We start from the raw sequence: 115343 nt of genomic DNA, 5'->3' as shown, positions 1-115343 counted from the left end.
GGCGATTTTGTTTTATTGCACGGGAGCATTAACTTATTAACTCGGCGGAGCCTCCGCATAACAGCAAGCAATTAGCTTCGGAGTAAAAAGGGCTACATGTCCGCGGCGCGTTTCCAGTACATCGCGGCGACAAATGCCTTTCAGCATCTGGCAATTCCCCGTATGCCTACGTCCGCAAATTCGTTGCTCGCCACTGCAGTTTGGCTTGCGGTACAGTCAGCGTTGCCTGTTAATCCAGCGCACGGGTTGTCACCACGTCTAACCAGTGGTTCAAGTCGCTTGCTCCGCTCACTGGGACAGCGTTCCGCCGCCCCTTAACCAAAAGTTATGTATTAATCTGAGACCATGTGTGATGAAAAAAAGACGTCAACATTATGTGTGGAGGCATTATCTTAGGTCGTGGTCTAGCAATGATCAAATCTGGTGCCATCACGATGGGAAAACATTTTTATCAAACCTCATGGGCGTGGCACAAAAACGAGATTTCTATAAAATAAGTGAGCTCACTGCAAGTGATATACTAATTATAAATAAAACGGCTATTGAAATCACAACAAACAAAATGCTAAAAGAGGCGAATGCAGGCTGGATAAAAGCATTTCAAATGCTATTCACGATAAAAAAACAATTATCTGAGAGAGATATAAACCGCCCAGGCCTTGTTGAAGCATTTGATGAGTTAGCCATAAATATTGAAGAGGATCTACATTCAGCAATTGAAGCTGGAGCCATAAGACATATAGACAAAATCCTGCGGCGAGATACTAGCCTTTTCCATAGTGAGGAAGAATACATGAACTTCTCCCACTTTATCTGTGTCCAGTACTTGCGCACAAACAGAATAAAAGAAAATATGATAAAGAATACTGAGAGTTTTTTCCCAGGCATGATAGAAAGAACGTTTGGCGTATTCAGACATATATACGCAACAAATATGGCGTGGTCGACCTTTGCAAGAAGAGAGGAATTCAAGCCAGCATTGCTTATAAATAACACCGACACTAACTTTATAACCGGAGATCAGCCTATAATCAACACCTATGCAGCCAGCCTAGGTTGGTCGGCGCCTGTAGCGGAAGTTGAATTTTACTATCCGTTCTCGCCTAAAATAGCTATGATAATTTCAAGCAAAGAGCAATATAAGAGCGGCGATATATTTGAGCAAAATGCTGAGCAAGTCCACATGTTCAATATAGCAATAGCAAAATCAGCGCACAGTCAAATTTATGCACAATCTAGTCGTGATTTAACTCCATACATTCATGAAGTGTCTAGGTGAGTTTACAGTTGCGCTACTAAGCCTGAATAGATTTGAAGAAATTAATTTAATAGTCAGGCATTAGCGAACTTTGATCTCTGAGAACACTGTCGGTAACTTCGATAAAGCTTGAGCAAGAGTTTCTGGGTTGCTTTTGAGGACTTTGTAATCGATGATATTTTTTCCAATCATTACTTTTTCAAGACCATTAGCAATAAACTTTGACACCTCTCTATCAGCATAGCCTTGGCCGTACAACCACATGTGAAACTCATCTGAAAGACCAAGCTTGAGCTGATTTTGAAGTGAACGCGCATAGGCTAGGATCGTATCGTTCAGAGACCTACCCTCAATTATATCTGCGAGGCTACCTATTATCAGCATTCCGTCATAAGAAAGTGCTGTGCAGAAGTCAACTATGTGCTCTTGAGTGATACTATAAAGTCTCGATTTAGCTTGGATTTTAATATTATTGGTTTTTGCATATGTAAAGATTTCGTGATAGCTTTCCCCCTTGCACCATAATTTCGCTATCTCAACACTCTTGTCATCGGGGCGAATATTGGAGACTATTTTTGTGTTTGCAAATTTGCTGAGTAGTGGCCAGCAACTGTCTAGCAGCTCTATTGGCGAGTCACAAAACTCCAGCTCCCATAGATTGTCATCAATCCAATGCTCGATAAAAATAAGCTGATCTAGGCCTAGTAAAGTTCTTCCATAATACGAAAATTTTTCTGGGGGGAGAGATTGAAGGCGTCTATGAATAATTGAGAAAATCTCCAACAACCGCGCTCTTTCGGTTTCTTCCGCCAAATAATATGCAAGGGTATCTTCAGCTAATCTTAAAAAAGCATCGAGCTGGAGTAAAGATTTGTCGTCCTTTAACAACGAGAGAAAGTAGCTCTCAATTGCATTCAGCGTTTGCTCCTTATAATCCATTTCAGCCAGAAGATCAGTAACCTCAATGTTATTAATGACTCCCCACTGCACCCACTGAGATCGACGAGCAGCAGGTTGCTGAATAAAATTTAAAAGATCATCAGTTGCGTGCTCGAACTTAAACGGCACTATTATTTCGCTGAGACTACTTATACAGGCTTCCGAATTATTAAAGTCCAATAACTTTAAAGTTCTAATCCAGTTAGGTTGCCCTTGCCACGAATGGCGCTTATCATAAATTTTAGGGTCGGTGAAAATTATACTTCCTTCTGTGTGATAACCAGACCGCCCGGCTCTACCAATAAGATTTTGAAATTCTCTCGTAGAAATCCGCCGCCCTGCTTGCATGGTACTTGATACAAGCAAATACTTAATTGGAAGGTTCACCCCTTGCGCCAGAGTAGACGTGCAAACCACTAAATGTGCAACCTTTCTATCCATCGCCCATTCGACCGAGATTCGCAGGCCGTTTGGGACGGCTGAGCTATGAGGCAACACGCCTAGTGGGATGGCTTGAGAAAAAATATGACTTCCTGAGAAATGTAGATTGGACAAAAAAGCAATTTTTGACAGCTCATCATGATCCGATATGTCACTTGGTTTTGGAGTAAGAAATCCACGTTCATAAACGTCTACAATTGTATTGCAGAGGGTCGTTACCGACCTTTTATCACCGCAAAATATAGCGACGGGACCTTGATGGCAAAGTTTTAGTCCTAAGTAGCAGGAGACTGTAGAAGTTTTATCTCTGAGGGGGAATATAAAGTCGTCTTTTTCTCCTTCTCTGCGCCCGAGGTTTACCTGCTGAATTATCTGCGGAACGTACAATCCGCTGTCGAATTTATTATCTCTCCCTAGATAGCTTAACTGGCCCATTTCGGTAATCCAGCTGAGAAATGCAACACTTTTAATAGAAGGCAACCAATTACTACCTTGAATGTATTCACCTGTTTCGCCATTAAGCCACTCGCCAATAGTCTTTGCGTTGGACATCACAGCAGAAATCAAGACTTTCTGAGCATCCTTCGGTACTGCATCTTTAAGCGAAGCGATGAGAAGCTCGTAGGTTACCCCACGTTTCCCGCTATCAAATTGATGCCCCTCATCGAAGATGAGCAAGTTGATTTTTTCTGCTAGAGCTGGTTCGTGGCGCAACAAGTAAACCAGCTTCTCAGGCGTAGAAACGATTATGGTGTGGTCGTATTTCCCTCTGTAGGCTTCTCCTAACAGAAACTTCAGAAACTCCTGTTCTTCTTCATCAACGTTTGTGATGTCTCGTAGCTCATTGACGTTGATTGAGTCGTGTTCGAAGCTCTGTAAAAAGCCATAGGTGATTTCTCGGCATAATGCTCTAAATGGCGCGACTACAACCGCAAGCTTTGCCCTCCCGGAAAGAAATGCACTGCGAATAATAAGCTCAGCTGACTTAGTTTTTCCGGCACTGGTAGGCATCTGCATCACAGCAGACCGCCCCTTCAAAACACCTAGCTCGCCCACGAGCCTTTGGCCAGGCCAAAATTCTTTCATGAAGCGGTCATTGGAAAGAGCAGACCTCCATTGATCCACGCTAAGTCCAGTATATTTCGGAAGACAAACAAGTGATGAATTATGCATCTTCCGCTTGACTAATGCCGTGATGGTATCTGCAATTAGTATTTCGCGATCTGTGCCACTGGAGTAGATTAGATTTCGAAAAACAGACAGTTCCTCTTCTACATCCCATGCGTCGGCCTCCAAGTTTATAAAGGCTCGGAAGGCTAACGCAGTGCGTTGTATCTGTTCGTTATATTGACTCACCGGGCTTAGGGTGAAATTTTTACTCAAATCCGATTTTAAAAGCCATACTAGAAACAACTCTAATTTACTATCTGTTAGATGCCCCGGCGAATCAGGTATGGAGCGAGCCAAAACCAATGAACTTCCAGGCATGTCAGCAAGATAATATGACGCAGAGCTTAGAATTTTCAAATATTCGTCTATCTCAGGTGTCAACCTTGCGGTACTCATAGACTCAAAATATTGACCAGCTAGTATTAATTGCTCTTTTAAAATTTCTCTGTATTCGTATCGGTCGTCATTTTCCCTAGACTCCGAAGCTGCCAGTTCACCAAGGATACCCACAGTAAATACTAAAAGTCGTTTCGGGTCCTGAGGCAGGTCAATGTGAAACTGTTCCTCGATGCCAAACTCGTACTGTTTCGCTTTAGCGCGAGTAACGTCGAGGATAATTCGAGCTCTGACCTCAAGCTTCATCTGCTGCTCTCCGATAAAGCTCGTGTATAAGCGTCATCAGCTGGCTGCCACTAATAAGTAGAAGTTCGAGTTTGTCTGCGCTTGGATGGTTAATGGTGGCTGAAGTAGTCACCACGGCTTCGTGCATTGAGGATTCTGTACAAACCGCTGCGGCGCCATACCTCCGTTTGCACGGGTGATCTGGCTCTCTTTGAAATCGATCTACGATTTGCAGGCCATCCGAGTCCTTTCGATCATAAAGTTTTTGCCTCATGGCGCTCAACGACTCTGCAATTCGAATTTCATCCTTTATAGAATGATCGATTGCGTCTTGAAGGACGTTAGCCCTCGTCGACTCACTTGCTTTAGCTTTTACTTCAAAGATAAGCATTTCATCGTTATCACTAATAATATCTGGTGATTTTTTGAAAGCAATAACGTCAGACCCTTTGGTTGATTCATTAGCAATTGCCTTGCGATCATACCGAGTTCTAGGAACCTCATAATTTCGTATAAATTGGAGATAGTCAGCAACTAAAATCTCCGCAAAATCACCTGCTCTTATGCTCGGACCAGGAGCAATCGAAACATGAGGAAATTTTTCGGTTAGCAAGTATTCAGATTTTGTTTTTAAAGGGCTCTTAAGAAACTGAAGCTCGTCATCCTGACAATAATGGTTCCTGAAATGCTTTGCCCATGCCGACATGATTTCGTGGCTTAAGGCGTCATATTCTAGTTTAAAAGTCGGGATCGGCTTGCCACACGCAGATGTTAATGTACCGACTTGTTTGAGCCAGGAAAGATGGGTGGCCTCTAACGTCATTTCACATCCTATGTGCATGCTCAAGATTTGCATGTGATGTGTCCACGGAACAGAGCTAAAGCTGTGCATGAACCTCCACAATCTTTGGAGGCTAGACGAGGGTGGTTACTCAATCAAGAGCTGATGGTCTCACAGCCCGAGATAAGTCAAATAGCGGCGTCCGCTTCTGGCCGAGGCTGTGTAAAAACGTTTTTGAGCGCGACAGGTACTGAAAACCGGACTGAAAATCGCGCTTCTACGCGAAATCCACATCTGCTGACGTGCCGATAAATTTCAGATTTAACGTAGACGCGCACACTTCAATTTTGGCGAAGCGTTTTTACACACTCTGGACCGATAGCGGACATTTTCGACTACCCACATCAGCCCGGGAGCGACAACATGCACTCGCTTGCGTCTCGGCTACCTGCCATTGGAGGGCCTTGAACCGGCATTCAACTAAACGGCAAAAATAACGACTCCGTTCAACAAATCAGGGCCTCTTAAGACTCGGCAAAATCACCCCTTCCCCCAACCTCTCCACCCCCAACCGCACCCTCTCCCCACTCTGCTCAATCACCACCCCATCCCCCTCCACCGCCACCAACTTCACCCCAGGCCCCACCTTCTCCCCCAGCAAAAACTCCTCGGCGGTCCATCGTTCAAACTCAAAATCGCCACCGCCCCGCGACTCCCCGCCATCACCCCGCTCACCTTGATATCCACCGGCGCCGTTTGATTGGAAAACCACTGCAACGCCGGGCTATCACTGCGCGCCGCGAGCATTTGCGGGGGGGCTGGTGGGGTGTGGGATTCGGCGGAGGTCAGGAGTAGCGACGACCAGGTCGCGACGCCGACCAGGGCGGCGAGCAGTGCGAGGGCCTGGACGGTTTGCGGGGGGGATATGCGGGTGGTGAGCATCATGGGCTGAATCTCCTTTTTGTCCCTGCTGACAGGCTACGCGGCAATTCTCACGGTTTTATTTCACACGCCTTACATGTTGGCCGTGCAGGATGTTTTTTTGGGACGGGGCAGGACGCAACGGAGTGCACAACCGATGAACGTGGTCAAGCAACAGGGTTTTACGCTGATCGAGTTGATGGTGGTGCTGGTGATCATCGGGATTGCCAGTGCGGCGATCAGTCTGAGTATCAAGCCGGATCCGCTGCAGTTGCTGCGCAAGGACGCCGAGCGTGTGGCGCAGTTGCTGCAGGTGGCGCAGGCGGAGGCGCGCGCCGATGGCCGCCCGATTGTTTGGGTGAGTGATGGCAAGGGGTTTCGCTTCAGTCGGCGCAGTGACAGTGGTCGGGGGTTTGAGCATTTCAAGGATGACCCGCAGTTGCGGCCGCGCACCTGGCAGAGTCCGAAGCTGGAGGTGCGGGTGGAGCCGAAGCAGAAGGTGGTGCTTAACGCCGAGTGGATCAATCCGCCGCTGCAATTGACCCTGTCGGATGGGCTCAATCGGCTGAGTGTGCTGCGTGATGCCAGTGGAAGGATCAGTGTGCAATGAGCGATCAACGGGGCTTTACCCTGATCGAGGTGATGGTCGCTATTTTGCTGATGGCGGTGGTCAGTTTGATTGCCTGGCGCGGGCTGGACAGTGTGACGCGGGCGGACAGTCATTTGCAGGCGAGCAGTGAGCAGAGTGACAGTTTGTTGCGGGCGTTGAATCAGTTGCAGCGGGATGTGGAGATGCGCGCGGGGATTGAGTTGACCGAGCCGAAGAAGGTGGGCGTGGATGATGAACCGCTGAGTGCGCCGCCCGCGATTACTGTGCGTAGCAGTGATAGCAAAGGGTTTCGGCTGGATATCATTCGCAGTGCGGCGGATCAGCCTGGGGCTTTGCAGCGGGTGCGTTGGTGGGTCAAGGGGGATACGTTGTATCGGGCGGTGGCTGAGGCGCGCAGTCGTTATCCGTTGCCGGCGCCGGGGGCTGGGGTGGCGGTGTTGGATGGGGTGAGTGATGTGCAGGTGCGGGTTTGGGAGGTGGATAAGGGGTGGCGGCAGTTGAGTGGGAATCGGCGGGAGGATCCGTTGGGGTTGGAGGTTCGGTTGACGCGGGAGACGGCGCAGGGGGTGGAGCGGTATCGGCAGGTGATTGGGCCGCTGGAGTAGTCAGCATCACTGCAAAACCCTGTGGGAGCGGGCTTGCTCGCGAAGGCGGTGGGTCAGTTGATGATGATGTGGTTGAACGGGCGCCTTCGCGAGCAAGCCCGCTCCCACAATGGGATTGGGTTTTGTCAGTTGGGGAATGGTTGGTTTGTGAGCTGTCATCGCTGGTAGGTCAGCTCCCACAAGCCGGTAGATATTGGTCGGCTGTCGGGCCGTCATCGCGAGCGGGCTCACTCCTACAATTGGATCGTATGCGGTCTGGGAGAGATTGGTTGGCTGGCAGGCCGTCATCGCTGGGAAGTCAGCTCCCACAGGGGGTGGTGGGGTTTTAGCTGAGGACGACGACGCCGCCGGGGAGTTCGGTGCATTTGACGCCGTAGGCGTCGCGGATCAGCAGTGCGACGCCGGCGAGTTGGTCGAGGCTGAAGCGGGCCTGGACGCGGCGTTGGCCGAGGTCGCGGTTGAGCAGCAGCAACATGCCGGGGCGGTAGCGGTTGATCTCGTCGATCATCTGGCTGAGGGTTGCGCCGTTGAATACCAGTACCTGTTGGCGCCAGTTCATCACCGCTGCGGTGTCGACGCTCTGCACCGCGCCCACCTGTTGCCCGTCGTAGGTCAGTTGCTCACCCTGCTGCAAACGCAGACTGCGGCCATCGACATTGACGTCCACCGAACCATCCAGGCAGGTCACGCAGACTTGCTGATCGGTATTACGCAAATTGAACCGCGCCTGACTCGCCCGCAACCACCCTCCTCCGGCCTGCATCGCCAATGGCAACCGCGCGGTCTGCACTTCAACCTCACCGCTGACCAGCTCAAAACCTTGCACACCATCATCGCCAGAGCGCTGGTTGATACGGGTCTGGGTGTTGAGTTCCAGACTCATGCCGTCGGCCGGTTCGAAGCGTTTCTGCTGGCCGACTTCAGTGATGTAATCGGCGCCGAGCCCTTCGAAGCCACCGGGAATCGTTCCGCGCACCAGCAAAAACGCCGCCGATGCTGCGATGGCGCCACCGAGAAACGCGCGCCGGCCAAACCGCCGAGGCGATTGCAGCATTTCAGCGGCAGGCTGCAGGTTGTGCCACAACACCTTGGCCTCTTCGAAAGCGCGGGCATGTTCGGCGCTTTGCGCGCACCAGTCGCGCAACGCCCGGGCGTCGGCCACGGTGGCGCGGCCCGAGGTCAGCAAGATCAACCAGTCGTGGGCTTCGCTGTGCAGATTCTCGGCCGCCGATGGCTTGGCAGGTGTCAGTCGAAAGATGTTCAAACGCGCAGATTCTCAACGAATTGATCGGGCACTATTCAGATGACGGTTTTCCGGCCCCGCGACCGAACCGCTGAAACACTTTTCTTTCCAGTTTCGCTGCGCAGTGCCCCAACGCGGCTTTGATTTCCTTCTCGACCATGCGCGTGGAAATGCCGAAGCGCTGGGAGATTTCCAGGTGCGGCGCCTCCTCCAACCGCGCCGCGATGAAGATTCGGCGACGTCGTGCGGGCAGCTCGTAGAGGGCGCTGAGCAGCGACTGGATTTCCTTTTGCCCACCGACCACTCGCGCCGGGTCCAGCGCCTCGTCGCCGATTTGCAGCAGCTCTTCGACTTCCTCGCCGGTGAGCAGGCGCGCATCGGCCTGACGGCGGTCGGCGGCGATGTTCAGGGCCATGCGATAGAGGTAGGCATTGGGCCGCAGCAGGTTCGGCGGCGTTTCCATGCGGTCGACCCGCAGGTAGGTTTCGTGCAGCACGTCGTTGGCCAGGTCTTCCGAGCCGAGACGCCTGCGCAAACGCACCCGAAAGTCCTCGTAGGACGTCAGGAACAGCTGGACCATCGAACCTTGTCCGGTGTCTTTCATCCCCCGGAAACTCCTTCCCATTTGGTGCATTCCATGCGTTTCCCTGACGACTCCGGTAACAACAGCAACGTGACCGGCTGACGCAACGCGCTGGGCGTCGGCCGGTCGATCCTGAGATTGCGAAAGCTCTCCACCAGCGCGGTATCGCGCCGTTCATCACCGGTCGAAGTGACCAACCGGTTGTGCTGCACCACGCCGTCACGCCCGACCCAGACCTGTAACACCGCGCGATAACTGCCCGGACGGGTCAGCGGCGAACGGCACAGGTTGCGCTCGATCGCCGCTTGCACCGCGGTGGCGTAGCTGCGACTCACGGCGGCGCTGGCCGGCGTGGTTTTGTCCAGGGCCGACGGCACGTCCTCGACCTGCGCCACCTGCAAGGTGAACGCATCGTCGCGGGCATAACGCGCCATCAGGCCACTGCCGCCGAGCAAACGGCGCAAGGCGTCGGCAGCGGTGTATTCGCCATCGACCGCCAATGAGCGCCGGCCACGACTCAACTGACTGTCGACCAGCACCGCCACCCCGGTGGCATGGCTGTACTGATCCAGCGCCCGGGCCAGGTCCTGCGCCGGGATGTGCAGCGTCATGCGCAAGTCGGCGGGCGCGGGTTCGGCTGTCGCAGCACTGCTCAACCAGCCAAGCAGCAGCCCCAGACTCACCCGGCGCACAAGAGTCGCTGAACGCTGAAGACCGTCCCTGGAACTGCCTCGCTGCACGGCTGACGTACCCCTGAAAACCGTCATCCTGATGGCTGTTTATGAATCTGGTGTGACGGGCGGTGCAAAAAAACCATCACGGGATTCGCGCAAGGCTTGCACTAGACTGCAATCAGAGAACGGCCGCTTCGGGCCGGCCAGGAGGCTTGCATGAAATCACTGTGGAAATTCGCCCTCGGCGGGCTGCTGCTGAGCGCCTTCGCCAGTGCCCACGCCGAACAGCCGCTGGGCTGTGTGGAGGTGACGGTGGGCGGCTACAAGGCGCCGAATTACGATTGCCTGAGTCAGCAGATGGGCAACAATCCCGAGGGCGCTGCCGCTGCGGAAAAGAATCAGGAAGCACTGAATGTGCCGGTGAACAAGCGGCCACCGAATCAGGTCGGGCTGGCGACGCCGGCGGCGACCAGTACGCGGATGGGGAATACGTTTGGGACGTCAGTCAAACCACAGCGCCCACCGAATTAGGGAAACATCAAAGTCAAAAGATCGCAGCCTTCGGCAGCTCCTACATGGGATCGAATGTAGGAGCTGCCGAAGGCTGCGATCTTTTGATCTTCAGTCACTTTGGGGCTGACGAAAGCTCACCGCCCACCAAACTGAAAACCAAACTTTGTGGCGAGGGAGCTTGCTCCCGCTGGGGTGCGCAGCGCCCCCAAATCTGCCGAACCGGTTTTAACTGACAGACCGCATGCAAAGGTTTTGCGACTGCTGCGCAGCCGAGCGGGAGCAAGCTCCCTCGCCACAGGGTTTTGTGCACGTCAGTCGCTTGGGGTTTGGCGGAAGCTAACGGCCAGGCGATTCCAGCTGTTGATGGTGGTGACGGCCATGGTCAAGTCCACCAGTTCCGCCTCACTGAATTGCGCTTTGGCCTGCTGGTAAACCTCGTCCGGCACATGACTTTCCGCCAACAGCGTCACTGCCTCAGCCCAGCCCAGGGCGGCGCGCTCGCGGGGATTGAAAAAGCCGCTGTCGCGCCACACCGCGATCGCATACAAACGCCGATCACTCTCCCCGGCCCGCCGCGCGTCCACCGAATGCATGTCGGTGCAGAACGCGCAGCCGTTGAGCTGCGAGGCGCGGATCCTGATCAGTTGCAACAACGGCGCCTCGATGCTCAGGTCGCTGGTCAGCGCCTCCATGGCGATCATCGCTTTCATCGCCTTGGGCGATGCGTTGTAGTAGTCCAGACGCGGGGACATGGCAGGTCTCGGGAAGCGGAATGATGAGTTCACGGTAAGTGCTGATGCGCTGGCGTTACAGCCCCAATTCCACGAAATATCGCTACACCACTGCCGCCCGCCAAACACACAACTCTGTAGGAGTGAGCCTGCTCGCGATAGCGGTCATTCAGTCACCGCCATGTTGGATGTGCCGACCTCATCGCGAGCAGGCTCACTCCTACAAGGGGGGACGGTGACCAATTTCGGGTTTTTGTGCTGCGCAACTACTGCCAATCACGCAACAGAGTTAATCTGGCCGACACCCCAATCGCCCCCCCGGAGCCGCGTCGGTATGGAACTTCACGTCGTGATCAATGGCCGCAAGGACCTCGCCGGCCAGCTGTACAACCAGCTGCGCGGCGCCATCGAGTCCGGGCGTCTGGCCGCCGGTACGCAGTTGCCGCCCAGTCGTCTGCTGGCCGAGCAACTGGGGATCTCGCGCAAGACCATTTCCGACACCTACGCGCAGCTGACTTACGAAAATTTCCTCACCGGGGTGATCGGCAAAGGCACCTACGTCAACGCCCGCCCGGCGCAGATTCAGCGCAAGCAAAGCCACACCGAACTGGCCAGCGCCGAGGTGATCGAGCGCTGGCGCAATCTGCCGGTATTTTTGCGCCACCCGTCGCTGGAAGGTTCGTTGCGCTATGACTTCATCGGCGGCGCCACCAGCAAGGGCCAGTTCCCGCATGACGACTGGCGCCGCTGCGTGTCGCACGCGATGCGCCAGATGGCCGGGTCCAAAGGCTTCTACAGCGTGCCCGAGGGTCTGCCGGCGCTGCGCAATGCGATTGCCCGGCACATCGCGTTTTCGCGCGGGATCAACTGTCAGGACGAGGACATCGTGGTGTGCAACGGCGCGCAACAGGCGCTGGACCTGATCACCCGCGTGCTGATCAGCCCCGGCAGTCGGGTGGCGATGGAGGACCCGGGTTATCCGCCCGCGCGCCTGCTGTTCGGCACCCACGGCGCCGAAGTGGTCGGGATCCCGGTGGATGCCGAGGGGATCGTGGTCGAACAGATTCCCGAGGGCACGCGGCTGATTTACGTCACCCCGTCGCACCAGTTTCCGCTGGGCATGCCGATGAGCCAGGCGCGCCGCGAGGCTTTGCTGGCCCGTGCGCATGAGCTGGGCGCGATCATCATCGAGGACGACTATGACAGCGAGTTCCGCTACGAAGGGCGGCCGACGGACTCTCTGTTCAGCCTTGATCAGCGCGGCATCGTGGCCTACGTCGGCACCTTCTCCAAGACTCTGCTACCGGAGCTGCGCCTGGGCTACGCGATCCTGCCGCCGGCGATCCTCGAAGCGGTGATCCGCGCCAAACAACTCACCGACCTGCACGCCTCGACCCTGCCGCAATGGGCGCTGGCCAAGTTCATCGCCGAAGGTTGCCTGCTCAAGCATATTCGCCGTTGCCACGCGATTTACGCCCAGCGCCGCGAGCGGATTCTGGCGCGCATGGCCACGGATCTGGCGCCCTGGCTGGAGGCGATACCGCCCAGTGCCGGGTTCCACATGGCGGTGCTGTGCAGGGTGCCGATCGACCTGCCGCTGGTGATCGAACTGGCGAAAAAAGTCGAGGTCGGGCTGTATTCCATCGACGGATTCCATTACCAGCAACCGGTGAAGAGCGGTCTGTACTTTGGCTTCGGTGCGATTGAAACCCTCGACATCGACACCGCTCTGGATCGCCTGCGCGACATTCTGCAACAAGTGGCGTGAATCATTGGTCTGGGCGATTAACCGCCGATTGGTTATTGGTGATCACGGGGTGCAGGCCTATTCTGCACTGGCGTTATCCCTCAATGAGCAGGATTCGTCCGGCCTGATTCAGGAGTGTGAGCAATGTCCAACGAAGTGATCAACACCGTGCAGGTGCGCGCCGCCGCCGGCCGTTCTGAAGAGCTCGGCCGGCAGCTGCAGAAGATCGTCGACACCCTGCGCCAGACACCAGGCTGCGACGCCTATATGGTCGACCGCTGCCCCGAGGACAGCCAACGCTGGACCGTGAGTGCGCGCTGGCAGTCGGAAGCGGCGATGCAGGCGCACTTCAACCGGCCCGAGGCGCAGGGCTTTATCGACCTGATTGATAGCCGTCTGGCCAACAGTGTGGATTTCAACAGTTTCCCCATCGTCTGATCTGCCCCTGTGGCGAGGGAGCTTGCTCCCGCTCGGCTGCGCAGCAGTCGCAAACCGGCCAATGTGATTCGTCTGAAGGAATCAGGTGCCAGGTTTAGGGGGCGCTTCGCGCCCAGCGGGAGCAAGCTCCCTCGCCACAGTTGTTTCTCCTCCGGCCTGAATTGGTCACCCGATCTTCCCGAATATTGGCCGTTTGAATACCCCGCCCCGCAGACTACTGTGATCACCACCCCCTCCTCCCACAGGTGATCCGCCATGAAAGCCCTGCACCTCTTCACCGCCGCTCTCGCCCTGTCCCTGTCTGCCGCTGCGCTGGCCCACGATCCGTCCGAGAAAGTCACCGTCCTGCAAGACCAGATGCTGAAAAACGCCCCCGGCAAGAAAGCCATGATGATCGAAGTCGATTACCAGCCCGGACAATCGTCCATCGCCCACAAACACGACGGCACCGCCATGGCCTACGTACTCGAGGGCGAAGTGATTTCCCAGGTCAAGGGTGAACAGGCGATCACCTACAAGAAGGGCCAATTCTGGTACGAACCGGCCGGCTCCGAACATCTGGTGTCGAAAAACGCCAGCCAGACCAAACCGGCGAAGTTGCTGGTGTTCATGGTATTGGCCCCGGACGAGCAAGTGCTGATCCCCTTGAAAAACTGATGGTTGTTTGCACAGCCATAAATAAAAAGGCGCAAAACATCGTTTCGCGCCTTTTTATTTCCCCAGGCAATTAACCGATTCGACTTAAAGCAAATAAAACTATCGCACGATCATTAGCGGGGAAATTGTCAGGTTATTTACAGCTTGGCGGGTTTAGTCTGAGTTAACTGTCGTGTGCCCATCACAAACAGCCGCGACAACAATGACTTTCGACTGAAGTTGCTTCACGGGAGACTCACCATGAAACTTGCGTTTGCCAGCACCTTGGCGATATCGGTTTTAGCCTTGTCCGCCTGTTCAGTACCCACCGCGCCACAAGCGGTCTCGTCCCTCGATACATTGTTTACCCAACCGGTCGGGCGCAGCAGCGCCGCTCAGGTAAAAAGTGGTCCCGGCGTGTCGTTGGGCGTGGTCTACAGCCCAAGCACCCAGACCAACCGCGAATACCTGCGTAACTACCAGGCCAACGCCGGCACCGGTTTCGGCCAGAGCCTGCTGGTGCAGCCGATCCACGACGCCTACGTCGCCACCTCAAAACCCGACATGGCGGTGGACTGGGTCAAGGCCTCGCTGCAACGGCAGTTCGGCTCGGTGACGGTATACCCGGACATGCAGAGCCTGCGTGCGGCTAACCCCGATGTGGTGGCGATCGTCGATACCCACAGCCAACTGATCACTTCGCGCAGTTCCGACATCAAAGCCGATGTCAGTGCGGATTTTTATGATGCGAAGTTGAACTACATCGGTACGGCGAAAGGTTCCGAGGCGAAAGAGTTGACGCCGGTGTGGGCGGACTTCAAACGTTCGGAAGAGATCGTGGCCGATATCAATCAACAGGAAGATGTACAAGTCAGAGCCTTGCAGAAGTTTGACCAGTCGCTCAGTAATTTATTGACCAGGCCGACAGATAAAGTGTCGATGCTGGATAACAAACAAGCACATAAATTGTATTGATGCAAAAGGCCTCTTCGCGAGCAAGCTCGCTCCCACAGGGGGAATGCATTTCAAATGTGGGAGCGAGCTTGCTCGCGAAGGGGCCAGACCAGGCAACACAAAACCCACAGACATAAAAAAGCCCCGGCATCTCACGACACCGGGGCTTTCTCATTCAACCACTACTTACGCCAGCTCAAGCTCGGCATTCACAGCAGCTGCAGGCACCACCGCTTGCCCACTCAACGCCAGGTCGAGCAGTTCGCGGTTGGCAACGGCGTACATGGCGTAGTCGGTGCCGCTCGCAGCACGGATTTCCACCAGCATGGCGCGCCAGCGCTCGATCATGCCTTCGTGCTGTTCCATCCACAGCGCCAGACGTGCTTCCACGTCCAGTGTGCCATCGCCCTGTTGCAGGACGGAGATGGTGATCGCACGTTGCTGCCAGTCCACGTCATCACGGAACGCTTCACGGGCCAAGGCCTGCCAGTTGTTTTCAACCGGCAGCGCGCTGATCTGTTGCAGGTACCAGGTGATGTCCAGCGCACTGCCCACGGCGAAGTAGGCCTTGGCCACTTCGGCAGGGTTCTGCCCGGTCACGTCGGAGGCTTCGATGATCGGCAGCAGGGTGTACAGGTGCGAGGTACCCGCCACCATACGCGCCAGCAACTCCGGAACACCGGCCGCGACGTAAGCCTGATAACGCGCCTGCCAGTTTTCGCGGATTTCGCCGCTCAGCAGTTCGTCGAGCTTCAGCCCCAGCTCCTTCAGGTGCGGACCGAAGTGCGCCACATCACGGGCAGCGTTCTGCTCGTTGCGACGGGCACGCAGGAACCAGCGCGTAGCGCGACGGCCCAGACGCATCAGTTCGTCCATTAGCTCCAGTTGCACGTCAGCGGAGACCTGATAGTCCAGCGCTTCGATCTGACGGAACCAGTGCGGGAGGTGGAAGATGTCACGCACGATTACGTAGGCGCCGGCCACGTTCGCCGGGCTCATGCCGGTCGACTCTTTGAGTCGCTGAACGAAGGTGATGCCCATGTGGTTGACCAGGTCGTTGGCGATCTGGGTGCTGACGATCTCGCGCTTCAGACGGTGACGGCGCATGGCTTCGGAGAACTTGCTGACCAGGGTCGGCGGGAACGCCGTTTCCATGTCGCGGGTCAGGTAGTCGTCGTCCGGCACCAGCGAGTTCAGCAGCTGTTCCTTGAGGTCGATCTTGCTGTACGAGATCAGCACCGACAGCTCGGGACGGGTCAGGCCATGGCCTGCCGCAACGCGCTCGTTGATCTGCTCTTCGGTCGGCAGGAACTCGATGGCACGGTCCAGCTTGCCACGGCCTTCCAGATCGCTCATCAGACGCTTGTACTCGGAAATGCGCTCGTAGGCACGACGCGCCGCCAGGGACAGAGCCTGGGTCTGCTTGTAGTTGTTGCCCAACACCAGACCACCGACTTCGTCGGTCATGCTCGCCAGCAACTGGTTGCGTTGCTTGTCGGTCATGTCGCCGGCCTGAACCACTTCGTTCAGCAGGATCTTGATGTTCACTTCGTGGTCGGAGCAGTCCACGCCACCGGCGTTGTCGATGAAGTCGGTGTTGGAACCGCCGCCATTGAGACCGAATTCCACACGACCCAGTTGGGTCATGCCGAGGTTACCGCCCTCGCCCACCACTTTGCAGCGCAGCTCGTTGCCGTTCACGCGCAGTGCGTCGTTGGCCTTGTCGCCCACGTCGGCATGGCTTTCGGTGCTGGCCTTGACGTAAGTACCGATACCGCCGTTCCACAGCAGATCCACCGGCGCCTTGAGCAAGGCGTTCAGCAGTTCGGTCGGGGTCAGCTTGTCGGCCTTGATGTCGAAGCGTTCTTTCATCTGCGGCGAGATGGCGATGCTCTTCGCGCTGCGCGAGAAGATGCCGCCGCCTTCGGACATGATGCTGGTGTCGTAGTCGGTCCAGGCCGAACGCGGCAGGTCGAACATACGCTGACGCTCGACGAAGCTGGTCGCCGGGTTCGGGTTCGGATCGATGAAGATGTGCATGTGGTTGAACGCGGCCACCAGTTGCAGCTTGTCCGACATCAACAGGCCGTTACCGAACACGTCACCGGCCATGTCACCGACGCCGACCACAGTGATGCTGTCTTCCTGAACATTGATGCCGCGCTCGCGGAAGTGGCGCTGTACGCCGACCCACGCGCCCTTGGCAGTGATGCCCATTTTCTTGTGGTCGTAACCGGCGGAACCACCGGAGGCGAACGCGTCACCCAGCCAGAATCCGTAGTCGATGGCGATGCCGTTGGCGATGTCGGAGAAGGTCGCAGTGCCCTTGTCCGCAGCCACTACCAGGTACGGGTCATCGTCGTCATGACGCACGACGTTGGCCGGCGGCACCAGCGCGCCGTCTTTCAGGTTGTCGGTGATGTCCAGCAGACCGGAGATGAAGATGCGGTAGCAGGCGATGCCCTCGGCCGCGATCTCGTCACGGCTGCCGCCCAGTGGCAGACGACGCGGCAGGAAGCCGCCCTTCGCACCCACCGGCACGATGACCGAGTTCTTCACTTGCTGGGCTTTCACCAGGCCGAGGACTTCGGTACGGAAGTCTTCTTCACGGTCGGACCAGCGCAGACCACCACGGGCAACGTTGCCGAAGCGCAGGTGCACGCCTTCGACGCGTGGCGAGTAAACGAAGATTTCGAACTTCGGTACTGGCTTCGGCAGCTCTGGAATCGCGTGCGGGTTGAACTTGAAGCTGAAGTACGACTTGTTCTGGCCGTTGGCATCAGTCTGATAGAAGTTGGTGCGCAGAGTGGCTTTGATCAGGTCCAGGTAGCGACGCAGGATGCGGTCTTCGTTGAGCACCTGAACGTCGTCCAGTGCGGTCAGAATCGCTTGTTCCAGACGCTGCTGCTTGTCTTCCAGATCATCGCTGCCCAGCTTGCGCGCCAGGTAGAAACGGGTCTTGAACAACCGGGTCAGCTCGCGAGCGATGTCGGTGTGGTTGTTCAGGGTGCTGGCGATGTAACCCAGGTCGAAGCCCAGACGGATCTGCTTCAGGTAACGCGCGTAGGCACGCAGCAGCGCGACGTCGCGCCATGGCAGACCGGCGGTCAGCACCAGACGGTTGAACGCATCGTTCTCGGCATCGCCACGGACGATGTGGACGAATGCGTCCTGCAGGGTGTCGTTGAGTTGCTGGATGTCCAGCTCCAGACCTTCAGCCGCGGTGAACGCGAAGTCGTGGATCCAGAACTCGCGGCCATTGGTGTGACGCAGACGGTACGGGAACTCGCCGAGCACGCGCAGGCCGAGGTTTTCCAGAATCGGCAATACGTCGGACAGCGCCAGCGGGGTGTCGGCGTGGTACAGCTTGCAATGCAGCTCGCGCTGGCCGGAAACCTGGCCCAGCGGCTGATAGAAGCTCATGACCAGCGGATTTTTTTCGTTCAGGCTCAGCAAGTGCTGCATGTCGACCACGGCCGAATGCGCCGCGAAACGCTCGCGGTAGCCGGCCGGGAAGCCTTTCGGGAAGTCCGCCAGCACGTTGGTGCCGTGGGCTTCGCCGAAGCTTTCGACGGTCAGTGCGGCATAGTCGTCCTGCCAGCTGCGGCAGGCCTGTACGACTTCTTTTTCCAGCAGCAGCGGGTCGATGTCGATGCGGTTCTTCGGATCGACACGCAGGATCAGCTGCACGCGAGCCAGCACGGACTCGGAGAAGAAGGTCCAGAACTCGCAGTCGGTGGCCTTCAGGCGCTCCATCAGCACCTGCTGGATCTTCTGGCGCACTTCGGTGGAATAGATGTCGCGCGGCACGTAGGCCAGGCAGTAGCAGAAGCGACCGTACGGGTCTTTGCGCAGGAACACGCGGATCTTGTTGCGTTCCTGGATCTGCACGATCGACATCACGGTGCTGAACAGCTCGTCGACCGGGGTCTGGAACAGGTCGTCACGCGGCAGCACTTCGAGTACCTGCGCCAGTTCCTTGCCCAGGTGAGCCTTGGACTGGAAGCCGGAGCGGCGTTCGATTTCTTCGACCTTGCGACGGATGAACGGGATGACCCGTACGCTCTCGCCATACACCGAGGAGGTGTACAGGCCCATGAAGCGGTGTTCCTTGATGACGTTGCCGTCGGCGTCGATTTCACGGATCGACACGTAGTCCGGGTAGGCAGGACGGTGTACGCGGCTCGGGTGCGCAGCCTTGGCGAACGACAGCAGGGTCGGTTCGCGCAGGTAGTTCACCGCGTAGTCTTCGATGTGACGGTCTTCGTCGGTCAGACCGGTGCGCAGCAGTTTGGTCAGGCCGAGGAAGGAATTCTGGTCGTATTCGATATGGCCGCCATCGGCCTGATCGACAACGGTGAACTCTTCGTAGCCGAGGAAGGTGAAGTGGTTGCCTACCAGCCATTCCAGGAAGCTCTTGATTTCAGTCTTTTCGTCGGCATCGACGGCGAATGCGCTGTGATCGAGCTTGGTGAGGATCTCCTGCACCTTGGCCTTCATCGGCTCGAAATCAGCGACCGCGACGCGCACTTCACCGAGCACCTGCTCCAGCTCTTTGCTCAGCACATTGAGTTCGGCCGCGTTGGCGCAGCGGTCGATTTCCAGGTACATCAGCGACTCGTGCAGCACGCCTTCGCCGGTGCTGCCCTTCGGCAGGATTTCCAGCAACTCGCCCTTGCTGCCACGACGTACGCTGAGCACGGTGGTTTGCAGGGTATGGATGCTGTAGCCGCGGCGGTTCAGCTCGGTGCGGACCGAGTCGACCAGGAACGGCAGGTCGTGGTGCAGCACCTCAACCGCGGTGTGGGTCGACTGCCAGCCATGACGTTCGTAATCAGGGTTGTAGACGCGCACTTGCGGTTGCGCGTGATCGAAGCGCTCAAGCAGGCGCCACGCAGAAAGAGTACAGCCAGCGAGGTCGGAGAGGCGACGTTGAGTCAGCTCGTCCAGGGAAATGATGCCGAAGAATTGTTCAGCAAACAGCGCCACTTGTGGCAGTGCCTGTTCACTGATGTGCTGCGCCAGTGCCGCTTGCAGTTGGTGCTGGAAGTCGGCTTTGCTGGCTGCGGTGAAGAACGCCATCTGTGGTACTCCGCTTGGGGCTTGTTATTGATGGAAAGCGTCGCTTGCAAAACCCCTTTCGGGGCCTCCGTCGCCCTGTTCCTGATTCTCGGGCAGAGGAAACAGGGTGACAGGTGGGTGAAGCTGGACACGACACTCAGGTCACATTCACCTTCCATTGAATGAGCATCTGCAAAAACGACTGTCAGGGCTGCCGACAATGCCTTTACGGGTGCTCATCCGTTGCGCAGCTTAATGGGTGCGACAATGTGTCTGCTTGCGGTGCTGCGACATATTCGGTCATTGGCACGTAAACAAGGGGTTCGGCACCGATAAACACTAGCATTCATGGCGCAAAACGCCGGCTTGAATCCCCGGTTTACGGCACCCTCGTCCCAAAAGCCGCGTTCGTGGAGTTACATATTCAGATACGAAAACGCTCCTGGCCGATCTATCGACCCGGAGCGTGGCATCAGGTTCAGCGCAAGGACTTGATACGAATCAGTCCGGCAACTCTTCGTAGGCTTTGAATCTGCTGATGGTGGCGCAGTCGTAACACATGGTTTTCACCACCAGCGTGTTCATGCTGACATCAATGTTCGGAGAGTCGCACTCTCGGCAGAACATTTGCGAAAGATCGAGCAGGCCGTTCTCATGCGCTGCGCGGGAGAAAAACTGCGGGACCAGCTCATCGCGCCAGTAGACACCCGGTGCCTTGGAAAAGCCTGCACCGCTGTCCTTGAGCACCACGTCGTACAACAGCCGATGCAGCGCCGACTGCGGCACTCGAGAATCGCGATGTGCATTCTTGCGCCAGTTGCGTGTCAGCGCGTCCTGCGCAGTGCCGAGCATGTTGCCTGGAATGGTGTTGGCCGCATGATTGCGCCCTTTTGACTGACCGGTGGCAAAAAAATGCGCCGCGTTCTTCACCGCCAGCCTGGCGAAGTAAAAGATCTGGCTTACGGAGAAGTCCTGCAACAACTGACCGACAATTGTTTCGGCACGAGACTCAGCGGTGAAGGTAAAACTCACTTCATTGGCCAGGATGCGGACGTATTGGATCGACTCCTCCCGGGCCATGTCGAATATCAGCGTGTATAGCTCGCTTTTCCAGGCTGGCTGTACGCAGTCGGACAACTCCTGGTACAGCGCAAGGTACAGGTTGGCGCGGGAGCAGGGCTTGCCGGGCTGCAGTGCCACGTTGGGGTGCCAATGCACGGCCGCGTAATCGATGATTCGGCAGCCGTCAGCCCTGTCGAACGCCTTGATATCCGAAGCCGTTGCGACCCGCAACACCCTTGCCTCATGGAGCTCTTTGACCCACTGCTCACACAGTTCGCTGGTTGGCGCGAGCAACTCACTGCGTGAAGCGGCGCCGAGGGGCGCAATCCATTCGACATTCGACGCTGTGCCGTCATCAAGCAACGCCAGCAATGTCAGTTTCTGAACAAACTTCAGCGATGTATAAGGCACCGGAGGACAAGGCCCGCCGTATCGCAACTCAAGCTCGATACGGTCCCGCTCGGCCTGAGCGGCTATTTGCTGCTGACGGAATGCCCTGCACTCTCGGCAGGTACAAGGTGTACGCCGCCCCGGGCCGGGAGGGAGATGCTGATGCTCGCAACTGACACATTGAAAAGGTTTGCGCAATGAGACCGGCGTCCCCTTTGCGTGTCGACGAACCCACATCGGCAGGTCGCAGTAAGGGCACTTCAGCTCCCGACTGACAATCGGCGGCAGCACCTTCAGCAAACTGCGAACGGTGGCCGGAATCTGGAACTCGGCTATCAATTCGGCACTTTTCTCGCCGTTCAGATAGCGCTCGTAAATCTGCTCAATCTGCTCTTCGGACAGATGACGGATTTCATCGGCCCACTCGAAATACTGATTCAATTCAAAGTTCCTTTTTCTCAGTTTTGGTCTGCGCACTCCTTTGCGTCCGAATGTAAAAGTAGTGGCAGAAATGTCGAGAAAACAAGCGAATATCCTGAAAACCTCAAAAAAAATCCGCCAAGCCTCTTTCCTTACACTGGCGCCGGATCTTTCAGACTCATGAAGCGGAAAACATCCTCGGAATGCTCCCACTTCATTCACGATTCCAATAATGCGCACCCTACCTCTAACCTCAGGTTGCCAAGATGTAGCAGCAGAAATCTTCCCGGACTGGCAGAATCGCGCCCAATTGCGACCAACACGCCCGCCGAGGCAGGAATTCCCCATGCAAATGACCACCGCCCTACTGATCGTCAACCCGTGCGACGACGAAGAAGACAACATGGCCATGCTCTGCTGCCACAGCGACAAGGGCGACATGTTTCTGATGAGCCGCTACCCGGACGAGGATGAGCTGGAGATCACCCTGGATGGCGAGCCTTCGACGTTGGACGGCGTGAAAGTCACCCTGACCAAGACTCTGCTGAAGATCGAGATCGCGGCGGCGGATGCCGATGCGCTGAATGGCGATGATGTGCTGGAAATTACCTTCAATCCGGACATGGTTGATCTGGCTGAAGTTGAAGAAACCCTGAAAAATATTCTGGATGGCACCGGGACCTATATCAGCCAGATTTGAGGGTGCCTGAGCCGGCCTCTTCGCTGGCAAGCCAGCTCCCACAAGGACCGATGTGTTGCATAAATCGCATTCGCACCGCTGATACCTGTGGGAGCTGGCTTGCCAGCGATGAGGCGAAATTTGATGTCGTCTGGACTGCCCCCTTCGCGAGCAGGCTCGCTCCCACATTGATGGGTGTACGCCGTTCAAATGTGGGAGCGAGCCTGCTCGCGAAGAGGCCCGAAAGAACACTGCACCTTTCTCCGGCTACAAAATTCCAACAATTGCCCCAGTCATTTCCCGCACTTTGCGCAAAATGCCGTTAGTCGCCACCCCCCTCGATGGATTAAAGTAACGCCCCCAGCCACGGCGTTATCCGAACGCCTGCGGCCACCCTTTCCAGGAACAGTCACCGATGGAACATCGTGAAGCGCTGCTGGCGCTGCGAACCTTTCTTTCAACGCAGATTCTCGGCCAGGAAAAACTCATCGAGCGTTTGCTCATCGCCCTGCTCGCCGACGGCCACATGCTGGTCGAGGGTGCTCCGGGTCTGGCCAAGACCAAAGCGATCAAAGAACTCGCCGAGGGCATCGAAGCCCAGTTCCATCGCATCCAGTTCACCCCGGACCTGCTGCCGGCCGACATCACCGGCACCGAGATCTATCGCCCGGAAACCGGCAGTTTCGTGTTCCAGCAAGGGCCGATCTTCCACAACCTGGTACTGGCGGACGAAATCAACCGTGCGCCGGCCAAGGTGCAATCGGCGCTGCTCGAAGCCATGGCCGAGCGGCAGGTCAGCGTCGGACGCAGCACGTATGAACTGTCACCGCTGTTTCTGGTGATGGCCACGCAAAACCCGATCGAGCAGGAAGGCACCTACCCGCTGCCCGAAGCGCAGCTCGACCGTTTCCTGATGCACGTGAAAATCGGCTTCCCCGACGCCGCCGTTGAACGCCGCATCCTGCAACAGGCGCGTGGCGAAGCCCTCAATGGCGAAACCAAACCCGAGCGCCGGGTCAGCCAGCAAGCGATCTTCGCCGCGCGCAAGGAAATCCTCGGTCTGTACATGGCCGACGCCGTGGAGGAATACCTGGTGCAACTGGTCATGGCCACGCGCACGCCGGCCAAATTCGACCCGGAAATGGCCGAGTGGATCGCCTACGGCGCCAGCCCGCGCGGCTCGATCGCCCTCGACCGCTGCGCCCGTGCTCACGCGTGGCTGGCCGGTCGCGATTTCGTCAGCCCCGAGGACATTCAGGCCGTGCTGTTCGACGTGTTGCGTCACCGCATCATTCTGTCGTTTGAAGCCGAAGCCGCCGGCATCGATCAGGATCGGGTGGTGCAGCGGATTCTCGACGTCGTAGCCGTCGCTTGACCCCCATGAACGCCCCCCTGCCGTCCGAACCGGGCATCCGCATCAGCCTCACCGACCTGATCGAGATGCGCCACCGTGTGCGCGAAGTGCAGCTGTTTTCCACACCCAGTCAGCGCAGTCCGCTGATCGGTCTGCATCACTCGAAATTCCGTGGCCGTGGCGTCGACTTCGATCAGGTGCGGGTCTATCAGGCCGGCGACGACGTACGCACCATCGACTGGCGCGTGACAGCGCGCACCCAGGAGCCGCACACCAAGCTGTTCCATGAAGAACGCGAGCGCCCGATTTTCATCATGGTCGAGCAAAGCACCCGGCTGTTTTTCGGCTCCGGGCTGATGTTCAAGTCGGTGCTGGCGGCGCAAGTGGCGGCGCTGATCGGCTGGGCGGCCCTCGGCCACAACGACCGGGTTGGCGGGCTGGTGTTCGGTGACAACGAGCACTACGAAATCAAACCCCGGCGCAGCAAGCAAAGCCTGCTGCAATTGCTCAACCGGCTGGTCAAGGTCAACCAGTCGCTGCATACCGAACGCGAACCGGATCACGATGCCTTTGGCGTGGCCCTGCGCCGTGCGCGTGAGGTGCTGCGCCCGGGCAGCCTGGCCATCGTGATTTGCGATGAGCGCGCACTGTCGGACAGCGCCGAACAACAACTGAGCCTGCTGTCACGGCACTGCGACTTGCTGCTGCTGCCGCTGTCCGATCCGCTGGATCACGCCCTGCCCGCTGCCGGGCTATTACGATTCGCCGAGCGCGGCGCGCAACTGGAACTCGATACGCTGAATTTCGAGCTGCGCCAGACGTATCGCGCCCAGGCCGAAGCACGCATCGCCCGTTGGGAGCTGCTCGCGCAGAAACTGCGGGTATTGCTGATGCCGCTGAGCACGCAAAGCGAGATGGTCGAGCAGATGCGCGAGTTTCTCAATCCGCAGCGTCCGGGGACAGGACGATGAACGGCCTCGAACAACTGCAGCCGCTGATTTCCCCACCACCGATTGCCTTCTGGCCGCCGGCGCCGGGCTGGTGGTTGCTGCTTCTGTTGTTACCGTTGCTCGGCTTCGCCGCGTGGCGCCTGCGCCGGTTCATTCCGATCAAGAAACGCCCGATCGTGCGCGCCGAACAACCGCTCGACCCGGTGCGCATCGCCGCCCTCGCCGAACTGGCGCAGATGCCCAAACCTTACGACGGCGCACCCGCCGGCGCCTGGCTGCAACAACTCAATGGCCTGCTCAAACGCCTGTGCCGCAACCATTACCCCTACAGCCAGAGCCACACGCTCAACGGCCGCAAATGGCTGGCGTTTCTCGACAACCGCTGCCCGGCAGCCGGCCTGACGCGCTGGATGGTACTGGTCGAAGGCGCCTACAAACCCGAGTGCAAACTCGACGACAAAGCCATTGCCGGCCTGACCCAAGCCGTCGACACCTGGATCCGCAAGCATGTTTGAGTTTGCCTGGCCGTGGATCTTCCTGCTGTTGCCGCTGCCGTGGCTGATGCGCCTCGTGCTGCCGGTGGCCGACAGCGGTGAGCCAGCCTTGAAAGTGAGTTTCCTCAGCGACCTGGAAGGCCTCGCCCGTCGGCGTGCCCGAGCCAATCTGCCGGCGTGGCGCCAGCAAGCACCGTTCCTGCTGCTGTGGCTGTTGCTGCTGGCTGCCGCCGCGCGCCCGCAATGGCTGGGCGAACCGTTGCCGATAGCCGCCAGCGGGCGTGATCTGCTGGTGGCGGTGGATGTGTCCGGCTCGATGGATTTCCCCGATATGCAGTGGCAGGACGAAGATGTCAGCCGCTTGACGCTGGTCCAGCATCTGCTCGGCGACTTTCTTGAAAGCCGCGACGGTGACCGTGTCGGTCTGATCCTGTTTGGCAGTCAGGCGTACCTGCAAGCGCCGCTGACCTTCGACCGCCACACCGTGCGCGTCTGGCTCGATGAAGCGCGTATCGGCATCGCCGGCAAAAACACCGCCATCGGCGACGCTATCGGTCTGGCGCTGAAACGCCTGCGCATGCGTCCGGCACAGAGCCGAGTGTTGATCCTGGTGACCGACGGCGCCAACAACGGCGGCGAAATCGATCCTCTCACCGCGGCAAAACTGGCTGCCAGCGAAGGCGTAAAAATCTACCCGATCGGCATCGGTGCCGACCCTGAAGCCAGCGGCAGCACCGGCCTGCTTGGGGTCAATCCGAGCCTGGATCTTGATGAGCCGGCGCTCAAAGCCATCGCCCAGGCCACCGGCGGTCAGTATTTTCGTGCCCGCGATGGTAAAGAGCTGCAAGCGATCAAGAACACCCTCGACCAGCTCGAACCGGTCACTCAGCAACCGACCCAGGCGCGCCCCGCACAAGCCTTGTATCAGTGGCCGCTGGCGTTGGCCTTGCTGTTCAGCCTGCTGCTGGTCGCCCGTGAGTTGTGGCCGGACAACCCGTTGCAACGCCTGTTCACCAAGGAGCTGTATCTGCAAAGTCCGCTGCCTGACTGGCGCGAACGCCTCAAGCGTTTGCGTCTGCGGAGGCGCCGATGATCGCGCTCTGGCCGCACTGGTTCCGCCCCTGGTGGCTGCTACTCCTGCCGCTGCTGGGCTGGTTGCTCTGGCAACTCTGGCACCGACAGAAACGCGCCGGGCGCTGGCAGATGATTCTGCCGCCGGCGTTTCACTCGACGCTGCTCAGTGGCGGTAACGGTCGCGACAGCAAGCTGCCGTGGGTCGCCCTTGGCGTGGCGTGGCTGCTGACCATTGTCGCCCTGCTCGGACCGAGCTGGGAGCGCGTCGAACAGACCAGCCAGAAGCCTGCCGACCCGCTGGTCGTCGTGCTGGAACTGACCCCGGAAATGCTCGCCACCGACTCACCGCCGACTCGAATGGAACAGGCCCGGCGCAAACTGTTCGACCTGTTGCAGGCACGCAGCGATGCGCAAACCGCGATCGTCGTCTACGCCGGCAGTGCGCACACGCTGGTGCCGCTGTCGGATGACCTGGCGACCAGTCGCAATCTGCTCGACGCTCTCAAGCCGTCGTTGATGCCGGAAAGCGGCAACCGCGCTGACCTCGGGGTCATCAAGGCGCTGACATTGCTCAAGCAAGGCGCCCTCGGGCAGGGGCGGATTCTGCTGATCGGCTCGTCGCTGAGCGAAGAAGAACGCCAAGGCATCCGCCGCGCCCTCGGCAAACAATCGGCGCGACTGCTGATGCTCGGCATCGGCACCGCTGAAGGCGCACCGATTGCTCAGGAGGACGGCAGTTTCCTCAAGGATGAACAAGGCGCGATCCGCGTGCCGCAACTCGACAGCCCGAGCCTCGGCGCGTTCCTCGCCAGCGTCGGCGGCGACTACCACAGTGCGCGTCTGGACGAGAGCGATTTGCGCGCCCTCGGCCTGCTCGATGGTCCGCGCAGTCTGCGCAACGATGGCCAGACCGTGCGCCTCGACACTTGGGCCGATCAGGGTTACTGGCTGTTGTTGCCACTGTTGCTGCTGGCCGCCTGCGCCGGACGCCGTGGCTGGTTGTTCTGTCTGCCATTGCTGTTTTGTCTGCCCCAGCCGAGCTACGCTTTCGACTTCGAAGACCTCTGGCTGCGCCCTGACCAACAGGGCCTGCACCTGCTCAAGCAGAAGCGCCCGGCCGAAGCCGCCGAGCACTTCGAAGATCACCAGTGGCAAGGGCTGGCGTTGTACGAGGCCGGCGATTACAGTGGCGCCGCTCAGCGTTTCGCCGAAGGCAGCGATGCCCGCGCCCACTACAATCGTGGCAACGCCCTGGCGAAAAGTGGCGAGTTGGAAGCGGCCATCGACGCCTACGAACAAGCGCTGGAACTGCAACCGGACTTGCGTCCGGCGCTGACCAACAAGGCTCTGGTGGAAAACCTGCTCAAGCAGAAAAACACCACGCCGCCGGCCGAGCCGCAGCCGCAGCCGCAAACGGCCCAGCCGAACGTACCCGGCGATGAACCACCGCCAGCGACCGCGCCGCCACCGGCGGTCAACAGTGACACCCCGAGCGAGGCCCAGCCCGGCGAGTCGGCCAACGAACCGCCGCCGACCACACCACCGCAACCGGAACCCAACGAAGTGCCGGGCAACCCGCCGGATGAATCACCGAATACTGCGCCGATCCTGCAACCCGGCGAGGATACCCTCGAAGGCGAACAGCGTCAGGCACTGGAACAATGGCTGGGCAAGATTCCGGACAACCCGGGGGAATTGCTGCGACGCAAATTCTGGTACGAACAGCAACAACATCAGGATCAGGGAAAAACTCGATGACCCGCTTCACCGCTCTCTTGCTGCCCCTGCTGATCTGCATGGCCACCGCCCAGGCGGCCGAGCTGACGGCCAGCGTGGATCGCAGTCGCCTGAACACCGGCGAGACGGTCGAACTCACCCTCGAAACCAACGATGTCACCCAGTTCGGCAAGCCCGACCTGACGCCGCTGGAACCGTTGTTCGAGGTGCGTGGCACGCGCCAGGTCAACCAGTTGAACACCCTCAATGGCGACAATCGTGCGACCACGCGCTGGATCATCACCCTGCTGCCGAAAGAGAACGGCAGCGTGACCATTCCGCCGCTGCAACTGGGTGAGGTGCAGAGCCAGCCGATCACCGTGCAAGTGGTCGAGAGCGATACCCGCGAAGAGAAAAACAATCCGGACCCGGTGTTCATCGAGGCCAGCCTCGACCAGTCCAGCGTGTATGTGCAGGCACAAGCGATCCTGACCCTGCGCATTTATCACTCGGTGTCCCTGTACGACGACAGCAGCCTGACCCCGTTGCAGATCGCCGATGCGCGTATCGAGCAGTTGGGCGACACGCGCACCTACGAGAAAGACATCAACGGCGTGCGTCATGGCGTGATCGAGATGCGCTACGCGATCTATCCGCAGCACAGCGGTTTGCTGACCATCGCCCCGCAGACGTTCAGTGCCACGCTGGTCGATACCCAGCCCGCCCAGGACGCGACCGCGCAAGGCCCGAAACCGGGCAAGCTGTTGCGCGTCAGTTCCTCGGAGATTCCGCTGACGGTCAAACCAAAACCGCTGACTTACCCGGCCGACGCCCCCTGGCTGCCCGCCCGTAGCCTGAGTCTGAGCGAAAGCTGGAATCCGGAGCCGGATCACACTCAGGTCGGCGACTCCCTGACCCGCAGTCTGACCCTGAAAGCCGAAGGCCTGGCCAGTTCGCAACTGCCGGCCCTGCCCGCCACCGACGCCAACGGCCTGCGCCGTTACCCGGATCAACCGGTGCTGAGCAACCAGAGCGGCGAGCGCGGCCTGATCGGTAGCCGTGAAGAACGCGAAGCGCTGGTGCCCAGCCGCAGCGGTGCGATCGAGTTGCCGAGCGTCGACGTGATCTGGTGGAACACCTTCGAAGATCATCTGGAACACACCAGCCTGCCGGCGCGCACCCTGCAAGTGGCGAACAACCCGAGCCTGCAGGTCGACACCCCGGCCGGCAATCTGCAACCGAGCGTCGTCGATAACGATGTGCTGTGGTGGTGGAAACTCAGCACCCTGATCCTCGCCTGCACCACCCTCCTCGGCTTTGGCCTGTGGTGGCGTGCGCGCTGGCAACCGGCGGTGCACCGCGCCGCACAAACTGGGCCGAGCCCGCGCACACTGCTGGACGACATCAAGCGTGCGAGCCAGGCCAATGATCCGCAAGCAACGCGGCAGGCGCTGGATGCGTGGGCGCGGCAGCAACCGGAAACCCTTGCCGATATGGCGGCGCGGTTTGTGCCGTTGTCGGATGCGCTGGATGGGCTGAATGGTGCGCTGTACAGCGAGACGGGGCAGCACTGGCAAGGCGAAGATCTGTGGCGGGCAATCCGCACGATTCCGGCGGCGGAGCGGGTGCAGGACCCGGTAGGTGACAGTGGGTTGCCGCCGCTCTACCCGAAGTAGGATCGCGGTAAATATCGCTTCGGGACTGCATTTGAAAAGTCCCTTGCAAGGGCTATGCAGTTTTCCCTGAATCCTTTAAGAGCCCACCTTTATTATTTTGTTGCTGGAATTTTGCACGATGGTAAACCCTATAGTTTGAAGGTGCTGCCTCGATGAGCGCTGCGGCCGAGAGCAGACCCGAAGAGTTCAATAACAGCAAAAACTCTTCAAAAAGTTTATCAGCCAATCGTGTAGCCAACATTCTCTCCTCATTGCTTATCTAGAAGCTCATAAGTTCTACGCTCAAATGCTGGCAGATCGCGCCCATTGAGAGACCGAATGAAATGCTTAAAATGGCAAAGTACAAAACTCCAATATTCATCTGAATTCCATCTCACAAAAAAGGGGACAGCTTTATCGAATCAAATAAACCTGCCCCCTTTTCAGTAGCTTTATCTCGGAATAATTACAGGAATAATCATCGGTGTGGGCGGTGCAGGTGGATTGATCATTCCCTTGCTTTCCACCACGAGAACACCCTTTTTCTTGATCGTATCGAACAACCGTTCAGTAGCTTCGGCATCAACGTAGCCACCCTCGTCAATCGATACACTCAGCGCCAGTTGTCGCCGTTCCTCCGTTAACTGAAGCTGCTTGGTACGGAAGAATGTATGAAGCGACATTTCTTTGATGTTCGACAAATCGACGTGCACGACCTCAACATACTTCAACGCTTTCGCATCCCACCCCTGGACATAAAGCCCCTTGGCAGTCAGGGCAAAAGTACAAAATTGGTAGGTGCCCGTATTTGACCCCGGCGTGGAGATAATCAATGAGCAGCGACCGTGCTGGAGAATCGGATCACTCATAGAAGGATCGTCTTTTACGATCTGCGAAGAAAATTGCGCCCGGTCATAATAAACCGTTGCTTTGTCTACTGGCGTGGTGTTGCAGCCTGATACCAGCAGAGTTACGCCCAGCAACAACGAGATTCCGAAACAGCGCATAGTCAACCCCATTTTAAACAAGAAAAATCCAACAACTATCCAACAGAAAACTCACTCAACCCTGTCAAGCGTCTTCATCAGACTAGAAGCATCCTTTAACAACTCGGAATCGTTACAAAAGTCCTTTAATTCAGCCAAAGCAGCTTTTACCTGAATAGCTGCACCTGTGCTCTTTCGCCAATGGACTTCGTTCAGACCTGCAAGTGCAACAACCAACTCGCCGTCATATCTGTCACCAGCGAGAACATCATCACTCAATAAAGCCACCGCAACGGGAAGCACATATCGAGTAAACAACTCTTGTCTCAACGCGCGACAAATATCACCTACAGCCAATTCATTTATAGGGACATCGCGTACCGAAACATACCATTCATCCAACGAACAACCGTCCTGCGCAGCGATGTCTAGAAAAGGCAACTCCTCCAAATCACGAAACTTCATATTCCATACCCCTGTAATGCTGACTCAACTCGACAGTAATAAAACCCGGACAGATCACGTTTATTATCAAATCAATGGTTGAATTTCGTTATCACTTGTTCGCCTTCGCGATAGGATAGGACAAAGGATATCCATGGCTCGCCACGAGCAACCGCATTCGTGTGTAATTTTTCTACAAGCGCATAGATTTTCGAATGGTTGAAATCAGTCTCAGCGTCCCAGATTTCTGAACCATTTTTTTCAACGGCGAGGTCTGCCTCCATATAGTTACCACCCCACTCAACGCTGTATCGAAAGGCGTCATAACCGTGAACAATTCCACCTTCAACCAGCTGAAAAATTGCTTTGACGATTTCAAAGTCTTCAGTAATCACTCTATTTCCTGCGTATAGGGTCTTTCATTATTCGGGACACGACAGACCGAATTCTCATTAGTGCGCACGGTTTCCATATCCGACTGAATGGCTTTCAGTTCCTCGTCATAGGTCCCCGTCTCAATCAGACGCTGAAATCAGTAGTTGAATTTAGTTTTCACTTGTTCGCCTTTGCGATAGGACAGGACAAATGACTTCCATGGTTCACCGCGGCTGGCGGCGGCTGCCTGTAACTGGTCCACCAGACGAAGAATTTTCGCGCCGTTTATGTCGGTTTCGGCATTCCAGTCCTCAACTCCATCTTTTTCGACGGCCAATTCCGTTTCTATGTAGCCCTCTCCCAGTTCAACACCGTATCGGAAAGCGTCATAGCCATAGACGATACCAACTTCGACTTCCTGGAAAATTTCCTCGACGATCTTTATATCTTCAGTGATCACTTTTTACTCCCCCTGGACTGGGCAAAGGCGGAGTTTCCTCGGCGCCATCCACATCCATCTCAAAACAAATTAGTCACATTGCGTTCATCTCAACATTCCCTGTTCCACGCCCCCCGCCTGAAGTCACGCGGATTTGATAGCGAGCTAAAAACAACGTAGCGACCCTAAAAAAACCACCAATGCTCACTGCGATCATCCAGACTCAAACGACTAACTTACTTCCTTTATATAGGAAGAAAACTGTCCACCCCCCTTGATCCACATGCAGCCGCCCGCACTGCTGGCATCGATAAACCGTCACAGCCCCTTGGTCTATCGTTTCGTAGAACTCGTCTTCAGACAGCCAACGATTTGACAGCGCACAGCCAATTTCATCTATCTTCTGCTCAGCGACTAAAGACAACTCAGAATCGGACGTACCCGAAGACAGGTTAATTACATGACCGCAGACACAAGCAAATTTTGGCATGACTGAAGCGTCCTTTTTCTGTTCAAGCTTTGTCTTATGGCCATTCTAGAAGCACAGCCTCATCGGAAACTGTTGGGTTTTCTAAAACTCGAAAAGCGTACCGCACTCGCCGCAAAATGATATCAATATAATGGCAAAACACCAGATAACCGCTGTCTGGCATCACCGAAATGCCCAGCCTCGACCTACCCAGACGAGCCCTCACTCCTCAATAATCTGTAAACTCCCCCCTCTTTAGCCGCCCATCATTTCCCCCGCGGCCATCACCTATTTCTGTAGCGGAGTCCACCTTGCGTCTGTTCCACACCTCCGACTGGCACCTTGGGCAAAACCTGCACGGCCAGGAGCGCGATTTCGAGCATGCGTGCTTTCTCGAATGGCTGCTGCGCCAACTGCAACTGGCGCAGCCGGATGTGCTGCTGATTGCCGGGGACATCTTTGACACGGTCAATCCGCCGGTCAAAGCCCAGGAACGCCTCTACGACTTCATCGTCAGCGCTCACGAGCAGCAGCCGTTGCTGACCATCGTGATGATTGCCGGCAACCACGATTCCGGCTCGCGCATCGAGCTGCCGGCGCCGTTGATGCGCCGTTTGCGCGCCCATGCGCTGGGTCGGGTGTTGTGGCTGGATGACGGCCAGCTCGACGCCGAACGTCTGCTGCTGCCGCTGCCGAATGCCCAAGGCGAGATCGCCGCATGGTGCCTGGCGCTGCCGTTCCTGCGTCCGGCGGAAGTGACTGGCGCGCATCTGGGCGACAATTATTTGCGTGGCATCGGTCAGGTGCATGAATGGCTGATCGAAGCGGCGAATGCCAAGCGCCAACCGGGTCAGGCGCTGGTCGTCATCAGCCATGCGCACATGGCCGGTGGTTCGGTCTCGGAAGATTCCGAGCGCAGCCTGATCATCGGTAACGCCGAAGCGCTGCCCGCCAGTTTGTTCGGGCCGAGCATCAGCTACGTCGCCCTCGGCCATTTGCACAAGCCGCAGAAGGTCAACGGTGAAGAGCGCATTCGCTACAGCGGCTCGCCGATTCCGTTGTCGTTCTCGGAGATCGGTTATCAGCACCAGATTCTCGATATCATCCTCGACGGTGAAACGCTGGTCAGCGTTGAGCCGAAACTGATCCCGCGCTCGGTCAACCTGCAACGCATCGGCCCGGCGCCGCTGGCGGATATTCTGCTGCAACTGGCCGACCTGCCGAATATTGATCTGCTCGCTGAAACCCAGCGCCAGCCATGGCTGGAGGTGCGCGTGACCCTCGACGAGCCGCAGCCGGATCTGCGCCATCAAGTGGAAAACGCCCTGCAAGGCAAGGCCGTGCGCCTGGTGCGGATTGCCGCCGAATACGCCGGCAATCGCGGTGCTGACGGTGCCGAAGAAGGCAGCGCATTGATCGAACTCGATCAACTCACCCCGCAGGAACTGTTCAGTCGCGCCTGGCTCGACAATTACGGCAACGAGGTCGATGAACAGACCCTCAAGGACTTCGCCGAACTGCTGCAAGACGTGCAACTGGAGGGCGAGCAGCCATGAAGATTCTCGCCATTCGCTTGAAGAACCTCGCCTCGCTGGCCGGGCCGTTCGAGATTGATTTCACCGCCGAACCGCTGGCCAGTGCCGGGCTGTTTGCGATCACCGGGCCGACCGGCGCCGGTAAAAGTACCTTGCTCGACGCGTTATGCCTGGCGCTGTTCGGTGCGGTCCCGCGCCTGAACAACACCGGTCGCGACGCTAAGGTGCCGGACGCTGACGGTGAAATCGCCACCGGCGACCCGCGCACCTTGCTGCGGCGCGGCACCGGCGAAGGGTATGCCGAGGTGGATTTTGTCGGCGTCGACGGTCGCCGTTATCGCGCGCGCTGGGAAGCCAACCGCGCCCGGGAAAAGGCTGGCGGCAAGTTGCAGGCCAGCCGTCAGAGCCTGCGTGACATCGATCAGGATCAACTGCTCGCCAGTCAGAAAGGCGAGTACAAGACCCAGCTCGAAGCCGCACTCGGTCTGAACTTCGAACAGTTCACCCGCGCCGTGCTGCTGGCTCAGAGCGAGTTCAGTGCGTTTCTCAAGGCCGACGACAACGACCGCAGCGAACTGCTGGAAAAACTCACCGACACCGCGCTCTACACCCGCTTAGGCCGCCGCGCGTTCGACAAGACCAAAGAGGCCCGCGAAGCGCACAAGCTGCTGCAGGATCAAGCCACCGGCGTCACCCCGCTCGCCCCCGAAGCCCGGGCCGAACTGGATGAGCGTTTCAACGCTGCCCAGCAGCAATTGAAGTTGCAGCAAGCGCAGCTCAAGCAACTGGAACAACAGCACAGCTGGCTCAAGGATTTGCGCCAGTTGCAGGACGCGCAGCAAGCGGCTGCCGAACAACTGCACAGTGCGCAGCAACAGTGGGAAAGCCTGGCCGGCGAGCGCCTGAAGCTGACGCGCCTGGAACAACTCGCCCCGCAACGGCACCAATTCGCGCGCAAGACTGAACTCGATGCGCAACTGACGCCGCTGGCCGCACAAATTGCCGCGCACACTCGCCAGCATGGCGAACTCAATGAGCGTCAGACGCAACTGGAGCAGGCACTCGATGCGGCAAAAATCGCCCTGACCGAAGCGCAGCAGCGCAACAGCGAAAGCGCCCCGCTGCTGCGTCAGGCTTTCGAAGAGCAGAGCACCCTCGCCCGCCTCGCCAAGGACACCGCCCTCAGCGCCGACGCCCGTCAAACCGCCGAGCAGGCCTGCACGCAAGGCCAGAGCGCCATTCAAGCCTTGCAGGAAAAACAGGCTGAAGTTGCTGAACGCCTGCAGAAAATGGCCGCCGAGCTCGAACAAAGCGCTCATCTGGCACCGCTCAGCGATGCATGGAATGCCTACCGCGATCGCCTGCAACAGTTGATGCTGATCGGTAATCGACTGAACAAAGGGCAAGCCGAACTGGCGACCCTCGAACAGAATGCAAGCCAAAGCGCCGAAGCGCTGGCCACGCAAAAGCAGCAACTGGAAGTGCTGTTCAAGGAGGCCGGCGCCGAGCCGGATGCGGTCGCCGAGCAGATCGGCATCCTCGGCACTCTGTTGCAGGACAACCGCAAACAGCTGCGCGCCATCGAAGACCTGACGCGGCTGTGGGCCAGTCAGCAGGAGCTGGAAAAACGCGGCGCCGAGTTGCAACAGCGCCTGCTCGACGCACAGCAGGAACGCGAGCGCCTGACCCAGGATGGGGTGAAAAGCAAAGCCGAACTGACCATCGCCGAACAAACCCTCAACGTCACCCGTGAACTGCTCGAACGCCAGCGTCTGGCGCGCAGTGCCAGTGTCGAAGAGTTGCGCGCGCAGTTGCAGGACGACCAGCCCTGCCCGGTCTGCGGCAGCAACGAGCATCCGTATCATCAGCCGGAAGCGCTGCTGCAAAGCCTCGGCCGTCACGATGAGTCCGAGCAGGCCAGCGCGCAGCAAGCGGTGGATCAGCTCAAGGAAAAACTCACCGAGCTGCGCGCCGAAGTCGGTGGCGTGATCGCCCGGCAGAAAGAGCTGTTGCAACAGCAGGAGCAATTGACTGCCCAGCTTCAGGCACTGGCGCCGAGTCTGGAGGCGCATCCGCTGGCCCCTCAGTTGCTGAATCAGGATGCCGACAAGCGTGACGCCTGGCTGACCCGGCAAACCGATCAACTGAACCAGAGCATTACGCAGGACGAACAACGCCAGAGCGCCCTGCTCACCCTGCAACAGGATGCGGCGCGCCTGACCCAGCAACTGCGCAACGCCGAAACCGCGCATCAGCAAGCGGCGCAGCACCTGAGCAATCAACAACGCGAACTGAGCAGCGACCGTCAGCGTCTCGACGAAGAGCTCACCGCGTTCGCCAGCCTGCTGCCGGCCGACACCCTCGAAGCCTTGCGCGTCGAGCCGGCGGCGACCTTCATGCAGCTGGATCGGCAGATTGCCGAGCGTCTGGCGCAAGTCGAGCAGCAAAAGGAAGAGTTGGCGGAACAGCAACAACGCCAGCAAACCCTGGAGAAAGAACAGGATCGCCAGCACAGCCGCGTCCAGCAACTGCAAAGCGCCGAGCAGCAGTTCAGCGCACTGGCCGCACAGCAACAGGCCTGTCAGGCGCAACTCGCGCAGCTGCTGGGTGAACACAACAGCGCCGAGCACTGGCAGCAGCAACTGGAGCAGGCCGTGGATCAGGCGCGCAACGCCGAGACCAGCACGGCTGCGGAACTGCAGAACGTGCGCACGCAACGGGTGCAGGTGGGCGCCGAACTCAAGGCGCAGGAGGAACGCTTGCAGGCACTGCAAAGCGAAGACAATGAGCTGACGCAGAAAATTGCCGACTGGCGCGGGCGTCATCCGGAGCTGGATGACGGCGGCCTCGAAGACTTGCTCCGCGTCGATGACACGCAGCTCAGCGAATTGCGCCAGCGCTTGCAGCACAACGAAAAAGCCATCGAACAGGCCAAGGTGCTGCTGCAGGAACGTGATCAGCGTCTGGCCGATCATCAGGCGCAGCACAACGGCAACCTCGATGCCGAACAACTCGCCAGCGCCCTCGCCGACCTGCAGAACCAGTTCAACCTCAGCGAGCAACAGTGCGCCGAACTGCGCGCCGAACAGGCCGAAGATCAGCGCCGGCAAAACGCCAATCTGGCACTCGCGCAGCAGATTGCCGACGCCTATGCCGAGTACCAGCGCTGGGCGCGTTTGAATGCGTTGATCGGCTCGGCCACCGGCGACACCTTCCGCAAGATCGCCCAGGCTTACAACCTCGACTTGCTGGTGCATCACGCCAACGTGCAGTTGCGGCAACTGGTCAAACGCTATCGCCTGAAACGTGGCGGCAGCATGCTCGGCCTGCTGGTGATGGACACCGAAATGGGCGACGAATTGCGCTCGGTGCATTCGCTGTCCGGCGGCGAAACCTTCCTGGTGTCGCTGGCCCTTGCACTGGGCCTGGCATCGATGGCGTCGAGCACGCTGAAGATCGAATCGCTGTTCATCGACGAAGGCTTCGGCAGCCTCGATCCGGAGTCGCTGCAACTGGCCATGGATGCACTCGACGGATTGCAGGCGCAGGGGCGCAAGGTCGCGGTGATTTCCCACGTACAGGAAATGCACGAACGGATTCCGGTGCAGATTCAGGTACAACGCCAAGGCAACGGTTTGAGCACACTGGAGGTGAAATGAACACGCTGTATTCGTTCCGCCGCTGCCCTTACGCGATGCGCGCGCGAATGGCTCTGCGTTATTCGGGCGTACCGGTGGAGATCGTCGAAGTCAGCCTCAAGGCCAAACCGGCCGAGATGCTGGCGATCTCGCCCAAAGGCACGGTGCCGGTGCTGGATGCGGAGGGTCGAGTGATCGATGAGAGCCTGGAGATCATGCGCTGGGCGTTGGCACAGAATGATCCTGACAACTGGTTGCTTGGCGGTGATTCACGGATTGCCGAGTTGATCGAAGCCAACGATCAGGCATTCAAGCTGCATCTGAATCGCTACAAATACGCCGAGCGCTATCCCGAGCAGCCGATGGAGGTTTATCGGGCTGAGGGCGCGTTGTTTCTGCAGAGGCTGGATGGGTTGCTTGAAAGTCGGGATTATTTGCTGAGTGATCACCCGTGTCTTGCGGATATCGCGTTGCTGCCGTTCGTTCGGCAGTTTGCGCACGTGGATCGCGAGTGGTTTGCGCAGACGCCTTATGTGCGGTTGCAGGCGTGGTTGCAGGGTTTTCTTGAGTCCGAGCTGTTCACGGCGATCATGAAGAAGTAACCCGAATTCCTGGTACCGAACTCCTTGTGGCGAGGGGATTCATCCCCGATGGGCGGCGAAGCTGCCCTGAAATCAGACACCTCGGTGTATCAGAATAATCCGGTTCGCCGGGACTGGGGCCGCTTCGCGGCCCATCGGGGATGAATCCCCTCGCCACAATGGTTCGCTCAGTCTAAGCCAGCACGGCGCACATGCCGAGTGCCATGCAATCCACTTCGAAGGGGCCGAGAAAATCGGCCGAGACTTTTACCGGTGGGTTGCCGGCCATCAGCCCCAGGGTATTTGCCCGTTCGATGTTGTGCGCAATGCTGTGATTAGCCTCTATGGCCCGTGCCAGCGCACCCACCGAGCCTTGACCGAAGCCCAGTAACGCGGCGCCATTGGTCATCAGTGCCAATCCGGCGATGACCCAGAGTCTGTAACCTTTCATGCTCCGCCCACTCCTGCGAGTTCAGCACGATCAACCAGCACATCTGCGCGGTGTTCGAACTGGATGCCGGGGTGTGCGACCTGGATCGGCGCTTCGAAGCTGTGTTGAGTCTGCGAGGCTATGCTGACAAACAGCACCAGGGCCAGGTAAAGACCGATGGCCAGGTAAGCGCCGCGCTTGGCTGAGGTAATGATTGAACTGGCCATGATGTGCTCCGTGGGCATGTTTCAGTGCCGTCAGGATCGATCAAAAAAGCCGCGGTAACCACTCAGGGTTTCCCATAGTAACCATCAGCTTGGTTGATTATTTAGCCGGTCTATTTGCGCGGTTCAAGAAACCTATCAGGCTGCGAAAAACACACGCACACGTGTAGGAGCTGCCGAAGGCTGCGATCTGTTGATTTTGCTTTTTAAAAACAAGATCAAAAGATCGCAGCCTTCGGCAGCTCCTACAGGGAGCGGTGCCAAATCGGACTTTCAGTGTTGGGCTTTGTGATCCAGCGCGGCGTAGAAGTTGGCGCTCTGTTGCAGGTATTTCTGGGTGTAGCTCTGGGTGTGGGATTTTTTGTTGCTGACTTCAGCGTTGGCACTGGCTGGCAATGCAACGGTGGCAGAGATGGCGGAAGCGGCGATAACGGAGAAGAGATTGAAGCTCATGGCGGTAACCCTCGTATTCAGTTGGCTTGCTTTGCCCGGTTGGGCCGTGAAGCAAACTTAACGCTCGAGGGTTGATCGCTTGAAATGCTTTGTAGCATTACCGGATATCAGCGCCATTAATACAAAGAGACAGGCCCCGCAAACCGGGGCCTGTGGCTTATTGTCGCACTAGAAACTTCAGGTCGCTCGGGGCGTCCATCGGCAGTTTTTGCACGGTTTTGCCAAGCAGACCGGTCTTGGCATCGCGCTCGACGACAACAATTTCGTTGCTCTTCTGATTGGCGATCAGCAGGAATTTGCCACTCGGATCGAGGCTGAACTCACGCGGGTGATCACCTTCCACCGAGCGTTTTTGCAGCTCCTTGAGCTGACCGGTCGCCGGGTCGATGCTGAACACCACCAACTGATTGGCCGTGCCACGGTTGCTGACGTAGAGGAATTTGCCATCCGCCGAGGCATGCAGCGCCGCACCGGCCTTGTCCGAGGTCGGTTGGCCGGCAGCCAGATCGACCAGTTGCGTCTGAGTCAGCACGCCGTCGTTGTAGTCGAACACCGCCACCTGCGCGCTCATTTCCATGGTCAGCCAGGCATGTTTGCCGTCAGCACTGAACAGCAAATGACGCGGGCCGCTGCCGGCCGGCAAGGCGATCGAAGCGGTTTTTGCCGGGGTCAGCGGCAGGTCCGGGTTGGCCTTCGGGTCAAATTTGTAGATGAAGACCTTGTCCGCACCGAGGTCGTTGGAGAACACGTAGCGGCCATCCGGTGAGGAAACGGTCGAGTGCACGTGGTTCGACGCCTGACGCTCGGGGTTGACCCGGCTCGCCGGGTGCGCGCTCATCTGCACCACCGGTTTGAGCTTGCCATCGGCACCGACCGGCAACACTGCGAGGGTGCCACCCGGATCTTCCATCACTGAATAGTTGCTGACGAACAGGTGGCTGGCGTCGCCGCTCAGGCTTGAGTGGGTCGGTTCGTTGCCCAGGCTCTGCACTTGATTGATCAGAGTCAGGGCGTGGGTCTTCGGATCAATCGAATAGCTGCTGACGCGACCGACCGGATCTTTCTGGCCGGGGCCGTTTTCGTTGACCACGAACAGCCGATGCTGGTCTTTGGACAGGGTCAGCCATGACGGGTTTTCGCTCTTCACCACTTGCAGCGGCTTGGCGGCAATCTGGCCGGTGGCGCTATCGAAATTCATCCGGTAGATGCCCTGGCTGGTGCCCGCCGTGTAGGAGCCGACCAGCAATTGATAGTTCTCGGCGCTGGCACTGGAAAGGCCCATCGCACCGACGCTGCCGGCCATCAGCAGCGGCCAGAATTTACGCATGTTCATCAGTTTCATCCTCGTCATCGCTGCTGCTGACTACATCACCGAGGCAGACCAGACGGTGCTCGCCGGTGGTTTTGGTGTCGCTGGCATAGCCAATGATCAGCCAGCTCTGCAGGTCTTCATCAAACGTCGCCGCCGTAACCTGCGCCGGGGTGAACTCCCAATGCTTGGCCGTGCGGCCATCGATGCATTCGATGTGCAGGTTGTCGTCTTCGTCGAGGGCGAATTCGAAGGCGTGCAAGCCATCGATTTCGACCATGCCGCAGTGTTCGAGGGCGTTGAGAAGGGTTTGGGCAGTCATGGCAAACAGTCTTTCTTAGGGGGGAAAGGGCCAATGATAGCTCATTGTCGCTGGAGATCCCTGTGGGAGCGGGCTTGCTCGCGAAAGCGGTGTGTCAGGCAATCAATCACTGACTGAAAGAATGCCTTCGCGAGCAAGCCCGCTCCCACAGGGGGTGTGCGGCGCGATTTACAACGCGTCGCGCGAGGGTTTGCCGTCTATCAGCCGCTGGATGCGCAGCGGATTGCCATTCTTCAGCGGTTCCGGCAGCAAACTGTCGGGGTAATTCTGGAAGCACACCGGACGCAGGAAGCGATCGATCGCCAGCGTCCCCACCGACGTGCCGCGCGAGTCGGATGTCGCCGGATACGGCCCGCCATGCACCATCGAGTCACACACCTCGACCCCGGTCGGATAACCATTGAGCAGGATCCGCCCGACTTTCTGCTCTAGCAACGGCGTCAGCTCCGGGAAGCGCTCGAAGTCGGCCTGCTCGCCGATCATCGTCGCCGTCAGTTGGCCGTGCAGGCCCTGCAGCGCCGCGCTGAGCTCGGCCTTGTCCGCCACTTCGACGATCACCGTGGTCGGGCCGAACACTTCCTCCTGCAACACTTCATCGCTGTTGATCAACAGGCTGACATCGGCCTTGAATAACTGAGGCTGCGCCTGATTGCCCTGCTGTGGCTGACCCGCCAAATGCTCAATGCCGGAATGCGCCAAGAGTTTCTGCAAGCCTTTGCCGTAGCTGCCAAGCGTGCCGGCGTTGAGCATGGTCTGCGCCGGTTGATCGCCGATCAGCCCGGCGACTTGCTGGACAAACGCGCTGAACTGCGGCGAGCGAATACCAATGACCAAACCGGGATTGGTGCAGAACTGACCACAGCCCTGCACCACCGAGGCGGTCAGGTCGCGGGCGATCGATTCCGAACGCGTGGCCAGCGCCTGCGGCAAGACGATCACCGGGTTGATGCTCGACATCTCGGCGAACACCGGGATCGGTTGCGGCCGCGCCGCCGCCATGTCGCACAGTGCCCGCCCGCCCTTGAGCGAACCGGTGAACCCGACGGCCTGAATCGCCGGATGCTTGACCAGCCACTCGCCCACACCGCCGCCGTAAATCATGTTGAACACACCGACGGGCATCGCAGTTTTTTCGGCGGCGCGAATCAGTGCATCGGCGACAAGTTCAGCGGTTGCCATGTGACCCGAGTGAGCCTTGAACACCACCGGGCAACCAGCGGCCAGCGCGGCAGCGGTATCGCCACCGGCCGTCGAGAACGCCAGCGGAAAGTTGCTCGCACCGAACACCGCGACCGGGCCGAGGCCGATGCGGTACTGGCGCAGATCGGGACGCCGCAACGGCTGGCGATCCGGCAGTGGCAGATCGATTCGCGCACCGTAGAAATCACCGCGCCGCAAGACCTTGGCGAACAGGCGCATCTGGCTGCTGGTACGCCCGCGCTCGCCCTGAATGCGCCCCGCCGGCAACGCGGTTTCGCGGCAGACCAACGCGACGAAATCATCACCCAACGCATCCAGCTCATCGGCAATCGCGTCGAGAAATTGCGCGCGGCGTTCAGCGCTGAGGCTGCGATAGGCCGGGTACGCTGCGGCGGCGGCTTTGGCGGCGGCATCGACTTCAGTTTCAGTCGCCTGAATGAAATCGTACGGCAGCTGTTCGCCGGTAGTTGCGTCGACGCTGTGCAGTTTCACGTTGCCCGCGGCACTGCGCTGCCCGCCGATGTAGTTGTGACCGAGAATCTGAGTCATGGGAGCTCCTTAAAGGGTGCCGATGCTGTCCGGTTGAAAAACCGCTTCTGCCGGCGCGATGCCGTTGACCAGCGGTGCGCCGAAGTCAGCCTGGCTGATTTCAAACCGGTCGCCGGGTTGGGTGCGGATGCCATCGGCGAACGACAGGGTCGCGGTGCCGAAAAAGTGGATGTGCACGTCGCCGGGACGCAGGAACTGGCGGTATTTGAAATGGTGGTATTCGAGGTTGGCGAGGCTGTGGCACATGTTGGCTTCGCCGCTGAGGAATTCGTTCTGCCACAGCACTTCACCGTCACGCAGAATGCGGCTGGTGCCGGCCAGATGCTGCGGCAATTCGCCGGTGCGCAGTTCCGGGCCGTAGCTGCAACTGCGCAGTTTCGAGTGGGCCAGGTACAGGTAGTTCTTGCGCTCCATGACGTGGTCGGAGAACTCGTTGCCCACCGCAAAACCGAGGCGCCAGGGTTTGCCGTCGTGGCCAATGACGTAGAGCCCGGCCATTTCCGGTTCCTCGCCGGCATCCTCGGCAAACGGCGGTAACGGGAAGGCCTCGCCCGGACGCACGACGATGCTGCCGTCGCCCTTGTAAAACCATTCCGGTTGCACGCCCGCCTGCCCCGCCGCCGGTTTGCCGCCCTCCACGCCCCATTTGAAGATGCGCATGGTGTCGGTCATTTGCGCTTCGTCGCCGGCCTGCTGGTGCATCTTGTCCCGGGCCGAGGCGCTGCCCAAATGCGTCAGGCCGGTGCCGCTGACCAGCAGGTGCGCCGGATCGGGATGGTCCAGCGGTGGCAGGATGCGCCGGGTGTTCAGCAACTCAGCGTAGTCGTGATGGATGCCGAGGCCGTGGGTCTGCACCTGCTGTTCAAGGGTGCTGCCGGCCTCGATCGCGGCCAGGGCCAGATCGCGCACAGTGCGGGCGTCCTGCACTTCGCGGATCAGACCGTTGTCGACCACGCCGACGTGGCGCTCGCCGTTAATCAATTCGAATTGAACCAGATGCATGTTCTTCTCCTATTCCCTCAAAAACACCGCTGATTCCTGTGGGAGCGAGCTTGCTCGCGAAGGCGGTGTAACAGTCACGACAAATGTTGAATGTGCCGACCTCTTCGCGAGCAAGCTCGCTCCCACAAGGTCGGTGTCGGCCAGTCAGGTTCTTGTGGCACCGCGTGCACTGGCGGCGAACTGCTCGACCGGCAGCACATGTTTGCGCTCAAGCACCCGGTAGACGATTCCGGTAAGAATCAAACCAAACACCATTACCCCACTGAGGAAATACAACCCCGAAGCCAGATTCCCGGTGTACTCCTTCAACGCCCCGATCACGAACGGCCCGATATAGCCGCCGAGGTTGCCCACCGAGTTGATCAGGGCGATCCCCGCCGCTGCACTCGCGCCGGCAAAGAACCGCCCCGGCAAGGTCCAGAACACCGCCGTGCAGGAAAACAGCGCGAACGCCACCAGGCACAGCGCCGCCAATTGCGCCACCGGCAGGGTCAGCCACGCGCTGAAAAACAGGCCCAGCGCGCCCAGCACATAGAGCACCGCCAGATGGCCGTAGCGATCATTCATGCGGTCGGAACTGCGCGGCACGATCAGCAGACCGACGATGCCGAAGATGTACGGCACCGCCGAGACGAAACCGGTCACCAGATCGCTGCCGCCGAACTGTTTGATCAGCGTCGGCAGCCACAGGCCGAGGCCATAAATGCTCAGGGTCACCGGCAGGTAAAACAGCGCCAGCAGCAACACGCGTTTGTCTTTGAGCGCATGCAGCGGGTTGCCGTGACGGGTCTGGCCGTATTCCTGAAGATCTTTTTTCAGTTCGCCGGTCAGCCAGTCTTTCTCGGCCTGATCCATCCACTTCACGTTCTGCGGGCCGTCGGGCAGCCAGCGCAATACCGGCCAGGTCAGGAGGATCGCCGGGGTGCCGATGACGATGAACAGCCATTGCCAACCGTGCAGACCGAGGATGCCGTCCATGCCCAGCAAGCCGCCGGACACCGGGCCGGTGATCATCATCGCGATCGGTTGAGAGAGGATGAACAGGCCGAGGATCTTGCCGCGATGGCGCACCGGGAACCATTGGGTGATGTAGTAGAGAACGCCGGGGAAGAACCCCGCCTCCGCCGCGCCGAGCAGAAAGCGCATCACGTAGAAACTGTGCGGGCCCTGGACGAATGCCATGCCGATGGTGATTGCGCCCCAGGTGATCGTGATCCGCGCAAACCAGCGCCGCGCACCGAAGCGTTCGAGCATCAGGTTGCTGGGGATTTCGAGAAGAAAGTAGCCAATGAAAAACAGCCCGGCACCGAGGCCATAGGCCGCGTCACCGATGCCGATGTCGGCGCCCATGTGCAGCTTGGCGAAGCCGACGGCGGAGCGATCCACATAGGCGATCAGGTATAGCAGGATCAGGAAGGGAATCAGTTTCAGCGTGATGCGGCGAACAAGCCGCAGTTCCTGGCTCATGGGATCGGTCTCCGATTGTTGTTTTTATAGAACCTCGGGGGACGCCTCTCGCGGAAAACCGCCAGGGCCAATCCCTCCACCGAAAACGACTATATAGTAATACTAATTACCCAACAACACTTCCAAAGCGGCGATTTTGCGCTTATGTTTAGCCATGACTCGCAAACAATAGTCTTACAATAAGAGAACCGATCATGTCTGAGAAGAAACCCACCCTGCGCTCGGCCCAATGGTTTGGCACGGCCGACAAGAACGGCTTCATGTACCGCAGCTGGATGAAGAATCAGGGCATCGCCGACCACCAGTTTCACGGCAAGCCGATCATCGGCATCTGCAACACATGGTCGGAACTGACCCCGTGCAACGCGCATTTCCGCCAGATTGCGGAGCACGTCAAACGCGGGGTGATCGAGGCTGGCGGCTTTCCGGTGGAATTCCCGGTGTTCTCCAATGGCGAGTCGAACCTGCGCCCGACCGCCATGCTCACTCGCAACCTGGCGAGCATGGACGTCGAAGAAGCGATTCGCGGCAACCCGATTGACGGCGTGGTGCTGTTGACCGGCTGCGACAAAACCACTCCGGCGCTGCTGATGGGCGCGGCCAGTTGCGATGTGCCGGCGATCGTCGTCACCGGCGGGCCGATGCTCAACGGCAAGCACAAGGGCAAGGACATCGGCTCCGGCACGGTGGTCTGGCAGCTCAGCGAACAGGTCAAGGCCGGCACTATCACCATCGACGACTTCCTCGCGGCCGAGGGCGGCATGTCACGCTCGGCGGGCACCTGCAACACCATGGGCACCGCGTCGACCATGGCCTGCATGGCCGAAGCACTGGGCACGTCGTTGCCGCACAACGCGGCGATTCCGGCAGTCGATGCGCGGCGTTACGTGTTGGCGCACATGTCCGGCATGCGCGCGGTGGAGATGGTGCGCGAAGACTTGCGACTGTCGAAGATCCTGACCAAGGAAGCCTTTGAAAACGCCATTCGGGTCAACGCCGCTATTGGCGGTTCGACTAACGCAGTGATTCACCTGAAAGCCATCGCCGGTCGCATCGGCGTCGAACTGGATCTGGACGACTGGACGCGCATCGGGCGCGGCATGCCGACCATCGTCGATCTGCAACCGTCCGGGCGTTTTCTGATGGAAGAGTTTTATTACGCTGGCGGTTTGCCGGCGGTGCTGCGGCGTCTTGGCGAGGCCAACCTGATCCCCAATCCGAATGCCCTGACCGTGAATGGCAAGACGCTGAGCGAGAACGTGAAAGACGCGCCGATCTATGGCGAGGACGAAGTGATCCGCACCCTCGACAATCCGATCCGCGCTGACGGTGGCATCTGCGTGTTGCGCGGTAATCTGGCGCCGCTGGGTGCGGTGCTCAAACCATCCGCCGCCACGCCTGAATTGATGCAGCATCGGGGTCGTGCGGTGGTGTTTGAAAACTTCGATATGTACAAGGCGCGGATCAATGATCCGGAACTGGATGTCGATAAAGATTCGATTCTGGTGATGAAGAACTGCGGGCCAAAGGGTTATCCGGGCATGGCCGAGGTCGGCAACATGGGTTTGCCGGCCAAGCTGCTGGCGCAGGGCGTGACCGATATGGTGCGCATTTCTGATGCGCGAATGAGCGGCACCGCGTACGGCACGGTGGTGTTGCACGTCGCCCCGGAAGCGGCGGCCGGCGGGCCGTTGGCGGTGGTGCAGGAAGGCGACTGGATCGAGCTGGATTGTGCCAGCGGGCGTTTGCATCTGGACATTCCGGATGCCGAACTGGCGGCGCGCATGGCGGATCTGCAGCCTCCGCAGCAGCTGTTGGTCGGCGGCTATCGTCAGTTGTACATCGACCATGTGCTGCAGGCGGATCAGGGTTGTGACTTTGATTTCCTGGTCGGCTGCCGAGGTGCTGAAGTCCCCCGCCATTCCCATTAACCGCAAAAGATCGCAGCCTGCGGCAGCTCCTACCTTGGAATGCATTCCCACTGTGGGAGCGGGCTTGCTCGCGAAGAGGGAGTGTCAGTGCCATATTTTTGGCTGACACTCCGCTTTCGCGAGCAAGCCCGCTCCCACATTTCGCTACTGTGTCTGCCTCAATACAGTGTCGTGCCTGCTATGATGCGCGGCATCTCCATCGCTCAGGATCGCGCCGTTCCCCATGGATTACCGCAAACCTTCCGACCGCAAAAGCATGCACTCGCGCATTGTCCAGGAACTGGGCATGCAGATCGTCTCCGGACGTTTTTTGCCCGACGACAAACTGCCCGCCGAAGCGCTGTTGTGCGAGGAGTACGCGGTCAGCCGCCCGGTGTTGCGTGAAGCCACGCGAGTGCTGGTGGCCAAGGGACTGGTGTACTCCAAACCGCGTGTCGGCACGGTGGTCAAGGCCCGACGTGAATGGCACATGCTCGATCCGGACGTACTGCACTGGCTGATGCAAAGCAGCCCGCAGAATGAATTCTTCAATGTGCTGACCAGCGTGCGCAGCATCATCGAACCGGCCGCCGCCGCCCTCGCCGCTCAGCACGCGACCGAGGCCGACATCGCCGCCATCGGCGAAGCCTATCAGCGCATGGAAGCCGCACCGACCCCGGAAGCCCTGCTGCAACCGGACCTGGACTTCCACAGCCGCATCGCCGACGCGACCCACAACGATCTGTTGGCGAACCTGTGCAACATGTTGTCGGTGGCGATCGCCGAGGCGTTGAAGCATTCCAACCAGCGGCCGAATCTACATGAGCTGGCGCTGCCACGGCACAAGGCGATTCTAACGGCGATCGAGAACCGTGATGCGCTTGGCGCCCGCCACGCGACGCTGGTGCAGCTGGATGATGCGCGTAGTGCTCTCAGTGTCGTGCTTGGCACAGAACTCACCTGACACACCCAAAATCTCCTGTGGGAGCGGGCTTGCTCGCGAATGCGGAGTATCAGCAAAGCATGTTATGACTGGCACACCGCTTTCGCGAGCAAGCCCGCTCCCACATTTTGAAGGGTGTGATGTTCACTGGATAAAAAAAGCCGCAACCCTAAGGTTGCGGCTTTGTTGTTTCGGCATTCGGATCAGTGGGAGAACAGCGAATTGCCCTTCTGCCCCGCCATCTTCTCCGGTTTGATCAGGAACTTCGCCAGGGCCGGCAGCAGCCACAGCGCACCGAACATGTTCCACAGCAACATGAAGGTCAGCATCAGGCCCATGTCGGCCTGGAACTTGATCGCCGAGAAGATCCAGGTGCACACGCCGATGGCCAGGCACAGACCGGTGAACAGCACCGCTTTACCGGTGGATTTCAGGGTCTGGTAATAGGCTTCCTGCAACGGCAGACCCGCGCGCAGGAAACTTTCCAGTCGGCTGTAGATGTAGATCCCGTAGTCCACGCCAATCCCCACACCCAGCGCCACAACCGGCAGGGTCGCGACCTTGACGCCGATGCCCATGAACGCCATCAGCGCGTTGCCCAGCACCGAGGTCAGTACCAGCGGCAGGACGATGCACAGAGTCGCCGCCCATGAACGGAAGGTGATCATGCACATCACCGCGACGCAGATGTACACCAGGATCAGGATGGTCAGTTCGGCCTGTTTGATCACTTCGTTGGTGGCCGCCTCGATCCCGGCGTTACCGGCGGCGAGGATGAATTCCAGGCCGTCCTTGTTGTTGGCCTTGGCGAATTCCTGCACCGCGTGTACCGCACGGTCGAGGGTTTCGGCCTTGTGGTCGTTGAGGAAGATCAGCACCGGCGCCAGCGAACAGCTGTTGTTGTACAGGCCGTCAGCGCGGGCGATCGAGTTGTTCAGCACATCCGGGTTGCGCGACAGGGTTTCCCATTTCAGGTTGCCCTCGTTCATGCCTTTGATCATCTGCTTGGACACGGTCACCAGCGAGATCGCCGACTGCACGCCCTCGGTGTTCTGCATCTTCCACATCAGCTCATCGATCGGCGCCATGGCTTCGTAGCGCGAGCAGCCTTCGGTGGCGGTCTTGACCATCACCACCAGCACATCGGAACTGGTGGAATAGTTGTTGATGATGAAATTGTTGTCCTTGTTGTAGCGCGAGTCCGGACGCAGCTCCGGCGCACCTTGATCGAGGTCGCCGATTTTCAGGTTCTGGCTGTACCAGAGGCCGCCGCCGAAAGCGATCAGCGCCAGAGCGATGGAGATCGGTGCGACTTTCGGGCTGGCGAAGTTCGACAGGAAACGCCAGAACGGATGTTCGCGATTAGCGTCCTTCTTGCTCTTGGCAATCGCGCGTTTGCTGATGCCGACATAGGAAATCGCCACCGGCAGCAGGATCAGGTTGGTGAACACGATCACCGCCACGCCGATGGAGGCGCCGATCGCCAGTTCGCGGATCACCCCGATGTCGATGATCAGCAGCGTGATGAAGCCCACGGCGTCGGCAAGAATCGCGATCATCCCCGGCAGGAACAGTTGCCGGAAAGTGCGCCGCGCCGCCGTCAGGGCGTTATCGGCTTCGCTGGATTGCAGGGCGATGCCGTTGATCTTCTGCACGCCGTGGGAAATGCCGATGGCGAAGATCAGGAACGGCACCAGCATCGAATACGGATCGAGTCCGAAACCGAAGAAGTGCATCAGCCCGAGCTGCCAGACCACCGCCACCAGTGTGGTGCTCAACACCGCCACGGTACTGCGCAGGCAGTTGGTGAACCACAGCAGCAGGATCAGGGTGATGACGAAGGCGATGCCGAAGAACATCACCACCATCACCAGACCGTCGATCAGGTCACCGACCTTCTTGGCGAAACCGACGATATGAATCTTGACGTTGGGGTTCTGCGCTTCGAACTTGTTGCGGATCTTGTCCTCCAGTTCATGGGAGAACTGGCGATAGTCCAGCGCGAGCAGCTTGCCCTGATCCTGCGGATCCGGGTAGGACTCCAGCAGCGGGATGTCGACGATACTCGACTTGAAGTCGTTGGCCACCAGACGCCCGACCTGCCCGGACTTGAGTACGTTGTTGCGCAACATGTCGAGGCTTTCCGGCGAGCCGTCGTAGCTCTGCGGGATCACTTCACCACCGGCAAAGCCTTCTTCGGTCACTTCGGTCCAGCGTACGCTCGGGCTCCACAGCGACTTGAGGCCGGAACGGTCGACGCCGGAGATGTAGAACACCTCGTCGTTGATCTGGCGCAGGGTCTCCATGTACTCCTTGGAGAAGATGTCGCCGTCGGTGGCTTCCACCGAGATCCGCACGGTGTTACCCAGGTTCGCCAGGTCGTTGCGGTGCTCCATCATCTTCTCGATGAACGGATGCTTGAGCGGGATCATTTTTTCGAAACTGGTGGACGGCCGGATCAGCGTGGCCTGCCAGAACAGGAAGATGCTGACCACCAGGCAGATCAGGATCACGGCCGGGCGGTTGTTGAAAATCAGACGTTCGAGGAACGTCGCCTTGTCCTGATGATGATTGCTCAAGGAAGTCATAGCCCCGCCTTCTTATTATTGATCTCGGCGCCGTTTGGCTGCGTGGTGTGCACGCCGCCCTGCCCTGTAAGAATCAGATTACCGTCGCCGGCCGCCGTCACCGAGGACAGCGAGATGCGGTCCGGGCGGTTGAACACGCTGAAGGTTTCGCCGTTATCGCTGCTGCTGATGACCGAGCCGCCGTTGCCGACGATCACGATCGAGCCGTCGGCAAGCAGGGTCGCGCCGGACAGACCGAACTCCAGCGCACCGCGCGCGGCCTTGAGTTCAACCTGCTGCCAGGTGCTGCCGAAGTCGGTGGAGCGATAGAGGTTACCGCGCAGGCCATACGCCAGAAGAGTCTGGGGTTGTGCGGTGCCGATCACACCAAACAGCGAGCCTTGATACGGGCCCTGGAGCTTTTCCCAGGTCTGGCCCCAGTCCGGGGAACGGAACATGCTGCCCTGCTCGCCGACGATGAACAGCCCGGCGTCCTTGACGGCGGCGATGGCGTTGAGGTGGAACTGGTCCTGGTTGTCGAGGCGGTCACTGACGTCTTGCCAGTTCTTGCCGCCGTCGGTGGTTTCCAGCAGGGCGCCGTAGGCACCGACCGCCACACCGTGGTTGACGTTCTGGAACCAGACGTCGAGCAGCGGCGCTTCGCGCTTGAGGTCTTCGAACTGTTTGCTCCAGGTCAGGCCGCCGTCTTCGCTGGCGAGGATCTGCGCATCGTGGCCCACCGCCCAGCCGTGCTTGTCGTCGACGAAATACACCGCCGTCAGCAGTTGCCGGGTCGGTACCTTGGCCTGGGTCCAGGTCTTGCCCTGGTCGTCGGAATAGAGAATGTGCCCGCGATCACCCACCGCCACCAACCGGGTGCCGGCGTGGACGACATCGAGCATCAGGCTTTTTGCGGCTTTGGCCGATTCGGTGGAATACACCCCGTCGGCTGGCGCTTCAGCGGCCAGCACGGGTGCCGACAAGGCAGCACAGCCCAGCAGGGTGAGTGCTGTGGCCAGCAACGCGGTGTTGCGAAACGCCGGCGGGCGGCAACGACTCATAGACCTTCCCCTATTTATTATTGTTAGGCCATTCGGCCTTAGGGCGCCGCAAGGGTGCTCGTGGTGACTGACAGGTCACAAGCATAGCCGTGAAACCCGCAGTCCAGAGCGCCTTGGGAAGCTGGCTCATCCTATCGGGCTTTGGAAACGTCTGACAATCGGCGCCACGTTATCTTTTGTTAACCGGATGGGCCTCCTGTCAGCGGTGATTTCCACTGTGGGAGGGGGCTTGCTCCCGAAGGCGATGTGTCAGGTACCAGAGATGTCGACTGATCCACCGCTTTCGGGAGCAAGCCCCCTCCCACAGGGTGCAATGGTGTTTGTGAGATTGGGGCTAGCGGTGAATACACCGCCATTCGCCGGATGGATGCGGCAAATCTTGCGTGGGGGACTTGCACGATAGGTATTATGGTATACCATCAGACGCACAGACACTCTCAATCCCCCTACGGAGCAGCTCATGAGTTTCGAAATTCGCAAGATCGTCAGCTATGTCGAAGAAACCTTCATCGAAGGCGGCAAGGCCACTGACAAGCCGGTAACCATGGTCGGGCTGGCCGTGGTGATGAAAAACCCGTGGGTCGGCAACGGTTTCGTTGAGGATCTGAAACCGCAGATCCGCGCCAACTGCTCCGACCTCGGCGCGCTGATGGTCGAGCGCCTGGTGGGCATCATCGGCGGTGCGGAGAAGATCGAGGCTTACGGCAAGGCTGCAGTGGTCGGCGCCGACGGCGAAATCGAACACGCCTCGGCGGTGATCCACACCCTGCGCTTCGGCAATCACTACCGCGAAGCGGTCAAGGCCAAGAGCTACCTGAGCTTCACCAACAAGCGCGGCGGCCCGGGCACCTCGATCCAGATCCCGATGATGCACAAGGACGACGAAGGGCTGCGCTCGCACTACATCACCCTGGAAATGCAGATCGAAGACGCGCCGCGTGCCGACGAAATCGTGGTGGTGCTCGGGTGCGCCGACGGTGGCCGCCTGCACCCGCGCATCGGCAACCGCTACATCGATCTGGAAGAACTGGCCGCCGAAAAAGCCCAGTAATCACAATAAAAAGGCATTGCAGGAGCGCTCCATGATTCGGCTCACCGCTGAACTCACCCCGGCTGGCACCAGTTACCTGGCGACCGGCCAAGGCCAGCCCGTGGTCTTGATCCACGGCGTGGGCCTGAACAAAGAAATGTGGGGCGGCCAGATCGTTGGCCTGTCTGCCCAATACCGGGTGATCGCCTACGACATGCTCGGCCATGGCGCGAGCCCGCGCCCGGCCAGCGGCACCGGCCTGCTCGGTTATGCCGATCAGTTGCTGGAGCTGCTCGATCACCTGAATCTGCCTCAGGCAGCGGTGATCGGTTTCTCCATGGGCGGGCTGGTGGCGCGGGCGTTTGCCCTGCACTACCCGGAGCGCCTGCAAAGCCTGGTGGTGCTCAACAGCGTGTTCAACCGCAGCGAAGAACAGCGTGCCGGGGTCATCGCCCGGACCGCGCAGGCGGCTGAACACGGGCCGGATGCCAACGCCGAAGCGGCGCTGTCACGCTGGTTCAGCCGTGAATATCAGGCGGCCAACCCGGCGCAGATCGCGGCCATTCGCCAGACCCTGGCCGGCAACGATCCGCAGGGTTACCTGACCACCTACGAATTGTTCGCCACTCAGGACATGTACCGCGCCGACGACCTGGGCAGTATTCAGGCGCCGACGCTGATCGCCACCGGCGAACTCGACCCCGGGTCCACCCCGGAAATGGCCGAGCAACTGGCCCGACGCATCCCCGGCGCGAAGGTTGCGGTGCTGCCCGAGCAACGGCATATGATGCCGGTAGAGTCGCCGCGCCTGGTCAACCAGACGCTGCTGGAATTTCTCGAATACGCACACTCCCGACAAAACCATATAAAGGGGATCGTTGCATGACACTCGCACGCTTCCAGATGTGCATCGGCGGAGAATGGGTCGACGCCCTCTCCGGCAAGACCTTCGAAAGCCTCAACCCGGCCAGCGCGCAAGCCTGGGCCGAACTGCCCGACGCCGATGAAGCCGATGTCGAACGCGCCGTGCAAGCGGCGCAGACGGCTTTCGACAGCCCGGCCTGGCGCGGCCTCACCGCCACCGCGCGCGGCAAGCTGCTGCGGCGTCTCGGTGACCTGATCGCGGACAACAAGGAACAACTGGCGCAGCTGGAAAGCCGCGACAACGGCAAACTGATCCGCGAAACCCGCGGTCAGGTCGGCTATCTGCCGGAGTTCTTCCATTACACCGCAGGCTTGGCCGACAAGCTCGAAGGCGGCACTCTGCCGCTGGACAAGCCCGACCTGTTTGCCTACACCGTGCACGAAGCGATGGGTGTGGTCGCCGCGATCATTCCGTGGAACAGCCCGCTGTACCTGACCGCGATCAAACTGGCCCCGGCCCTCGCCGCCGGCAACACCATCGTGATCAAGCCGTCCGAACACGCTTCGGCGACCATCCTTGAGCTGGCGCGTCTGGCCCTCGAAGCCGGGATTCCGCCGGGCGTGGTCAACGTCGTCACCGGTTACGGCCCGAGCACCGGCGCCGCCCTCACCCGTCATCCGCTGATCCGCAAGATCGCCTTCACCGGCGGCGCAGCCACGGCCCGGCACGTGGTGCGCAGCAGCGCCGAAAACTTCGCCAAGCTGTCGCTGGAACTCGGCGGCAAGTCGCCGAACATCATCTTCGCCGACGCCGATCTGGACAGCGCGATCAATGGCGCGATTGCCGGGATCTATGCGGCCTCGGGCCAGAGCTGCGTGTCCGGCTCACGTTTGCTGGTGCAGGACGAAATCTACGACGAGTTCGTCAACCGCCTGGTCGAACGCGCCCAGTGCATCCGCATCGGCAACCCGCAGGAAGACCACAGCGAAATGGGCCCGATGGCCACTGCACAGCAACTGGCGGTGGTCGAAGGGCTGGTGGCCGATGCCATCGCTGAAGGTGCGCGGTTGCGCACCGGCGGAAAGCGTCCGGCGGATCTGGGCGACGGCTGGTTCTACGAGCCGACGCTGTTCGAGTGCGACCGCAACTCGATGAAGATCATGCAGGAAGAAGTCTTCGGCCCGGTGGCTTCAGTGATTCGCTTTAAAGACGAGGCCGAGGCGCTGGCGATTGCCAACGACTCGCAGTTCGGCCTCGCCGCCGGCATCTGGACCCGCGATCTGGGCCGTGCCCATCGCCTGGCGCGCGACGTGCGCTCAGGGATCATCTGGGTCAATACCTATCGTGCAGTGTCGGCGATGGCGCCGATCGGCGGCTTCAAGAACAGTGGCTATGGACGCGAAAGCGGCATCGATTCGGTGCTGGCCTACACCGAACTGAAAACGGTGTGGATCAATCTCTCTCAGGCCCCGATGCCTGATCCGTTTGTGATGCGCTAGGAGTCCTGCGACATGATCGAACCCGGCATTTACAAAGACGTCATGAGCTCGTTTCCGTCCGGGGTCACGGTGGTCACCACCCTCGACCCGGAGGGCGCCATCGTCGGCATCACCGCCAGCGCCTTCAGCGCGCTGTCGATTGATCCGGCGCTGGTGCTGTTCTGCCCCAACTACGCCTCCGACACCTACCCGGTGCTGCGCGACAGCAAGAAATTCGCGATCCATTTGCTGTCCGCCGACCAGACCGCCGAGGCCTACGCCTTCGCCGGTAAAGGCAAGGACAAGGCCAAGCACATCGAGTGGCATTTGAGCGAACTCGGTAACCCGATCCTCGCCAAGGCCACGGCGATCATCGAGTGCGAGTTGTGGCGTGAATACGACGGTGGTGATCACGCGATCATCGTAGGCGCGGTGAAAAACCTGATCCTGCCCGAACAGCCGGTGACGCCGATGATTTATCACAAGGGCAAGCTCGGGCCGTTGCCAACATTGGCCTGATGGATACACAGGTCCCCATGTGGGAGCGGGCTTGCTCGCGAATGCGGTGGATCATTCAACATTGATGTCGACTGACACGACGCTTTCGCGAGCAAGCCCGCTCCCACAAGGAGAACCAGGGTGACAGGAGGAATGATGAGTAACGAAAAGTACGAAAAAGGCCTGAAGATCCGCACCCAGGTGCTGGGCGAAGCCTACGTGCAGCGTTCAATAGAGAACGCCGACGACTTTACCCGCCCGTTGCAGGAAATGGTCACCGAATACTGCTGGGGCCATGTCTGGGGGCGTGAGGGTTTGTCGCTCAAGGAGCGCAGCATGATCAACCTGGCGATGATCTCGGCGCTCAACCGCCCGCACGAACTCAAGCTGCATGTGCGCGGCGCCTTGCGTAACGGCCTGAGTCGTGAGCAAATACGCGAAATTCTGCTTCAGGTCGGTATTTATTGCGGCGTCCCGGCAGCCGTGGACAGTTTCCGGCTCGCCCGTGAAGCCTTCGCCGAAGCCGACGCCGAGGCCTCCAGTTAACCCCTCGGCTGTTTTGATGCCCGTCTGGCATGGACAGCCACAGTAAAGAGCGGACCCCATGAAACGCCAGCCACTCGACGACAGCTTCAAGGTCAATCGCAACCCCGTTACCCTGCGCGAAATCGTGCTGGATAAACTGCGTAGCGCGATCATGAATTTTCAGCTCATGCCCGGCGATCGTCTGGTGGAGCGCGATCTATGCGATCGCCTCGGTGTCAGTCGCACATCGGTGCGCGAAGCCTTGCGTCACCTGGAGTCCGAAGGTCTGGTCGAGTTCGCCGATGCCAAAGGCCCGCGCGTTGCGATCATCACCCTCGCCGATGCGGTCGACATCTACGAGCTGCGCTGCGTGCTCGAAGGCCTGATCGTCCAGCTGTTCACCCTGCGCGCCAAGGCCAAGGACATCAAGGCCCTGGAAAAAGCCCTCGACGAGAACCGCAAGGCACTCAAGGACGGCGAACTGCAACAGGTGATCGACTCGGTGCAGGGCTTCTACGACGTGCTGCTCGAAGGCTCGGGCAACCATGTTGCGGCCACTCAATTGCGCCAGTTGCAGGCACGCATCAGCTACCTGCGGGCGACTTCGGTGTCCCAGGAAAACCGTCGCGGCGCGAGTAATCAGGAAATGGAAAAAATGGTCGAGGCGATCAAGAGCGGTGATGCGCTGGCGGCGCATCAGGCCTGCGTCGATCACGTGCGCGCCGCGGCCGCCGTGGCCCTCGATTACCTCAAACGCAAACAGGAAGAGACCGGCGCGACGCCGAACATCACCCTGCCGATCGCGCTGAAAGAACCGCGCATAGGTCACTGACATGTTCAGCCCGAGCTTTTGCCCGAAATGCGGTGGCCCTGACCTCGGTCAGCAGCTACCGCCGGGCGATACGCACGAGCGCCTGATGTGCCGCGGCTGCGGCTACATCCACTACGTCAATCCGAAGATCATCGCCGGCTGCATCATCGAGCAGGACGGCAAATACCTCTTGTGCCAACGGGCGATCCCCCCGCGTCCGGGCACCTGGACACTGCCGGCCGGCTTCATGGAAAGCGGCGAAACCACCGAGCAGGCGGCGCTGCGTGAAGTCTGGGAAGAAAGCGGCGTGCGCGCGGAAATCGTCTCGCCCTACTCGATTTTCAGCGTGCCGAAGATCAGCGAGGTGTACATCATCTTCCGCGCCCTCGCGCTGGAGATCACCGGCCAGTTCGGCCCGGAAACCCTCGACTACAAATTCTTCGCCCCCGAGGACATTCCGTGGGACAAGATCTATTACCCGGCGATCCGGCAGATCCTCGAGCGCTATATCGAGGAGCGTCAGGCCGGGGTGTATGGGATCTATATGGGCAATGATGACAGCGGGAAAATCCACTTCATCCGCTAAGGATCACCGACGCCCCTGTGGGAGCGGGCTTGCTCGCGAATGCGGTCAATCATTCAACATTTCTATCGACTGACACGACGCCTTCGCGAGCAAGCCCGCTCCCACGGGGGATTTGCGATGTTGCTTAAAGTGGAGCTATGCCCTCGACAATGACGATCTCCGCCCTCGCCCATTCCTCGCGATAACTTTTCGCCTCCTGATACGCCGCCGAGTGGTAGCACGCCAGCGCCTGCTCGTAGCTCTCGAACTCGATTACCACGCTACGCTGAGGCGTAGCCCTGCCCTCCAGCGCCTGGCTGCGCCCGCCCCTGGCCAGAAACTTGGCGCCGAATTCGGCAAACGCCTTCGGTGCGCGCTGGGTGTATTGGCTGTAGTGCTCGGCACCGTCGACATCCACGTGGGCAATCCAGTACGCCTTCATAGTGACCTCTTTGTTGATTTTGTATTATGGTATACCAATATATTTCCAACAAACCCTGAGAGTCCAGCATGGCCTTCAACAGCATCGAAGAAATCCTCGAAGATTATCGCCTCGGCAAAATGGTCCTGCTGGTCGATGACGAAGATCGGGAAAACGAAGGCGACCTGCTGCTGGCCGCCGACTGCTGCACACCCGAGGCGATCAGCTTCATGGCGCGTGAGGCGCGCGGGCTGATTTGCCTGACGCTGACCGACGACCACTGCCAGCGCCTGGGCCTTGAGCAAATGGTGCCGAGCAACGGCAGCGTGTTCAGCACCGCGTTTACCGTGTCGATTGAAGCGGCAGTCGGCGTCACCACCGGCATCTCTGCGGCTGACCGCGCGCGAACTGTCGCTGCCGCGGTAGCGAAAGACGCCCGCGCTGAAGACCTGGTGCAGCCCGGGCACATCTTCCCGCTGCGCGCCAAGGAAGGTGGGGTGCTGACCCGCGCCGGCCACACCGAGGCCGGTTGCGACCTCGCCCGCCTCGCCGGTTTCACCCCGGCCTCGGTGATCGTCGAGGTGATGAACGATGACGGCACCATGGCTCGCCGGCCCGATCTGGAAGTGTTTGCGCGTAAGCACGGGATCAGGATCGGCACCATCGCTGACTTGATCCACTACCGTCTGAGCACCGAGCACACCATTGAGCGCATCGGCGAACGCGAGCTGCCGACGGTGCATGGCACGTTCCGCCTGATCACCTTTGAAGACCGCATCGAGGGCGGCGTACACATGGCAATGGTCATGGGCGATCTGCGTCGCGAAGAGCCGACGCTGGTGCGCGTGCATGTGATCGATCCGCTGCGTGATCTGGTCGGCGCCGAATACAGCGGGCCGAGCAACTGGACGCTGTGGGCGGCGCTGCAGCGGGTCGCGGCTGAAGGGCACGGGGTTGTGGTGGTGTTGGCCAATCATGAATCGTCACAGGCATTGCTTGAGCGCGTACCGCAATTGACCCAGCCGCCGCGACAGTTCAGTCGTTCGCAATCGCGGATTTACTCCGAGGTCGGTACCGGGGCGCAGATTCTGCAGAATCTTGGGGTGGGCAAGCTGCGCCATTTGGGGCCGCCGCTCAAATATGCGGGGCTGACCGGGTATGACCTGGAAGTGGTCGAGAGCATCCCCTTCAGCGAATAACTCCACAGAACACCACGTTCCCCTGTGGGAGGGGGCTTGCTCCCGAAGGCGCCGTATCAGTCGACATCAATGTTGAATGACCCAACGCATTCGCGAGCAAGCCCGCTCCCACAAGGGGTTTTGCGTTTCAGCCCCATTTCCTCGAACGACAAAAAATGGCTCCGCCAGATAACCGGTAAGGCAAAGTGCTTGCACAAAGTTTGGAATACCATAATATGATATTCCATAGACCGAACGACCTGAAAAACCGTCCGGCTACTGCTCCCGACAGGCGGGCAACAACGCAAGCCCGCTCAAAAACACAACAATGAGGGCGTGAAAATGGTGTTGAACAAAGCTGCAACCGCAATCCTTTTTGCGGGACTGCTGAGCGTGACCGGCCAGGCTGCAATGGCCGCCGAAAGCGTGAACTTCGTCAGCTGGGGCGGTAGCACCCAGGATGCGCAGAAACAGGCCTGGGCCGATCCGTTCAGCAAGGCCAGCGGCATCACCGTGGTGCAAGACGGCCCGACCGACTACGGCAAACTCAAAGCCATGGTCGAAAGCGGCAACGTGCAGTGGGACGTGGTCGATGTCGAAGCCGATTTCGCCCTGCGCGCCGCGGCCGAAGGTCTGCTCGAACCCCTCGACTTCAAAGTCATTCAGCGCGACAAGATCGACCCGCGTTTCGTCAGCGATTACGGCGTCGGCTCGTTCTTCTTCTCCTTCGTCCTCGGCTACAACGAAGGCAAGCTCGGCGCGGCCAAGCCGCAGGACTGGACCGCGCTGTTCGACACCAAGACCTACCCCGGCAAACGCGCTCTGTACAAATGGCCAAGCCCCGGCGTGCTCGAACTGGCGCTGCTGGCCGACGGCGTGCCGGCCGACAAGCTCTACCCGCTGGACCTTGATCGCGCCTTCAAGAAACTCGACACCATCAAGAAAGACATCGTCTGGTGGGGCGGCGGCGCGCAGTCGCAGCAACTGCTGGCCTCCGGTGAAGCGAGCATGGGCCAGTTCTGGAACGGCCGTATTCACGCCCTGCAGGAAGACGGCGCACCCGTCGGCGTGAGCTGGAAACAGAACCTGGTCATGGCCGACATTCTGGTGATTCCAAAAGGCTCGAAAAACAAGGACGCGGCGATGAAGTTTCTGGCCAACGCCAGCAGTGCCAAAGGTCAGGCCGACTTCTCCAACCTGACCGCCTACGCCCCGGTCAACGTCGACAGCGTGGCGCGCCTGGACTCGGTGCTGGCCCCGAACCTGCCGACTGCCTACGCTAAGGATCAGATCACTCTTGATTTCGCGTACTGGGCCAAGAACGGTCAAGCCATCGCGACACGGTGGAACGAATGGCTGGTCAAATGAAAATGGCGGCCACCGCGTCCCGTCCCTCCACTGCCACCGGGAGCGCCACGAGCGCTGCCGGTCCGGCCACAGGCAAGGCGAGTGCAATGGCGCAAGCCCCATCCCTCAGACAACGCTGGCGCGGCGCCGGCAACCTCGTCCCGGCACTGCTGTTCCTCGGCCTGTTCTTTCTCGCGCCGTTGATTGGCCTGCTGTTGCGCGGCGTGCTGGAACCGACCCCGGGCCTTGGCAACTATGAACAACTGTTCGCCAACTCGGCGTATGCACGGGTGCTGCTCAACACCTTTTCGGTGGCCGGGCTGGTGACGATTTTCAGCCTGTTGCTGGGCTTTCCGCTGGCCTGGGCGATCACCCTGGTACCGCGCGGCTGGGGCCGCTGGATTCTCAACATCGTGCTGCTGTCGATGTGGACCAGCCTGCTCGCCCGCACCTATTCGTGGCTGGTGCTGCTGCAAGCCTCGGGCGTGATCAACAAGGCGCTGATGGCGCTGGGGATCATCGATCAGCCGCTGGAAATGGTGCACAACCTGACCGGCGTGGTGATCGGCATGAGCTACATCATGATCCCGTTCATCGTCCTGCCGTTGCAGGCGACCATGCAGGCCATCGACCCGATGATCCTGCAGGCCGGCTCGATCTGCGGCGCCAGTCCGTGGACCAACTTCTTCCGGGTGTTCCTGCCGCTGTGCCGGCCGGGTCTGGCGTCCGGTGGGTTGATGGTGTTCGTGATGTCGCTCGGGTACTACGTCACCCCGGCGCTGCTGGGTGGGGCGCAGAACATGATGCTGCCGGAGTTCATCATTCAGCAGGTGCAATCGTTCCTCAACTGGGGCCTGGCCAGTGCCGGCGCCGCATTGCTGATCGCGATCACCCTGGTGCTGTTCTACTTCTACCTGAAGCTTCAGCCGGAATCCCCGGTTGGCGCCAGCAACGCGAGGTAAGCCGAGATGCTCCTGACTCCCAATGCCATGAGCCGCCGGATGCGTTTCGGGCTCTACGCCACCACCGGCCTGATCGGCCTGTTCCTGCTGTTGCCGATCGTGTTCATCGTCCTGCTGTCGTTCGGCTCGTCGCAGTGGCTGGTGTTCCCGCCGCCGGGCTGGACGCTGAAATGGTACGGCCAGTTCTTCTCCAACGCCGACTGGATGAACGCCGCTGCGGCCAGCCTCAAGGTTGCCGTGCTGACCACGATCTGCGCCGTGGCCCTCGGTTTGCCAACCGCGTTTGCTCTGGTGCGCGGACGCTTCCCCGGTCGGGAAATGCTCTACGGCCTGTTCACCCTGCCGATGATCGTGCCGCTGGTGATCATCGCGGTGGCGGTGTACGCGCTGTTTCTCAAGCTCGGTTACACCGGGACCATGTTCGCCTTCGTCGTCAGCCATGTGATCGTCGCGCTGCCGTTCACCATCATCTCGATCATCAACTCGCTGAAGCTGTTCGATCAGTCGATTGAAGACGCGGCGGTGATCTGCGGCGCCTCACGCTTGCAAGCGGTGTTCAAGGTGACCTTTCCGGCGATCCGTCCGGGCATGGTCGCCGGCGCCCTCTTCGCCTTTCTGGTTTCGTGGGACGAAGTGGTGCTCAGCGTGATGATGGCCAGCCCGACCCTGCAAACCCTTCCCGTGAAAATGTGGACCACTTTGCGCCAGGACCTGACCCCGGTGATCGCCGTCGCTTCGACACTGCTGATCGGCCTGTCGGTGTTGGTCATGGTGATCGCCGCCGCGCTGCGCCGGCGCAACGAAATCAGCGCCTGAGCGCCCAGGAGTACGACATGAGTGCCGTGATCAAAGACGCATCCCAGCAGAACGACAAACCTCTGGTCAGCCTGCGCAATCTGAACAAGCACTACGGCGACTTTGCCGCCGTCGACAACATCTCGCTGGACATCAAGGACGGCGAGTTCCTGACCTTCCTCGGCTCCAGCGGCTCGGGCAAAAGCACCACGCTGTCGATGCTCGCCGGGTTCGAAACGCCGAGCAGCGGCGAGATCCTGGTCAACGGTCAATCGCTGGTCAACGTGCCGCCGCACAAACGCGACATCGGCATGGTGTTCCAGCGTTATTCGCTGTTCCCGCATCTGTCGGTGCGCGACAACATCGCTTTCCCGCTGGCGATTCGCAAACTCGCTGCCGCCGAACGTGACAAGCGTGTCGATGCGATGCTGAAACTGGTGCAGCTCGAACAGTTCGCCCATCGCCGCCCTTCGCAGTTGTCTGGCGGACAACAGCAACGCGTCGCCATCGCCCGGGCGCTGGTCTACGAGCCACGGATTCTGCTGATGGACGAACCGCTCGGCGCGCTGGATAAAAAACTGCGTGAAGACTTGCAGGATGAACTGCGCCAGCTGCATCGGCGCCTGGGCATCACCATCGTCTACGTCACCCACGATCAGGAAGAAGCGATGCGCTTGTCGCAGCGCATCGCGATTTTCAGTCACGGCAAGATTGTTGGTTTGGGCAGCGGTTATGACCTGTATCAGAACCCGCCGAATGCGTTTGTCGCGTCGTTCCTCGGCAACTCGAACTTCCTCAAGCTCAAGGCCCAAGGCAATGCGGCGGCGAGTTTTGAGGGGCAGACGTTGTCGATTCGCCTGACTGCCGGCTTGCACACCGAGCAGGATGTGCTGCTGATGGTGCGGCCGGAAAAAGCTGTGGCGCTGAGCGTGCAGCAGGCGAGCGAGGAGCCGCTGGCAGCGGGTTGGAATGAGGTGTCGGCCAAGGTCGTGGAGGTGCTGTTTCTTGGTGAAAGCCAGACCTGCAGCGTGGTGACGTCGGGCGGTACTTCGATGACGGTTAAAGCGCTGTCGGCGGCGGGCATGCCGCTCAAGGCTGGCGATCCGGTGCGAGTGCGCTGGGCGACGGCGGACGCCTGCGTCTACACCGAATGGACCGACAGCGACCTCAACAAAGCCGCCGGCGCCCACTGAGGATCCCGGTAACACCGCAAATCCCCTTGTGGGAGCGGGCTTGCTCGCGAAGGCGGTGTGTCAGTCACTGTTTATGTTGAATGACACACCGCCTTCGCGAGCAAGCCCGCTCCCACAGTTTTTTTGTGGCGCTTAGCTAATCGGTGCAAACCCTTCAATCTGATCCGGCCACGCCGTCAGGATTTCAAAACCCGTCTCCGTCACCGCGACCATATGCTCCCACTGCGCCGACAGCGAGCCATCCTTGGTCAGCACCGTCCAGCCGTCCGGCATGTTCTTCACATGGCGCTTGCCGGCATTGAGCATGGGTTCGACGGTGAAGATCATCCCCGCCTTGAGCTTCATGCCCTGATTGGGAAAGCCGTAATGCAGGATCTGCGGCTCATCGTGATAAACCTTGCCAATGCCATGCCCGCAATACTCGCGCACCACGCTGAAACCTTCGCTCTCCGCCAGGCTCTGGATCGCATGACCGATGTCGCCCAGTGTCGCGCCCGGACGCACCATGCGAATGCCGGCACACATCGCGTCGTAGGTGGTCTTGATCAGGTGTTGTGCTTCAGGCGTCGCCTCGCCGACCACGTACATGCGGCTGGTGTCGCCGAACCAGCCATCCTTGATCACCGCGATGTCGAGGTTGACGATGTCGCCATCCTTCAGCGGCGTGCCCGACGGGATGCCGTGGCACACCACGTCGTTGACCGAAGCGCAGACGGTTTTCGGGAAACCGTGATAACCGACGTTGGCCGGAATCGCTTTCTGCACGTTGACGATGTAGTCGTTGCACAACCGATCCAGCTCATCGGTAGTCACCCCGGCCTTGACGTGCGGCACCAGCATCGCCAGTACGTCGGCGGCCAGCTTGCCGGCAGCACGGGACTGGGCGATTTCGGCGGGGGTATTAATCTTGATCTGGTTTCTCATGCGCTGACGGCTTCCTGAGTCAGTTGATGCAGATCCAGCCCGCCGTTCTGTTCGGCGCGGATCAGCAAGCGGCAAATGGCGCTGTGGTCGAGGTTGGGGTGCAGCTCGGCGAGCATGCCGATGCGCATCCAGTGCTCGGCCTGCGCGTTGATCGAGCGGCTGAGCGCGTTGCTGGAGATGCGCAGGTTCTCGTGCATGTCTTCTGAAATCTTTACGATGCCCATATCCGAATCCGATACAAAGTGTATATGGATCGTATATTAGCCAGACGACGCCCACGATTGCAAACCTTGCGTAGGGATTGCCAAATCGCGGGCAAAAAAAAGCTGCCCAAAGAGGCAGCAAAAACTTTAAGAACACGCGATGTATTGGGCTCAGGATAGACGCCGGATAATGACAGTGTCATGACAGCCGATAATTCACTGAACCGCCCCTGCCCCGTCATCAGGATGTCATCAAGCGCACCGCAGAATCCTCGCAAACCGTCTTGAGCCTTCGACGGATGCTTTGCAGGGATTCCCATGAAAGAAGACGCCTCGCTGTTTGCCGCCATCGACCTGGGTTCGAATGCGTTTCGGATGATGATCGGCCAGTCGGTGCGCAGTCGTAAGGGTTTCATGATTCAGGAGGTCAAAACCCTGCGTGAACCGGTGCGGCTGGCCGAGGGCTTCGACGGCGGTGCACTGGACGAAATGGCGCTGGATCGTGGCTGGCAGGCGCTGGCGCGGTTCGGCAAGAAACTGCGCGGCTTCGAGGCCGGCAAGGTGCGGGCAGTGGCGACCAGCGCGGTGCGCGAGGCCGACAATGCGCAGTTGTTTCTGCACAGTGCCGAACGTCATCTGGGTTTTCGCATCGACGTCATCTCTGGCCATGAAGAGGCGCGACTGGTCTATGCCGGCGTCGCCCATACCCTGCCGGGCGCTGAAGACATGCGCCTGGTGGTCGACATCGGCGGTGGTTCCACCGAGCTGATTCTCGGCCAGGGTTCACAACCGCTGCTCACTGAAAGCATCGCCATTGGCAGCGGCACCCTGGGCGCACGCTATTTCCCCGACGGACGCATTGCGCCCGGTGCACTGCAGGAAGCCGAGCGTGTGGCGATCATGCAATTCGAGAAAGTCGCCCGCCGCTATCGCGCACAGGGCTGGCAGCAGACCATTGGCTCGTCGGGCACGGCGCGGATGCTGGCGAAGGTGCTCAAGGCCAATCGCTTGAACGATTTCGGTCAGGACGGCATTACCTATGGCGGGTTGTTGCGTTTGTCGCTGTTGCTGCTGAAGGTGAAGAACGTTCAGCAATTGAAGCTGGCAGGTTTGCAGCCGCATCGCCAGAGCATTTTGCCCGGTGGGCTGGTGCTGATGCTGGCGGCGTTCAAGGTGTTTGGCATTTCGCAGATGGTGCCTTCGGAACCGGGGCTGCGCCTCGGTGTGTTGCACGGTTTGATGAGCCGTCACTGACACCCTACACACTCCAGTGTGGGAGCGGGCTTGCTCGCGAAGGCGGAGTGTCAGTCGAAAATTATTTAGCTGACACTCCGCTTTCGCGAGCAAGCCCGCTCCCACAGAGACGGAGTTAGCGCTTTACGCCAGTTCTTTGCGCAACTGCCGGGCAGCGGCAACCATATGCACCAACGCCGCTTCTGTCTCCGGCCAGCCACGGGTTTTCAAGCCGCAATCCGGATTGACCCACAACCGCTCCGCCGGAATCCGCTGCGCCGCCTTGCGTAGCAGGTTGGCCATCTCCGAAGCATCCGGCACCCGTGGCGAATGGATGTCGTAAACGCCCGGGCCGATCTCGTTCGGGTAATCGAAGGCCTCGAACGCCTCCAGCAGTTCCATGTCCGAGCGCGAGGTTTCGATGGTGATCACGTCGGCATCCATGGCGGCGATGGACTCGATCACATCGTTGAATTCGCTGTAGCACATGTGCGTATGGATCTGCGTTTCGTCGCGTACACCGGAGGCACACAGGCGGAACGCTTCGGTTGCCCAGTCCAGATAGTGCTGCCATTGCGCGCGCCGCAGCGGCAGACCTTCGCGGAATGCGGCTTCGTCGATCTGCACGATCCTGATCCCGGCGGCTTCCAGATCCACCACTTCGTCACGGAGCGCCAGCGCCAGTTGCCGCGCCTGCACTTCACGGGACACATCTTCGCGCGGGAACGACCACATCAGCATGGTCACAGGTCCCGTCAGCATGCCTTTCATGACCTTGCCGGTCAGGCCCTGGGCGTAGCGAATCCACTCCACGGTCATGGCTTGCGGACGGCTCAAATCACCGAAGATCACCGCTGGTTTCACGCAGCGCGAACCGTAACTCTGTACCCAACCAAAACGGGTGAACGCGTAGCCGTCGAGTTGCTCGGCGAAGTACTCGACCATGTCGTTGCGCTCGGCTTCACCGTGCACCAGCACATCGAGGCCCAGCTGTTCCTGGATTTGCACGGCGTGGCGGATTTCGCTGTACATGGCTTCGGTGTATTCGGCTTCGCTCAGTTTGCCTTGCTTGAACGACTGCCGCGCCAGACGGATCGACGCGGTTTGCGGGAACGAACCGATAGTCGTGGTCGGAAACAGCGGCAGATCAAGACCGGCGCGTTGCTGGGCAATGCGCTGGGTAAATGGCGATTGGCGCTGGCTGTCCTGCGCGGTAATGGCTGCCACACGGGCCTGCACCGCCGGTTTATGAATGCGCGGCGAGGCGGCGCGGCTGGTCTGTACCGAGCGACTTTGGGCCAAGGCGCGCAGCACTTTCGGCGCTTCCGGCTGGTTGACCGCCTGCGCCAGCACCGCAACTTCCTCGCACTTCTGCACGGCAAACGCCAGCCAGCTTTTCAGCTCCGCATCGAGTTTGTCTTCGCGGCCCAGATCCACCGGACTGTGCAGCAACGAGCAGGACGGCGCGACCCACAGGCGATCACCCAGGCGCTCATGTGCATGCTGCAAAGTCGCCAGCGCATGTTCCAGGTCGCAGCGCCAGACGTTGCGGCCGTTGACCACACCCAGCGACAGCACTTTGTAGGCCGGCAGGCGATCAAGGATGGTCGGATACTGTTCCGCTGCACGCACCAGATCGATGTGCAGGCCATCGACCGGCAGATTGGCGGCCAGACCGAGGTTTTCTTCCAGACCACCGAAGTAGGTGGCGAGCAGTTTCTTCAGCGGATCACGCTGGATCTGGTTGTAGGCACGCTCGAAAGCGTTCTTCCACTCCTGCGGCAGATCGAGCACCAGAATCGGCTCGTCGATCTGCACCCATTCCACGCCGAGGGCGGCAAGCCGCGCGAAAATCTGCCCGTACAGCGGCAGCAGGCGATCGAGCAGTTCCAGCTTGTCGAACTCGGCGCCTTTGGCCTTGCCCAGCCACAAATAAGTCAGTGGGCCGATGATCACCGGTTTGACGTTATGCCCCAGTGCGCGGGCTTCTTCGACCTCTTCGAACAACTGCTCCCAGCCAAGCTGGAACTGTTGATCAACGCTGAATTCCGGGACCAGATAGTGGTAGTTGGTGTCGAACCACTTGGTCATTTCCTGCGCGTGCGCACCACCGCAGCAGCTGTCGCTGACGCCACGGGCCATGCTGAACAGGGTCTGCAGGCTGGCCTTGCCATCGTGCGGACGGAAACGCTCGGGGATCACCCCGAACATCAGCGAGTGGGTCAGCACCTGGTCGTACCAGGCGAAATCGCCCACCGGCAGCAGCTCGATCCCGGCGTTCTTCTGCAACGCCCAGTGGGCCTTGCGCAACTCGCGACCCACTTCACGCAGGCCGGCCTCGTTCAGTTCTCCTTTCCAGAACGCCTCTTGCGCTTTTTTCAGTTCGCGGTCGCGACCGATGCGCGGAAATCCGAGGGAATGGGCCAGTGCCATGACAAACAACTCCAATGTCTTGTTGATGGCGGCCATTGTCGGGATCGAGCGCTAGTGAGACAAACTCATTTTAATCTTGATGATCACAAGTTTCCCTCATGATCAGGTATCAGCAGTGTGCTCGCTGAAAACACGGTTTGCCCTGCAGGATATTCGTCCGCAGATCAAGTGGTGGGTCACGGTTACGACGCCCTTTGAATACTCAATGGCGCCTTGATGTAAACCCTCTGGAACCCAGCCTTTGCGGGCTTCGATTCTGTTCTATGGTTAGATCGAAATGGCTGTATCGGCGGCTGACTAAAGGTTGCGACAGATCATGTCTGCGCCTATGTTGCACGCGAGCTTTTCCCCGCGAATGGAACGCGATCAACACCACTACAAGAGGTGAAGAAATGTCAAAGGATTCACGCCCTGCCGTACTTGGGCTGATCGGCAATACGCCGCTGGTACAAGTTACCCGCTTCGATACCGGCCTCTGCACACTGTTTCTCAAACTGGAATCACAAAACCCCGGCGGCTCGATCAAGGACCGCGTCGGTCTGGCGATGATCGATGCCGCTGAACGCGACGGCCGCCTGCAACCGGGTGGCACCATCGTCGAGGCCACCGCCGGCAACACCGGTCTGGGCCTGGCACTGGTCGGTCGCGCCAAAGGCTACCGCGTGGTGCTGGTAGTCCCGGACAAAATGTCCACCGAGAAAGTCCTGCACTTGAAAGCCATGGGCGCCGAAGTGCACATCACCCGCTCGGACGTCGGCAAGGGCCACCCCGAGTATTACCAGGACGTGGCCGCACGACTGGCAAAAGACATTCCCGGCGCGTTCTTCGCCGACCAGTTCAACAACCCCGCCAACCCGCTGGCACACGAGTGCAGCACCGCGCCGGAGATCTGGGCGCAGACCGAGCATGATCTGGACGCGATCGTGGTCGGTGTCGGTTCCTCCGGTACCCTGACCGGCCTGAGTCGCTTCTTCAAACGCGTACAACCGGATCTGGAGATGGTCCTCGCCGACCCGGTCGGTTCGGTAATGGCTCAGTACAGCCGTGACGGCACGATGCCGACCCCCGGTTCGTGGGCGGTAGAAGGCATCGGCGAGGATTTCATTCCGTCGATCACCGACCTCAGCAGCGTGCGCCACGCCTACTCGATCAGCGATGAAGAAAGCTTCGACCACGCGCGCCAGCTGCTGCGCGCCGAAGGCATTCTCGGTGGCTCGTCGACCGGCACCCTGCTCGCCGCCGCGCTGCGTTACTGCCGCGAACAGACCGAGCCGAAACGCGTGGTCAGCTTCGTCTGCGACACCGGCACGCGTTATCTGTCGAAGGTCTACAACGACCAGTGGATGACCGATCAGGGCCTGTTGCAGCGCAAACGCTATGGCGACCTGCGCGATCTGATCGCCCGGCGTTTCGAAGATGGCCGCGTGATCAGCGTCGGCCCCGACGACACCCTGTTGACCGCGTTCCAGCGCATGCGTCTGGCGGACGTTTCGCAACTGCCGGTGCTGGTTGAAGGCAAACAACTGGTCGGGGTGATCGACGAATCGGACATCCTGCTGCCCGTGCACGAAGACGCCGCGCGCTTCAGCCAGTCGGTCTCCAGCGTGATGACCGACAAACTGCAAACCCTCGCCCCCGGTGCGCCCCTCTCTGAGCTGGAATCAGTGCTCAGTCGCGGCCTGGTGGCGATCATCGCCGACGCCTCCGGCTTCCACGGCCTGATCACCCGCACCGACATGCTCAACCAATTACGGAGATCCCTCGCATGAGTCAGCACGACGATAAATCCCAAGGCTTCGCGACCCGGGTGATCCACGCCGGGCAAGAGCCTGACCCGACCACCGGTGCGCTGATGCCGCCGATCTACGCCAACTCGACGTACCTGCAAGACAGCCCCGGCGTGCACAAAGGCTTCGACTACGGGCGCTCGCACAACCCGACGCGCTTTGCCCTGGAGCGCTGTGTGGCGGATCTGGAAGGTGGCACCCGGGCGTTCGCTTTCGCTTCCGGGCTGGCGACGATTTCCACTGTCCTCGAACTGATCGATGCCGGCTCCCACGTGATCTCCGGCAATGACCTGTACGGCGGCACGTTCCGCCTGTTTGACAAGGTGCGTCAGCGCAGTGCCGGGCATCGTTTCAGCTACGTCGATCTGACGGACCTGTCGGCGTTCGAAGCAGCGCTGCAGGACGACACACGCCTGGTGATTGTCGAGTCCCCGACCAACCCGTTGCTGAGCCTGTCGGATCTGGCCGCGATTGCGCGCATCTGCCGTGCACGCGGGATCATCAGCGTCGCCGACAACACCTTTGCCAGCCCGTACATTCAGCGCCCGCTGGAACTGGGTTTCGACATCGTGTTGCACTCGACCACCAAGTACCTGAACGGTCACTCCGACGTGATCGGTGGTATCGCAGTGGTTGGGCAGAACCCTGAACTGGCGGAAAAACTCGGCTTCCTGCAGAACGCGGTCGGCGCGATCTCCGGCCCGTTCGACGCATTCCTGACCCTGCGCGGGGTAAAAACCCTGGCGCTGCGTATGGAGCGTCATTGCAGCAACGCGCTGGAACTGGCCAAGTGGCTGGAGCAGCAACCGCAGGTCAAACGCGTCTACTACCCGGGCCTGCCGTCGCACCCGCAACATGAGTTGGCCAAGCGGCAGATGCACGGTTTTGGCGGGATGATTTCGGTGGATCTGAACAGTGATCTGGAGGGCGCACGGCGTTTTCTGGAAAACGTGAAGATCTTTGCCCTGGCCGAAAGCCTCGGCGGTGTCGAAAGCCTGATCGAGCACCCGGCGATCATGACCCACGCGACCATTCCCGCTGAAACCCGCGCAAAACTCGGAATCGGCGATGGCCTGGTGCGTCTGTCGGTGGGTGTCGAAGACCTCGAAGACCTGCGCGCCGATCTGGCGCACGCACTGACCAAAATCTGATCCTGCAACAACGACAAAGCCCGCAGCAATGCGGGCTTTGGTGTTCGAGTAGGCGGCCAGTGCTGGTCTCTGGCTTACAAGGTTTATCGGGCCTCTCACAGTACGAACAAACCTCTCCTTGCAACCATTCAATGTTGCACTTTGAACCAAGCATTGCAGGCCACCATGCGGAAATAGTGGCACTTAGCCTTGCCTCCGGGCAGAATCACTGGTCGGCGGAATATGCCCCAGGCACGTCGCGCTATTCACAGATCCGGCTCGAAATCCCAAGTCTATTTACTTTATATCTGCGCAATGAAAATGGAGTGTTCATGCAAACCTGGATAGCAATCGCTATAAGTTTCGTCGTAATCATTTGTGCATTCATGTTTCTTGCCTGGGTTCTGACGTCTGCACTTGAAGACTATTTCAAATCAAAATGGGAGAAGGATTTCAACGAAGACTTGATTCTGGCCATCAAAATCAGCCAGCCTTCATGGCCGCAAATCCTGCAAATTGCCGCTTCTCGCCAGGTCAGGAACGAGCGCATCTATTGGATTCTGCAACGACTGCTCAGGGAAATACTGACAGGAAGAAACACCGAGTTGAGTGCACACAGAGATTTGGTAGAAAGCTATATCGCACAGATGAAAGAGACGGAGCCTTTCGAGGGAATGCCCAAGGAAATAAGAATCCACCTTGAGCGCCTGCGAGAGCAGTTGACGACCCCTGCACAGTCCATGGAACCGTTAGCCAACCAAATACGTGAACTGCTCGCCGTAAACGACAAAGAACGAAAGCAACAGAAGTACTACACGACAGGCGGATTTTTTATCGGTATTTTTGGACTCGCTTTTGCGATCTATCCATTGGTGTCTCCAAATACACCCTCGCCGCCCGAGACAGCGAGCACGCAATCGACATTGTCTGCCCCTCAGCGACCAGCCCCCCAACAGGACACTCTTTCCGGAAAATAGCGGGCGGCCGGCTATGTATTCGATTACACCAGATGTTCTAGCGCTGCGTAGCCTTCGGCGTCGTTGAGAAGGATATTGATCAGTTCGGCAGGTGCGAGATTGAACGACTCAGTCTTATAAGTCATGGCGAATACGCTTCTGGCCAGAATCGCACCAGCCGAAGTCAGCATTGCTTGGTCGCCCGAGCTTTCACGATCCGGAAAAAACGCCGACATGGTCGCGGTTCCCAGCGCACACATGCCTCGCGACGGACTAAAGTAATCCCAATGCCAGCGTCCTTTTGAAGGGCAATACGTCGGATTATCGTCACCCAGCATGCCCCCCCACTCGTCGCTATCCCACATCCACTGAGCCGGGAGTAACAATCGCGGTTGCTGCCCAGTTTGAAACACCCGCACTTCATGAGTACGTGCAGTCCCCCATAACTCCATGTTCTGACGCCTGAAATAAGCGTTGGCCCGCTGGCGCAGATCATATGCCTTGAGCCTTTCCGCAATATTGGTGCTCACTTGTGCCTGCGTCGCTCCGTCAGCTACACCGAGTAATAAAGAGCTCAAGTCCAAACCGCGCTCATGTAACGGATGAACATTCAGGTAAGCCCTGCCTGCCAGCGGCTCTGGCAAGTCCGCTGAGCTATCGGCGTCGAAAATCAATGGAATGATCCTGACGCCAACGTGATCAGCGATTTGCGTCAGCATCTGCAGTTCTCGATGCAAGCCAGAGTTGACCCGCTGCGCTGCGACCAGATAGTCGCTGTCACAAATACAAAACACATTGATCGGCCGTTGCTCTAGCGCACGGGCAATGACGTTGTCGATCGATTCACCGAATCCAATACTGTCCCGATCCCAGAACACTCGATATTTCCAATCAAGAGGCTCGATAATGCGCTGGCGTAACCATTCCTTTTGCTGCAGCGACCCACCCCACGCATAGGAAATAAAAATCGCGTCCTTTTTTTCCTCTTTCAGCATTCGAACAGATTCCTTTTAGTATGAGTGTCACCGGCAACCAGAATCGTGAGAGCAGGATAATGTCCGAGCAACAGTCTATAAACTCTCATTCAACGCATCACTCGCGGCGTCTTAATGATTTCGCATTCCGTCGCTACGGCGAGATCCCTTTCAGCGAGGCATAAAAGCGTCGGGGATCAACTTCGCCATCGGTTCCGTCACTGACAACAGCTCCGGCCGTTTTGCCTGATCCCAATTGAACCCCGGCAAAACTGGATATCGGCGATGGCATTGTGCGTTTTTCGGTGGATCTCGAAGACCTGCGCGCCGATCTGGCGCACGCACTGACGAAAATCTGATCCTGCAACAATGACAAAGCCCGCAGCAATGCGGGCTTTGGTGTTCGAGTAGGCGGCCAGTGCTGGTCTCTGGCTTACAAGGTTTATCGGGCCTCTCACAGTACAAAAGCAACCATGGAAAAAGAGCGGTGCTCTGCTGCCTCACACGGCATAAGGGCTGGATCTCAGCGCGGAGATCTTTCTAACCGTGTACCTTTCGGAACGCGCCCCACGTCCCCTTGCTATCCGCTTGCGCATCAGTCTGCGTCTTCGCCTACATCCTTGAGCCTAGCAAAAGCCACAAGATCCGCCTCAGTGTTTTTAGACTGATTTCCTTTTTTGCACCGGCCTGCAAGGAAGCTAAACGACTATCGCCTCGGGTCGCACTAGCACATTTGTGCTAATCGACCGCCCCGCCACCCGGCGTTATATTCCCTCGCAACCCCCGATGCTCCCCAACATTGCCGCTGTGCAGTGCGCGGGATCGTTGTGCCTGGAAATCAGAACAACACCAAGGAAGAAACACCATGAAACTGCATTCCAACCTCTGCAGAGTGGCCATCGTCAGCGCTCTGCTGCTTGGCGCCAGCGGCTGCCAGACCGCCAAGCCCACCGAAGCCAGCATGAAAGAACGCGCCCAGACGGTCATCGGTAAACCGGTGTCGAAAATCGACAACATCCGCAGCGACAGCACCCTCACCTACTACACCGCCTACACCCCGGCCGGCGAATACAACTGCGAGTTGCCCAGCGGCGCGATTGTCGCCGTGGCGAGCATGGGCATCATGAGCCCGCCACTGTCGTGCCTGCCGAAAGGCGCCTCGCCGATTCCGTTCCAGTAATTCCTCATCCCCGGTAAAGGACAACGTTCCATCATGAAAACCCTGATCGCAACTCTCACCCTCACCGCGCTCGCCCTGAGCGGCTGCGCCACGCCCAAACAGTGGGAAGCCACCGGCGGCAGCAAGAACGACGGCGTGGTTCAGGTCTCCTATGAATTGGGCCAGTTTGAAAGCGGCCAGACCAACGCCGCGCAAGGCCTGACTGTCGCGATGGAGCGCTGCAAGACCTGGGGCTACAAGAACGCCGAGGTGACCGGTTCGGAGAAAAATATCTGCCGCACCATGGGCCAGTTCAACTGCCTGCAAACCACCATCACTCAGGACTACCTCTGCAAGCGTTGAAATCAGACCTGCGCGACCGGCTCGGTTTGCCGGTCGCGCAGGGTTCGCAAGGTCGCGCGCAGCTCGGCCGGGCGTACCGGTTTGGACAGGATGGCAATTTGGCGGTCGTGCAAGGCCGCCTGTATTTTCTCGATGTCATGCCCGGTGATGATCATCGCCGGCACCGCAAAACCACGCTGGCGCCGCACAGCGTCAATGCACTCGATACCCGTGGAATGCGTTCCCAGATCGTAATCGGCGACGATGATGTCGCAATCGGTGACCAGACCCTGCCCGCTCAACTCGCCCTGCACCACGCAGCCCCAGCGCTTCAGCAGCGCGGACGTCGCCAGCAACACGTTGCGGTCATCTTCCACCAGACACACCTTCAGCCCGGTCAACAGGCCGGCCTGCCGCACATCGTCACGATTGACCGGCAACTGGGGTGCCATGGCCAGCGGCAAGCCATACAGCGTGACCGCCGTGCCGCGCCCAAGCTGCGAGCGCAACGCGACATCGACGCCAATCAACTGCCCCAGACGCTTGACGATCGACAGCCCGAGGCCGACGCCTTCCACGTCTTTGTCGCGTACCTGACGCACCCGATAAAACTCCTCGAAGACCCTCGGCAGGTGCTCCTCGGCAATGCCGTTGCCGCGGTCATAAATCACGATGGCCAGCCCGGCGCCGCGTTTGCGCACGCCGATCAGCACCGGGCGTTGCGCGCCGTACTTGAAGCAGTTGGAGAGCACGTTCTGCACCATGGTCGCGAGCAATGCCGGATCGCTCTGCACCCAGTGTTTGCACGGGCGCAGACGCAACTCCACGCCGGCCCAGCGCGCGGCCTCGGCGTTCTGGCGGATCAGGTCGGCCAGCCACTCGCCGAGATTGAACACCTGCAGCCTCGGCAGAATGCGCCCGTTGTCGAGGGTGTAAAGGTCGAGAATCGAACGGAACAACTGCGAGACATTGAGCAGCGAACGGTCAATGTTGTCGACCAGTTGCCGCTCCTGCTCGCCCAGCCGCGACTCGCGCAGGCACGCCGTAAACAGACCGATGGAGTGAATCGGTTGACGCAGATCGTGACTGGCCTGGGCGAGAAACCGCGACTTTTCCAGATTGGCCGCGACGGCTTCTTCCGACGCCTTGCGCGTGCGCTCCAGCAGCAAGTGCGCGTAGAACGGGATCACCGTGCTGGTGAGCATCAACATCAACACCATGAACGGTTGCGCCTGCCACACCGGCGTCAAGCGATACACCGCCAGCAGCGCCACCAGCGCCAGACCGGTGGCAATCGCCAGATAGCGCGAGCCGTAGCGCATGCCGTTGCCCAGATTGACCCAGATGATCACCGCGTACAGCGGCAACGCCGCTTCACCGCCGAGCACCAGGCCGAAACAGGTGCCGGTGTAATCATGGACCATGCCGAAAATCCGCCGCGCCGGGTAATGCCCGGGCCAGCGCGCAATGGCCTGGCGCAAGCCGACCGACACCAGCAGAAACACGAAGATGTAAGTCACTACCGGCAGATAAGTATCGAAGCGCTGACCCGGCAGCACACCGAGCACGCCGATGTAAACCATGGCGATGCTGGCGATGATGATCCGCAGATTGGCCTGGTCGAGTTCGGTGTTTTTCTCGAACTTCATGGGCAACGTCCTTGTGCAACAGTCGTCAGATTCAACACCAATCGACAGGCGACCCTGGCGCGCGGTGCTATGGTGCATGCCATAAACAACACTGATCCAGGGAGGGTCACGCCATGACATGCCGCATCATCATAGCCGACGATCACCCGATGTTTCGCGAAGCCATGCGGCACACCGTGCAGCGCCTGCTGCCCGAAGCAACTATCGAAGAAGCCGGGGACCTCGACGCCGTGCTGGCCTTGCTGCCTGGTGGCAACGAGCCGGACACGTTGATTCTCGACCTGCGCTTCCCTGGCCTGACCTGCATCAGCCAACTCGCCGAGCTGCGCCGAAAACTGCCGCGCACCACGCTGATCGTGGTGTCGATGGTCGACGACGAGACGCTGATCGGTGAAGTGATGGCGGCCGGCATCGACGGTTTTATCGGCAAGAACATCGCCCCGGATGAGATCGGCCAGGCGATTCTGGCGATCCGTGAAGGCGAAGTGCTGGTCAGGTTTGCGCCTTCCGGGCTGTTGCCGCTGGAGACCGGCACCGCCCTCACCCCGCGTCAGCAAGATGTGTTGCGGCTGATCGCCCAAGGCAAGACCAACAAGGAAATCGCTCGGGAACTGGATATTTCGCCGTTCACCGTGCGCATCCATGTGTCGTCGTTGTTGCGCACACTCAATGTGCCGTCGCGGGCAGCCGCGGCGGTGAAGTATTCCGGAGGCAGTGGCGCAATTTAAATGAACCCTGCGCGCCGAGGCTCACCTAACTGAAAGACCATCAGGAGGTAGCCCATGCAAATTGAACCCGTCTGGATCGTACTCGCCGTCGTTCTTGTGCTCATTGAATTGTGGGCGATCAACCGGGTGCGCAAAAGCGCCGGTAAAGGCAGCAACAAAGGCGTGTGGATTATCGCCATCGTGTTCGTGCCGTTGTTTGGCCTGATTGCCTGGGCACTGGCCGGGCCGAAACACGTTACTCAGGATTGACACAACAAAATCCCCTGTAGGAGCTGCCGAAGGCTGCGATCTTTTGATCTTAAAAGTCAAAAGATCGCAGCCTTCGGCAGCTCCTACAGGGAAGCAGTGTTTATGGATCAACTTGCGCCATCAACTCCGGCACCGATTCCGGCCGCTTGGCATAACGCTGCGCCAGCACCGCACAGACCATCAGCTGAATCTGATGGAACAGCATCAGCGGCAGAATCAACACGCCGATGGTGCTGCCGGCAAACAACACCTGCGCCATCGGCACGCCAGTGGCCAGGCTCTTTTTCGAGCCGCAGAACAGAATGGTGATGCGGTCCTCCTGACTGAAGCCGAACGCCTTGCCCAGCAGGGTCGACGCCAGCAGCACCAGCGCCAGCAGGATGCAGCAGACCACCACCAACCCCAGCAGATCGACCACCGGAATCTGATGCCAGATGCCTTCGTTGACCGCCTCGCTGAACGCGCTGTAAACCACCAGCAGAATCGAACCCTGATCGACAAACTTCAGCCAGTTCTTGTTGCGTCCGACCCACGCACCGATCCAGCGGCGAGCGATTTGCCCGGCAATGAACGGCAGCAGCAGTTGCACGCTGATCTTCAGAATTGCATCGAGGGTCGAGCCGCCATCGCCGTGTACATTCAACAGCAGGGTCACCAGTAACGGCGTGAGGAAGATCCCGAACAGGCTCGAGGCCGCCGCACTGCAGATCGCTGCCGGAATATTGCCCCGGGCCAGCGAGGTGAAGGCAATCGCCGACTGCACGGTGGCGGGCAACGCGCAGAGGTAGAGCATGCCCATGTACAGCTTGTCGCCGATCAGCGGAGACAGCAGCGGTTTCAATGCCAGGCCGAGGATCGGGAACAGCACAAAGGTCAGGCCGAACACCAACAGGTGCAGGCGCCAGTGGCCGGCGCCGGCAATGATTGATTCACGCGAAAGTTTGGCGCCGTGGAGGAAGAACAGCAGCGCAATGGCAATGTTGGTCAGCCAGCCAAATCCCACCGCGACCTGCCCGCTGGCCGGCAGGAAACTGGCCAGCAGCACGACGCTGATCAGGGTCAGGGTGAAGTTGTCGGGCAGGAATCTTGGGCGGGTCATGGTTTGCTCATCCGGGGGTTGCCAGTACGTGATTGCGACTCTAACGTGAGTGGGAATTACCGACTAACGCCGAAGAGCCAACAGATGCCGCCTAAAGGACATGAGAAAAGCTTCCGGCGCAGCATTCCCGGACTGCCCAGCCTGCCGCGTCCGCTATACGGGCGCACCGAATCTCTGCCCAATCGTGCACTGACCCGGCGCCACAGTCACCCGTGGGTGCAATTGTCGTACGCGATTCAGGGTGTGCTCGAAGTGCAGACCGGCGCTGGGCGCTTCGTTGCCCCACCGGAGCGCGCGGTGTGGATTCCGGCGGGCGTACCGCACCGTGTGTTCAGCTCGCCGCACACGGAAATGCGCAGCCTGTACATCGACTGCAGCGTGGCCGGCTGGGCGCTTGAACGTTGTCATGTGTTGGGCGTCAGCGACCTGTTGCGCGAGCTGATTCGCGCGTTCAGTCTGGTTCCGGTGGAGTACGATGAGCGCGGCGCGCATGGCCGCCTGGCCCAGGTGATCCTCGATCAACTGGCCGAGGCGCCGCAGATCGACCTGATGCTGCCACTGCCCCAGGACAGCCGTCTGCGACAGATCTATCAAAGCCTGGAGCAACATCCGGAACAGCAGACCACGCTGCACCATTGGAGCGACAAATTCGGCGTCACCGAAAAAACCCTCAGCCGCCTGTTTTTACGTGACACCGGCCTGACCTTCCGTGCCTGGCGTCAGCGCTTGCGATTGCTCGGCGCTCTGACCCCGCTGGAACGTGGCGAACGCGTCACCGACGTGGCTCTGGCCTGCGGTTATGACTCGACCTCGGCCTTCATCGCTGCGTTCCGGCAACAGTTTGGCGAGACGCCGGGAGAATTTTTTCGCTGAGTTTTGTCGATATTTATCGAATTAGCACATGCCATTCGGCAAAGTTCAGGGTAGAGTTTCGTCCATACGAAATTCTCTATGCGTTTCGACCATAACCATAATGACCCACCCCTTTAGCGAACCTGTCGGCGGTAACAGCATGATCGAAGTCACTGAAGTCTCCATTGCTCAATTACGCGCGGCGCTCGAAGCCGGCCAGACCACCGCGGTTGAACTGGTGCAGGCCTATCTGGCCCGGATCGACGCCTATGACGGCCCGAACACCGCCACTGCACTGAACGCCGTGGTCGTACGCAATCCCGAAGCACTGGCAGAGGCCCAGGCGTCCGATGCACGCCGCGCCAAGGGCGAAACCCTCGGCCCGCTCGACGGCATCCCTTACACCGCCAAGGACAGCTATCTGGTCAAGGGTCTGACCGCAGCTTCAGGCAGCCCGGCATTCGCCGATCTGGTGGCGCATCGCGACGCCTTCACCATCGAACGCCTGCGTGCCGCCGGAGCGATCTGCCTGGGCAAGACCAATATGCCGCCGATGGCCAATGGCGGCATGCAGCGTGGCGTCTATGGCCGTGCCGAAAGTCCGTACAACGCGGCCTACCTGACCGCACCGTTTGCCTCCGGCTCGTCCAACGGTGCCGGCACCGCCACTGCCGCGAGTTTTTCGGCGTTCGGTCTGGCGGAAGAAACCTGGTCGAGTGGTCGCGGCCCGGCGTCAAACAACGGTTTGTGCGCCTACACGCCGTCACGCGGGGTGATTTCGGTGCGCGGCAACTGGCCGCTGACGCCGACCATGGACGTGGTCGTGCCGTACGCGCGAACCATGGCCGACCTGCTCGAAGTGCTCGACGTGGTGGTCGCGGAAGACCCTGACACCCGTGGCGATCTGTGGCGCCTGCAGCCGTGGGTGCCGATCCCGAGCGTCGACGCGGTGCGCCCGGCCTCCTACGCCGAGCTGGCAGTGAAACCCGATGCACTGGCCGGCAAACGCCTCGGCGTGCCGAAGATGTACATCAACGCCGACCCCGAAGCCGGGACCAGCGAAGCCCCGGGGATCGGCGGCCCGACCGGGCAACGCATCAACACCCGTCCCTCAGTGATCGACCTGTGGAAACAGGCCCGCGCCGCGCTGGAAGCGGCCGGCGCCGAAGTCATCGAAGTGGACTTCCCACTGGTTTCCAACTGCGAAGGCGATCGTCCGGGCGCACCGACCGTGTTCAATCGCGGCATCGTCTCCAAGGAGTTCCTGCATCATGAACTGTGGGACTTGTCGGCTTGGGCGTTCGATGATTTCCTGCGCGCCAACGGCGATCCGAAGCTCAATCGCCTGGCCGATGTCGACGGGCCGAAGATCTTCCCGCACGACCCGGGCACCCTGCCCAACCGTGAGGGCGACCTGGCCGCCGGCATGGACGAATACGTGCGCATGGCCCAACGCGGCATCACCCCGTGGGACCAGATCCCGACCCTGCCGGACGGCCTGCGCGGCCTGGAAAAGACCCGCAAGCTCGATCTGGAAGACTGGATGGATACGCTGAAACTCGACGCGGTGCTGTTCCCGACCAACGCCGACGTTGGCCCGGCGGATGCCGATATCAATCCGGAATCGGCAGACATTGCCTGGAGCAATGGCGTCTGGGTCGCCAACGGCAACCTGGCGATCCGTCACCTCGGCGTTCCGACCGTCACCGTGCCGATGGGCATCATGGCCGACATCGGCATGCCGGTCGGCCTGACCTTCGCCGGTCGTGCCTACGATGACTCGAACCTGTTGCGTCTGGCCTCGGCGTTTGAGGCGACTGGCTCGAAGCGTCAAGTGCCGCCGCGCACTCCGGCGCTGACTGCCGGCAAGTAAGCGAACACGGACGGGATTGAGGCCGCAAAAGGTCTCAATCCCCGCCGCGGCTATTCCCCCTCCCTGATTACGACACTTCGCTTTTCCCGAACTATCCATCAGAAATAAGCGATTTTTCTTACAACCAAACTCGCCGCTAGCATGGCCCTGCCTGACCCTAATTCAAAAAAAACCAGGGAGCCAGCCATGCCAACCACCAACATCAATATCGGCGAACCATGGATGTGGGGCGCGTTTATCGTCTTCGTCCTCGCCATGCTTGCGCTGGACCTGTTCGTCTTCGGCGGACGCAAGGCGCACCGCGTTTCAGTGCGGGAAGCGTCCTGTTGGGTGATCGCCTGGTGCGCACTGGCCATGGCCTTTGCCGGTTTGCTCTGGTGGTATCTGCACGGCGAGTTCGGCGCCGAGATTGCCCAGCGCAAGACACTGGAATTCCTCACCGGTTATTTGATCGAGCAGTCGCTGTCGATCGACAACATGTTCGTCTTCGTGATGATCTTCAGCTACTTCGCGGTGCCACCGGAACTGCAACGCCGGGTGCTGCTCTACGGCGTGCTCGGCGCAATCGTGATGCGCGCGGCGATGATCTTCGCCGGGGTTTGGCTGGTGTCGCAGTTCGAGTGGCTGCTGTATGCCTTCGGCGCATTTCTGATCTTTACCGGGATCAAGATGTTGATGTTCGCCGAGCAACAACCGGACCTCGATAAAAACCCGTTGCTGCGCTGGGTGCGCGGGCACATGCGGATCACTCAGGGCTTTCATGGCGAACGCTTTTTCGTGCGGCAGAACGGCGTGCGCTGGGCGACGCCGATGTTCCTTGTACTAGTGCTGATCGAAGCCAGCGACCTGATGTTCGCGGTCGACAGCATCCCGGCGATCTTCGCGGTCACTACCGACCCTTTCATCGTGTTCACCTCGAACATCTTCGCGATCATGGGCCTGCGCGCGCTGTACTTCCTGCTGGCAGACATGGCCGACCGCTTTCATCTACTCAAATACGGACTGGCGATTGTGCTGGTGTTCATCGGCGGCAAGATGACGCTGATGCCTTGGTTTCACATGCCGGTGGAATGGTCACTGGCGGTGGTGGGCGGAGTGATTCTGGGGTCGGTGTTGTTGAGTCTGGTGATGAGTAAAAACGCGCCACAAAACCTGTAGGAGTGAGCCTGCTCACAATGCGGTGCGGCATTCAATAAAGGTGTCGGCTGACCCGACGCCTTCGCGAGCAAGCCCGCTCCCACAGGTGATAGTCGGTGGATGGAGGATCGGGGCTGGCCGAGATCAAAGGGTGGGAGTGGGCTTGCTCACGAAGGGGCCGGCACATTCAGCATCCATGTTGCCTGACCCGACGCCTTCGCGAGCAAGCCCGCTCCCACAGGTGATAGTTGGTGGATGGAGGATCCGGGGCTGGCCGAGATCAAAAGGTGGGAGTGGGCTTGCTCACGAAGGGGCCGGCACATTCAGCATCAATGTTGACTGACCCGACGCCTTCGCGAGCAAGCCCGCTCCCACAGGTGATAGTTGGTGGATGGAGGATCCGGGGCTGGCCGAGATCAAAGGGTGGGAGTGGGCTTGCTCACGAAGGGGCCGGCACATTCAGCATCCATGTTGACTGACCCGACGCCCTCGCGAGCAGGCTCACTCCTCCAGAGGGTGTGCGGCTACTTGTCGGATTTGATGCTGGTCCACACCCGCGTGCGTACGCGTTCGAGTTTTTGCGGCAGTGGCTGGACCACGTACAGGGTTTTCAGCGCTTCGCTGGTCGGCGTCAGGTTCGGGTTGCCGGTGATGTCTTTGTTCACCAGCGGCATCGAGTCCTTGTTCACGTTCGGGTAGCCGAGGAAGTCGCTGATCGGCGCAATGACTTTCGGATCGAGCAAGGTGTTGAGGAATTCATGCGCCTCTTCGACATTCTTCGCGCTCTTCGGAATCGCGAAAGTATCGAACCAGATCGGCGCGCCCTCCTTCGGCAGGCGCCAGTCAACCACCACACCGTTGCCCGCCTCTTTCGCGCGGTTACCGAACTGGTAGAAGCTGCCGGAATAGCCGATGGCCACGCAGATGTCGCCATTGGCGATGTCGGTCATGTACTTGGCCGAGTTGAAGTAGGTCACGTACGGGCGAATCTTCAGCATCAGGTCCTTGGCCTTTTCATAGTCGGCCGGGTTCTGGCTGTTCGGGTCGAGGCCGAGGTAATGCAGGGCCAGCGGGAGGATTTCCGACGGCGAATCGAGCATCGCTACGCCGCAGGATTTGAGCTTCTCCATGTTCTCCGGCTTGAACACCAGATCCCAGCTGTCCACCGGCGCGTTGTCGCCGAGCGCTGCCTTGACCTTGGCCGGGTTGAAACCGATCAGCACCGTGCCGTACATGTAGGGCACGCCATACTGGTTGCCCGGATCGTTGGCGTCGAGCAACTTGAGCAGCGCCGGATCCTGGTGGCTCCAGTTCGGCAGTTTCGACTTGTCGAGTTTCTGGAACACGCCGGCCTTGATCTGGGTGTCAATGAACTGGTTCGACGGCACCACCAGGTCGTAGCCGGAGTTGCCGGTGAGCAACTTGGCCTCCAGCGATTCGTTGGTGTCGAAGGTGTCCCAGGTCACTTTGATGCCAGTCTTCGCGGCGAAATCCTTGGGCACCGACGGCAGGATGTAATCCGCCCAGTTGTAGACCCGCAGCTCGCGCTGCTCGGCGTGTACCGCGCTGGCCAGCAGCGTCAGCCCACACACGGTGACACCCAAAATGCGTTTCATCGTGACCATGGTTGTTTCCCCGGATTGCGACGTGAGATCGATGTTTTTTATGTTCTGTACACGGCAGCGGCTGTAAAGGTAGCCAAGGGCAAGGAAGGTCCAGCGTTTCGTTGTGGCTTTGATTCTTGCCGACCGCGGGGTCGCGGCACAGTGGGGGATGGGCCAAAAGGGGATCGAAATGGCCAATTTGAATGACCGCACGAATGCACAAGGGCTGAGGAAACATCATTTGTGGCGAGGGAGCTTGCTCCCGCCGGGCCGCGCAGCGGACCTCGCTCTTCGATTTAGAAAAGCAGGGCCTGCTGCGCAGTCCAGCGGGAGCAAGCTCCCTCGCCACAGTTTATTGATGATCGGTCAGTCGGTATAACTCAACCGCGCCGCTCTGCTCTGCCGGGTCTGCCCACGTGTGGCGAGGCAGTAATACAACGGCACTGTCACCACCAGGCCGAACAGCCACGACAGATCCGCACCGTCCACCAGATTGGCGTACGGCCCGACATACAACGAGGTATTAGCGAACGGCAGCTGCACAATGATCCCGATGAAGTAGGCAATGATCGCGTGCAGATTGAAGCGCCCGTAAATGCCGCCGTCCGCGCGGAAAATCGAGGTGATGTCATAGCTGCCGCGCTTGATCAGGTAGAAGTCGATCAGGTTGATCGACGCCCACGGCACCAACACCAGCAACAGCGCCAGAATCAGCCCGATGAACTGCGAAATGAAATCCGTCGAGGCACCCAGCGCCACCACGCAGCAACCTGCCAACACCACGCTCGACAACAGCACACGCACCTTGATGCTCGGCGTCCACTGGCTGGCAAAGGTCTGGATCGAGGTGATGATCGACAGCACCGCGCCGTACAGATTCAGCGCGTTGTGGCTGATGATGTTGAGCAGGAACAACACCATCAGAATCGGCCCCAGCCACCCGGTGGACTGCTTGACCGCAGCCATCGCTTCGGTGCCTTCAGGCGTTGCCAGCACCGCCACGGCGCCAAAGCTGAACGACAGAATCGTCCCCAGCGTCGCCCCCAGATAAGTGGCCCAGAACGGTTTGGCGATACCGATATCCGCCGGCAGATAACGCGAATAGTCGGAAACGTACGGCGAGAAGCTGATCTGCCAGATGATCCCCAGCGAAACCGTTGCCAGCCAGCCCGACAGGTTGAAACTGCCGCGCGTCAGGAAGTCTGCCGGCAAGTCGTGAGCGAAGATGTAAATGAAACCGGCGAGCAGCGCGCTGCCCATCACCCAGGTGCCGATGCGGTTAAGTGTATGGATGAAGTTGTAGCCGATCACACCAATCGCCGTGGCCGCCAGCGCACCGATCAAAATGCTCAGCGGTACCGGCACCGATGGCGCAATACCGACAATCGATTTACCGGCGAGCACGATGTTGGAAATGAAAAAGCCGATGTAGATCAGCGCCGCAAAAAACACGATCAGCAGTGCGCCATAACGCCCGAACTGACCACGACTCTGGACCATTTGCGGAATACCCATGCGCGGGCCCTGCGCCGACGCCAGGGCGATCACCACGCCGCCGATCAGGTGCCCCAGCGCAATCGCCAGCAGCCCCCAAAGCAAATCGAGATGGAACACCTGAACCACCATGGCGCCGGTGACGATGGGCAGTGGCGCGATGTTGGTGCTGAACCATAAGGTGAAAAGGTCGCGGGCCTTCCCGTGGCGTTCCGCGAGTGGGACGTAGTCGACCGTGTGATTCTCGATCAACGGATCTTGCCGGGACATCTGGGACATATGCATGAACTCGAGTTTGTCTGTTCTTATCTTTGTATGAAGCCAAACCGGGGGGACTCTGGGTCGCCCCTCAGATGCAGACCATATTATGGTATTCCAAACATTTCACAAGGCTGATCCGTAGTTTACGGCACTAGCTGATCCGCCATCCTCACTGATTCTGCGGCCTGCAGGCCAGCCACTAGCCCAATAAACGCTGAGTTTCCGACGAAAGCACCACGTTTATCGGTTCAGCCTAAAAGCCCTTGCAAAGAAAAAATACTGGTATACCATCAGACCAACAAACATATAAAAGTCGCGTCACAACACCCGAGGACCGTCCAATGATCGATGCTGCCATCTACAAACAAGTCATGGGCTCGTTTCCGTCCGGCGTCACTGTCATCACCACGCTGGACGATGACGGCCAGATCGTCGGCCTCACCGCCAGCGCCTTCAGTTCACTGTCAATGGACCCGGCCCTGGTGCTGTTCTGCCCCAACTACAGCTCCGACTCCTACCCTGTGCTGATCAAAAACAAGCGCTTCGCGATCCACGTCCTGTCCGGTGGCCAGCAAAGCGAAGCCTATGCCTTCGCCCGTAAAGGCAAGGACAAGGCGCAGGGCATCGAGTGGACGTTGAGCGAGCTGGGCAACCCGATCCTGGCCAACGCGACGGCTATCATCGAATGTGAGTTGTGGCGCGAATACGAAGGTGGTGACCACGCGATCATGGTCGGCGCGGTGAAGAACCTGATCGTCCCGGAGCAGCACACCGGGCCGCTGGTGTATTGCCACGGCAAGATGGGCGCCCTGCCCGTTCTGGCCTGAGCAAAACTTCAACCCCACACAAATCCACTGTGGGAGGGGGCTTGCTCCCGAAGGCGATGTGTCAGCCACCAGAGATGTCGATTGACCCACCGCTTTCGGGAGCAAGCCCCTCCCACAGAGTTTTGTAGCCTCAACAATAAAAGACCCGAGGAAGCGTCATGAAATTTTCCCTGTTCATCCACATGGAACGCTGGGACGAAAGCGTCAGCCACCGCCAACTGTTCGAAGACCTGACCGAACTGACCCTGATGGCCGAGGCCGGCGGTTTCAGCACCGTGTGGATCGGCGAACATCACGCGATGGAATACACCATCTCGCCGAGCCCGATGCCGCTGCTGGCCTACCTCGCCGCCAAAACCACCACCATCCACCTCGGAGCCGGCACCATCATCGCGCCGTTCTGGCACCCACTGCGGGTCGCTGGTGAATGCGCGCTGCTCGACGTCATCAGCAACGGACGCATGGAAGTCGGCCTTGCGCGTGGCGCCTATCAAGTCGAATTCGATCGCATGGCCGGCGGCATGCCCGCCTCCAGCGGCGGTCAGGCCCTGCGCGAAATGGTCCCGGTGGTCCGCGCCCTGTGGCAAGGCGACTACGCCCACGACGGCGACATCTGGGAATTCCCCACCTCGACCAGCGTGCCAAAACCGATCCAAAAGCCGAATCCGCCAATGTGGATCGCCGCCCGCGACCCCGACTCGCACAACTTCGCCGTGGCCAACGGCTGCAACGTGATGGTCACGCCATTGATGAAGGGCGACGAAGAAGTCGTCGACCTGAAAAACAAATTCCAGACCGCACTCGACAACAACCCCAACGTCCCGCGTCCGCAACTGATGGTGCTACGGCACACCCACGTGCACTCGGCTGACGACCCAGAAGGCTGGAAAGTCGGCGCCAAAGCGATCTCACGGTTCTATCGCACCTTCGATGCGTGGTTCGGCAACAAGGAGGTGCCAGTCAACGGCTTCCTCGCCCCAAGCCCTGAAGAGAAGTTTGCCGGGCGTCCGGAGTTTGAACTGGAGAGCCTGCACAAGACGGCGATGATCGGTACGCCGGAAGAGATTATTCCGCGCATCAAGTATTATCAGGAACTTGGGGTGGATGAGTTCAGTTTCTGGTGTGACAACAGTCTGCCGCATGCGGAGAAGAAGAGGTCGTTGGAGTTATTTATCAGGGATGTGGTGCCGGCGTTTCGTTAAGTCATGCCGACCGCCAGCCCAAATAAAAAGCCCCGAGCAATGCGGGGCTTTTTATTTTAAATGGGGAAAACGCATATTCCTAACTGCGAACTCAACCACTTTTAAAGCAGCATCACACTCGCGCCAATAAACGGCGTGCACGCTCGGACATTTCAGCGTTATCAACCTTGGCCAGCAATTGCAATTTTTCTCTAGCCTTATCGGTACCAATCTCGTGTAAAGCATATATGCATTTCACACCCAGAGCATGCTCGGAAGCGATATACGGATAGCAGGTCAGCGCCGTCTTGAATAAATAGTCGATCGCCCCAGGGTATCTGAAAACCTTTAATTCCCTTGCAATATTCTCGTGACTGATGTGCCAGTCTTCAACGAGTAAGCGGCATAAAACATCCGCACAATCCTGAGTGAAACCGAACACCGCACCGAATATCAGCAAGCATTCCACACTGTCAGCGTCTTTCATCTCAAGCGCGGTTTCCAGTTCAGCACGCAGGTAATCTTCGGGAATATCCCCACCCTTAAATAGAGACTCAAGAAAACAGTCTTTTGAGATCCGATGCGACATCAGATCAATCATCAAGTCCTGCTGTTGTTGATTCATAGCCCGCCTCCGAAAAAACTGCTCTGATCGCCAGATTTCTATTCATATTCAGGAAAATCAGGGGTGATTTCACAAACAACACCCGCTGACACAAGAATATTTCTAGCCTGTAAGACCTCCTGCGCCTGACCGCTGAATACCAGAGCATCGCCTTGCTGGAGTGTAATCCTCGACAGTAAATAGTTTTGACCTGTCACCTCGGAGACAGCATTCACCTGGGCCTGATTCCGATAGTCGCCGCGACAGCAAAGTTCATACCTGCACCTATCCAACTGGATGCCGGGCATATTCGTTGTCACCACCGACCAGTCACACTGATCACAACGGGCTCCCTGTGTACTACCTTCTTTGAAGACGATCAAATTGCCTCCACACTGCTCGCACTTCACTCCATAGGATTCATTCATTAGCGGCAACCACAATCAATAATCTCCAGACTTGCTTCTTAGTGTGGACCTGCAGTAACTATGCACCGTGCATCGGCTTGAAGTCTTCAATTATTTTGTTTTTTTGTTTCAATACCGAGACTACAAAATCGGCGTCAAACTCTAGAAGAAATACGATAGCATCGTAAATCTTCCATCGATGCAAATCAAAGTGATCGACTATCGAGAGAAGATGGTCTTTTATGAAAGGTAGATATTCTTGAGATCCTGTTCTCCTCGCAAAATCAAGTGCACCAGTGATTTCAAATGGTTGGCTACTCGCTAACACAATTATTTTCGAAACAAGTGGAAATACTTCAGCTCTCGCGAGCTCCGCCTGGCCCCGATCGGCCATATTGGCATAATATTGAGTCAGTGCAAAAAGTATATGGCAATAAGTATCGTCATAACCGTGCAATCGATGGCTATACGTCCACTCAATACTTTCAGGCTTTTCCAAGCACTTCTCGAGAGCCATCAAACCGCTTGGGTATCCCCAATTGGTCAAAAGCTTCGCAGCGAGAAACCGTTCATTATCGTCCTGAGTCCGGCAAAGCAACTTCTCCACTGCGTCAACTCGCTCCTGAGGAATATCCTCTGGATCCAGGTCTCCGGCTTCTACAGCATAATCAGCATGTTCCGGGATATCGTTTAAAAGCCTGTATGTTTTTGAGTCCATAAAAGCTCCTTTATGACCTTATCTGGTCGCTCCAGATGCGAGCCTTGACTGGATCGTCATCCTGCGAATCAACTTCATTACAGATCAAAAAATAGATCCGCTCCATCCCCGCGCCCTACTAAACGTGGTCTGTCCCCATTTACCTTTTGCCCCCATTTTCCTTTATTTCCTGGCACGAATCATAGTAAGAAAAATCTTTCACTTCTAAATACCTAGAAGTACCTGCCCACCGCACAAAAAAGTGGCAGAACATGTATTCGAAGTATTTTTATAAACGTGATCCGCACCATTAATTGTTGGAGGCTACAACTACAACTACAACTACAACTACAACTACAACTACAACTACAGCTGCCAGAATGTCAGACAAACGCCATATTCATCGAGAAGATCGTCAGCAATTTCAAACCGAAACACCTTGTCTGGAAAGCAATCTGATAATGCGCGTTTCCAATATCCAGTGAGCTGCTCGGCAAACATGTGACAAAGACGATAGTCTTCTTCCGACAGACCGACCTTAAACACGGGGCGGTCCGGCGCATCTTCCCATTTTGAAAAGAACTGATTTATTGAAAAATTATTTCTGTATCGCTCAACGTCTCTACGCAATTCACTTTTTTCCAACACGCCAGCTTCTATCTCAACCAGCCCCTTTAAAGAAAACTTTTGCGTGTCGAACTGCTCAGCATTAGGCAACCAAAAAACATGGCCTTCAAACTCAATAAAATCAGGAGAAAGCAAACCTAGAACAGAAATGGTTTGCTCCAACGAAACAAGATTTCCTACATACGAAAAAAACTCCCCGGAACCGATGTTCGAAGCAAATAAATTCAATGACTCTTTAGCAATATTACCCTTAAAAATTTTCATCACTTCAACTTTAAGCTATGCAGAACCGCCTGAGAGGTTAAAGGGGACAGACCATATTTCCCGAGTGGTTTCTAAACGCGGTCTGTCCCCATTTACTCAAAAAGCTCTGCGTGACGGGCGTCATTATCAGGCGCAAAGCCTCGGATCGTGCTCGCGGATCGGTAAGGCTTAAACCTTCTCCTTCTTTCGCCTTTTGATCTCCTCCATTTTTGCGAAAATCCAGATACCGCTTCCACCAAAAAAGCCGTAGACCAGCGAAAACCTCAAAGAAACCAACAGGTCCTCACCACTAAAATCCCAAACTCCATGTTTACAATAGATAATAACCCCGCCTATCAAACTTCCAAGCAATCCGACGAGGTAAAAAAACACCACCGCCTTCAGAACCAGCACTGGGTATAAACGAAACGTGACCTTTATTGGAGTCATATTTTAATCCAGAAAGTTTTGACCTGTCAGTTATAACCTCCACTAAAAACAAAATCTGCCACCTTTAGCGGTCTACTTAAAAAATCGCCTACCTTATCAATCTTCACGAATCCAACTTTGGAGGTTACGTTATGAGCTTGATATACCCTTTCAGTAATAACTCATCGATGCTCATGAATAAAGGGAGGAAAGAACAAATTTACATCTCTGGTTAGATCTGTAACTTTTACCCCTGTCACCTCTGCTCCTGATTACCTCATGAAGATACAGTGGTGAGATGTATCGCGCTCAATAAATCCGCCTCGTAACAGCAACCGTTAAATAACACCTGCAAGCTTATTTTTCCTCAGTCATCTCGTTACCCGGGAAAACCTGGTCCCAGAGAATAGACGTCAGATATCCCTTGGCATCTGTCTCGTCATCTGCCGGGTAGACAACATACTCTTCATTATCCAGTAGAAGCATCCAGGATACAGAGTCGTTTTGGTAAAGGTACACGAGTTCCCTTTCGATATTCAATCGTTGCTCTGGATCACTCAACATCCTTTTCAACATACGCTGAGCATCCGACTCACTCAGCCCGACGTCTACCGAAAACACTGACCTCAAAATATTAATTATTCGTGAACACTTCATAAATACTCATTCAACTGCAAATGGAACCTCACTTTCGGGACGCGCGACCTCTATCGCTACATTTTTCTCACAGCCACCCAAAAAGACTCTTGCTTTTCTCATAAACCGAGCTACTGGAAAGTACATCATCATCCACGTCATACAAGATACAGGAACAAGCTTTCGCAAAACTCAAGAAAACCTTCAACACATTAATTTCGCGTGCTCAGGAAGATCCAGGTTAATTTCAATGATTGTCTGCAGAGTAGCCCCGAGGGCATCCTGCCATTCTTGCTGGTCTTCGGCATCATAAAACTCATCAAGAATATCTTTTGAATGCAAGGCCAGCCAAATATCTGAATCACCCTCAACAACGCCACCGCGAGAAGGTATTCCGGCACTCACGAACCCGCCGTGTTCTAGGAGCACAGTTTTAAAATCGTCCGTGCTCAACTTTTCTGATGATATGATCGCTGCCGACAATGACATAATTAAAGCCCTTCTGTTAGCTCCATAAAAATGAGCTGCACATAATGTGAGACGACCACACCACAATACAAAAAAGGGAATAAAAAAAGTGACAGATTAGTTTCAGTTAGATTTGTGATCTTTTACCGCCAAAAATAAATCTGTTACCTTTCCCTTTACCTTACTTGTCACCTTTACCTTACTCCAACCCGATCAACATGGAGAGGATTGCGGCTAACCACCAGGCTTGTTCTGTTGCCTGGCTATCCATATCCCGTGGATCGTTTTGATCAACAGGTAAAGGACTGCCGCCATCGCGTAAACTCCAGCTCCTTTCAGTACACGCCATACGCTCGCATAACTGTACAACCAAACTCTGTCTTTCAGGTAACCGAAAATGGCTCCGAACGACACGGAGAGCAAACCCACTGCAACAAACAGCAGATAACAGAGGATGGAAACCCGAATGAAGGTTCCCACTCCTATTTTTTCGGGCTTCACTTTTTACTCACCACAGTTTGAAAAATGGGGACAGATCTATTTCTCAAAAATAACACCCTCACCTTTAATCCCATTTCTTATACGCGCAACCAGGTCAATCACTTCAACAACCTCAAACTATAAATATCATAACCAAAAGAATGGGAGCGAATTGATTTTTAAAATCAGACCTGAAACCCTTATCAAAAACTCAAAAACAAATTTTTCACTATCACCCTCTTTTAGCCACACCCATAACCTCTATCGGATATTGATCAACCACCTTTAAATTGTCATAAAATCAACTATAAAGCCGATTAAAAAATAAATCCACCTCACAACTTCTAGCAATCTGATCAGACGTAAAATCCAATACATCCGACACGACCAAAACCCCTCTTAGCTCCTCGGGGAAATCATCAATACTCGCATACACAGTTGGCATTAGGTAGCGGAAATAATCACCCATTTCAGTTTTCCCACTATAACCAACAGGGTAATCCTCACCTTGAATACTACCCTCCACTGCATGATAAACGTAAAAACCCTTTATCGAAGGAATCGAGCACTCTGATAACTTTTTATCAAATGCAGATCTCTCCGCAATTACTGACTCGACCTCTTCCCGAGACTTATCGCTCCCAAATCTACAGACTGAATACAAATCAAGGATTGCAAGTCCTCTTTTGTTTTCTGGATAACTGACAACCCCCGACGATTCTTCCCACATATATTCATTTAATCGGTCAAGTTTCCCCTCTAACTCCGACACTTGTAGTAAAATCATGGGAAGTTTTCCAAAACAGTTATTTACCATAACGGCTACAAATCCGTTTTTATCCATGGCAAACCACGTAATTATTTCGCCAAAACCTGGCTGCCAATCTATATTTAAAGACATCACTTTCTCTCCGGCCAAACAGGATTAACGGGGACAGAACACATGTTCGGTGTGCTTTCTAAACGCGGTCTGTCCCCATTTACCCCTGAGTGCTGACCTCGTTGAACACAATCATTTTGCGTTTACACTGCTCGCACGCTGTTGGAAAGAATTCCCTGCGTGATGAGGTGCATCATCTGGCGCTGGGCCTTGAGTAGATTTGTGGGGATCCCTCAGGGTCTGTCCCCATTTTTCACATATCCACCTTCATAAAATCAATTGAACCCGGCCTGATAATTTCAATCACAAAAAAACTTTTCTAACAGTGTCCATATCAGACTGGATAATTTCTAATTCTTTATCATCAACACCGATTTCTATAAGACGCTCAACGCTGCACTTTTCGTACGTATCTGCCAAAACCTCCAACATATCAATCGCGTATTGACTTCCCCTTGACAACCTTAGCCCACGACGAATGCCTTCCATATAAATAGCAGTCTGAAGAACTGCGTTAGCGCCAGGAGCGTCCTTTCGCATAAGGCGCTCCAATTCATCTTGAGTATACGCAAACGCTTGTTCCGAACGAAAACCAAGTTCATCAATCGCGTAGCTATAGTTCCCTGCAACCATAGCTCTAGCCTGATTAAACATACTATCGACTGGCATATTCAATTTTCCGCTGTAAATACATTCAATTGAATTTTTGGATAGCGATCATGGAACTGGGTGATCACATCCGTAAAGTTAGGGCAGACAGCCTTCTCGCAGATCAAGTCTATCCTCCCAACTGCACCTTTGTTATCACCGAGCCGTTGCATTACTGTTTCAAGAATCTTGAATTCCGTATCCATATCTCGCATGTACCCTTCAGGTGAGTTTACATATTTCCTCGATGCAACCTGTGGCTTCAAGCCCCATGTATCCACATCACCTGGCGGTTTCGGCAAATAGGATCCTTCACGATCATTGTATTTACTGTATGCCTTGAACACCATGGGCTCGGTAGATAGCGAGTCAATCTTTATCTCTGCGAATGCAGCATTCCCTTGTTCCGGAAGTTCCCTGCGTATTACTTGAAGGGCGTTTATAAGGCTTGGGGGTTAACGGGGATGGTTAACGGTGGTTTCGGCGTAAGGCTAGCCCACTCTTTTGCACCGTTAGTTTATCGAGACTTCCTCCAACTCAACTCCCTTCAACTGAGCTTCCTCTAGCACTGAAAAATCATGAGAATTGTCATGTAACCCATGGGATACTACAAAACTCTTGCCGTCTGAAAAAATAAAACGCAAGCCTACTTCACTAGGGCGCTGGCTCTCTATCGCACTCATGTGCATACGCTTAAGTATCGTTACATTGCTTACACAACGGCCGATCAATCGCCTCCAAAAAACAGTAGAGAACCTTCCAGACTCAGAGATAGCGAACAGTTCTTCATCGCTATTCAAAGAGTCCGGACCCTGACCCGCAACCCTCGCTGCTTCATCCCAAACGATGACACTATTCAGAGAAGGGTCACTCGAAAAGCCAAGAATTACGCCATCCTCAAAATAGACAGCTAAGGGTCCGGCAGTTAATGAAAAGGCTAATTCATCCTCGATACCAAACTGCACAGAAACTTCCGAGGCAGGCCACCAACTATACCTAACAAGCTTGGAGACGGGCTTGCCGGTGAGCCGTCGAAGAAGCTCAATTGTCATAGACGGTATCATTGAAGTCATATGCTTAGCACCTATTTAAACGGACCATTCTTCTGTGCTGCCTGATTCAACAAATCGATCATTCGAAGATTATTTTTTGTCGATGCAGCATTAAAATTCACAAATTAAAAAAGGGGGCAGATTTATTAAATAAAATAAACCCGCCCCCCCTTTTTTAATAAATCCGCCACTTTTTTCTTCCACCCAATCCTCACGAATGAATTGAAGATCTGCATAGTAGCTCCACACCTAACCCTTACTCCACTTGCACACTCTCACTCTAATTACTTAGCACTAATGAGCTTACATCACCAGAACTTAAAAATTCTTTAAAACAAGAAACAACAACCCCTATATCTCTTGTAATCAAACTGGCCTGATAGCAATCACCCAAAACGTCAATCCGCTTGGTTCCAGCTGACGTATTATTAAGGGTGCGCACGACGTGCTCCCCATCACCCAGGTATTGATTCAACATCAGAAGATAGTTTCCAGAATCTGCATAAAGATTAATTTCGTAAGGCCCAGCTTCAGGTGCAGGGGTAATAGACAACGAAATTACGCCATCGAATTTTCTATACTCAAATATAATGGATTCAACATCTTCCATAGTCGGCTGATGAACAAGAGGAATTTGCAATCTACCGTGCTCAGGACTAAGCGCATACCCTCCGATTACCATTTATTTCTTCTCCTTAATGGACTTCATACCTGGCTCCCAGTAGTAGTTTTTCGGCAGTCCTGTTTTATCATCTATAGCGCTTACGGTTAAAGATTTCAACTCAGCCTTTTCTGCGGCAGCGGCTATGTCGCCTTTGCAGAATCCGCATACATCCTTTCCAGCGACGGTCATGGACATATCCGCTCCGGTGGTTTTACCAGCGCTATACGCTTGCTGAATCACTCCGATTTCAGCGTGGGCATCTTTCATATTTCCATTTGGATAAAGCTTGCCAGAGTTCGTAGCGGCTTTGTCCGCAATTCTATCCGTGATCAACGAAGGTATTTTTGGGTCCGCCTCATTAAGCGGAGGAGAGGTAGACCGTAAGTCGTCAGGGGGGGCAAAAGGGGTGCAACTTGAGTCCAGAAAGGATGCTCCTGGGAGCAAAAAGGAAGTAAATAGATAGCAAAAAGGGTGCAGGTCGGGTGCAAAAACACCGGCGCTAGGCCGGTGTCGGAAGTGCCAATTCAAGCCAAGACTTCTACAGTTCATTTGCTAGAGATATTCAATTCTGAGAATTTTTTACGAATATACTCAGTTAACCCAACCAAGTCTTCAAAGGCAATAGAGCCAAACTCAGGCTCATACTTGGCAAGATAGCTTTCAGAAGAGTACCCTAAAGATTTAGCTTTAGCCTCTACTTCCTTAATATATGCAGGCTCAACTACCCAATTCATGCCAGAGGACGCATAACGCTCACAACCTATCAGCACCCAAGAAATCAAGCCATTATATGAACCAATCACCTCATTCAAAATAGAGACAACATATTCATTTTCTTTTTCAAATCGAAAAGCTATATATGGAGGAAATCTCGAACGATCCTCTCTTTCAAAATGATCACCCATCCAGACCTCTGGATTACGTTGCCCATACTTTCTCCACTCAAGTGTATTCAAGTCATGAAGAATATTAAGCAGCTCACCTTCCGAGTCTAAAATTCTAGTCACACCCATTACTTCAACCCCTTCAACTCATCAGAGATCGACACTCCGCCCGGGTTAATATTTTTAATATGCTGTTCCCAATCCCCTTTAGGAATAGGGTTGAACGAGGGGGTCAACGGGGACAGACCACATTTTCGGAGTGCTTTCTAAACGTGGTCTGTCCCCATTTATCCCTGCCCCTTCCGCGATGCTAATAACGAATCCACTTCCCGGTGAAAATCGCCTCCGGACTATTCGGGTCAACCAAATAAAGCCATTCTGGCTCATGACCAACTGTACCGATTAGCACACCCAACTTATCAGAATGCTCGGGAATAGCACCAGAGTGCATGGCACCTATATAACCACCTCGCCCATAAATATTATGCAGCTGAAAACGCAACTCATAAAAATTTAATTCGCCAGTTCTCGCATGGCAAACGTCAATACCGCCCCTTCACCACCAGAAGCATAAAGTAACTTTCTTGCAATATTTGAACAGTCTGCCCCAAAACAACCCACCACGTTTTAAATTTATGAGCTCTGCATTGTATCAACAACATACTTGCTCGGCGAAAACTCTAGGTTAACAGAACGGAATGAGCGGTCCATTCCTGGAGGAATAAACTTATCTACCTTTCCGGCAGCGCAACCAGTAGCTTTGGCACCAATTATTTCACGCCATAGTAACTGTAAAGATCGGCATCAGGCCAAAATTCGTCATATGCGGTTAATGTGCTTCGCAGGGCCTCGGTCCGAGGATCCTCAGAAGGATTCATCTTTGAAATTACAAATTCTTTAATTTCGGGCCACTGAAGCTCACGCATACAAAATGCCACAACTTCAAATGGCGAGCTCCTAGACATTAAAATCAACTTAAATCTATCTATAAAATCTTCTTTATAGTCAGGATTTTTTTTATAAATTTCAAAATATTTAACAAGGACATCTCGTAGGAAATTTCTAGCTCTTCACTAAAAGCGGCCATAGCCATATCGCAAAGCTCATCAAACTCTTTAATAACGTCATTCATTTCGGCACCCAGGCTCCTTTTCTGGAATTGCTAGGATCTGGCACCCATACTTTTTCTATATATTTCCCTCCCACATCAAGCCCTTTTTGAGAAAAAGCATCTTCTGCTGCGGTTTGCGCAGCCCGACCAGATGGCTCATAGTGCCCTGATGTATTATCAATATATTTAACTTCGCCGTTCACAACTTTCACTTCTCCCGCAGCAACAACGGGTTTGCCATTTGCTAGGTCAATGTGACCACCGCCTACATCATTAAATTTTCGTCCGATCACTAACTGACCATCCTGAAGAACGACATAATTATATCGTCCTGCGCCTTGAGTCAACTTTGTATCAGAGATTAGCGTTGGGACACCTGTTGGATGATCTGGGAATTGATTGGAAAAACTAGGCGTCGCTTGTTTTTCTACAGAACCCGCTGTTGCTTTTGATCCATTAATCCGCCGCTCAGCCTCCGCCAACTCAGCAAGATTACCGCCAGCCTTTGGCCTGAGTCCATTGCTTGTTTCAAGATAGAACTGACCATCCGGTGCAAGCACCTCGGCATTGCCTGTTCTGGTGTTCAATATCCGGCGGTACCCGTCCGGTAGCTCGCCTGTTTTGTTAAAAACGGCTCCTGCTGAACTGTCTTCGCGGTACCACGCAGGAAGGACAGGCTGATCTACATTTGAAGCGCCTTTGATTCCGTCAGCCGCTACCCCCTCTTTCTTCACGCCAGTGATCAAAACCGAGGCCCCGGTTCCAACATCCTCAAGATACTTCCCGGCGCCCTTCAGCAGCGCGAATTCCAATGCGGATTTAGCAACTTCCGTACCGTAGTCACGAAGCGGACTCACATCACCTGGGTACGTATCACTACTGAACGACGCATTAACCCTGTCGCCCTGGGTGTATTCGTAAGGCGCAAACAGTTGGCCAGTGGCGTCCCAGCCATCCTTGAAGGAAGCGGCGCCCGCCAATGCTGACATTGCAGGCAGCGTACAACCAACCACACTCACACAAGCCGGGCTAAAGGCTACTGCGCCTCCGTAACCGGCTACAGCCCCCGTAGCACCAAATATCGCTCGTTGAGCAGCAATTGAGCGTTGGGCGCCTTCTTCATTACGCTCAAGTGCATCGTTGGCCTGGTCCCATTTTGAGTACTCGTCAAAAGCTCCCGTTGCGACCAGCGCATCTTGCGCCCCCTTGAAGCCTTTGCCTGCAGTTTCGAGATCCTTGAACTCCTGATATTTCGGATCACCCGTTGGTATTGATTCACTACAATGAACCAACGCACATGCAGCCGCTTTGAGCTCATAAGCTTTATCCGGTGACTCTTTCTTCAGTTTCTCGAGTGCCACTGCCTCTTTAAGATGGAGCTGACGGTTGTACTGGTCAGCCATCAACGCGACCCACGATCCCTTGTTGACATCCCCACCCGCCAACCCAGCGGCGGTCAGCCCGACAATTTGAGAAAAGGCCTGACGTAACTCCGGTTTATTTTCGAAGGTGGAGTTCAGGATGCTAGCCATTGCCTGGCTGGCACCCGCAGCAATTGCTCCGGTTTTGAAGTCACCACCGGTAATACTGGAGACGGCGCCCCCCATCAACGCGTGCAGAGCAGTACGAGCGGCACCACCTTCGGCCCATATGGCCATGCCGACTGAGTCGCCAGCATTTTTCGCTATTTGCCAGTTTTTCTGAGCGTAACCGCCCACAAAATTGAACGCGGTGGCGGCAACGACGTTTCCTGCCTGAGAGATCAGGCCCTCTTTTAGATTCTGGCTATAGCTACCACCGCCTATGATCGTTTTAATGCTGCTCGAAGCGAGCCCTTGAGCGCTCGCATGGATGGCAAAACCACCGATACCTTCAAGCGTATTAAGGTCAAAGCCCTTGGTAAGGTTGTTGAACGGCGCCGTTTGGCCGCCAAGGTATGGATCGATAAAGCCTTGAGTCAAGCCGGCGGTGGCTCCGGAAATCGCGGCATTTCTCAAACTTTCTTTGCTGAAGGTGTCTTTGACAACTGCCCCAATTTTCCCCTTGTTGCTGATTGCGCTATTAGCAGCCGTTGTTTCCAGGGACACAAACATGGTGTTGGCAATGCCGGCAAATAACGAGCCCTCGGCCGCTCCCACTAGCGCAGCACCTGCACCCCCGGTGATCGCCGCTAAAAGAATGGCCAAAACCAATTGAGCCCCGGCACCGAGTCCGGAGTGCTCATACTTGAAACTTTTGTGGATCGTCTCTACCTGATGCCAGTCAATGTCGCCTCGTGCTTGTGCCTGCTTCAACCAGGCTAGATTCGGATCGGCAGCGACCATTGCATCCACGGCCTGACTGACACTTTGTTCGTTTACCCTATTGATATCGATCTTAAGTCCATCAACCGCTTTGATGGTGATCGATCCTTTGGCAATCAGGGCACTCTGACGCAACGTTTCGTCAGTCCTGCCCTCCCCCTTCATGGAAGTCCACGCCAGGTTATCGCTGCTCTTTACATGACTTTCGTCATGCAGATCCTTCACCCCTTCAAAGGTGATGGAGCCGCCGCTGTCGAGAACGAGGTCTTTACCACTGTCGAGCTTCGCCACCTGATAGCGCTGGTCTCCCTCGCTAACCAGCGTGAGATTGCCCCCAGTCTTGATCTCGCTACCCACATGAGTGATCTGGGTAACCTCGTCGCGCTTCATTTTCTTGGCGCCGAAACCACCCTTCTCTTTCATGTCATACAGGGTGTAGTCCTTGTTCTGCGCTGCCAGCAGGTTCAGGTCATTACCCGCATACACGTAGGCTTCATTGCCTGCGCTGATCTTGCTCGCGACAAGTGTGGTGTCGCGGCCGGAAGAGGTCTTTACGTCGCCGCCCGCGATGAACTCGGCGGCTTTCTGGACGGTGTGGTTATCTTCTTCGTGGACGCGTTTCTTGCCTTTTTTGCTGTTGGTCTCGACATTGTGTTCGTCACTCGCCGAAGCCATGTTCAAGTCTTGTTTCGCGTCGGCAAGCAGATCGCCTTTAGCTTCGGCAGTACTGCCGAGGACGTTGATGTCGCGCCCGGCGTCGAGTTTCAGGTTGCCGCCGCTCTTCACGGTGGACGCTAGATTTTCCACCGTTGTAGTGACGGTCGAGCGATGCCCGCCGTTCTCGATTTTGTGGATCTCGTTGACGTCCTGAACCGCCAGCAAGTTGATGTCGCGAGTCGCGCTCAAGTTTGCATCGGCGCCGCTGGTGATCGTGCCGGAGTTGGTCAAGTCATTGCCGGACTTGATGCTCAGCGTATCGCGGGCGCTAATGTTGCCGCCTTCGTCAAGGGCAGTGCGCATCCCCTGCCCCGGGCTGTAAGTCACGGCGGTTCGGTCGTTGACAATGTCACCCTTGAGGGTGCTCAGGCTGAGCTGATTACCGCGTATATCACCGGCCAGCGCATTACGGATGCTGTCGGTGGCCATCACGCTCAGGCGTTCGTTGGCCTCGACCAGGCCGCCGTTATAAAGGCTGCCTTTCACATCTGCCGAGAGGTTGTTTGTGGCACGCAGAGTGCCGACGTTGACCAGGTCATTGCCGGCGATCATTTGCAGATCACGCCCCTGAATCAGGCTACCGCCTCGCACGTTTCGGGATTCGGCCTGAGCCAGATAAAGCACTGGCACAAGTACTTTCTGACCGTCGATGACGCGCTCTTCCATCCAGACGATGTCATGCGTCAGCGCCGCCACCTGCTCGGACGTCAGGGTGACTCCCACCGCCAGATTCAGCTCATTTTTACTGGCGAGCGCGTTGTCCATCAGGTAACGGAATTGCTCGTAATCGTTGTTCAAGCCGCCGGCCAGAAAACGCTGGCCGGTCTGAGCCAGTACCGCATCGCTGATCAAGCGCGATTCGTAGCGGCCGTCGCCGAGGCGGCGCGCGGCTTCATCAGCGTTGAAATCGAGTTTGCCGAGCAGGTAGTCGGAACTCATGAATGGCGCGGTCTGGCTCAGCTCAGGGTTTGTTTCGATCAGATAACGACTTTGTGGACTCTGGCTCTGCACGAACATACCGTACGGGCCTTTCGGAAGCCTGAAAGTCGAAGACGCGGTTGGATCTACGGCAGCAAACGGCACCCCACGGAAATCAACCGGGACGAAGCTGATCTGCTTCACGCCATCCGCATCCACCTTTTCGATGCGAGTGACGTCCTTCGCGACCTGAACGCTGGCGTTGCTGCTACGCTTGCCCAGATTGATGTCGACGACACCCACACCGGTCGCTTTTTCGCTGTCCAGATTTCCGGTGAGTTGATCGTAAGTATTGTTGTAGAGCTTGCCGTTTTGGATCGAGTCGGTGACGTCAAGGCTTACCGTTCCTCCCGCCTGGAGGGTGGCCGGATACAAGGTGTTGCCATTGGGAGACCAGTCTATATGTACATTGGCGGGGTGAGAAAAGCGACTGTCATTGGTAACGGCGACCAACTCGTTGAAGCGTGCCTCATCGAAATGTCCCTGCTGCGTCTGCGCATTGAACGCCGGGACTTCGACGAACTCCATGCGATCCCATAAGCTATTGTCGATCTTGCCAGGCGTGCCGATCGTTTCTGTCGAAGTGCCAGAGCGCGATGCCGCGCCAAGGTTTAACAAGCGGTCGGCCGTTACCGTGAGATTGCCGTTGGCAGCCATCATGCTGTAGCGGTTTTCTACGCTGCCAGCATGAACCGTCAGATTTTTGCCCGCGACGAAGCGCGATGCAGTCGAGTCTTTGAGGACCACTTCGTTATAGGTCCGATCAATGATGATCGTGCCTCTTTTCCAGCCATCGTGGCCACCGCAGTGCTGCCCGCAAATCCATCTGATGGAGCCGGAACTGCCGCCCTGCGTCATTTCGAAAACCGACTTGGCGTTCTCCACCGACACCGCATTGATGTCGACATCCCCCTCGCCCTCAATCGTCCCTGACAAGTTGCTGAACAACGTAGCCCGACCACCGCCCACAGCGTCGAACGACAGATTGCCACGGCTATAAATATCGCCGTAATAGTTGCTCAAGCTGTTGCCATGCAACTTCATCGAGCCACCGCTGAACAGCAGCGTATCGGCTACATTGGAGATACCGTCGGTAGCGTTGAGTTCGAGATTGCCTTGGGCGCCGAGGGTACCTTTGTTATTGACCTGCGCAGCCGTCACCGTGAGGTTCTGGTTGGCGATCAGCCTACCGAGGTTGTCCAGCGTGCCGCGCAAGGTCATGACGGTATCGCCGCCGCTGACCAGCCGACCGTCCTGTTGAATCACGTCGTTGGCGTTGATGCTGAGCTTCTGCTGAGCCGATACTCGACCGCTGTTGATCAGGTTGCCGCCAAGGGTCAGCGTCAGATCGCCATCGCTGAGCAGTTGTCCGGCGTTCGTCAGGTTGGCGACATTCAGGCTCAGTGCCGAAGCGCTGGCGATGCGGTCGTCGGCGTTGAGGGTCAGGCTCTGAGCGCTGGTGTAGGTCAAGCCACCGTTGAGTTGCCAGTTGCCGACGCCGATGACTGAGCCGACGTCCCATACGCCTTTACCCAAACCGGTGAGGCTGCCCTGCTCTCCAGCAAGATTACTCAGATCCAGATCGAACAGGCCAGCCGCCGCGTGGCGTACGCTTCCGCTGAAGTTGTTGAGTTGGGCTGCACCTAACTCAAGATCCTGACTGCCAATTTCGATTACGCCGCCCTGATTGTTCAGGTTACCGGTCAGTTTGAGCTGACTGGATGCCCCACCGAGTGCTCGAACCTGGCCGCCGGCGCTGTTATCCAACTCGCTGGCAGTGAGTTTCAGATGGGTTGCCGATTCAATCAGGCCACCCTGATTGAGAATCTGCCCCGCCGCGTCGAGCCTCAGCTGATTGCCACTGATCTCGCCGCCAGTGTTGTCCAGGCTGCTGCCAGTGAAGATTACTTGATCCTTGCCGAACAGTTTGCCCGCGCGGTTGGTCAGGCGCGAAACAGTGAGTTTCAAGTCATCTGACAGACTGGAAATCAGCCCGGCCTTGTCGTTGACAGCGCTGTTGTCGAGGTGGCCGCTGGTGATTTCCAAAGAGTCGGCTTGCACCGTCCCGCCCTGATTCTGCAAGGTGCCGCTACCAAGGGCCAGTTCCGCGTGACTGCCGTTGGCGAGGATCAGACCCTGCTGATTCAGGAGGGTCTTGCCAGTGATTTTCAGGCCGCCACTGCTGGCGACGATCTGGCCGGCATCGTTGTTGTTTATCGAAGTGCCGGTGATGTCCAGACGCTTGCCGCGCAAGGTACCGCCACGGTTGTCCAGCGCAGTGAAGTCCTCGAGCAGCAAGCGTTGTTCACCGGCATCAACCACACCGGTCACGTTGCTGAAGACACCGGAGATGTTCAATGCGACATCGCCGCCATTACCGACGATGCCACCCTTATCGTTATTGGTCAGTTGCGTGGCGGTGATGTCGATGGCTTTGCCGAGCAGGACGCCGGCGCTGTTATCGACGGCATCGCTTTCGATGTGCAGGCCGACATCACTCTGGATACGGCCTTTGTTGTTGAGCAGTTGTGACTGGCCGGGAGCGGTCTGTTTGAGGATCAGCCGAGCCCCGTCAACACCCGCAGCCAACAGACCGTTGTCACTGTTATCAAGGCTGGCAGCGTGCAGGTTCAGACCATCACTGATCATGCGCCCGCCACGGTTGTCGACATGTCCTTCCTTGGCCACCACCAACAACTGCTGAGCGGCAACTACGCCGCCCCGGTTATCGAAAGAACGGGTGTAAACATCCACGTCACCTTGGCTGGCTTGCAGCCGACCCAAGGCGTTGTTCAGGTGCTGCTGAACCGTCAGCGAGAGCGTGCCGTTTTCTGCGCTAATGGTGCCGTCGTTGTTGCCGGTGAGATGGGTCAGACTTGCATCGAGCACACCGCCCAGCAGCTTGCCACCCGAGTTTTCCAGATCCTGTGCGGTCAGTTTAAGGCGATCGTTGCCTTGAATCAGACCCTGGCTGTTATCAATGTCTGCGCTGGTGATGACAGTGTCAGCGGACGAAATCGTTCCCTGAGTATTTTCGAGCGCGCCGCGGCTGGTCATCTCAATGGTTTTACCGGTGAGACTGGCGTTGCGGTTGTTGATGCGTTGGGCAGCGACAGACAGTTGAGTCGATGCTTGTACCTTACCGTCGTGGTTATCCAGATCCTGCGCCAACGCCAGCTCGACAGCGCCGTTTTCGGCACTGATCACACCTTTGGTGCTGTTATCGAGGCGCGCCGCCGTGATCCTCATTTGATCAGCCGCCAGCGTACCGCCCCGATTGAGCAATTCGCCTCCTGACACTGCCAATGTGGTTTTCGCCTGAATTTTGCCTTTGCCGTTGTCCAGCCGTTCACGGGCGAAAACCTTGGCTTCGCTCTCACTGGCGCCGATCAGGCCGCGGCTGTTGTCGATCTGGCTAGCCTCTATGTCCAGTTGCCCGGCAATGATTTTGCCATCGGCGTTCTGCAGCTCTCGGGTATTAAGCTTGAAACTGCCGCCGGCCACTTCGATACGGCCCTGACGGTTGTCGAGACTGTCGACCGACAGCGTCGTCAACTGTCCATCGGCAAAGCGGATCAGGCCGTCGAGGTTGACGATCGCCGGGGCACTAAACGCAAGAACGGTTTCCCCATAAATGCGTGCATTGAGGCCTTGGTTGACCAGTCGAGCCGCGCTCAAAGTAACGTTCTGTGCCTGGATGATGCCGTTCTGGTTATCGAGCACACCAGCAGCGGTAACGTTCAGGGAACGGCTGGCCAACACACTGCCGCTGTTGCTCACGGAATCGCTGTTGATGGACAGATCGCCGTTGGCATTCCGACTGTTGTCGGGGCTGACCCCGGCTTCGATCACCCCGTTGTTGGTTAACTTGCCGCCGCTGGTCAGGTGCACGCTATCGCGGGCGGCAAAGCTCTGGTGGTTGACCAACTGCTCAGCAGTCTGCACCGCCAGTTGCGTGCCGGCATAAACGGGGCCTTGGGCATCAAGACTTTTAGCCATGATATCGACGGCACTGCTGGCGGTAGCTTTGGCCATGCTCAACTGGCCATTGGCGTCGATCTGAATATCGCCAGCGCTGGCCGCCAGTTCACCTGCCAGTTTCACACCGACACCCGCCTCGGTACCGACCAGTTTGATCGTCCCGGCGTACATGCCGCCAAGCGCCGAAGAATCGATGGCCAGTTGCGGTTTGGCGCTGCCGTCATCGGCGCGCGCGGTGGCGGTGAGCGTATCGACGTTGACGTCGTTGCGCCCAGTGGTGATGTTCAGGCGTCTTGCGTGAATCTGCGCATTGATCTGCGCGCTGCGGGTGATGATTTCAAAGCTGTCGACAGCGCTCGCATCCAGACCTTTGCCATCGATGGAAACGTTGCCCTGATCGACCTGAAAACGATCCAGCCGCCCCCCGCCATCAAGTACCGGTTTACCGGTGGTCAAGGTCACGCGCGGCGTGTTGATAAAGCCGCAACCGTTACAACTGATGCCGTACGGGTTGGCAACGATCACGCGGGCCGATTGCCCGGCAACTTCGGTATAGCCGCGCAATTGGCTCGGACTTCCGCCGTTGACTTCGTTGAGAATGGTTTGTGCGGCGACCCCACGCAGATTCTGGTTGCCGAGAATGATCCCGCCCATCTGCGTGAGTTGAGTGCGACTTGTCGCGTTGTTGAGGATGACGCCTTGGGCGTCAACGTTGTAATCGTGAAACTGGTTGTGCGACAGGCCCGCGCCATTGGGCGCGGCGATATTGACGATCGGCACGCCATTGCCGGCGCGGTCAAGCGTGGTGCCCGGCGCGTTGACCACGATCCCGTCTGCCTGCGCCCACATCGGTTGCCAGAACATGACGTTGGCCAACAGAAACGCGAGACCGCGTTTCGGCATACCAAGGAAGTGTTCGTGGTTTTTTACGGCAGCAGAAGGCTGACTGGCCAGGAAGGCCAGTTGGCGAATAAACATAAAAGAATCTCGGATCGGGCAGGTATTAGAGGAAGAAATCCAGGCGGAAATAGATCGGCGCTTCACGCTCGGTCAGCACATCCGGACGTTCGAGGGAGTGAGCAAAGGTCACGCTGGCAGCCACATGCTCGCCACGGGCGAACAGTTCCAGCGAGTTGCTCGACATGCGCCCGTGCTGATCGCCGTTGTAGCGGTCGCCGCGAATCACGCCCTGGTCGTAACCGAGGCTGGTGCCGTATTCAGCGAACACCGGGCGCAGCCATTCGACGTTGATCGGACGGCTCCAGCGCAGATCGTTGCGCCAGTAGCCGCCGCTGTCGCCGGACAGCGATTGATCCTTGTAGCCACGGATCGACGACAGCCCGCCCAGGCTGGTGCGTTGTGAACTGAACAGCACGTCTTCGCTGCGCTGGCCGGTCATCAGGCTGCTGAAGGTGAAGGATTCGCCCCACACCTTGAACGGTTGCAGGTAGCTCAGGGTCGCGGTGTATTTGCGGTAGCGTGCGTCCGGTTCGCCCGGGCCCGGATCGTGGCTGCCCTGCGCGTCGAACGCGCCGATGCCTTCCTGCATGCCGGCATCGAAGTTGACGAAGGCGCTGCCGATGCGGCGACCGTGGTTGAAGCCGAACTGCGCTTCGCTGATGCGGTTGCTGCTCAGCTTGAGCTTGCTGTCTTCGATGTAGTTGTTGGTGCGCAGGTAGGACAGGCCGGCGCTGAGCGAGGTCTTGCTCACCGAGTCGCGATGGATCACCCGTTCGGCGCGCAGCTGATGGTTTTCGCTGTCGCCGGTCTGCTTGAAGTTGTAGCCGTTGGCGGCGATCTGCGAGCGGTAGTCACTCTGGCTGTAGGTGTAGCTGAAGTTCCACCAGCCCCACGGCAGGTTGTAATTGAGCATGGCGTTGCTGGAGGTGTGCTGGTGGTCGGTCATTGCATCGTGACCGCCGCGCAGGCTCAACTGATCGGCCAGGCCCAGCGGGCTGTCCCAATCGAAAGTGGTGCCCCACTGCTGTTCACCGGTGCTGCGCTGGCCGTCGTTGCTGCGCGACAGTCCGGCACGCCATGGCTTCTGCGGCGTATTGGTGACCAGCACCTCACTGCCGCCGACGTTCTTGCCCGGCGCCAGTTCCATCTTGGCCTGATTGGACGGCAGGCGATTGAGCTGATCGACCATCTGCTCGATCTCGCGCAGGTTGACCAGATCGCCGGACTTGCCGGGAAACGCCATCGCCAGCTCACGCTCGGAAAGCTTGCTGTTCTCGGCGCCCTTCATGCCTTCGAGCTTGCCTTCGACCACCAGCACTTTCAGATGCCCGCCAGACAGATCCTGCTGCGGCAGGTAGGCGCGGCTGGTGACCAGGCCTTTCTCGATGTAATGGTCGGTGATGACTTTCAGCAGCTCGTTGAGCTGCGGTACACCGAGGCACTGGTCGATGTAGGGCTTGAGCAGACGGGTTCTGTCGCTGTCGGACAGACTGTCGGCACCCTTGAGCTCGATGTCCTTGATCGGGAAACAACGGGTGTCGGTGGGCGCCGCTGGTTGCGCCGGACCGGCCTCTTTGCCGGGCAGATTTTTCAGGTCTTCAAGACGCCGCTGCTGCTCTTCGAGCAAGCGATTCTGGCGATCGCGGATCAGGTCGGTTTCACCGGGGGTGGGTGCAGCGAAGGCAATTTGAAGCGGAGACAGGCACAGCAAAGCTACGCACAACCTCGCCGCGAGGGCGGGTGGGTACATGTTCGATCCCTCGATACGGAATGACATCAAAATAGTGGCGCGATATTAGATGGCCATCATTTTGACGTCAAACAAATCGTATCGACCGTTTGTCGGGTTTGTATCAAGGAATGAACGAACGAAGCGGGTGCCAACGACATAAAAAAAAGGGGACATCCATTGTCCAGAAATGGATGCCCCCCCTTTTTATTCAGACCGACTCAACCGCGAATACGGTGCTCAGTGAACTCGTAGTCTTCCTGGCAATCGCCCGTAGGGTCCTTCGCCACACTGACGTAATGCACCGTGTCGGCATCGATCAGCGTGTAGGTGTAGATGTCGGGCAGGGGCACGCCGGCGGTTCGCAACTCGTTCTTGCCATTGGCCGCCTTCCAGATACCGTGTTCGGTCTGGATCGGCTGGGTCTGCTGGGCATCCCGGAAGAAAGTAATGTTGAAGGTGCCGTCAGGCTTGAAGTTGTTTTTCCAGGACAGGAACTGGCATTTGCCGGTTTCCGCCCGCACACCTTTCCATGAACCGATCAGGGATGGATCGTTGACCGGTTTGTTGGCGGCACAGCCACCCAGTGTTGCAGCCAGGACGATGAGAGCCAGGCAGAGATTGCGTTTCACTTGGTATTTCCTTTCTTCAACTGAATTCCATGCATCGCGTATGCAGGATCAACCTGCTACAGGAATGCGCTGCTGGGGTTGGGTAACGTCGTAGACGTGCTGCTCGCAGAGATCACCGGAGAACTGGAATTCCACCTGGTACACCTTGCCCTGTTGCGGAGTGAAGGCGCTTTTCAGCGGCCCACAGGTATAAATGCCTGCGCTCACCCGGCTGCTCGAATACCCCGAGACCTCAAACGGCTTGCCGGCATCGGCCTGTGCTTCCAGTTGCGGAAAGCGTTTGACCGTGGCGCTGTTGGCCACTTCGTTGAGTTTGGCGATCCAGCCGAACACCTTGCCACGACCGGAATCCACAACGGTGCCGAGCACTTCCATGCGGCGGTCGGGATCATCGGCGCGGCGAATGGAAAACTCCACCGGATAGGTGCCACCCGATGATTTCATGATGACTTTGGCGTGCTGGGCGTCCACCACCACCTGGTCTTGATGCAATTGGATGCCGTCTTTCAGCAGGCTGGGGGAAGAGTCACGCACATTGGAATGGCAGCCTGGCAGCGCGAGCAGCAGGGTCAACGTCACAAGCACACGTTTATTCACGCAGGAATCTCTATTGGGCAAGCAGGACGGGGAATGACATCAAAACAACGCCGCGATATTAGATGGCCATCATTTTGACGTCAAACCTATGTTGCAACCGTCTGTCAGCGTTCAACGCCTGTCTTCGTCGCCACCTCGTGCGGTGCAAGCAAGCGGCCATCAGCCGACATCAATTGCAGCTTGCGAATCGGCTGGCGATCTTTTGCATCAACCATCACCGAACCCGACTCACCCGGCGCATACAGGTGCTCCCCGCCCCACTGCGACAGCGCGACGATCACCGTCTGCAGGGCCTTGCCGCGTTCGGTCAGCACGTATTCCTTATAAGCACTGCCATCGGCGGCCGGCACCGTTTGCAGAATCCCCTGCTCCACCAGGGCTTTGAGCCGGGCGCTGAGCATGTTCTTGGCGATGTCCAGATTCTTCTGAAAATCACTGAAGCGGCGGATGCCCTCCAGCGCATCGCGGATTATCAGCAGCGACCACCAGTCGCCGATCAGGTCCAGCGTACGGGCGACCGGGCAGGCGTTGCCGTGCAGGCTTTTGCGCTTCACAGGGTGTTTCTCCATCAAAACCGGCGTGTGGTTGCATCTTACAACTGTGACGCTGGAAAAGAACCACACCGCCCTGCCCGGCAATTCAGCACTTGCGTACAAGTGACGGCAGCGATTTGCGCCGATAGTGATCGGCGGCCATTGCGGCATCCGGCCTTCCTGAACGATTGCCCACAGCAAGGAGTTTCCATGAGCACATTCACTACCGATGACGGCACACAGATCTATTTCAAGGACTGGGGCAGCGGCAAACCCGTGTTGTTCAGCCATGGCTGGCCGCTGGATGCCGACATGTGGGAATACCAGATGGAGTACCTGAGCAGTCGCGGCTATCGCACGATTGCCTTCGACCGCCGTGGTTTCGGGCGCTCCGATCAACCGTGGAGCGGCTACGACTACGACACCTTTGCCGATGACATCGCGCAGTTGATCAAGCACCTCGACCTGCGCGATGTCACGCTGGTGGGCTTCTCCATGGGTGGCGGCGACGTCAGCCGCTACATCGCCCGCCACGGCAGCGAGCGCGTTGCCGGGCTGGTGCTGCTCGGGGCGGTGACGCCGCTGTTCGGCAAGAAAGCCGACTACCCGCAAGGCGTCGACCACTCGGTGTTCGACGGGATCAAGGCCGGCCTGCTCAAGGATCGCGCGCAGTTCATCGCGGATTTCGCCGCGCCGTTCTACGGCACCAATCAGGGGCAGAAAGTCTCCGACGGCGTGCTCACACAAACCCTGAACGTCGCCCTGCTCGCCTCGCTGAAAGGCACCGTGGATTGCGTCACCGCATTCTCGCAAACCGACTTCCGTCCGGACATGGCGAAGATCGACGTGCCGACCCTGGTCATCCACGGCGACGGCGATCAGATCGTGCCGTTCGAAACCACCGGCAAGCAGGCCGCCGCCCTGATCAAAGGCGCCGAACTGAAAGTCTATGCCGGCGCCCCCCACGGTTTTGCCGTGACGCACGCCGAGGCGCTGAATGAAGACCTGTTGGCTTTCCTGAACCAATAAAGCCCCACGCTGACCGGGAACAGTCCCGGTCAGCGCACGTTGCGATACAACATCAGCCGCGCGCTTTCGTGCAGTCCCCGAGTCAGCTCCACCAGGCGCTGGAATTCCTCGGGGTTTTGCCCGGCGACGTTATCCAGCGGCGTGTTCGACGCCAAGTCATGCAGGGTCGGCGAGCTGCCGTCATGTTGCATCTGCAGGAGGAAATCCTTGGTCACGCCGCCAATCAGCGGGAACGTCCCCTCGCGCAACACCAGCGGCACCACACGCTCACCTTCCGGCGCCGGTTGCTGGACATCGCGGCCCATCGCGCCGTTGCTGAACGGCACGCCGGCCATCCCCGCCACCGTCGGCAGCAGATCCACCAGCCCCACGGCTTCCTCGATAACCTTCGGCGCCAGCAGCCCCGGGGCGTGAATCAGCATCGGCACATGATTGCTTTCCAGGCCCAGTTGCTCGAACGCCGGCGGCATGTGCGGGATCTGGCTGATGCGCGTGTTGTGGTCGCCGAAGAACACAAAAATCGTGTTGTCGTAATAGCCGCCAGCCTTGGCCAGCTCGATCAACTTGCCGATATTGAAATCCAGCAGGCGCACCGCGTTGTATTGCTCGACGCTGCGCGAACCGGCGGCCTGCACCTGCTCCAGGGACAGGTTGCTGACCTCGAAGCCGTCGTTGTCCTTGGGGATGGTGAACGGCCGATGGTTGCCCGAGGTTTGCACGTAGGCGAAGAACGGTCGGTCCTTCGGCAAGTCGCGCAGGATGCGGTCGCTCTCCTTGAACAGATCCAGATCGGAGATACCCCACACGTCCACCAGCGGCGAACGCCAGTCACTTTCCTGATACAGGCGCACGCCGTCGATGCTCTGCTGGATCAGCGCATTGATATTGGCCCAGCCGGCGTTGCCGCCAATCATGTAGAGCTTCTGGTAATCGGTGAACGCGTTGATCAGCGTGTGCTGACGGGTGATCAGAGGGTGGCGCGTCGCGGTCTCGCGGCGGGTTACGTCGGGAACGCCGGTGATGCTCGCCCACACGGTTTTCGCGGTACCGGTGACCGGCACATAGAAGTGTTTGAAGAACCAGCTTTGGGCCGCCAATTGATCGAGGTTTGGCGTCGGGTTCAACGGATTGCCGTAGGCGCCGACGGCACTGGTGCCCAGCGATTCGAGCATGACGAACATCACGTTCGGCGTGCCCTGCAGCCGATACGGCTGCACGCCTTGCTGACGCTCGAAGTTGAGCGATTGCGGGTCCGGTCGATCCACGCCCAGATAGCGGGCAATCAGCGGATAGTGCTCGCGCACCTGCGCCTCATCGAATTGCGCCTGCCCGGTTTTCAGCGTGTCGTACAGGAACAGCACCGGGTTCAGACCGACCGCGGCGATTTGCGCGTTACCGGAAAAGAACGCATCGCTCCAGCGCAGCGGCACCGGGTTTTCCAGGTTGAGATTGTCGACACGACCGAGCAGCGCCAGCAGCACCACGACCACCCCCAGCCCGGTGCCGAATGCCAGCGATGGACGCCGGATAACCTTGGCTTCACGGGCCAGTGTCAGCCGTTCCAGCTTCAAAAATCCGTAGAACCAGACGCCCAGCACCGCCAGCCAGCCGAGGGCGATCCACAGCACCGGATAGGTTTCCCAGACCATCTGCTGCGAGATCTGCGCGTCTTCCAGGTAACGCAGCACCGTGGCGTTGATCCGCACGCCGAGATAGGCGTAATGACCGAAATCGATGATGTACAACAGGCCAATCGCACCGAGCGCCAGCAGCCAGTAAACCCGTGCGACCCAGCGCAACCACGGCAACCGCGTGAGGTTCCAGCGCGGTAGCCAGGCCAGCAGTCCCAGCGGAAGGATCAGCAACACGGCGAGGCGCAAGTCGAAACGCAAACCGATGCCCAGGGTTTCGCGCAGTGCCGGGTTATCGATGAACTCGCTGGGCGCGATCCCGGAAAACCCCAGCACGAACACCAGCCTGAGCACGGCAAACAACAAAAACGCCAAACCTGCCGCACCCACGCCGTAGCGCAGGCGTCGCGATTGCAACCAGCCCATCATTGACCTCAGTGTCGTTGGTTCAAATAGAAGATGTCGCGCCGGCCGGTGCGGCTCGCAGCAGACGCCAGACCTCACGGATGCACAGCGCTGCAGCGGCGATCAGGCAGTAACCCAGCAGCAGCGGGTCGATCAGGTAATCCCAATAGTTTTCCGAAGCCTTGAGACGCAAGGCGAACGCCAGCGTGCCCAGCGCGAGCATCGACACTGCCAGCGTGTTGCGCAGCCACAACAGCGCCAATGCCAGCAGACCGATACAGACGATCATCGGCCGGGGGTTGAAGCCCCAGCGGTACGGATCGAAATACGTCAGGCCCATCGTCGCCGGGTACAGCAGCGCGGCCAGCACGGTAAACAGCACCAGCACCTGCACCCGTGCCGACAATGTCTGCCGCTCGACCACGCCCAGTCGGACCAGACTGGCCCAGCCGAGCAACACCAGCGTGGTGATCGCCAGATCGTCGGTAACACTGCGCACATACGCCGCCAAGGGCAGCTCGTTGACCGGCACGAAGCTGACCACCGCCAGCAGCGGCAACAGCCACGGACGCCAGCGTTGGGTGCATTGCAACGAACCCAGCAGGACAAAACCGAGCAGGATGAACGTCAAATGGGCTTGCCAGAGAATCAGCATCACAGGCGCTCCTCCAGCCACGCTTCGTTGAAGCTGACATGTTTGATGAAGGTGTTATTCCACGAATACACCAGGTGATAGAGGCCATCGCTGCCGCGACTGAAGTACGGATACTCGTACTCGAAATCACAGCCCTGCGGCTTGCACACCCGGTAGTCCAGATTGCTCAGAAAGCGTTGCTCCAGCGGCAAGCGCCGGGCACCACTCGAAGCACGAAAGCCTTCGCCGATGATCGCCTTGTAGGCTTCGGGGGTGAACGGCTGGCCGAGCGGATCGGGTGACTGATCGAGCTCGATCACATTGCGCCAGTGGTTCAGGCTGGCATCGGTGCCATAGAGGCTGAGCTTGAAGCGCCCGTCCTGCAAATCATTCAGCGCCACCAGCAGCCCGTTGTCGTCGGTGCCGACTGCCGCGAGCGATGAATTAGGGTTGGCCGGTTCCAGCGGGTACGGCTCGCTCCAGGTCTGCCCGGCGTCCTCGGTGCGGCTGGCCAGCACGCGATGATGAGTGTCGCCGGCATAACGCAGCATGGCCACGGCACGCCGGCCATCCAGCGGCACAATGGTCGGCTGCAACGAATGTTTGCCACGGCTGATACGGAATTTGTCGATCACCGCGCCGTCGGCGCTCAGGTACAGGTACTCGGCGAATTTGCCCATGAACTCGTGATACACCGGCAAACCGATCGAGCCGTCGGCATGGAACACCGGCGCGGCGCGCACCAGCGTACTGATGTTGAAAAACGGTGAAGTGATCAGCTGTCGCGGCGCCGACCAGTTGCGCCCGACATCATCCGAAACCATCACGTTGATCGCACTGGTGGCCCAGCCGCCCACGGACACCGAGACATAGAACATCCACAACCGCTGATCCGGCGCGAGGGCAATCACCGGGTTGCCCAGTTTGCGGATGTAGCGCTGGGTGCCGTCGCGGGTCGATTCGCGGGTGGCCAGCACCTGCTCGGCGCCCCACTCCGCGCTGTTGGCATCGTAGCGTGCGGTGCGGATCTGCACGTCGGCGGCGCCCTCACGCGAACCGGCGAACCACACAGCCATCAGGTCACCGCCCGGCAGTGCGGTCACCGACGACGAGTGCACGAAATCATTCAATTGCGAGGAGACGAAGCGACTGCTGTACAGCGGCTCCGGTGCCTGCAGCGAGGCATCGACCGGCGGCGTCGCCACGGCAAACGGTGCCAGCACATGGGCCGGATGACTGCGCCAGGCTGCCCAGAAAATCAGGCTCACGGCCAGTCCGCCGAGGATAAGTTTCAAGCGATCGGGAAGCACACGCATAGTGGACTCACGGCAAAAACAGGATGGAGGGCAATCGGCAAAACATCCTTGTCAGCGCGGCAGATCGTCCGGCAAGCGGCGCCGGCGTCCCGTGAGCATCGACAACGGCAAGTTGTCGCGCAGCAGAAAACTTTCGAACAGCGCAGCGGCGATGTGCAGGCAGACCAGCACCAGCAGGATGTCGGTAGCGGTTTCGTGCACCTGCAACGGCCAGTCGGCGCCCCACAAGTCATCGACCTCTTCCATGGCCCAACCGCTCACGCCAGCGGTGAACATTGCCAGCAGCATCAAAATCATCACCAGCGCACCCATCGGCGAATGCCCAAGACGATGCTCGGGCCGTCCGGCAATCAACGAGCGCGCATGGGCGAACAGCCGCGTCGGCGTCGGCCAGAAATCCGCCCAACGCGCACTGCGCGGCCCGACAAATCCCCACACCAGCCGCACCAGCAGCCAGCCCATGGCGTAATAGCCGAGCCACACATGCCAGTCATCACCCGCTTCATTGAAGAAGTAATTGGCGACGAAGACGCCCGCGATGGACAGATGAAACAGCCGCACCACGGGGTCCCACAGGCGCACGGACGTGCTCGGCATCAGCCCTTGATCTCGGTTTTCACCGCTTTGCCGCTGACCGGGTCGTGGTAGATCTCGACCTTGCGCTTGTCCTTGTCAAAGCCA

General features: G+C 58.0%; 101 protein-coding genes and 1 pseudogene (1 of these 102 cut by a window edge). 46 read left to right on the top strand and 56 right to left on the bottom strand.

Features of this window, described 5'->3' with window-relative positions; translation table 11 throughout:
* Window positions 1-352 precede the first annotated feature (352 nt).
* Complete coding sequence (locus tag JFU48_RS20005; protein WP_201137411.1) at window positions 353-1279, top strand: DUF4238 domain-containing protein; 927 nt, start codon at window positions 353-355, stop codon at window positions 1277-1279.
* A 60-nt stretch (window positions 1280-1339) separates the two neighbouring features.
* Here JFU48_RS20005 and JFU48_RS20000 read toward each other — a convergent pair whose 3' ends face one another.
* The 3 genes and pseudogenes from JFU48_RS20000 to JFU48_RS19990 form a co-directional block, all read right to left on the bottom strand.
* Window positions 1340-4450, bottom strand: a complete 3111-nt coding sequence (locus JFU48_RS20000) for a DEAD/DEAH box helicase (RefSeq protein WP_201137410.1) — start codon at window positions 4448-4450, stop codon at window positions 1340-1342.
* Window positions 4440-5252, bottom strand: coding sequence for a Hachiman antiphage defense system protein HamA (locus tag JFU48_RS19995; protein ID WP_201137409.1), 813 nt, complete (start codon window positions 5250-5252; stop codon window positions 4440-4442). Before JFU48_RS19995 ends, JFU48_RS20000 begins: the two co-directional genes overlap by 11 nt.
* A gap of 472 nt (window positions 5253-5724) precedes the next feature.
* A pseudogene (locus JFU48_RS19990) lies at window positions 5725-6155 on the bottom strand (type II secretion system protein N).
* 133 nt (window positions 6156-6288) lie between these two features.
* Between JFU48_RS19990 and gspH the strand changes: the two are divergent.
* Window positions 6289-6741: a type II secretion system minor pseudopilin GspH gene (gene gspH, locus JFU48_RS19985; protein WP_201137408.1), complete on the top strand. Its 453-nt coding sequence runs from the start codon at window positions 6289-6291 to the stop codon at window positions 6739-6741.
* Window positions 6738-7346 carry a prepilin-type N-terminal cleavage/methylation domain-containing protein gene (locus tag JFU48_RS19980; protein WP_201137407.1) on the top strand — a complete coding sequence of 203 codons (609 nt, stop codon included), beginning with the start codon at window positions 6738-6740 and terminating at the stop codon, window positions 7344-7346. The genes gspH and JFU48_RS19980 overlap by 4 nt, the downstream gene beginning before the upstream one ends.
* A 325-nt stretch (window positions 7347-7671) precedes the next feature.
* Here JFU48_RS19980 and JFU48_RS19975 read toward each other — a convergent pair whose 3' ends face one another.
* From JFU48_RS19975 to JFU48_RS19965, 3 genes are read right to left on the bottom strand one after another with little or no spacing between them, the layout of a single operon-like run.
* Entirely contained in the window at window positions 7672-8610 is a 939-nt protein-coding gene (locus JFU48_RS19975) for a FecR family protein (protein ID WP_201137406.1), read from the bottom strand.
* 31 nt (window positions 8611-8641) lie between these two features.
* Window positions 8642-9193, bottom strand: a complete 552-nt coding sequence (locus JFU48_RS19970) for an RNA polymerase sigma factor (protein WP_003225656.1) — start codon at window positions 9191-9193, stop codon at window positions 8642-8644.
* The gene (locus JFU48_RS19965) at window positions 9190-9855 is read right to left on the bottom strand and encodes a secretin and TonB N-terminal domain-containing protein (RefSeq protein ID WP_045122491.1); all 666 of its coding nucleotides are present in this window, start codon (window positions 9853-9855) and stop codon (window positions 9190-9192) included. The genes JFU48_RS19970 and JFU48_RS19965 overlap by 4 nt, the downstream gene beginning before the upstream one ends.
* Before the next feature lie 207 nt (window positions 9856-10062).
* Between JFU48_RS19965 and JFU48_RS19960 the strand changes: the two genes are divergently transcribed.
* On the top strand, window positions 10063-10377 hold the full coding sequence (locus JFU48_RS19960; protein WP_201137405.1) for a hypothetical protein: 315 nt from the start codon (window positions 10063-10065) through the stop codon (window positions 10375-10377).
* A gap of 293 nt (window positions 10378-10670) precedes the next feature.
* On the opposite strand, the gene JFU48_RS19955 is transcribed toward JFU48_RS19960, so the two are convergent.
* The gene (locus JFU48_RS19955) at window positions 10671-11111 is read right to left on the bottom strand and encodes a carboxymuconolactone decarboxylase family protein (RefSeq protein WP_003225663.1); all 441 of its coding nucleotides are present in this window, start codon (window positions 11109-11111) and stop codon (window positions 10671-10673) included.
* A gap of 313 nt (window positions 11112-11424) precedes the next feature.
* Between JFU48_RS19955 and pdxR the strand changes: the two genes are divergently transcribed.
* The 4 genes from pdxR (at window position 11425) to JFU48_RS19935 (ending at window position 14886) form a co-directional block, all read left to right on the top strand.
* Window positions 11425-12858, top strand: a complete 1434-nt coding sequence (gene pdxR, locus JFU48_RS19950) for a MocR-like pyridoxine biosynthesis transcription factor PdxR (RefSeq protein WP_201137404.1) — start codon at window positions 11425-11427, stop codon at window positions 12856-12858.
* A gap of 123 nt (window positions 12859-12981) precedes the next feature.
* Entirely contained in the window at window positions 12982-13275 is a 294-nt protein-coding gene (locus JFU48_RS19945; RefSeq protein WP_003225668.1) for a putative quinol monooxygenase, read from the top strand.
* 255 nt (window positions 13276-13530) lie between these two features.
* The gene (locus JFU48_RS19940; protein ID WP_103486381.1) at window positions 13531-13932 is read left to right on the top strand and encodes a cupin domain-containing protein; all 402 of its coding nucleotides are present in this window, start codon (window positions 13531-13533) and stop codon (window positions 13930-13932) included.
* 240 nt (window positions 13933-14172) lie between these two features.
* Entirely contained in the window at window positions 14173-14886 is a 714-nt protein-coding gene (locus JFU48_RS19935) for an ATPase (RefSeq protein ID WP_201137403.1), read from the top strand.
* A 165-nt stretch (window positions 14887-15051) separates the two neighbouring features.
* On the opposite strand, the gene JFU48_RS19930 is transcribed toward JFU48_RS19935, so the two are convergent.
* Both JFU48_RS19930 and JFU48_RS19925 read right to left on the bottom strand, forming a co-directional pair.
* Complete coding sequence (locus JFU48_RS19930; RefSeq protein WP_201137402.1) at window positions 15052-19947, bottom strand: NAD-glutamate dehydrogenase; 4896 nt, start codon at window positions 19945-19947, stop codon at window positions 15052-15054.
* 480 nt (window positions 19948-20427) lie between these two features.
* Complete coding sequence (locus JFU48_RS19925) at window positions 20428-21819, bottom strand: hypothetical protein (RefSeq protein ID WP_201137401.1); 1392 nt, start codon at window positions 21817-21819, stop codon at window positions 20428-20430.
* A 325-nt stretch (window positions 21820-22144) separates the two neighbouring features.
* Here JFU48_RS19925 and JFU48_RS19920 point away from each other — a divergent pair, with 325 nt between their 5' ends.
* From JFU48_RS19920 to JFU48_RS19890, 7 genes are all read left to right on the top strand, one after another.
* A complete protein-coding gene (locus tag JFU48_RS19920; protein WP_003225678.1) occupies window positions 22145-22498 on the top strand; it encodes a hypothetical protein in 354 nt (117 codons plus the stop codon).
* A gap of 394 nt (window positions 22499-22892) precedes the next feature.
* Window positions 22893-23852 (top strand): AAA family ATPase, encoded by a 960-nt coding sequence (locus tag JFU48_RS19915; protein ID WP_003218556.1) that lies wholly within the window; start codon window positions 22893-22895, stop codon window positions 23850-23852.
* A gap of 5 nt (window positions 23853-23857) precedes the next feature.
* Window positions 23858-24802: a DUF58 domain-containing protein gene (locus JFU48_RS19910; RefSeq protein ID WP_103520886.1), complete on the top strand. Its 945-nt coding sequence runs from the start codon at window positions 23858-23860 to the stop codon at window positions 24800-24802.
* Entirely contained in the window at window positions 24799-25296 is a 498-nt protein-coding gene (locus tag JFU48_RS19905) for a DUF4381 domain-containing protein (protein WP_003225681.1), read from the top strand. The genes JFU48_RS19910 and JFU48_RS19905 overlap by 4 nt, the downstream gene beginning before the upstream one ends.
* Window positions 25289-26368 carry a vWA domain-containing protein gene (locus tag JFU48_RS19900; RefSeq protein ID WP_201137400.1) on the top strand — a complete coding sequence of 360 codons (1080 nt, stop codon included), beginning with the start codon at window positions 25289-25291 and terminating at the stop codon, window positions 26366-26368. Before JFU48_RS19905 ends, JFU48_RS19900 begins: the two co-directional genes overlap by 8 nt.
* On the top strand, window positions 26365-28107 hold the full coding sequence (locus JFU48_RS19895; protein WP_201137399.1) for a tetratricopeptide repeat protein: 1743 nt from the start codon (window positions 26365-26367) through the stop codon (window positions 28105-28107). The genes JFU48_RS19900 and JFU48_RS19895 overlap by 4 nt, the downstream gene beginning before the upstream one ends.
* Window positions 28104-29741 carry a BatD family protein gene (locus tag JFU48_RS19890; protein WP_003225687.1) on the top strand — a complete coding sequence of 546 codons (1638 nt, stop codon included), beginning with the start codon at window positions 28104-28106 and terminating at the stop codon, window positions 29739-29741. Before JFU48_RS19895 ends, JFU48_RS19890 begins: the two co-directional genes overlap by 4 nt.
* A gap of 431 nt (window positions 29742-30172) precedes the next feature.
* On the opposite strand, the gene JFU48_RS19885 is transcribed toward JFU48_RS19890, so the two are convergent.
* The 4 genes from JFU48_RS19885 to JFU48_RS19870 all read right to left on the bottom strand — a co-directional run bounded on the left by JFU48_RS19885 (window position 30173) and on the right by JFU48_RS19870 (window position 31985).
* On the bottom strand, window positions 30173-30703 hold the full coding sequence (locus tag JFU48_RS19885; protein WP_232324047.1) for a hypothetical protein: 531 nt from the start codon (window positions 30701-30703) through the stop codon (window positions 30173-30175).
* Between the two features lie 75 nt (window positions 30704-30778).
* Window positions 30779-31171 (bottom strand): contact-dependent growth inhibition system immunity protein, encoded by a 393-nt coding sequence (locus JFU48_RS19880; protein WP_201137398.1) that lies wholly within the window; start codon window positions 31169-31171, stop codon window positions 30779-30781.
* Window positions 31172-31242: 71 nt separating this feature from the next.
* Window positions 31243-31545, bottom strand: coding sequence for a hypothetical protein (locus JFU48_RS19875; protein WP_003225690.1), 303 nt, complete (start codon window positions 31543-31545; stop codon window positions 31243-31245).
* A gap of 137 nt (window positions 31546-31682) precedes the next feature.
* The gene (locus JFU48_RS19870) at window positions 31683-31985 is read right to left on the bottom strand and encodes a hypothetical protein (protein WP_003225692.1); all 303 of its coding nucleotides are present in this window, start codon (window positions 31983-31985) and stop codon (window positions 31683-31685) included.
* A gap of 759 nt (window positions 31986-32744) precedes the next feature.
* Between JFU48_RS19870 and JFU48_RS19865 the strand changes: the two genes are divergently transcribed.
* Genes JFU48_RS19865 through JFU48_RS19855 form a run of 3 tightly spaced genes read left to right on the top strand, consistent with a single transcriptional unit; the run spans window position 32745 to window position 38208 of the window.
* A complete protein-coding gene (locus JFU48_RS19865; protein ID WP_201137397.1) occupies window positions 32745-33989 on the top strand; it encodes an exonuclease SbcCD subunit D C-terminal domain-containing protein in 1245 nt (414 codons plus the stop codon).
* Window positions 33986-37627 carry an AAA family ATPase gene (locus JFU48_RS19860; RefSeq protein WP_201137396.1) on the top strand — a complete coding sequence of 1214 codons (3642 nt, stop codon included), beginning with the start codon at window positions 33986-33988 and terminating at the stop codon, window positions 37625-37627. Before JFU48_RS19865 ends, JFU48_RS19860 begins: the two co-directional genes overlap by 4 nt.
* Window positions 37624-38208, top strand: coding sequence for a glutathione S-transferase (locus tag JFU48_RS19855; RefSeq protein ID WP_201137395.1), 585 nt, complete (start codon window positions 37624-37626; stop codon window positions 38206-38208). Before JFU48_RS19860 ends, JFU48_RS19855 begins: the two co-directional genes overlap by 4 nt.
* A gap of 172 nt (window positions 38209-38380) precedes the next feature.
* Here the strand turns inward: JFU48_RS19855 and JFU48_RS19850 are convergent, their stop codons facing one another.
* From JFU48_RS19850 to JFU48_RS19815, 8 genes are all read right to left on the bottom strand, one after another.
* Window positions 38381-38638, bottom strand: coding sequence for a hypothetical protein (locus JFU48_RS19850; protein WP_201137394.1), 258 nt, complete (start codon window positions 38636-38638; stop codon window positions 38381-38383).
* Window positions 38635-38844, bottom strand: a complete 210-nt coding sequence (locus tag JFU48_RS19845) for a hypothetical protein (RefSeq protein ID WP_003225700.1) — start codon at window positions 38842-38844, stop codon at window positions 38635-38637. Before JFU48_RS19845 ends, JFU48_RS19850 begins: the two co-directional genes overlap by 4 nt.
* A gap of 270 nt (window positions 38845-39114) precedes the next feature.
* Window positions 39115-39294 (bottom strand): hypothetical protein, encoded by a 180-nt coding sequence (locus JFU48_RS19840; protein WP_201137393.1) that lies wholly within the window; start codon window positions 39292-39294, stop codon window positions 39115-39117.
* Window positions 39295-39451: 157 nt separating this feature from the next.
* On the bottom strand, window positions 39452-40627 hold the full coding sequence (locus JFU48_RS19835) for a lactonase family protein (protein ID WP_003225703.1): 1176 nt from the start codon (window positions 40625-40627) through the stop codon (window positions 39452-39454).
* On the bottom strand, window positions 40614-40925 hold the full coding sequence (locus tag JFU48_RS19830; RefSeq protein WP_103522086.1) for a DUF5629 family protein: 312 nt from the start codon (window positions 40923-40925) through the stop codon (window positions 40614-40616). The genes JFU48_RS19835 and JFU48_RS19830 overlap by 14 nt, the downstream gene beginning before the upstream one ends.
* Before the next feature lie 168 nt (window positions 40926-41093).
* A complete protein-coding gene (locus JFU48_RS19825) occupies window positions 41094-42674 on the bottom strand; it encodes an aldehyde dehydrogenase (NADP(+)) (protein ID WP_201137392.1) in 1581 nt (526 codons plus the stop codon).
* A gap of 9 nt (window positions 42675-42683) precedes the next feature.
* Window positions 42684-43676 carry an AraD1 family protein gene (araD1, locus tag JFU48_RS19820; RefSeq protein WP_201137391.1) on the bottom strand — a complete coding sequence of 331 codons (993 nt, stop codon included), beginning with the start codon at window positions 43674-43676 and terminating at the stop codon, window positions 42684-42686.
* Window positions 43677-43820: 144 nt separating this feature from the next.
* On the bottom strand, window positions 43821-45143 hold the full coding sequence (locus JFU48_RS19815) for an MFS transporter (RefSeq protein WP_201137390.1): 1323 nt from the start codon (window positions 45141-45143) through the stop codon (window positions 43821-43823).
* A gap of 194 nt (window positions 45144-45337) precedes the next feature.
* Here JFU48_RS19815 and JFU48_RS19810 point away from each other — a divergent pair, with 194 nt between their 5' ends.
* Window positions 45338-47074, top strand: a complete 1737-nt coding sequence (locus JFU48_RS19810; RefSeq protein WP_003225709.1) for an IlvD/Edd family dehydratase — start codon at window positions 45338-45340, stop codon at window positions 47072-47074.
* 223 nt (window positions 47075-47297) lie between these two features.
* A complete protein-coding gene (locus JFU48_RS19805; RefSeq protein ID WP_045122493.1) occupies window positions 47298-48017 on the top strand; it encodes a FadR/GntR family transcriptional regulator in 720 nt (239 codons plus the stop codon).
* Window positions 48018-48199: 182 nt separating this feature from the next.
* Here JFU48_RS19805 and JFU48_RS19800 read toward each other — a convergent pair whose 3' ends face one another.
* Together JFU48_RS19800 and JFU48_RS19795 are read right to left on the bottom strand one after the other, a co-directional pair.
* The gene (locus JFU48_RS19800) at window positions 48200-50584 is read right to left on the bottom strand and encodes an efflux RND transporter permease subunit (RefSeq protein WP_103484454.1); all 2385 of its coding nucleotides are present in this window, start codon (window positions 50582-50584) and stop codon (window positions 48200-48202) included.
* Window positions 50581-51624 carry a WD40/YVTN/BNR-like repeat-containing protein gene (locus JFU48_RS19795; RefSeq protein ID WP_003225711.1) on the bottom strand — a complete coding sequence of 348 codons (1044 nt, stop codon included), beginning with the start codon at window positions 51622-51624 and terminating at the stop codon, window positions 50581-50583. The genes JFU48_RS19800 and JFU48_RS19795 overlap by 4 nt, the downstream gene beginning before the upstream one ends.
* Before the next feature lie 460 nt (window positions 51625-52084).
* Between JFU48_RS19795 and JFU48_RS19790 the strand changes: the two genes are divergently transcribed.
* The 7 genes from JFU48_RS19790 to JFU48_RS19760 all read left to right on the top strand — a co-directional run bounded on the left by JFU48_RS19790 (window position 52085) and on the right by JFU48_RS19760 (window position 57417).
* Window positions 52085-52675, top strand: coding sequence for an amino acid synthesis family protein (locus JFU48_RS19790; RefSeq protein ID WP_003225712.1), 591 nt, complete (start codon window positions 52085-52087; stop codon window positions 52673-52675).
* A gap of 31 nt (window positions 52676-52706) precedes the next feature.
* Entirely contained in the window at window positions 52707-53540 is an 834-nt protein-coding gene (locus tag JFU48_RS19785; RefSeq protein ID WP_103484453.1) for an alpha/beta fold hydrolase, read from the top strand.
* On the top strand, window positions 53537-55018 hold the full coding sequence (locus JFU48_RS19780; RefSeq protein ID WP_201137389.1) for an aldehyde dehydrogenase: 1482 nt from the start codon (window positions 53537-53539) through the stop codon (window positions 55016-55018). Before JFU48_RS19785 ends, JFU48_RS19780 begins: the two co-directional genes overlap by 4 nt.
* A 12-nt stretch (window positions 55019-55030) precedes the next feature.
* The gene (locus tag JFU48_RS19775) at window positions 55031-55516 is read left to right on the top strand and encodes a flavin reductase family protein (protein WP_003225715.1); all 486 of its coding nucleotides are present in this window, start codon (window positions 55031-55033) and stop codon (window positions 55514-55516) included.
* Between the two features lie 135 nt (window positions 55517-55651).
* The gene (locus tag JFU48_RS19770) at window positions 55652-56041 is read left to right on the top strand and encodes a carboxymuconolactone decarboxylase family protein (protein ID WP_007968634.1); all 390 of its coding nucleotides are present in this window, start codon (window positions 55652-55654) and stop codon (window positions 56039-56041) included.
* Window positions 56042-56099: 58 nt separating this feature from the next.
* Window positions 56100-56852: a GntR family transcriptional regulator gene (locus JFU48_RS19765; protein WP_045122494.1), complete on the top strand. Its 753-nt coding sequence runs from the start codon at window positions 56100-56102 to the stop codon at window positions 56850-56852.
* 1 nt (window position 56853) lies between these two features.
* Window positions 56854-57417, top strand: a complete 564-nt coding sequence (locus JFU48_RS19760; protein WP_201137388.1) for an NUDIX hydrolase — start codon at window positions 56854-56856, stop codon at window positions 57415-57417.
* A 124-nt stretch (window positions 57418-57541) separates the two neighbouring features.
* Here the strand turns inward: JFU48_RS19760 and JFU48_RS19755 are convergent, their stop codons facing one another.
* Window positions 57542-57838, bottom strand: coding sequence for a DUF1330 domain-containing protein (locus tag JFU48_RS19755; RefSeq protein ID WP_201137387.1), 297 nt, complete (start codon window positions 57836-57838; stop codon window positions 57542-57544).
* Between the two features lie 68 nt (window positions 57839-57906).
* Between JFU48_RS19755 and ribBA the strand changes: the two genes are divergently transcribed.
* The 5 genes from ribBA (at window position 57907) to JFU48_RS19730 (ending at window position 63292) form a co-directional block, all read left to right on the top strand.
* Complete coding sequence (ribBA, locus tag JFU48_RS19750; RefSeq protein ID WP_201137386.1) at window positions 57907-59016, top strand: bifunctional 3,4-dihydroxy-2-butanone-4-phosphate synthase/GTP cyclohydrolase II; 1110 nt, start codon at window positions 57907-57909, stop codon at window positions 59014-59016.
* A 321-nt stretch (window positions 59017-59337) separates the two neighbouring features.
* A complete protein-coding gene (locus JFU48_RS19745) occupies window positions 59338-60363 on the top strand; it encodes an ABC transporter substrate-binding protein (protein ID WP_003225720.1) in 1026 nt (341 codons plus the stop codon).
* Entirely contained in the window at window positions 60360-61304 is a 945-nt protein-coding gene (locus tag JFU48_RS19740; protein WP_003225721.1) for an ABC transporter permease, read from the top strand. Before JFU48_RS19745 ends, JFU48_RS19740 begins: the two co-directional genes overlap by 4 nt.
* A gap of 6 nt (window positions 61305-61310) precedes the next feature.
* Complete coding sequence (locus JFU48_RS19735; protein ID WP_025111627.1) at window positions 61311-62120, top strand: ABC transporter permease; 810 nt, start codon at window positions 61311-61313, stop codon at window positions 62118-62120.
* Between the two features lie 17 nt (window positions 62121-62137).
* The gene (locus JFU48_RS19730) at window positions 62138-63292 is read left to right on the top strand and encodes an ABC transporter ATP-binding protein (RefSeq protein WP_201137385.1); all 1155 of its coding nucleotides are present in this window, start codon (window positions 62138-62140) and stop codon (window positions 63290-63292) included.
* 132 nt (window positions 63293-63424) lie between these two features.
* On the opposite strand, the gene map is transcribed toward JFU48_RS19730, so the two are convergent.
* Together map and JFU48_RS19720 are read right to left on the bottom strand one after the other, a co-directional pair.
* Window positions 63425-64216: a type I methionyl aminopeptidase gene (gene map, locus JFU48_RS19725; RefSeq protein WP_103520847.1), complete on the bottom strand. Its 792-nt coding sequence runs from the start codon at window positions 64214-64216 to the stop codon at window positions 63425-63427.
* Window positions 64213-64440: a ParD-like family protein gene (locus tag JFU48_RS19720; RefSeq protein WP_003225727.1), complete on the bottom strand. Its 228-nt coding sequence runs from the start codon at window positions 64438-64440 to the stop codon at window positions 64213-64215. Before JFU48_RS19720 ends, map begins: the two co-directional genes overlap by 4 nt.
* Before the next feature lie 297 nt (window positions 64441-64737).
* On the opposite strand from JFU48_RS19720, the gene JFU48_RS19715 reads away from it, so the two are divergent.
* Window positions 64738-65673, top strand: coding sequence for a Ppx/GppA family phosphatase (locus JFU48_RS19715; protein ID WP_201137384.1), 936 nt, complete (start codon window positions 64738-64740; stop codon window positions 65671-65673).
* Between the two features lie 123 nt (window positions 65674-65796).
* On the opposite strand, the gene metE is transcribed toward JFU48_RS19715, so the two are convergent.
* Complete coding sequence (gene metE, locus JFU48_RS19710) at window positions 65797-68085, bottom strand: 5-methyltetrahydropteroyltriglutamate--homocysteine S-methyltransferase (RefSeq protein WP_201138501.1); 2289 nt, start codon at window positions 68083-68085, stop codon at window positions 65797-65799.
* Window positions 68086-68477: 392 nt separating this feature from the next.
* Here metE and JFU48_RS19705 point away from each other — a divergent pair, with 392 nt between their 5' ends.
* The 3 genes from JFU48_RS19705 (at window position 68478) to JFU48_RS19695 (ending at window position 71979) form a co-directional block, all read left to right on the top strand.
* On the top strand, window positions 68478-69854 hold the full coding sequence (locus tag JFU48_RS19705; protein WP_003225732.1) for a pyridoxal-phosphate dependent enzyme: 1377 nt from the start codon (window positions 68478-68480) through the stop codon (window positions 69852-69854).
* Complete coding sequence (locus tag JFU48_RS19700; protein WP_103520846.1) at window positions 69851-71023, top strand: cystathionine gamma-synthase; 1173 nt, start codon at window positions 69851-69853, stop codon at window positions 71021-71023. Before JFU48_RS19705 ends, JFU48_RS19700 begins: the two co-directional genes overlap by 4 nt.
* 131 nt (window positions 71024-71154) lie before the next feature.
* Entirely contained in the window at window positions 71155-71979 is an 825-nt protein-coding gene (locus JFU48_RS19695; protein WP_146774695.1) for a hypothetical protein, read from the top strand.
* A 23-nt stretch (window positions 71980-72002) separates the two neighbouring features.
* Here JFU48_RS19695 and JFU48_RS19690 read toward each other — a convergent pair whose 3' ends face one another.
* Entirely contained in the window at window positions 72003-72953 is a 951-nt protein-coding gene (locus JFU48_RS19690; RefSeq protein ID WP_103486692.1) for a toll/interleukin-1 receptor domain-containing protein, read from the bottom strand.
* A gap of 844 nt (window positions 72954-73797) precedes the next feature.
* On the opposite strand from JFU48_RS19690, the gene JFU48_RS19685 reads away from it, so the two are divergent.
* Both JFU48_RS19685 and yecR read left to right on the top strand, forming a co-directional pair.
* The gene (locus JFU48_RS19685) at window positions 73798-74112 is read left to right on the top strand and encodes a hypothetical protein (RefSeq protein WP_003225735.1); all 315 of its coding nucleotides are present in this window, start codon (window positions 73798-73800) and stop codon (window positions 74110-74112) included.
* A gap of 33 nt (window positions 74113-74145) precedes the next feature.
* Window positions 74146-74454, top strand: a complete 309-nt coding sequence (yecR, locus tag JFU48_RS19680; protein ID WP_003225737.1) for a YecR family lipoprotein — start codon at window positions 74146-74148, stop codon at window positions 74452-74454.
* A 2-nt stretch (window positions 74455-74456) separates the two neighbouring features.
* Here the strand turns inward: yecR and JFU48_RS19675 are convergent, their stop codons facing one another.
* Window positions 74457-76082, bottom strand: coding sequence for an ATP-binding response regulator (locus JFU48_RS19675; RefSeq protein WP_201137383.1), 1626 nt, complete (start codon window positions 76080-76082; stop codon window positions 74457-74459).
* A 113-nt stretch (window positions 76083-76195) separates the two neighbouring features.
* On the opposite strand from JFU48_RS19675, the gene JFU48_RS19670 reads away from it, so the two are divergent.
* Together JFU48_RS19670 and JFU48_RS19665 are read left to right on the top strand one after the other, a co-directional pair.
* Window positions 76196-76810 (top strand): LuxR C-terminal-related transcriptional regulator, encoded by a 615-nt coding sequence (locus tag JFU48_RS19670; RefSeq protein WP_201137382.1) that lies wholly within the window; start codon window positions 76196-76198, stop codon window positions 76808-76810.
* A gap of 54 nt (window positions 76811-76864) precedes the next feature.
* Window positions 76865-77059, top strand: a complete 195-nt coding sequence (locus tag JFU48_RS19665) for a PLDc N-terminal domain-containing protein (protein WP_003225742.1) — start codon at window positions 76865-76867, stop codon at window positions 77057-77059.
* A gap of 100 nt (window positions 77060-77159) precedes the next feature.
* Here JFU48_RS19665 and JFU48_RS19660 read toward each other — a convergent pair whose 3' ends face one another.
* Window positions 77160-78158 (bottom strand): bile acid:sodium symporter family protein, encoded by a 999-nt coding sequence (locus JFU48_RS19660; RefSeq protein ID WP_103483297.1) that lies wholly within the window; start codon window positions 78156-78158, stop codon window positions 77160-77162.
* An 84-nt stretch (window positions 78159-78242) separates the two neighbouring features.
* Between JFU48_RS19660 and JFU48_RS19655 the strand changes: the two genes are divergently transcribed.
* From JFU48_RS19655 to JFU48_RS19645, 3 genes are all read left to right on the top strand, one after another.
* A complete protein-coding gene (locus tag JFU48_RS19655) occupies window positions 78243-79031 on the top strand; it encodes an AraC family transcriptional regulator (RefSeq protein WP_103483296.1) in 789 nt (262 codons plus the stop codon).
* Window positions 79032-79170: 139 nt separating this feature from the next.
* Window positions 79171-80883 (top strand): amidase, encoded by a 1713-nt coding sequence (locus JFU48_RS19650; protein ID WP_201137381.1) that lies wholly within the window; start codon window positions 79171-79173, stop codon window positions 80881-80883.
* A gap of 186 nt (window positions 80884-81069) precedes the next feature.
* Entirely contained in the window at window positions 81070-82041 is a 972-nt protein-coding gene (locus tag JFU48_RS19645; protein ID WP_103520841.1) for a TerC family protein, read from the top strand.
* A 503-nt stretch (window positions 82042-82544) separates the two neighbouring features.
* Here JFU48_RS19645 and JFU48_RS19640 read toward each other — a convergent pair.
* Window positions 82545-83645 (bottom strand): polyamine ABC transporter substrate-binding protein, encoded by a 1101-nt coding sequence (locus JFU48_RS19640; RefSeq protein WP_201137380.1) that lies wholly within the window; start codon window positions 83643-83645, stop codon window positions 82545-82547.
* Window positions 83646-83990: 345 nt separating this feature from the next.
* A complete protein-coding gene (locus tag JFU48_RS19635) occupies window positions 83991-85397 on the bottom strand; it encodes a purine-cytosine permease family protein (protein WP_201137379.1) in 1407 nt (468 codons plus the stop codon).
* A gap of 323 nt (window positions 85398-85720) precedes the next feature.
* Between JFU48_RS19635 and JFU48_RS19630 the strand changes: the two genes are divergently transcribed.
* Both JFU48_RS19630 and JFU48_RS19625 read left to right on the top strand, forming a co-directional pair.
* Entirely contained in the window at window positions 85721-86206 is a 486-nt protein-coding gene (locus tag JFU48_RS19630; RefSeq protein WP_003225754.1) for a flavin reductase family protein, read from the top strand.
* Between the two features lie 158 nt (window positions 86207-86364).
* Window positions 86365-87408: an LLM class flavin-dependent oxidoreductase gene (locus JFU48_RS19625; RefSeq protein ID WP_201137378.1), complete on the top strand. Its 1044-nt coding sequence runs from the start codon at window positions 86365-86367 to the stop codon at window positions 87406-87408.
* Between the two features lie 112 nt (window positions 87409-87520).
* Here JFU48_RS19625 and JFU48_RS19620 read toward each other — a convergent pair whose 3' ends face one another.
* From JFU48_RS19620 to JFU48_RS19530, 19 genes are all read right to left on the bottom strand, one after another.
* Entirely contained in the window at window positions 87521-88012 is a 492-nt protein-coding gene (locus tag JFU48_RS19620; RefSeq protein ID WP_201137377.1) for a hypothetical protein, read from the bottom strand.
* A 38-nt stretch (window positions 88013-88050) separates the two neighbouring features.
* Window positions 88051-88374 (bottom strand): hypothetical protein, encoded by a 324-nt coding sequence (locus JFU48_RS19615; protein ID WP_201137376.1) that lies wholly within the window; start codon window positions 88372-88374, stop codon window positions 88051-88053.
* 103 nt (window positions 88375-88477) lie between these two features.
* Window positions 88478-89116 carry a hypothetical protein gene (locus tag JFU48_RS19610; protein WP_003225760.1) on the bottom strand — a complete coding sequence of 213 codons (639 nt, stop codon included), beginning with the start codon at window positions 89114-89116 and terminating at the stop codon, window positions 88478-88480.
* Between the two features lie 345 nt (window positions 89117-89461).
* Window positions 89462-89986, bottom strand: coding sequence for a hypothetical protein (locus JFU48_RS19605; RefSeq protein ID WP_003225762.1), 525 nt, complete (start codon window positions 89984-89986; stop codon window positions 89462-89464).
* Between the two features lie 168 nt (window positions 89987-90154).
* Window positions 90155-90415 (bottom strand): hypothetical protein, encoded by a 261-nt coding sequence (locus JFU48_RS19600; protein ID WP_201137375.1) that lies wholly within the window; start codon window positions 90413-90415, stop codon window positions 90155-90157.
* 819 nt (window positions 90416-91234) lie between these two features.
* Window positions 91235-91519 carry a hypothetical protein gene (locus tag JFU48_RS19595; RefSeq protein WP_003225769.1) on the bottom strand — a complete coding sequence of 95 codons (285 nt, stop codon included), beginning with the start codon at window positions 91517-91519 and terminating at the stop codon, window positions 91235-91237.
* A gap of 760 nt (window positions 91520-92279) precedes the next feature.
* Window positions 92280-92879: a hypothetical protein gene (locus tag JFU48_RS19590; protein WP_003225773.1), complete on the bottom strand. Its 600-nt coding sequence runs from the start codon at window positions 92877-92879 to the stop codon at window positions 92280-92282.
* A gap of 282 nt (window positions 92880-93161) precedes the next feature.
* Window positions 93162-93527: a hypothetical protein gene (locus JFU48_RS19585; RefSeq protein ID WP_201137374.1), complete on the bottom strand. Its 366-nt coding sequence runs from the start codon at window positions 93525-93527 to the stop codon at window positions 93162-93164.
* 2 nt (window positions 93528-93529) lie between these two features.
* On the bottom strand, window positions 93530-93931 hold the full coding sequence (locus JFU48_RS19580) for a deaminase domain-containing protein (RefSeq protein WP_342216074.1): 402 nt from the start codon (window positions 93929-93931) through the stop codon (window positions 93530-93532).
* An 87-nt stretch (window positions 93932-94018) separates the two neighbouring features.
* The gene (locus JFU48_RS19575; RefSeq protein WP_242486686.1) at window positions 94019-94558 is read right to left on the bottom strand and encodes a hypothetical protein; all 540 of its coding nucleotides are present in this window, start codon (window positions 94556-94558) and stop codon (window positions 94019-94021) included.
* Window positions 94559-94838: 280 nt separating this feature from the next.
* Complete coding sequence (locus JFU48_RS19570) at window positions 94839-95240, bottom strand: DUF6911 family protein (protein WP_157160372.1); 402 nt, start codon at window positions 95238-95240, stop codon at window positions 94839-94841.
* Window positions 95241-95771 (bottom strand): cytidine deaminase-like fold-containing protein, encoded by a 531-nt coding sequence (locus tag JFU48_RS30625; RefSeq protein ID WP_446739778.1) that lies wholly within the window; start codon window positions 95769-95771, stop codon window positions 95241-95243.
* Window positions 95768-96235 carry a hypothetical protein gene (locus JFU48_RS19560; protein WP_201137371.1) on the bottom strand — a complete coding sequence of 156 codons (468 nt, stop codon included), beginning with the start codon at window positions 96233-96235 and terminating at the stop codon, window positions 95768-95770. Before JFU48_RS19560 ends, JFU48_RS30625 begins: the two co-directional genes overlap by 4 nt.
* 856 nt (window positions 96236-97091) lie before the next feature.
* Window positions 97092-97238 carry a hypothetical protein gene (locus JFU48_RS30010; protein ID WP_242486684.1) on the bottom strand — a complete coding sequence of 49 codons (147 nt, stop codon included), beginning with the start codon at window positions 97236-97238 and terminating at the stop codon, window positions 97092-97094.
* On the bottom strand, window positions 97235-106174 hold the full coding sequence (locus JFU48_RS19550) for a two-partner secretion domain-containing protein (RefSeq protein WP_201137370.1): 8940 nt from the start codon (window positions 106172-106174) through the stop codon (window positions 97235-97237). The genes JFU48_RS30010 and JFU48_RS19550 overlap by 4 nt, the downstream gene beginning before the upstream one ends.
* Before the next feature lie 25 nt (window positions 106175-106199).
* The gene (locus tag JFU48_RS19545; protein WP_201137369.1) at window positions 106200-107906 is read right to left on the bottom strand and encodes a ShlB/FhaC/HecB family hemolysin secretion/activation protein; all 1707 of its coding nucleotides are present in this window, start codon (window positions 107904-107906) and stop codon (window positions 106200-106202) included.
* A gap of 200 nt (window positions 107907-108106) precedes the next feature.
* Window positions 108107-108517 (bottom strand): hypothetical protein, encoded by a 411-nt coding sequence (locus tag JFU48_RS19540; protein ID WP_003225786.1) that lies wholly within the window; start codon window positions 108515-108517, stop codon window positions 108107-108109.
* 48 nt (window positions 108518-108565) lie between these two features.
* Entirely contained in the window at window positions 108566-109114 is a 549-nt protein-coding gene (locus tag JFU48_RS19535) for a hypothetical protein (RefSeq protein ID WP_003225788.1), read from the bottom strand.
* A 104-nt stretch (window positions 109115-109218) separates the two neighbouring features.
* Window positions 109219-109668 (bottom strand): winged helix-turn-helix transcriptional regulator, encoded by a 450-nt coding sequence (locus JFU48_RS19530; RefSeq protein WP_201137368.1) that lies wholly within the window; start codon window positions 109666-109668, stop codon window positions 109219-109221.
* A 189-nt stretch (window positions 109669-109857) separates the two neighbouring features.
* Between JFU48_RS19530 and JFU48_RS19525 the strand changes: the two genes are divergently transcribed.
* A complete protein-coding gene (locus tag JFU48_RS19525) occupies window positions 109858-110676 on the top strand; it encodes an alpha/beta fold hydrolase (RefSeq protein ID WP_201137367.1) in 819 nt (272 codons plus the stop codon).
* A gap of 29 nt (window positions 110677-110705) precedes the next feature.
* Here the strand turns inward: JFU48_RS19525 and JFU48_RS19520 are convergent, their stop codons facing one another.
* The 5 genes in view from JFU48_RS19520 to JFU48_RS19500 are tightly spaced (at most 51 nt apart) and all read right to left on the bottom strand, a layout consistent with a single transcriptional unit that may run on beyond the window.
* Entirely contained in the window at window positions 110706-112733 is a 2028-nt protein-coding gene (locus tag JFU48_RS19520; RefSeq protein WP_201137366.1) for an LTA synthase family protein, read from the bottom strand.
* Window positions 112734-112755: 22 nt separating this feature from the next.
* Entirely contained in the window at window positions 112756-113367 is a 612-nt protein-coding gene (locus JFU48_RS19515) for a hypothetical protein (RefSeq protein ID WP_003225798.1), read from the bottom strand.
* Window positions 113367-114662, bottom strand: coding sequence for a sialidase family protein (locus tag JFU48_RS19510; protein ID WP_201137365.1), 1296 nt, complete (start codon window positions 114660-114662; stop codon window positions 113367-113369). Before JFU48_RS19510 ends, JFU48_RS19515 begins: the two co-directional genes overlap by 1 nt.
* Window positions 114663-114713: 51 nt before the next feature.
* Entirely contained in the window at window positions 114714-115259 is a 546-nt protein-coding gene (locus JFU48_RS19505) for a cytochrome b/b6 domain-containing protein (protein ID WP_201137364.1), read from the bottom strand.
* On the bottom strand, window positions 115259-115343 hold the final stretch of the coding sequence (locus JFU48_RS19500) for a PepSY domain-containing protein (RefSeq protein WP_007960465.1). The gene runs 182 nt beyond the window's last position; the window shows 85 of its 267 coding nt (coding positions 183-267); its start codon lies off the right edge, out of view; its stop codon occupies window positions 115259-115261. Before JFU48_RS19500 ends, JFU48_RS19505 begins: the two co-directional genes overlap by 1 nt.

It is taken from the genome of Pseudomonas sp. TH49, from assembly GCF_016650625.1.
Lineage (GTDB): Bacteria > Pseudomonadota > Gammaproteobacteria > Pseudomonadales > Pseudomonadaceae > Aquipseudomonas > Aquipseudomonas fluorescens_H.
The sequence above is the reverse complement of the archived record's forward strand: the minus strand, read 5'-3'. Positions and strand labels throughout refer to the sequence as shown.

What these genes read in the sequence shown, in the direction of transcription:
- ribBA (WP_201137386.1), top strand. Translation starts at nt 57,907, where the DNA reads ATGGCCTTCAACAGCATCGAAGAAATCCTCGAAGATTATCGCCTCGGC.
- JFU48_RS19660 (WP_103483297.1), bottom strand. Translation starts at nt 78,158, where the DNA reads ATGACCCGCCCAAGATTCCTGCCCGACAACTTCACCCTGACCCTGATC.
- JFU48_RS19890 (WP_003225687.1), top strand. Translation starts at nt 28,104, where the DNA reads ATGACCCGCTTCACCGCTCTCTTGCTGCCCCTGCTGATCTGCATGGCC.
- JFU48_RS19920 (WP_003225678.1), top strand. Translation starts at nt 22,145, where the DNA reads ATGCAAATGACCACCGCCCTACTGATCGTCAACCCGTGCGACGACGAA.
- JFU48_RS19720 (WP_003225727.1), bottom strand. Translation starts at nt 64,440, where the DNA reads ATGGGCATCGTAAAGATTTCAGAAGACATGCACGAGAACCTGCGCATC.
- JFU48_RS19770 (WP_007968634.1), top strand. Translation starts at nt 55,652, where the DNA reads ATGAGTAACGAAAAGTACGAAAAAGGCCTGAAGATCCGCACCCAGGTG.
- JFU48_RS19960 (WP_201137405.1), top strand. Translation starts at nt 10,063, where the DNA reads ATGAAATCACTGTGGAAATTCGCCCTCGGCGGGCTGCTGCTGAGCGCC.
- pdxR (WP_201137404.1), top strand. Translation starts at nt 11,425, where the DNA reads ATGGAACTTCACGTCGTGATCAATGGCCGCAAGGACCTCGCCGGCCAG.
- JFU48_RS19705 (WP_003225732.1), top strand. Translation starts at nt 68,478, where the DNA reads ATGTCAAAGGATTCACGCCCTGCCGTACTTGGGCTGATCGGCAATACG.
- JFU48_RS19995 (WP_201137409.1), bottom strand. Translation starts at nt 5,252, where the DNA reads ATGACGTTAGAGGCCACCCATCTTTCCTGGCTCAAACAAGTCGGTACA.
- JFU48_RS19795 (WP_003225711.1), bottom strand. Translation starts at nt 51,624, where the DNA reads ATGAGTCGTTGCCGCCCGCCGGCGTTTCGCAACACCGCGTTGCTGGCC.
- JFU48_RS20000 (WP_201137410.1), bottom strand. Translation starts at nt 4,450, where the DNA reads ATGAAGCTTGAGGTCAGAGCTCGAATTATCCTCGACGTTACTCGCGCT.
- JFU48_RS19735 (WP_025111627.1), top strand. Translation starts at nt 61,311, where the DNA reads ATGCTCCTGACTCCCAATGCCATGAGCCGCCGGATGCGTTTCGGGCTC.
- JFU48_RS19670 (WP_201137382.1), top strand. Translation starts at nt 76,196, where the DNA reads ATGACATGCCGCATCATCATAGCCGACGATCACCCGATGTTTCGCGAA.
- JFU48_RS19940 (WP_103486381.1), top strand. Translation starts at nt 13,531, where the DNA reads ATGAAAGCCCTGCACCTCTTCACCGCCGCTCTCGCCCTGTCCCTGTCT.
- JFU48_RS19700 (WP_103520846.1), top strand. Translation starts at nt 69,851, where the DNA reads ATGAGTCAGCACGACGATAAATCCCAAGGCTTCGCGACCCGGGTGATC.
- JFU48_RS19830 (WP_103522086.1), bottom strand. Translation starts at nt 40,925, where the DNA reads ATGACTGCCCAAACCCTTCTCAACGCCCTCGAACACTGCGGCATGGTC.
- JFU48_RS19930 (WP_201137402.1), bottom strand. Translation starts at nt 19,947, where the DNA reads ATGGCGTTCTTCACCGCAGCCAGCAAAGCCGACTTCCAGCACCAACTG.
- JFU48_RS19855 (WP_201137395.1), top strand. Translation starts at nt 37,624, where the DNA reads ATGAACACGCTGTATTCGTTCCGCCGCTGCCCTTACGCGATGCGCGCG.
- JFU48_RS19760 (WP_201137388.1), top strand. Translation starts at nt 56,854, where the DNA reads ATGTTCAGCCCGAGCTTTTGCCCGAAATGCGGTGGCCCTGACCTCGGT.
- JFU48_RS19815 (WP_201137390.1), bottom strand. Translation starts at nt 45,143, where the DNA reads ATGAGCCAGGAACTGCGGCTTGTTCGCCGCATCACGCTGAAACTGATT.
- JFU48_RS19605 (WP_003225762.1), bottom strand. Translation starts at nt 89,986, where the DNA reads ATGAAAATTTTTAAGGGTAATATTGCTAAAGAGTCATTGAATTTATTT.
- JFU48_RS19845 (WP_003225700.1), bottom strand. Translation starts at nt 38,844, where the DNA reads ATGGCCAGTTCAATCATTACCTCAGCCAAGCGCGGCGCTTACCTGGCC.
- JFU48_RS19595 (WP_003225769.1), bottom strand. Translation starts at nt 91,519, where the DNA reads ATGTCATTGTCGGCAGCGATCATATCATCAGAAAAGTTGAGCACGGAC.
- gspH (WP_201137408.1), top strand. Translation starts at nt 6,289, where the DNA reads ATGAACGTGGTCAAGCAACAGGGTTTTACGCTGATCGAGTTGATGGTG.
- JFU48_RS19570 (WP_157160372.1), bottom strand. Translation starts at nt 95,240, where the DNA reads ATGGTAATCGGAGGGTATGCGCTTAGTCCTGAGCACGGTAGATTGCAA.
- JFU48_RS19675 (WP_201137383.1), bottom strand. Translation starts at nt 76,082, where the DNA reads ATGAAGTTCGAGAAAAACACCGAACTCGACCAGGCCAATCTGCGGATC.
- JFU48_RS19510 (WP_201137365.1), bottom strand. Translation starts at nt 114,662, where the DNA reads ATGCGTGTGCTTCCCGATCGCTTGAAACTTATCCTCGGCGGACTGGCC.
- JFU48_RS19980 (WP_201137407.1), top strand. Translation starts at nt 6,738, where the DNA reads ATGAGCGATCAACGGGGCTTTACCCTGATCGAGGTGATGGTCGCTATT.
- JFU48_RS19550 (WP_201137370.1), bottom strand. Translation starts at nt 106,174, where the DNA reads ATGTTTATTCGCCAACTGGCCTTCCTGGCCAGTCAGCCTTCTGCTGCC.
- JFU48_RS19520 (WP_201137366.1), bottom strand. Translation starts at nt 112,733, where the DNA reads ATGGGCTGGTTGCAATCGCGACGCCTGCGCTACGGCGTGGGTGCGGCA.
- JFU48_RS19745 (WP_003225720.1), top strand. Translation starts at nt 59,338, where the DNA reads ATGGTGTTGAACAAAGCTGCAACCGCAATCCTTTTTGCGGGACTGCTG.
- JFU48_RS19525 (WP_201137367.1), top strand. Translation starts at nt 109,858, where the DNA reads ATGAGCACATTCACTACCGATGACGGCACACAGATCTATTTCAAGGAC.
- metE (WP_201138501.1), bottom strand. Translation starts at nt 68,085, where the DNA reads ATGGCACTGGCCCATTCCCTCGGATTTCCGCGCATCGGTCGCGACCGC.
- JFU48_RS19575 (WP_242486686.1), bottom strand. Translation starts at nt 94,558, where the DNA reads ATGACAATTGAGCTTCTTCGACGGCTCACCGGCAAGCCCGTCTCCAAG.
- JFU48_RS19715 (WP_201137384.1), top strand. Translation starts at nt 64,738, where the DNA reads ATGAAAGAAGACGCCTCGCTGTTTGCCGCCATCGACCTGGGTTCGAAT.
- araD1 (WP_201137391.1), bottom strand. Translation starts at nt 43,676, where the DNA reads ATGCATCTGGTTCAATTCGAATTGATTAACGGCGAGCGCCACGTCGGC.
- JFU48_RS19915 (WP_003218556.1), top strand. Translation starts at nt 22,893, where the DNA reads ATGGAACATCGTGAAGCGCTGCTGGCGCTGCGAACCTTTCTTTCAACG.
- JFU48_RS19730 (WP_201137385.1), top strand. Translation starts at nt 62,138, where the DNA reads ATGAGTGCCGTGATCAAAGACGCATCCCAGCAGAACGACAAACCTCTG.
- JFU48_RS19905 (WP_003225681.1), top strand. Translation starts at nt 24,799, where the DNA reads ATGAACGGCCTCGAACAACTGCAGCCGCTGATTTCCCCACCACCGATT.
- JFU48_RS19835 (WP_003225703.1), bottom strand. Translation starts at nt 40,627, where the DNA reads ATGAACATGCGTAAATTCTGGCCGCTGCTGATGGCCGGCAGCGTCGGT.
- JFU48_RS19515 (WP_003225798.1), bottom strand. Translation starts at nt 113,367, where the DNA reads ATGCTGATTCTCTGGCAAGCCCATTTGACGTTCATCCTGCTCGGTTTT.
- JFU48_RS19590 (WP_003225773.1), bottom strand. Translation starts at nt 92,879, where the DNA reads ATGTCTTTAAATATAGATTGGCAGCCAGGTTTTGGCGAAATAATTACG.
- JFU48_RS19895 (WP_201137399.1), top strand. Translation starts at nt 26,365, where the DNA reads ATGATCGCGCTCTGGCCGCACTGGTTCCGCCCCTGGTGGCTGCTACTC.
- JFU48_RS19640 (WP_201137380.1), bottom strand. Translation starts at nt 83,645, where the DNA reads ATGGTCACGATGAAACGCATTTTGGGTGTCACCGTGTGTGGGCTGACG.
- JFU48_RS19610 (WP_003225760.1), bottom strand. Translation starts at nt 89,116, where the DNA reads ATGGACTCAAAAACATACAGGCTTTTAAACGATATCCCGGAACATGCT.
- JFU48_RS19600 (WP_201137375.1), bottom strand. Translation starts at nt 90,415, where the DNA reads ATGACTCCAATAAAGGTCACGTTTCGTTTATACCCAGTGCTGGTTCTG.
- JFU48_RS19790 (WP_003225712.1), top strand. Translation starts at nt 52,085, where the DNA reads ATGAGTTTCGAAATTCGCAAGATCGTCAGCTATGTCGAAGAAACCTTC.
- JFU48_RS19860 (WP_201137396.1), top strand. Translation starts at nt 33,986, where the DNA reads ATGAAGATTCTCGCCATTCGCTTGAAGAACCTCGCCTCGCTGGCCGGG.
- JFU48_RS30010 (WP_242486684.1), bottom strand. Translation starts at nt 97,238, where the DNA reads ATGAATGACGTTATTAAAGAGTTTGATGAGCTTTGCGATATGGCTATG.
- JFU48_RS19805 (WP_045122493.1), top strand. Translation starts at nt 47,298, where the DNA reads ATGGATTACCGCAAACCTTCCGACCGCAAAAGCATGCACTCGCGCATT.
- JFU48_RS19630 (WP_003225754.1), top strand. Translation starts at nt 85,721, where the DNA reads ATGATCGATGCTGCCATCTACAAACAAGTCATGGGCTCGTTTCCGTCC.
- JFU48_RS19840 (WP_201137393.1), bottom strand. Translation starts at nt 39,294, where the DNA reads ATGAGCTTCAATCTCTTCTCCGTTATCGCCGCTTCCGCCATCTCTGCC.
- JFU48_RS19785 (WP_103484453.1), top strand. Translation starts at nt 52,707, where the DNA reads ATGATTCGGCTCACCGCTGAACTCACCCCGGCTGGCACCAGTTACCTG.
- JFU48_RS19910 (WP_103520886.1), top strand. Translation starts at nt 23,858, where the DNA reads ATGAACGCCCCCCTGCCGTCCGAACCGGGCATCCGCATCAGCCTCACC.
- JFU48_RS19755 (WP_201137387.1), bottom strand. Translation starts at nt 57,838, where the DNA reads ATGAAGGCGTACTGGATTGCCCACGTGGATGTCGACGGTGCCGAGCAC.
- JFU48_RS19850 (WP_201137394.1), bottom strand. Translation starts at nt 38,638, where the DNA reads ATGAAAGGTTACAGACTCTGGGTCATCGCCGGATTGGCACTGATGACC.
- JFU48_RS19560 (WP_201137371.1), bottom strand. Translation starts at nt 96,235, where the DNA reads ATGGGTGTGACTAGAATTTTAGACTCGGAAGGTGAGCTGCTTAATATT.
- JFU48_RS19645 (WP_103520841.1), top strand. Translation starts at nt 81,070, where the DNA reads ATGCCAACCACCAACATCAATATCGGCGAACCATGGATGTGGGGCGCG.
- JFU48_RS20005 (WP_201137411.1), top strand. Translation starts at nt 353, where the DNA reads ATGAAAAAAAGACGTCAACATTATGTGTGGAGGCATTATCTTAGGTCG.
- JFU48_RS19740 (WP_003225721.1), top strand. Translation starts at nt 60,360, where the DNA reads ATGAAAATGGCGGCCACCGCGTCCCGTCCCTCCACTGCCACCGGGAGC.
- JFU48_RS19695 (WP_146774695.1), top strand. Translation starts at nt 71,155, where the DNA reads ATGTTGCACTTTGAACCAAGCATTGCAGGCCACCATGCGGAAATAGTG.
- JFU48_RS19625 (WP_201137378.1), top strand. Translation starts at nt 86,365, where the DNA reads ATGAAATTTTCCCTGTTCATCCACATGGAACGCTGGGACGAAAGCGTC.
- JFU48_RS19810 (WP_003225709.1), top strand. Translation starts at nt 45,338, where the DNA reads ATGTCTGAGAAGAAACCCACCCTGCGCTCGGCCCAATGGTTTGGCACG.
- JFU48_RS19900 (WP_201137400.1), top strand. Translation starts at nt 25,289, where the DNA reads ATGTTTGAGTTTGCCTGGCCGTGGATCTTCCTGCTGTTGCCGCTGCCG.
- JFU48_RS19765 (WP_045122494.1), top strand. Translation starts at nt 56,100, where the DNA reads ATGAAACGCCAGCCACTCGACGACAGCTTCAAGGTCAATCGCAACCCC.
- JFU48_RS19825 (WP_201137392.1), bottom strand. Translation starts at nt 42,674, where the DNA reads ATGACTCAGATTCTCGGTCACAACTACATCGGCGGGCAGCGCAGTGCC.
- JFU48_RS19585 (WP_201137374.1), bottom strand. Translation starts at nt 93,527, where the DNA reads ATGCCAGTCGATAGTATGTTTAATCAGGCTAGAGCTATGGTTGCAGGG.
- JFU48_RS19505 (WP_201137364.1), bottom strand. Translation starts at nt 115,259, where the DNA reads ATGCCGAGCACGTCCGTGCGCCTGTGGGACCCCGTGGTGCGGCTGTTT.
- JFU48_RS19620 (WP_201137377.1), bottom strand. Translation starts at nt 88,012, where the DNA reads ATGAATCAACAACAGCAGGACTTGATGATTGATCTGATGTCGCATCGG.
- JFU48_RS19665 (WP_003225742.1), top strand. Translation starts at nt 76,865, where the DNA reads ATGCAAATTGAACCCGTCTGGATCGTACTCGCCGTCGTTCTTGTGCTC.
- JFU48_RS19880 (WP_201137398.1), bottom strand. Translation starts at nt 31,171, where the DNA reads ATGAAGTTTCGTGATTTGGAGGAGTTGCCTTTTCTAGACATCGCTGCG.
- JFU48_RS19685 (WP_003225735.1), top strand. Translation starts at nt 73,798, where the DNA reads ATGAAACTGCATTCCAACCTCTGCAGAGTGGCCATCGTCAGCGCTCTG.
- JFU48_RS19955 (WP_003225663.1), bottom strand. Translation starts at nt 11,111, where the DNA reads ATGTCCCCGCGTCTGGACTACTACAACGCATCGCCCAAGGCGATGAAA.
- JFU48_RS19545 (WP_201137369.1), bottom strand. Translation starts at nt 107,906, where the DNA reads ATGTACCCACCCGCCCTCGCGGCGAGGTTGTGCGTAGCTTTGCTGTGC.
- JFU48_RS19970 (WP_003225656.1), bottom strand. Translation starts at nt 9,193, where the DNA reads ATGAAAGACACCGGACAAGGTTCGATGGTCCAGCTGTTCCTGACGTCC.
- JFU48_RS19945 (WP_003225668.1), top strand. Translation starts at nt 12,982, where the DNA reads ATGTCCAACGAAGTGATCAACACCGTGCAGGTGCGCGCCGCCGCCGGC.
- JFU48_RS19690 (WP_103486692.1), bottom strand. Translation starts at nt 72,953, where the DNA reads ATGCTGAAAGAGGAAAAAAAGGACGCGATTTTTATTTCCTATGCGTGG.
- JFU48_RS19780 (WP_201137389.1), top strand. Translation starts at nt 53,537, where the DNA reads ATGACACTCGCACGCTTCCAGATGTGCATCGGCGGAGAATGGGTCGAC.
- JFU48_RS19655 (WP_103483296.1), top strand. Translation starts at nt 78,243, where the DNA reads ATGCCGCCTAAAGGACATGAGAAAAGCTTCCGGCGCAGCATTCCCGGA.
- JFU48_RS19635 (WP_201137379.1), bottom strand. Translation starts at nt 85,397, where the DNA reads ATGTCCCAGATGTCCCGGCAAGATCCGTTGATCGAGAATCACACGGTC.
- JFU48_RS19935 (WP_201137403.1), top strand. Translation starts at nt 14,173, where the DNA reads ATGAAACTTGCGTTTGCCAGCACCTTGGCGATATCGGTTTTAGCCTTG.
- JFU48_RS19800 (WP_103484454.1), bottom strand. Translation starts at nt 50,584, where the DNA reads ATGACTTCCTTGAGCAATCATCATCAGGACAAGGCGACGTTCCTCGAA.
- yecR (WP_003225737.1), top strand. Translation starts at nt 74,146, where the DNA reads ATGAAAACCCTGATCGCAACTCTCACCCTCACCGCGCTCGCCCTGAGC.
- JFU48_RS19650 (WP_201137381.1), top strand. Translation starts at nt 79,171, where the DNA reads ATGATCGAAGTCACTGAAGTCTCCATTGCTCAATTACGCGCGGCGCTC.
- map (WP_103520847.1), bottom strand. Translation starts at nt 64,216, where the DNA reads ATGAGAAACCAGATCAAGATTAATACCCCCGCCGAAATCGCCCAGTCC.
- JFU48_RS30625 (WP_446739778.1), bottom strand. Translation starts at nt 95,771, where the DNA reads ATGAACTGTAGAAGTCTTGGCTTGAATTGGCACTTCCGACACCGGCCT.
- JFU48_RS19775 (WP_003225715.1), top strand. Translation starts at nt 55,031, where the DNA reads ATGATCGAACCCGGCATTTACAAAGACGTCATGAGCTCGTTTCCGTCC.